General features: G+C 38.5%; 84 protein-coding genes, 1 tRNA gene and 2 pseudogenes. 25 read left to right on the top strand and 62 right to left on the bottom strand.

Annotated features, from left to right (window positions below; genetic code table 11):
• Positions 1–100: 100 nt before the first annotated feature.
• The 7 genes from LKE05_RS04020 to LKE05_RS03990 all read right to left on the bottom strand — a co-directional run bounded on the left by LKE05_RS04020 (position 101) and on the right by LKE05_RS03990 (position 8682).
• Complete coding sequence (locus tag LKE05_RS04020; protein ID WP_308456000.1) at positions 101–1216, bottom strand: 5-methyltetrahydropteroyltriglutamate--homocysteine S-methyltransferase; 1116 nt, start codon at positions 1214–1216, stop codon at positions 101–103.
• 124 nt (positions 1217–1340) lie between these two features.
• Positions 1341–2519, bottom strand: coding sequence for a cation diffusion facilitator family transporter (locus tag LKE05_RS04015; protein WP_308455999.1), 1179 nt, complete (start codon positions 2517–2519; stop codon positions 1341–1343).
• A 5-nt stretch (positions 2520–2524) separates the two neighbouring features.
• Positions 2525–2896 carry an ACT domain-containing protein gene (locus LKE05_RS04010; RefSeq protein ID WP_308455998.1) on the bottom strand — a complete coding sequence of 124 codons (372 nt, stop codon included), beginning with the start codon at positions 2894–2896 and terminating at the stop codon, positions 2525–2527.
• Positions 2897–2979: 83 nt separating this feature from the next.
• Positions 2980–4449 (bottom strand): lipopolysaccharide biosynthesis protein, encoded by a 1470-nt coding sequence (locus LKE05_RS04005; protein ID WP_308455997.1) that lies wholly within the window; start codon positions 4447–4449, stop codon positions 2980–2982.
• Positions 4450–4561: 112 nt separating this feature from the next.
• Positions 4562–6511, bottom strand: a complete 1950-nt coding sequence (locus LKE05_RS04000; RefSeq protein ID WP_308455996.1) for an Ig-like domain-containing protein — start codon at positions 6509–6511, stop codon at positions 4562–4564.
• 105 nt (positions 6512–6616) lie between these two features.
• Positions 6617–7339, bottom strand: coding sequence for a type 1 glutamine amidotransferase (locus LKE05_RS03995; RefSeq protein WP_308455995.1), 723 nt, complete (start codon positions 7337–7339; stop codon positions 6617–6619).
• Positions 7339–8682, bottom strand: a complete 1344-nt coding sequence (locus LKE05_RS03990; protein WP_308455994.1) for a Mur ligase family protein — start codon at positions 8680–8682, stop codon at positions 7339–7341. Before LKE05_RS03990 ends, LKE05_RS03995 begins: the two co-directional genes overlap by 1 nt.
• Before the next feature lie 153 nt (positions 8683–8835).
• Between LKE05_RS03990 and LKE05_RS03985 the strand changes: the two genes are divergently transcribed.
• Entirely contained in the window at positions 8836–9423 is a 588-nt protein-coding gene (locus LKE05_RS03985; protein WP_308455993.1) for a phosphatase PAP2 family protein, read from the top strand.
• A complete protein-coding gene (locus LKE05_RS03980) occupies positions 9383–10045 on the top strand; it encodes an epoxyqueuosine reductase QueH (RefSeq protein WP_308455992.1) in 663 nt (220 codons plus the stop codon). The genes LKE05_RS03985 and LKE05_RS03980 overlap by 41 nt, the downstream gene beginning before the upstream one ends.
• Here LKE05_RS03980 and LKE05_RS03975 read toward each other — a convergent pair.
• Both LKE05_RS03975 and LKE05_RS03970 read right to left on the bottom strand, forming a co-directional pair.
• The gene (locus LKE05_RS03975; RefSeq protein WP_308455991.1) at positions 10008–10724 is read right to left on the bottom strand and encodes a YdcF family protein; all 717 of its coding nucleotides are present in this window, start codon (positions 10722–10724) and stop codon (positions 10008–10010) included. The genes LKE05_RS03980 and LKE05_RS03975 overlap by 38 nt on opposite strands.
• A gap of 11 nt (positions 10725–10735) precedes the next feature.
• A complete protein-coding gene (locus tag LKE05_RS03970) occupies positions 10736–10906 on the bottom strand; it encodes a hypothetical protein (protein WP_022230705.1) in 171 nt (56 codons plus the stop codon).
• Positions 10907–11055: 149 nt separating this feature from the next.
• Between LKE05_RS03970 and LKE05_RS03965 the strand changes: the two genes are divergently transcribed.
• Positions 11056–11131 (top strand) — tRNA-Lys (locus LKE05_RS03965).
• A gap of 331 nt (positions 11132–11462) precedes the next feature.
• Here LKE05_RS03965 and LKE05_RS03960 read toward each other — a convergent pair.
• The 5 genes from LKE05_RS03960 to LKE05_RS03940 all read right to left on the bottom strand — a co-directional run bounded on the left by LKE05_RS03960 (position 11463) and on the right by LKE05_RS03940 (position 29845).
• The gene (locus LKE05_RS03960) at positions 11463–12869 is read right to left on the bottom strand and encodes a copper amine oxidase N-terminal domain-containing protein (RefSeq protein WP_308455990.1); all 1407 of its coding nucleotides are present in this window, start codon (positions 12867–12869) and stop codon (positions 11463–11465) included.
• Positions 12870–13694: 825 nt separating this feature from the next.
• Complete coding sequence (locus tag LKE05_RS03955; protein WP_308455989.1) at positions 13695–20243, bottom strand: S-layer homology domain-containing protein; 6549 nt, start codon at positions 20241–20243, stop codon at positions 13695–13697.
• 19 nt (positions 20244–20262) lie between these two features.
• Complete coding sequence (locus tag LKE05_RS03950; protein WP_308455988.1) at positions 20263–27327, bottom strand: hypothetical protein; 7065 nt, start codon at positions 27325–27327, stop codon at positions 20263–20265.
• 23 nt (positions 27328–27350) lie between these two features.
• Positions 27351–29300 (bottom strand): clostripain-related cysteine peptidase, encoded by a 1950-nt coding sequence (locus LKE05_RS03945; protein WP_308455987.1) that lies wholly within the window; start codon positions 29298–29300, stop codon positions 27351–27353.
• 263 nt (positions 29301–29563) lie between these two features.
• Positions 29564–29845, bottom strand: coding sequence for a hypothetical protein (locus LKE05_RS03940; RefSeq protein WP_308455986.1), 282 nt, complete (start codon positions 29843–29845; stop codon positions 29564–29566).
• Between the two features lie 254 nt (positions 29846–30099).
• Here LKE05_RS03940 and LKE05_RS03935 point away from each other — a divergent pair, with 254 nt between their 5' ends.
• Both LKE05_RS03935 and LKE05_RS03930 read left to right on the top strand, forming a co-directional pair.
• Complete coding sequence (locus LKE05_RS03935) at positions 30100–30828, top strand: LytR/AlgR family response regulator transcription factor (protein WP_022228980.1); 729 nt, start codon at positions 30100–30102, stop codon at positions 30826–30828.
• A gap of 8 nt (positions 30829–30836) precedes the next feature.
• Positions 30837–32744: a sensor histidine kinase gene (locus LKE05_RS03930; protein WP_308455985.1), complete on the top strand. Its 1908-nt coding sequence runs from the start codon at positions 30837–30839 to the stop codon at positions 32742–32744.
• 39 nt (positions 32745–32783) lie between these two features.
• Here LKE05_RS03930 and LKE05_RS03925 read toward each other — a convergent pair whose 3' ends face one another.
• The 3 genes from LKE05_RS03925 to LKE05_RS03915 are packed head-to-tail and all read right to left on the bottom strand — an operon-like array spanning position 32784 to position 35979.
• On the bottom strand, positions 32784–34385 hold the full coding sequence (locus LKE05_RS03925) for a DUF975 family protein (RefSeq protein ID WP_308455984.1): 1602 nt from the start codon (positions 34383–34385) through the stop codon (positions 32784–32786).
• Positions 34386–34408: 23 nt separating this feature from the next.
• A complete protein-coding gene (locus LKE05_RS03920) occupies positions 34409–34603 on the bottom strand; it encodes a hypothetical protein (protein ID WP_308455983.1) in 195 nt (64 codons plus the stop codon).
• A gap of 50 nt (positions 34604–34653) precedes the next feature.
• On the bottom strand, positions 34654–35979 hold the full coding sequence (locus LKE05_RS03915; protein ID WP_308455982.1) for an MATE family efflux transporter: 1326 nt from the start codon (positions 35977–35979) through the stop codon (positions 34654–34656).
• Positions 35980–36332: 353 nt separating this feature from the next.
• Here LKE05_RS03915 and LKE05_RS03910 point away from each other — a divergent pair.
• The 4 genes and pseudogenes from LKE05_RS03910 to LKE05_RS03895 all read left to right on the top strand — a co-directional run.
• A pseudogene (locus tag LKE05_RS03910) lies at positions 36333–36476 on the top strand (sporulation transcriptional regulator SpoIIID); the annotation flags it as partial.
• A gap of 112 nt (positions 36477–36588) precedes the next feature.
• On the top strand, positions 36589–36810 hold the full coding sequence (relB, locus tag LKE05_RS03905; RefSeq protein WP_308455981.1) for a type II toxin-antitoxin system RelB family antitoxin: 222 nt from the start codon (positions 36589–36591) through the stop codon (positions 36808–36810).
• On the top strand, positions 36807–37073 hold the full coding sequence (locus LKE05_RS03900; protein WP_308455980.1) for a type II toxin-antitoxin system RelE family toxin: 267 nt from the start codon (positions 36807–36809) through the stop codon (positions 37071–37073). Before relB ends, LKE05_RS03900 begins: the two co-directional genes overlap by 4 nt.
• Positions 37074–37304: 231 nt before the next feature.
• The gene (locus tag LKE05_RS03895) at positions 37305–37547 is read left to right on the top strand and encodes a hypothetical protein (RefSeq protein WP_308455979.1); all 243 of its coding nucleotides are present in this window, start codon (positions 37305–37307) and stop codon (positions 37545–37547) included.
• Positions 37548–37574: 27 nt separating this feature from the next.
• On the opposite strand, the gene LKE05_RS03890 is transcribed toward LKE05_RS03895, so the two are convergent.
• The 4 genes from LKE05_RS03890 to LKE05_RS03875 all read right to left on the bottom strand — a co-directional run bounded on the left by LKE05_RS03890 (position 37575) and on the right by LKE05_RS03875 (position 46237).
• Positions 37575–37937, bottom strand: a complete 363-nt coding sequence (locus LKE05_RS03890; RefSeq protein WP_308455978.1) for a hypothetical protein — start codon at positions 37935–37937, stop codon at positions 37575–37577.
• Positions 37903–38748 carry a HipA domain-containing protein gene (locus tag LKE05_RS03885; protein ID WP_308455977.1) on the bottom strand — a complete coding sequence of 282 codons (846 nt, stop codon included), beginning with the start codon at positions 38746–38748 and terminating at the stop codon, positions 37903–37905. Before LKE05_RS03885 ends, LKE05_RS03890 begins: the two co-directional genes overlap by 35 nt.
• 284 nt (positions 38749–39032) lie before the next feature.
• Positions 39033–42974 carry an InlB B-repeat-containing protein gene (locus LKE05_RS03880; RefSeq protein WP_308455976.1) on the bottom strand — a complete coding sequence of 1314 codons (3942 nt, stop codon included), beginning with the start codon at positions 42972–42974 and terminating at the stop codon, positions 39033–39035.
• On the bottom strand, positions 42974–46237 hold the full coding sequence (locus tag LKE05_RS03875; protein WP_308455975.1) for an Ig-like domain-containing protein: 3264 nt from the start codon (positions 46235–46237) through the stop codon (positions 42974–42976). Before LKE05_RS03875 ends, LKE05_RS03880 begins: the two co-directional genes overlap by 1 nt.
• Before the next feature lie 155 nt (positions 46238–46392).
• Here LKE05_RS03875 and LKE05_RS03870 point away from each other — a divergent pair, with 155 nt between their 5' ends.
• Complete coding sequence (locus tag LKE05_RS03870; RefSeq protein ID WP_022228796.1) at positions 46393–47163, top strand: AraC family transcriptional regulator; 771 nt, start codon at positions 46393–46395, stop codon at positions 47161–47163.
• A gap of 275 nt (positions 47164–47438) precedes the next feature.
• Positions 47439–48425, top strand: a complete 987-nt coding sequence (locus tag LKE05_RS03865; RefSeq protein WP_308455974.1) for a Fic family protein — start codon at positions 47439–47441, stop codon at positions 48423–48425.
• A gap of 61 nt (positions 48426–48486) precedes the next feature.
• Here LKE05_RS03865 and LKE05_RS03860 read toward each other — a convergent pair whose 3' ends face one another.
• The 8 genes from LKE05_RS03860 to LKE05_RS03825 all read right to left on the bottom strand — a co-directional run bounded on the left by LKE05_RS03860 (position 48487) and on the right by LKE05_RS03825 (position 53777).
• Entirely contained in the window at positions 48487–48633 is a 147-nt protein-coding gene (locus LKE05_RS03860) for a hypothetical protein (RefSeq protein ID WP_308455973.1), read from the bottom strand.
• 169 nt (positions 48634–48802) lie between these two features.
• Positions 48803–49267, bottom strand: a complete 465-nt coding sequence (locus LKE05_RS03855) for a hypothetical protein (RefSeq protein ID WP_308455972.1) — start codon at positions 49265–49267, stop codon at positions 48803–48805.
• Between the two features lie 14 nt (positions 49268–49281).
• Entirely contained in the window at positions 49282–49569 is a 288-nt protein-coding gene (locus tag LKE05_RS03850) for a DUF960 domain-containing protein (RefSeq protein ID WP_308455971.1), read from the bottom strand.
• Between the two features lie 142 nt (positions 49570–49711).
• Positions 49712–50944: an HD-GYP domain-containing protein gene (locus LKE05_RS03845; RefSeq protein WP_308455970.1), complete on the bottom strand. Its 1233-nt coding sequence runs from the start codon at positions 50942–50944 to the stop codon at positions 49712–49714.
• Positions 50945–50966: 22 nt separating this feature from the next.
• Complete coding sequence (locus LKE05_RS03840) at positions 50967–51122, bottom strand: rubredoxin (RefSeq protein WP_022231129.1); 156 nt, start codon at positions 51120–51122, stop codon at positions 50967–50969.
• 109 nt (positions 51123–51231) lie between these two features.
• Entirely contained in the window at positions 51232–52188 is a 957-nt protein-coding gene (locus LKE05_RS03835; RefSeq protein WP_302628593.1) for an L-lactate dehydrogenase, read from the bottom strand.
• 13 nt (positions 52189–52201) lie between these two features.
• A complete protein-coding gene (gene rbr, locus LKE05_RS03830) occupies positions 52202–53377 on the bottom strand; it encodes a rubrerythrin (protein WP_302628592.1) in 1176 nt (391 codons plus the stop codon).
• A gap of 1 nt (position 53378) precedes the next feature.
• A complete protein-coding gene (locus LKE05_RS03825; RefSeq protein WP_308455969.1) occupies positions 53379–53777 on the bottom strand; it encodes a Fur family transcriptional regulator in 399 nt (132 codons plus the stop codon).
• A 279-nt stretch (positions 53778–54056) separates the two neighbouring features.
• Between LKE05_RS03825 and LKE05_RS03820 the strand changes: the two genes are divergently transcribed.
• From LKE05_RS03820 to LKE05_RS03805, 4 genes and pseudogenes are all read left to right on the top strand, one after another.
• Entirely contained in the window at positions 54057–55109 is a 1053-nt protein-coding gene (locus LKE05_RS03820; protein ID WP_308455968.1) for a hypothetical protein, read from the top strand.
• 37 nt (positions 55110–55146) lie between these two features.
• Positions 55147–55332, top strand: a complete 186-nt coding sequence (locus tag LKE05_RS03815) for a helix-turn-helix domain-containing protein (RefSeq protein WP_308455967.1) — start codon at positions 55147–55149, stop codon at positions 55330–55332.
• Between the two features lie 167 nt (positions 55333–55499).
• Positions 55500–57101: a recombinase family protein gene (locus LKE05_RS03810; RefSeq protein WP_308455966.1), complete on the top strand. Its 1602-nt coding sequence runs from the start codon at positions 55500–55502 to the stop codon at positions 57099–57101.
• Positions 57076–57231 (top strand): annotated as a pseudogene (locus LKE05_RS03805) (sporulation transcriptional regulator SpoIIID); the annotation flags it as partial. The gene LKE05_RS03810 and the pseudogene LKE05_RS03805, both read left to right, overlap by 26 nt.
• A 34-nt stretch (positions 57232–57265) precedes the next feature.
• Here LKE05_RS03805 and LKE05_RS03800 read toward each other — a convergent pair.
• Together LKE05_RS03800 and LKE05_RS03795 are read right to left on the bottom strand one after the other, a co-directional pair.
• The gene (locus LKE05_RS03800) at positions 57266–57568 is read right to left on the bottom strand and encodes a hypothetical protein (RefSeq protein WP_022231122.1); all 303 of its coding nucleotides are present in this window, start codon (positions 57566–57568) and stop codon (positions 57266–57268) included.
• Between the two features lie 359 nt (positions 57569–57927).
• The gene (locus LKE05_RS03795; RefSeq protein ID WP_022231121.1) at positions 57928–58659 is read right to left on the bottom strand and encodes a YebC/PmpR family DNA-binding transcriptional regulator; all 732 of its coding nucleotides are present in this window, start codon (positions 58657–58659) and stop codon (positions 57928–57930) included.
• A gap of 151 nt (positions 58660–58810) precedes the next feature.
• Here LKE05_RS03795 and LKE05_RS03790 point away from each other — a divergent pair, with 151 nt between their 5' ends.
• The gene (locus LKE05_RS03790; protein ID WP_308455965.1) at positions 58811–60121 is read left to right on the top strand and encodes an alpha-amylase family glycosyl hydrolase; all 1311 of its coding nucleotides are present in this window, start codon (positions 58811–58813) and stop codon (positions 60119–60121) included.
• Between the two features lie 226 nt (positions 60122–60347).
• On the opposite strand, the gene LKE05_RS03785 is transcribed toward LKE05_RS03790, so the two are convergent.
• From LKE05_RS03785 to LKE05_RS03775, 3 genes are all read right to left on the bottom strand, one after another.
• Positions 60348–61361 (bottom strand): stalk domain-containing protein, encoded by a 1014-nt coding sequence (locus LKE05_RS03785; protein ID WP_022231119.1) that lies wholly within the window; start codon positions 61359–61361, stop codon positions 60348–60350.
• A 113-nt stretch (positions 61362–61474) separates the two neighbouring features.
• The gene (locus LKE05_RS03780) at positions 61475–62611 is read right to left on the bottom strand and encodes a hypothetical protein (RefSeq protein ID WP_308455964.1); all 1137 of its coding nucleotides are present in this window, start codon (positions 62609–62611) and stop codon (positions 61475–61477) included.
• 20 nt (positions 62612–62631) lie between these two features.
• Positions 62632–63723, bottom strand: a complete 1092-nt coding sequence (locus tag LKE05_RS03775) for an ATP-binding protein (protein WP_308455963.1) — start codon at positions 63721–63723, stop codon at positions 62632–62634.
• Positions 63724–63965: 242 nt separating this feature from the next.
• Between LKE05_RS03775 and LKE05_RS03770 the strand changes: the two genes are divergently transcribed.
• From LKE05_RS03770 to LKE05_RS03760, 3 genes are all read left to right on the top strand, one after another.
• Positions 63966–65564: a xylulokinase gene (locus tag LKE05_RS03770; RefSeq protein WP_308455962.1), complete on the top strand. Its 1599-nt coding sequence runs from the start codon at positions 63966–63968 to the stop codon at positions 65562–65564.
• A 241-nt stretch (positions 65565–65805) separates the two neighbouring features.
• Entirely contained in the window at positions 65806–66498 is a 693-nt protein-coding gene (locus LKE05_RS03765; protein ID WP_022231115.1) for an L-ribulose-5-phosphate 4-epimerase, read from the top strand.
• 21 nt (positions 66499–66519) lie between these two features.
• Positions 66520–67368, top strand: a complete 849-nt coding sequence (locus LKE05_RS03760) for a hypothetical protein (RefSeq protein WP_022231114.1) — start codon at positions 66520–66522, stop codon at positions 67366–67368.
• 58 nt (positions 67369–67426) lie between these two features.
• Here LKE05_RS03760 and LKE05_RS03755 read toward each other — a convergent pair whose 3' ends face one another.
• Positions 67427–68281 (bottom strand): M14 family metallopeptidase, encoded by an 855-nt coding sequence (locus LKE05_RS03755; protein WP_308455961.1) that lies wholly within the window; start codon positions 68279–68281, stop codon positions 67427–67429.
• A gap of 161 nt (positions 68282–68442) precedes the next feature.
• Here LKE05_RS03755 and LKE05_RS03750 point away from each other — a divergent pair, with 161 nt between their 5' ends.
• Both LKE05_RS03750 and LKE05_RS03745 read left to right on the top strand, forming a co-directional pair.
• A complete protein-coding gene (locus tag LKE05_RS03750; protein WP_308455960.1) occupies positions 68443–69279 on the top strand; it encodes a pyridoxamine kinase in 837 nt (278 codons plus the stop codon).
• A gap of 124 nt (positions 69280–69403) precedes the next feature.
• Positions 69404–70126, top strand: coding sequence for a stalk domain-containing protein (locus LKE05_RS03745; protein WP_308455959.1), 723 nt, complete (start codon positions 69404–69406; stop codon positions 70124–70126).
• Positions 70127–70149: 23 nt separating this feature from the next.
• Here LKE05_RS03745 and LKE05_RS03740 read toward each other — a convergent pair whose 3' ends face one another.
• The 6 genes from LKE05_RS03740 to polA all read right to left on the bottom strand — a co-directional run bounded on the left by LKE05_RS03740 (position 70150) and on the right by polA (position 76418).
• On the bottom strand, positions 70150–70560 hold the full coding sequence (locus LKE05_RS03740; RefSeq protein WP_117968687.1) for a Fur family transcriptional regulator: 411 nt from the start codon (positions 70558–70560) through the stop codon (positions 70150–70152).
• Positions 70561–70564: 4 nt separating this feature from the next.
• The gene (locus LKE05_RS03735) at positions 70565–71371 is read right to left on the bottom strand and encodes a metal ABC transporter permease (RefSeq protein WP_308455958.1); all 807 of its coding nucleotides are present in this window, start codon (positions 71369–71371) and stop codon (positions 70565–70567) included.
• The gene (locus tag LKE05_RS03730; RefSeq protein WP_147514155.1) at positions 71364–72104 is read right to left on the bottom strand and encodes a metal ABC transporter ATP-binding protein; all 741 of its coding nucleotides are present in this window, start codon (positions 72102–72104) and stop codon (positions 71364–71366) included. The genes LKE05_RS03735 and LKE05_RS03730 overlap by 8 nt, the downstream gene beginning before the upstream one ends.
• Before the next feature lie 7 nt (positions 72105–72111).
• Positions 72112–72774 carry a YoaK family protein gene (locus tag LKE05_RS03725; RefSeq protein ID WP_022231108.1) on the bottom strand — a complete coding sequence of 221 codons (663 nt, stop codon included), beginning with the start codon at positions 72772–72774 and terminating at the stop codon, positions 72112–72114.
• 1 nt (position 72775) lies between these two features.
• Positions 72776–73624 carry a metal ABC transporter substrate-binding protein gene (locus tag LKE05_RS03720; RefSeq protein WP_308455957.1) on the bottom strand — a complete coding sequence of 283 codons (849 nt, stop codon included), beginning with the start codon at positions 73622–73624 and terminating at the stop codon, positions 72776–72778.
• A 193-nt stretch (positions 73625–73817) separates the two neighbouring features.
• Complete coding sequence (polA, locus tag LKE05_RS03715) at positions 73818–76418, bottom strand: DNA polymerase I (protein ID WP_308455956.1); 2601 nt, start codon at positions 76416–76418, stop codon at positions 73818–73820.
• Between the two features lie 260 nt (positions 76419–76678).
• On the opposite strand from polA, the gene LKE05_RS03710 reads away from it, so the two are divergent.
• Complete coding sequence (locus LKE05_RS03710; RefSeq protein WP_022231105.1) at positions 76679–77920, top strand: S1C family serine protease; 1242 nt, start codon at positions 76679–76681, stop codon at positions 77918–77920.
• A gap of 551 nt (positions 77921–78471) precedes the next feature.
• On the opposite strand, the gene LKE05_RS03705 is transcribed toward LKE05_RS03710, so the two are convergent.
• Both LKE05_RS03705 and LKE05_RS03700 read right to left on the bottom strand, forming a co-directional pair.
• Positions 78472–78906: a DUF1893 domain-containing protein gene (locus tag LKE05_RS03705; protein ID WP_308455955.1), complete on the bottom strand. Its 435-nt coding sequence runs from the start codon at positions 78904–78906 to the stop codon at positions 78472–78474.
• Positions 78866–79432 carry an ECF transporter S component gene (locus LKE05_RS03700; RefSeq protein ID WP_022231103.1) on the bottom strand — a complete coding sequence of 189 codons (567 nt, stop codon included), beginning with the start codon at positions 79430–79432 and terminating at the stop codon, positions 78866–78868. The genes LKE05_RS03705 and LKE05_RS03700 overlap by 41 nt, the downstream gene beginning before the upstream one ends.
• 158 nt (positions 79433–79590) lie before the next feature.
• On the opposite strand from LKE05_RS03700, the gene LKE05_RS03695 reads away from it, so the two are divergent.
• Positions 79591–82821, top strand: coding sequence for a family 78 glycoside hydrolase catalytic domain (locus LKE05_RS03695; RefSeq protein WP_308455954.1), 3231 nt, complete (start codon positions 79591–79593; stop codon positions 82819–82821).
• Between the two features lie 128 nt (positions 82822–82949).
• Here LKE05_RS03695 and LKE05_RS03690 read toward each other — a convergent pair whose 3' ends face one another.
• The gene (locus tag LKE05_RS03690) at positions 82950–83642 is read right to left on the bottom strand and encodes a DUF3298 and DUF4163 domain-containing protein (protein ID WP_308455953.1); all 693 of its coding nucleotides are present in this window, start codon (positions 83640–83642) and stop codon (positions 82950–82952) included.
• 14 nt (positions 83643–83656) lie between these two features.
• Entirely contained in the window at positions 83657–85135 is a 1479-nt protein-coding gene (gene spoIVA, locus LKE05_RS03685) for a stage IV sporulation protein A (protein WP_308455952.1), read from the bottom strand.
• A 193-nt stretch (positions 85136–85328) separates the two neighbouring features.
• Between spoIVA and LKE05_RS03680 the strand changes: the two genes are divergently transcribed.
• Complete coding sequence (locus LKE05_RS03680) at positions 85329–88181, top strand: EAL domain-containing protein (protein ID WP_308455951.1); 2853 nt, start codon at positions 85329–85331, stop codon at positions 88179–88181.
• A gap of 95 nt (positions 88182–88276) precedes the next feature.
• Positions 88277–89488 carry an NADP-dependent isocitrate dehydrogenase gene (locus tag LKE05_RS03675; RefSeq protein WP_308455950.1) on the top strand — a complete coding sequence of 404 codons (1212 nt, stop codon included), beginning with the start codon at positions 88277–88279 and terminating at the stop codon, positions 89486–89488.
• A 42-nt stretch (positions 89489–89530) separates the two neighbouring features.
• Here LKE05_RS03675 and LKE05_RS03670 read toward each other — a convergent pair whose 3' ends face one another.
• The 17 genes from LKE05_RS03670 to rplF all read right to left on the bottom strand — a co-directional run bounded on the left by LKE05_RS03670 (position 89531) and on the right by rplF (position 98725).
• A complete protein-coding gene (locus LKE05_RS03670; protein WP_308455949.1) occupies positions 89531–89836 on the bottom strand; it encodes a hypothetical protein in 306 nt (101 codons plus the stop codon).
• Between the two features lie 244 nt (positions 89837–90080).
• On the bottom strand, positions 90081–90425 hold the full coding sequence (gene rplQ / locus LKE05_RS03665; RefSeq protein ID WP_022231098.1) for a 50S ribosomal protein L17: 345 nt from the start codon (positions 90423–90425) through the stop codon (positions 90081–90083).
• A 15-nt stretch (positions 90426–90440) separates the two neighbouring features.
• Positions 90441–91391 (bottom strand): DNA-directed RNA polymerase subunit alpha, encoded by a 951-nt coding sequence (locus LKE05_RS03660; protein WP_308455948.1) that lies wholly within the window; start codon positions 91389–91391, stop codon positions 90441–90443.
• A gap of 105 nt (positions 91392–91496) precedes the next feature.
• Complete coding sequence (gene rpsD, locus LKE05_RS03655) at positions 91497–92090, bottom strand: 30S ribosomal protein S4 (RefSeq protein ID WP_022231096.1); 594 nt, start codon at positions 92088–92090, stop codon at positions 91497–91499.
• Positions 92091–92123: 33 nt separating this feature from the next.
• Positions 92124–92522 (bottom strand): 30S ribosomal protein S11, encoded by a 399-nt coding sequence (gene rpsK, locus LKE05_RS03650; protein WP_117968366.1) that lies wholly within the window; start codon positions 92520–92522, stop codon positions 92124–92126.
• A 17-nt stretch (positions 92523–92539) separates the two neighbouring features.
• Positions 92540–92908: a 30S ribosomal protein S13 gene (gene rpsM, locus LKE05_RS03645; RefSeq protein ID WP_022231094.1), complete on the bottom strand. Its 369-nt coding sequence runs from the start codon at positions 92906–92908 to the stop codon at positions 92540–92542.
• Between the two features lie 282 nt (positions 92909–93190).
• The gene (rpmJ, locus tag LKE05_RS03640; protein ID WP_008516283.1) at positions 93191–93304 is read right to left on the bottom strand and encodes a 50S ribosomal protein L36; all 114 of its coding nucleotides are present in this window, start codon (positions 93302–93304) and stop codon (positions 93191–93193) included.
• A gap of 41 nt (positions 93305–93345) precedes the next feature.
• The gene (gene infA, locus LKE05_RS03635; RefSeq protein ID WP_022231093.1) at positions 93346–93564 is read right to left on the bottom strand and encodes a translation initiation factor IF-1; all 219 of its coding nucleotides are present in this window, start codon (positions 93562–93564) and stop codon (positions 93346–93348) included.
• 34 nt (positions 93565–93598) lie between these two features.
• On the bottom strand, positions 93599–93856 hold the full coding sequence (locus LKE05_RS03630; RefSeq protein WP_147514166.1) for a KOW domain-containing RNA-binding protein: 258 nt from the start codon (positions 93854–93856) through the stop codon (positions 93599–93601).
• Between the two features lie 9 nt (positions 93857–93865).
• Positions 93866–94612 carry a type I methionyl aminopeptidase gene (map, locus tag LKE05_RS03625; protein WP_308455947.1) on the bottom strand — a complete coding sequence of 249 codons (747 nt, stop codon included), beginning with the start codon at positions 94610–94612 and terminating at the stop codon, positions 93866–93868.
• 3 nt (positions 94613–94615) lie between these two features.
• Positions 94616–95254 (bottom strand): adenylate kinase, encoded by a 639-nt coding sequence (locus LKE05_RS03620; RefSeq protein ID WP_022231090.1) that lies wholly within the window; start codon positions 95252–95254, stop codon positions 94616–94618.
• A 23-nt stretch (positions 95255–95277) separates the two neighbouring features.
• Positions 95278–96612: a preprotein translocase subunit SecY gene (gene secY / locus LKE05_RS03615; protein ID WP_117968369.1), complete on the bottom strand. Its 1335-nt coding sequence runs from the start codon at positions 96610–96612 to the stop codon at positions 95278–95280.
• Between the two features lie 2 nt (positions 96613–96614).
• A complete protein-coding gene (rplO, locus tag LKE05_RS03610) occupies positions 96615–97055 on the bottom strand; it encodes a 50S ribosomal protein L15 (RefSeq protein WP_022231088.1) in 441 nt (146 codons plus the stop codon).
• A 20-nt stretch (positions 97056–97075) separates the two neighbouring features.
• Entirely contained in the window at positions 97076–97255 is a 180-nt protein-coding gene (gene rpmD / locus LKE05_RS03605) for a 50S ribosomal protein L30 (protein WP_022231087.1), read from the bottom strand.
• A 19-nt stretch (positions 97256–97274) separates the two neighbouring features.
• The gene (gene rpsE / locus LKE05_RS03600) at positions 97275–97778 is read right to left on the bottom strand and encodes a 30S ribosomal protein S5 (protein ID WP_022231086.1); all 504 of its coding nucleotides are present in this window, start codon (positions 97776–97778) and stop codon (positions 97275–97277) included.
• 19 nt (positions 97779–97797) lie between these two features.
• Entirely contained in the window at positions 97798–98157 is a 360-nt protein-coding gene (gene rplR, locus LKE05_RS03595) for a 50S ribosomal protein L18 (RefSeq protein WP_022231085.1), read from the bottom strand.
• Between the two features lie 19 nt (positions 98158–98176).
• The gene (gene rplF / locus LKE05_RS03590; RefSeq protein ID WP_022231084.1) at positions 98177–98725 is read right to left on the bottom strand and encodes a 50S ribosomal protein L6; all 549 of its coding nucleotides are present in this window, start codon (positions 98723–98725) and stop codon (positions 98177–98179) included.
• Positions 98726–98797 lie beyond the last annotated feature (72 nt).

The following is a 98797-nucleotide window of genomic DNA, read 5'->3' as shown; positions in this document are numbered from 1 at the left end:
AAACTATATTTTGCCATGAAAAAACCGACCTCCCAATAGTTAGATTTTTGGTCTAACTTTTGGGGGTCGGTTCATTTAAAATACCTCAATTAATATTTACTTATCCCCAAACTTCGTCGGCAATTTCCTTTATAAGTTTCAATTTTGCCCATTGTTCTTCTTCTGTAAGCTTATTACCTATTTCGCAAGATGCAAAACCGCACTGCGGACTTAGGCAAAGTCTTTCAAGCGGAACATACTTTGCCGCCTCGTGTATTCTCTTGATAACATCTTCTTTGTTTTCAAGTTTAGGCGACTTAGTTGTGATTAAGCCCAAAACAACTTTTTTATCGCTTGATACCTTTGCAAGAGGTTCAAAACCGCCCGAACGCTCATCATCATATTCAAGAAGAAGTGCGTCAACATTTTCTCTTGCAAAAACATAATCCGCAACAGGGTCATATGCACCGCTTGTGAAATATGTTGAATGATAGTTACCACGGCAAATATGAGAAGTAATCACCATATCAGCCGGCTTATTTTCAAGTGCAAGATTGTTTACCTTTAGAAGCTGTTCCTTAACGGTTTCAATATCAATGCCAAGTGACTGGTATCTCTGTGCTGCCGCATCACCTACAACCGCACCCCAAGTACAGTCGTCAAGCTGAAGATTACGGCAGCCTGCATCGTAAAATTGCTTTATAACGTCACTGTAAGCCGCCGCAATATCTTTAATCAATTCGTCATTGTCAGCATAAAACTTTCTTGTACCCTCAATATTATTCGGCACAATAAATTGTTGGAAAGTTTGAGCCGGTGCAGGAATAGTGTATTTGGCAACTGTATTCTCATCCTCAAATTGCTTTAAAAATTTAAAGTATTCAACAAACGGATGTGCCTTTGCCTTGATTTTACCAACCAAATATGTATCGTCAAGTTTTGCAAGTTCCGCATCAAACTTAACTCCGTTTCCCGTGTCCTCATGCTCAACGCCCTCAAATCCCCACATAAAATCAAGGTGCCAGAAAGTTCTTCTGAACTCGCCGTCTGTGATTGCGTGGAAACCAAGTTTTTTTTGTTTTGCAACTAATTTAGTTATTTCTTCATTTACAATTTTATCGTATTCGTCTTTTTGTATCTCTCCGTTTTTTAACTTTTTCTTTGAATCTTTTAATATCTGCGGTCTTAAAAAACTTCCTACAAAATCGTATCTAAACGGTGTCTTTAATGTACTCATAATAAACTGTCCTTTCTTTCTTTGATGAATACAGTTTATCATATAAGTACCGTTTTGAAAAATACTTATAAACCGCATTTATTCATAGTTTCAACCTATGGACAAATATATTTTTAAAAATATATCAATGTGGCATTGCCGCATAGCTTTTATCAATCGTGATTACACAGTAATATGTAGGATATTTTTCCTTTACCATATCATTTATCGCTTTCTTGACTTCCTTGTCGGTCATATCCATATTATGCGGAACAACGCAGTCAAATATTACGTTTGTGTGCGTAATACCATACACTATACGCAAGTCATGAATTGTCAGACGTTCGTCAATCTCTTTTACCTTTTCACCAATCCAAATTCTAAGGTCGTTCACTGTATTGTCCTTTGTCGAAATCGGGTCAAAATGCACAATCATATGAAGCCCTTCATCATTCATAAAATCACGTTCAATATTATCTATGACGTCATGATTTTTCATAGCATCGCCTTCCGCCGCCATTTCAACATGCACACTTGCAAATTGTCTGCCCGGTCCGTAGTCGTGTACCATTAAATCGTGAGTACCCAAAACACCGGGATAGCTTAAAATCTTTTGACGAATTTCTTCAACCTGTTCATCCTCCGGTGCTTTTCCGAGCATAGGGTCAAGCGTGTCTTTTACAAGTCCGAAACCGCTGTACAAAATAAATACCGCCACACCAAGACCCATCCAGCCGTCAAGCTCAAAGCCGACAAAATGCGATAATATCGCCGCAACCAACACTGCGCCTGTCGTTATAACATCATTACGGCTGTCTGCCGCCGTTGCTATAAGCGTGTTTGAGTTAATCATTTTACCTGTTTTCGTATTAAACAATGCCATCCACGTTTTAAGCAAAATCGAAAACGCAAGCACACCGACAGTAACCCAGCTGAATTCAACTGCTGACGGATGAAGTACCTTATCCAAACTGCTTTTGAACAGTTCAACGCCGATTACCATAATAAGTACGGCAACCATAAGTCCCGACAGATATTCATATCGTCCGTGACCATAAGGGTGTTCTTCATCTGCCGGACGGCTTGCAAGTTTAAAACCAAGCAGACTGATTATGCTTGATGATGCATCGGATAGGTTGTTTACCGCATCGGCAGTGATAGAAACAGACGCCGACAGTGTTCCGACAATTAGTTTGCTTATGAACAGTATCGCATTGCACACTATTCCGACTATGCTTGAAAATTTACCGTATGCCGTACGCACATCGGAATTTTGCGTGTTTTCATAGTCTTTTATAAATCTTTTTATAAGTAGTTTTGTCATCTATGTCACCCAACCTTTATAACATAATTATTCTCTTTCAATACGTCAAGTGCCTTTCGAAAAAATTCGTTCTTTATAAGTATATAATCAGTGTTGTACGTTGATACCGCAAAAATCGGTATTTTTGCATTTGCTAAAATGTCCGCAGCTCTCGCAAGTATTCCCGTGAGTGAAAAATCAAGTATACCCTCGATTCTGAACGCTCTCCAACCGCTGTCACATACAATCGTATTTTTCGGAACAAACTCGCTTGAGCATACAAGCGATAATTCCTCATCAGTCTTGCCGACAAAGCAAAACTCGTCATTAAAGTTCACTTCCGTAACATCATTTATCTTGCATACCGCAAATTCTTTGTCTATTACCTTTATATCCATTTTTATCCCTCAATTATTGTTTCTAATCAGTATAGCACATTTTGTTGCCAACTGCAACAAAAAAAGAGTCAAAGGCTCTTTTTTTATTTTCTGTGTTTTTTTATATGAATAATCTCAATAAAATATTTATACTGTCTGAACAAAATCAATCCGATTACATACACACCGCCCATAATTGCCAATTTAATAACGGCATTTATTGTTATACCGACGATATTTGTTGCATCAATAGTAGCGTAACGCGTCAAAAAACCCGCAATGCAAACCATAACCGCAATACACACGTCCGGAATAAAACTTTTCAGAAATTTCAAAAAGCTAAATCCAAACGTCATTTTTATAAGCATAAAATATGAAATCATAAAATTAATATTATATGAAATCATTGCATTTCTTGCGACTGTGCCAATATCGCCGAAAACAATTCCGAGTACAATACCTATCAGAGTAGTCGACGACGACAAAACACCCGTTATAAAAAGATTTTTCGTGTTGCCAAGGCTTTGGAATATCGCACCGGAGCTTGAATTTACAACCTGTGCCCAAACCGAAAGACTAAGCATTGCAAGGCAAGGAATTGCCGCCGCCCAATGCTCACCGAACATCATACAGATAATCTCATATGACGCAAAATACATATACGCACCGACAAACAATCCGAGCAATGAAAGTATCTTGACAATCTTCATATAATTCTCATATATATACGCCTTATCGTCCTGATACTCCGACAAAATCGGGTGTATAACAGGTGTTATGACGTGCGTCAAATTTTGTTCGGGATAAAGTGCAAGTTTATATGCCTTGTCGTAATATCCAAGCTGTGTATCGCCCATAAACTTCGCCACAAGCAAATTATCGGCATTTCTTGCAAAGTAGTTAAACACGTTAAACGCAAACTGATATGACGAAAACGAAAAAATCTTCTTCACACTGCCGAAATCACATTTAATTCTAAGTTTTATCCTTGTACTGCTGTAATTCCATATAAAATTGACCATAACCTGTATAATAGACTGTGCGGCAAGTGCGTAATATTTCAGTCCGAGTTTTGCCAATACAATCGCTATACCGCTGCTTACAACAGTTGTGGTAATCATACGAAGTCCGATACGCACGAACTTTTTTTCTTTCATTAAAAGTGCGTTCGGCACCATATTCATTGTCGAAAAAAACAAAGACACCGAAAGCAAGCACCCTATCGGTATGTACACGCTGTTGCCGTAAAATTTAGACAACGGCACAGAAAAAATCGCAAAAATTATTGAAAGCCCTACCGCAACATATAAATTAAAAGTGAATATATTCGACACATCATAGTCGCTAAGCTCCTTATTCTGAATAACGGCAGTGCCTATCCCCATATTCGCAAGCACCGAAAAAAACGTGGTAAAAACGGTCATTACACCGATTACCCCGTAATCCTCCGGTAAAAGTATTCGCGCCAAAACAGCACTGAAACCAAGCTGCAATATAACACAACTGTAATTTGCGGCAGCATTGATAAACGCCGCCTTTTTGATTGATATATTTTTAACATCATTTTTTATCATCCATGTTTCAACTCCCTGTATATAATATATACACTAAAATTCAACTTGTCAAACATATTTTTTCTGACAAAAAAAGACAGATGAAACGGTTTAAATTTCATCTGTCTTTTTATCAGTCCATAGTTACAGTAGGCGGAATTTGTCCGCTGTAAACAGGTACGTCAAACGATAATGTTGCGTCTGTGAATGACGAGAATATCTTTTCAATGCTTACCGCCTGCTTAACCGCCCAGCCAATATCCGTTGCATATTGGTGAGTACCCGGATTTTCAGGGTTCCAAAGCATTTTATAAAGTGTGTTCTGTCTGCCATCCGAACTGTTCACATAGTTTTCGCTTATCCACTTTGCACCGCCCTTAATAGCCGCCTCTACACTCGTCCAGCCTTGACTGTATGCTCTCTGTGAACCGTTTCCGACAGGGTTTGCGTCATATGCACCGATACCGAACAAGTTATAAACGGTTGTGCCGTTGACCTCAACACCTGTTGCAAGCTGTGAAGTACCGTTTCCGGACTCAAGGCAAGCATGTGCAACAAGGTAAACCTCGCTGACGTTATATTCTTTAGCCGCCTCAATGAATGCCGCTCCCATTCCTTTCATTACACCCTTATCGGCAAGATAATTATTAAGCGTTTCTTCGCTGACATTATTCGGCTTTGAAAGGTCAAGGAACTGATATTTATATGCGTCCGTATAGAAACTGTTCGGATTCATATATTCCGCTGTTTCGGACTCTGTCGCATATGACATTCCGCCGTTTCTCCAAATTTTCGGTGGTGGGTTCAAGCCCATCTGTATTCTTATAATCTGTGGGAATGATATGTCATATGACGTGTATGTTACAGTTCCCTCCGTATCCAAATCAGAAACTTCATCATTCAAATTGAATGGGTCTTTTGCGTCCGATTCGGTTACGTTGACAGTAAACGTCTGTTTCTTTCCGTTAGTCGTTTCAACCGTTATATTCGCCGTACCAACGCTGACACCGCGTATTCTGCCCGCTTGACTTACTGTCGCTATCTTTGTATCGTCACTCGACCATTTAAGCGTTTTGTTTCGTGCGTTTGACGGTGAAACGGTTACTATCGCGTTAACACTGTCGCCGACTTTTATCGTCATTGCGTCAGTATTTTTTACGGATAAAGTCTGTACGTCAACGTATGAATTTACGACATTTACAAAGCACTTCGCCTCAAAGCCTCCGTCCTCCGTTGTTGCCGTTATCTCCGTCATACCGACGCCGACAGGCTTTACTCTGCCGTTTTCGTCCACACGTGCAATCTTTGTATTTTTAGATTTCCATGTTATGTTTTGGTTCGTTGCGTTTTTCGGGAATATTTCTGTCTGTAAAAGTCTGCCCTCACCGCCTGTGTAAAGCGTTATTGTGCTTGTCGGCATAAATATACCCGTTACAGGCTGTCTTACCGACAAAGTGGCGGTTGCACTCTTTTTTTGACTGTACAACATTGCCGTCAATGTCGCTTTACCGGGATTTTGTGCCGTTATATTACCGCCGCTGTCAATCTTTGCGATATTGTCATCAGACGATTTCCAAGTAATTTTTTTATCGGGTAAATTTATCGGATAAACCTTTGCTTTTATTTTTGCCTCTGCCGTACCGCCGTTTAGGTCAACAGCACCGTCGTCCCAGCTTAATTTTATCGCAACATTGGTTTTGTCGCTGTGGTCGAACGTGTAATAATTCTGCAAAACCATCGCATATCCGACAGAATCGTCACCCTCTTGAAGATAGTCGGAATTTACGGAATTTTTTATCATAACGCCCAAAAGCACACCGAGTACCGCCACTCCGACAGCAACTGAAATCAATGCCTTCAGCCTGTGTGCCTTTGCATACTCCCAAATGTCCTTTCTGAATTTCGGAAATTTAACGTATGCAAAATTTGAAAACTTTTTGCTCTTGCACAAAAGTTTCCAAAACTTCTTAAACACTCCGCCTACCGCATCCCAGCCTGTTTTAATACCTTTAAATATCTTGCTGAGCCACGAAAACGGACTTTTATTATTCGGTTGTATATTTCTTGTTAATTTAGTTTCCATACCGAATTCAATCCTTAAAAAATGGTATTGTTTCTACAATACCATTTAATTTTATGACTGCACAGTAAAAAAGTCAATACATATGCACCATTGTTAAAAAAATGTTTACTTTTTAAACCTATTTACAATATATTGGTTTGCCATATCTTCAAGAGTGTCCTCCAAGCCGCCAAGACCTTTGAAGTCGGGATTTTTTCTCTTTATTGCGTTTGTCAGAATGTAATCGCAAAGTGCAGGGTTTTTAGGCAAAAGCGGTCCGTGCAAATATGTTGCGACAACGTTTTTATACACAACACCCTCAACACCGGATTTTTCATCGTTTCCGTAACCATAAACAACTCTGCCGAGCGGTGTGTGATTACCGATGTAAGTTCTTCCGCCGTGATTTTCAAAACCGACAATTTTTTGATTTAGAAAGTCATTTTCAAGTACGATATTTCCGATAAGACGTTTTTTGCCTTGTTCGGTGTAAATATTAAGTATATCAAGCCCTTCAATTGTTTCGTTTTCAAGCTTGTAATACTTACCCAAAAGCTGATAACCGCCGCACACTGCGACAAGTACACCGTTATCTTCAACATAATTTCTTATTTCGTCCTTGTGTTCCAAAAGTCTGTGGCAAACAATTTTCTGTTCTCTGTCCGAGCCGCCGCCTATGAACACAATATCAACGTCCGACAAATCAAATCCGCTGTCCTCACAGGTGTATGTCACAACCTCCGCGTCAATACCGCGCCACATAAGTCGTTTTCGCATACATTCGATATTTCCTCTGTCACCGTATAAATTCAAAAGGTCGGGATAAAGATGAAGTATTTTGATTTTCATTATGCCTCACCTCCGAGCTTTTTAAGTACCGCCTCTGTCGAATAAAGTGCGGTATAATTCACAAGTACATAGACAACTTCGCTGTCCATTTCAAGACATTTTGTAATTGCGTCCGCCATATCCTGCGTCATACGGTCAACCTTTATATCCGAATACTTAAATCTAAGACTTATATCGTAAACTCTGATACCTGTTGTTGTAAGCGTGTTCAGGTTTTCGTCCGCAATTTTATCAAAGTCCACGTCCCACAGCCACGACACGTCACGACCGTCATTAGCCTTGTCATTGATTGCGATTATAACGTCTTTCTTACGCTTGTCCGTATTTACCGTTGCAATGGCTTGGTTAAATCCTGCGGGATTTTTTGAAAGACTTAGTATAACGGGCTTGTTGAATTTGTATTCCTGCATTCTGCCGATTTGCGGTTTGTAGCCTGTCAAAAGTTTTGCGAAATCATCCGTTTTTTCTCCCAAAACATTTAGTGCACCGTATACGGCAATAAGGTTATATATATTGTAAAAACCTTTGTAATTTATCACCATAGGCTGATTGTTTATCGTAAACTTCATCGGTGTGTCGAGCGATACATTCTTGACTTCAAAATCAATCTCAGGTCGCTTGAAACCGCACGACGGGCAATAAAAATCGCCGAGCTGACTGTAATGATAGTAATTGTACTTCTGTTCCTCACCGCATACAGGACAGAAACGCCCTTCCTTTGTATCGTCAAGCTGCGGAAGTACCTTTTCGGATATTCCGTAATAATAAGCCTTGACGTTTTCCTCTCTGCCGAACTGAACGCACAGCGGATCGTCACCGTTTAAAACAAGTTTTAAATTCGGCACTTTCTTTATTGCACGCTTGATAATATCCGAAGTAATGTCAATTTCGCCGTATCTGTCAAGCTGGTCACGGAATAGGTTCGTTATAACCATAACATCGGGCTTTACATAGTCAAACACTATCGGCGTGTACGCCTCGTCAATTTCAAGACACGCATAGTCCGCTTTTAATTTGCCGAATATACTCATTTCCTGTAAAACGGTGGTTGCAATACCGCTAAGCATATTCGCACCGAGCTTATTGCAAATAACCTTATATCCCTTTGCCTCAAGTGCCGATGCCATAAGATTGTTTGTCGTTGTTTTTCCGTTTGTGCCGCAAGTTACGATTATACCATTTGACACGCATTTCTCCAAGCCTTTTACAAGGTCGGGACATATTTTAAGTGCATACGCACCCGGCGAAGAAGATGATTTTTTACCTACTGTTTTTCCGACTATGGTAAGAATTTTTCCGAGCCATATCGCAAGAAGTTTTCTCATTACAGTTATTCCTTTCAACTAATATAATATATGATTATACTACACTTTCTTCCCTTTTGCAACTTTCTCTTTAAAGTAATGAGGTTTTTATGTTCTTACTTTACTTTTTGTTGTGAATGTGTTATTATTGACACGAAATAAACATTAACATATCGAAAGAATGACGTAATTATGACAGACTTTATAACGCAGATTGATTTTAATATTTTAAACGCAATTCAAAGCATACGCAATCCGTTTCTTGATACAATTATGCCACTTATAACGTTTTTAGGCAGCGGCGGCATTGTATGGGCTGTAACTGCACTTATAATGCTTTGTTTCAAAAAATCACGAAAAACAGGTATTATAATAATAGTTTCACTGCTTTTGGGATTATTCCTTTCTACAATGGGGCTTAAAAATGTAATTGCACGTGAACGTCCATATAACACCGAAGGAGCGTTGCTTACAGTTGAAAATCTGCTGATAGGCGCGCCGTCGGGAAGATTTTCGTTTCCGTCCGGTCACGCAATATCTTCATTTTCCGCCGCAACGGTTATTTTGCTGTACAGCAAAAAATTAGCCATACCGGCAATTATTCTTGCTGCTTTGATATGCTTTACAAGGCTGTATCTGTATGTACATTTTCCGTCCGACGTTATTTGCGGTGCGTTGTTCGGAATATTGCTCGCGTTCGTGTCAAACTTCTTAGTCAATAAAATATGGGAGAAAATCAATGAAAGAAAATTATCAAATAATTCTAAACAAAACGATTGACGAAATTCAAAAAAACAATACCGTTCCGTCACTTCTTCTGCACAGCTGTTGTGCGCCTTGTTCAAGCTATGTACTTGAATATTTGTCGGAATATTTTGATATAACTATTTTCTATTACAATCCGAATATTTCACCCGAAGAAGAATTTTATAAGCGTGTCAGCGAGCAAAAGCGTCTTATAAATGAAATGCCTTTAAAGAGAAAAGTAAAGTTTATCGAGGGCAAATATGACTGTGAAAAATTTTATTCGATTGCAAAAGGGCTTGAAAATCTCAAAGAGGGCGGCGAGCGTTGCTTTAAATGTTACCGACTTCGCCTTGAAGAAACAGCAAAAACCGCCCAAAAGGACGGTTTTGATTACTTCACTACCACGCTTTCGATCAGTCCGCATAAAAATGCTCAGGTGCTTAACCAAATCGGTCTTGAACTTGAAGAAAGCTACAGCGTTAAATATCTATGCTCCGATTTCAAAAAGAAAAACGGTTATAAGCGTTCTTGTGAACTTTCGGAAATATACGGTCTTTATCGTCAGAATTACTGCGGTTGTATTTATTCAAAGCTTGAAGCCGAAGAACGTGAAAAAGCTAAAAATAATAACGAACAGCCGCTATCTGTGCAATAAATTCACGCACGCAAGATACAGGCAAAAGCGGTATCGGTGTAGACGCACCTATATGTGTTGCGTCTATGCCGTTTATTTTTGCCATCAATTCCGAACGCAAAACGTGAAATTCGTTTGTGACAAATACGGCTTGTCCCTCGTCCATTATCAACTTTGAATATTCAAAATTTTCATATGTGCTTGTGGAGTTGTCCTCTTTTATAATTCTGTCTTCTCTTATTCCGTGATTTAAAAGGTAGTTTTCCATTGCCTGTGCCTCTGAAATTGTTTCGCCTTTGCCTTGTCCGCCGCTGACTATTGCTATTGCATTTCCGTTTTTGTTCATATATTCAGCCGCTTTTTCAAGTCGTCTTTCAAGTGCCAAAGACGGTGTATCGCCTTTCAGTCCCGCACCAAGCACGATTATATAATCTTCTCTGTATGTCGCATTGTCACTTTTTCCGACAACGCATATAATCCCCGAATAAATCACAAGTACAATCATTCCGAACGTAAACAAACCTTTTATAAATTTCAAAAAGCCTTTTGTTTTGAACGCGTCGTAAAACGTACTCCATAATATAAACATAATACCTATCGCAACGGTAAATGCCTCACCCACGCCCATTGATGTGGTTGACGCAAAATAAAGTCCGTCCGCCGAAAAAAGCAATCCCAATATAAATAATATTACTCGCATATACTGTCTCCTTATATTATTGAATATTCCATACATTCATAATGTAGCTTTGTGCCGATGTCTACACCCAACGGCAACAGTGCCATTGCTATGAATAATTCTTCCTCACTTTCAATATCCGTACGCTTTAGGTACGCATATTCCCCTTCAATTCTTGATACAATATAATCCTTCGGTTCCATATTCGACCTCCATATTTGCTTTTATACTCATATAATACATTAACTATTATATCATTGTCAATAATTTTTTATTTTTTTGAAAAAAAGTGTTGACAAAAGCATTTTTATGTGCTATTATATTATCTGTCGTCAGACGTAAAACATAATATGCGTGATTAGCTCAGTTGGTAGAGCACCTGACTCTTAATCAGGGTGTCCAGGGTTCGAACCCCTGATCGCGTACCACGTTAAAATCGCTTAAACAGTATGTTTGAGCGATTTTTTATTATTCAAAATTCTATTGCATTTTGGGCGTTTGACTATACTTTAACTATCAGAGTATTTTTGTTATCTTTTTCATGTTGTCTAAACAAAAAGTGCAGCTCATATGAACTGCACTTTTTGTTATTTTAGACTTTTTCCCATTTCATAAGCATTTTGCATTGCACAGCTTTGCTTTATGTCACCATTTATACCTATTACCATACCGCCCTCAACACTGTTCGGAACACAGCATGTAACGTGTTTTTTATATGGATGTTTGCCTATAAGACACAGGCAAGCATATGCTTTGTTTTTATTCTTGAATTATCGCTGTCCTACTATCAGCGTCCCACTCTACCGTATATCCCATATTTTCTGAAAGAAAACGTAACGGCACTATTGTTTTGCCATTTACAAGCCTTGCAGGCACGTCCATTGTTGTTAAGATATTATTCACTTCCGCATTGATGTTGTTTATGGAAAACGTTATTTCTGTATTATCAAGAGTCGCTGTTGCAGTTTGTGTTTCTCCGTTCCATTCAACATCCGCTCCCATTTGCTCAAACAAAAATCTCATAGGTACAAGTGTACTACCGTTTTCTATAATCGGCGGTGTTTCAAATCCCAAATATATACCATCAAATTTAACATATATTTGCGATTTATCACAAGCATTTCTCCACGCTGTACGCAAATCTTCTAAATCATATTCAAACAAACGATATTGAGTTTGGAATAGTATCTTATCTTTCACTCCTATACAATCATAAATTGCCTCAATAACACTATCACTTGTCGATTCAGGATGAATTTCATGTGTTGTTAAAAGGCTCGGAAAGTCAACATCAAGCCAGTATACACCATCAAGCGAGATTTGAAATACTTTTTCTTCCACATCAAATGTATCCCAACAAACATATAGATCGTCCACTACTTTATAAGATTTTAAATTTTCTCTTTCAAATACAATATCAGTAGTATTATTTATATTTCCTTGCTCTGCAATACCTACAATCTTTTTAGTGTATCTTGTATCACCGTCAGGCATTTCTCCGTCAAGTATTAAAGTTTTATTCATCCCGTTTCCAATAGGAACCTCCGATAAAGTTTTGTCCTCATTCCACAAAATCCCGTCTTCAGACACATAAACTTTCTTAATCGGTTCAAAATTGTAAGAATTTTTATATTGACTGTAATCTTTCGTTTCTGCATAATACTTACCGTCAACATAACTTACTCCCGTAATCGGAGCTTCAAACTCTTGTTTTGAAATCAGTTCAAAGTCCTTATCAAGAATAAGTAACGGATAATTAATTGTGGTATTATATTGAACTTCACTAATTGATTCACCGCTCAACTCATGCAGTCGATTAAAAACTATATACTTATCTCCCCAATAATTTATAGAATATGTATAATTAGAAAGTTTATTTATTTCCGTTATCCCACTCGTTTCCGAAATATCATCCCAATTAATCATATCATCTGATCTTCTATATCGCGAATATCCATCATATACATCTCTATAAATATATTCTTTTCCGGTATACCAAAAATTGTTTATTATACTCGAATGATACGTTAATTTTAATCCGTTATAGTCATAATAATCTTGACTTATATTTTCTTTATCAATAATATTCAAGTTTATAGCACTGGCATCTATCACTAAATTTCCACAACACATCAATGCTATTATAAACGCAAATAGCTTTTTCATAATAAATCCCCTTTTTAATCTATTGTATACGTCCTAATCTCAATTTACTAAACCAATTAAACGTTGATTTTTTACAAAAAGCACGTCATTAAAACGTGCTTGACATAATTTTTTTGCTGTGTTATACTTTAGATATAGAGAAGAGCGGTAAACAGCTTTTGTTTCTGCTTTAATATTTGGTTAAATTTTTGTAGAAATTGATTTTCTACCCAATAACCGTCCTATTCCCGTAGGGCGGTTATTTCTTTAATATCCATACAATAAGCAAAATCAATACAAGTTGTATTGTGGTTTCACTCATAATATTTCCTTTCCGAAACAGAGCCGCCTCCGCTCTACTCATATCATTGATTTTAAACCTACTTTTATTTTACACTATACCTCATATTATGTCAAATTACATTTATTTTACTGTTTTTTCTTATATACAAAAAACACACGTCTAAAACGTGCTTGACATAATTTTTATGCTGTGTTATACTTTAGATACAAGATAAGGGCAACAGTAGTTGTCTTTGCAGAATGTAAACGTTTTGTAGAAAAATTCTACCTTAACCGTCTATTTCGCAGATAGACGGTTATTTTTTTATCTCTATAACAAGCAAAAATACAATTATAATTATAAGAGTAAATTCACTCATATGCTGCTCCTTTCGGAATAGCATAGACAACCGCCTTGCGTCCGCTTTGCCAAACGTTATTGCCCTTTTTGTATCTTGGGGTTTTATAAACCCATATATATTCTACACTATACCTCACGCAATGTCAAATTACGTTTATTTTACTAAAAAAATACAAAATGGCGGTTTTAAACCGCCATTTTGATTACTTCAATTTTTCATTAATACGCATAAACACTGCCGCTGTTTGTGCTCTTGTTGAATTTGCCTGCGGAGCGAAAGTACCGTCGGTATTACCCGACATTATTTCTTGCTCTGACAGCCAATCAACCGCATTCCTTGCATAATCTGAAATACTGTCACTGTCAACATAATTTGCCGTTTCATTTACCGTTATATCACAATTTTTGTATTCCGCATAACGATAAACAATCGCCGCCATTTGTTCACGGGTTATACTCATATCAGGTGCAAACTCTGTATCACTCACACCGCTGACAATTTTATTTTCTTCCGCCCATGCCACTGCATTTGCGTAATAACTGTCACTTGCCACATCAACAAAGCTTGAATTTTCCGCATACGGTTCACCCTCTGTTCTGTACAGAACAGTTACAAACATAGCCCTTGTAACGTCACCGTCTGGTGCAAATTCCGTATCGCTCACACCGTACATCAAACCGTTTTCATAAGCGTACTTAACTGAATTATAGAACCAATCGTTGTTACTTACGTCAACAAACGGATTATCCCAATCAGTCGGTTCAGGCTTATCTGACGGATTAGGCACAGTATCAATCTTTTTGAACTTTGCAGTAATTTCAGCTTTTGCATTCACCTTTTCAAACGTATATTCGCTCACCTTACCGACGCTTTCGCCGTTTACGATTACGTCCTCAATTTCGTAACCCTCATCAGCCGTTATCGTAAATGTCTTGCTTTCGTTTTTATTTACGGTTACGGTGTCCGGACTGATTTTACCGTTTTCGGACTGAACAACTGTAATTTTATATGTTACATTGCCGGAGTTTCCTCCTCCGCCACCGCCCGAACTTGGTTTAATCATAAGCGGACTGCTCGCGATAATGTGAGTGTTTTCAACCGTTGTACCCGTCAAATTAACCGTAACGGTATATGTCACAGACGTATCAAACGTGCCGTACAACGTATATGTTTTATTATCACTGCTTGCCTTAACCGCTGTAAGTTCCACATTCTTATCACCGTTCAGCACAACAAAATTATCTGCCGTCATTCCCTCAATCGCCGTATCAAGATTAATCGTGATATGCGTCTTTCTTGCCGTACCTGCCGACGCATTCACTTTAATTTTTTCACTTGGAATATCAGTGCTGTCCTTGCCGCCCAAAACGGTATAAACATTCTGATTATCAACAGTCGCACTTACTACGCCGTTTATTTTTTCATCAGTTGTAATGTAGCCGTTTTCATCAACATTCGCCGCACCTTCTATTGCCGAAACGTTCCATTCAATTCTGTTTGCCGCCGCACTGTCGTCATTGATTTCAATAATTCTGTTATCGGTTTTCACCTTTAGCGAAAGCTGACCGCTTGTGCCGGCTTTAATTGTACTGTCACTGCACTCTTTTCCGTCAATGTACATTTGAAGTACACTGTCGTCATTGCCGAGTGCTTTGTTTGTAAGCTGTAATGTTACAGGTACTGTTTCGTTGCCGATTTCGTCTGCAGCATACACAACTATATTTTGATATGCCATAGAATTATCAAGCGTAACAGTCTTTTCAAAACTGCCGTCATCTCCGACAGTCGCTTCCTGTATCTCTTGATTTTCCGCACCGATATACACTTTCGCACCACTGTCGCTGATACCCTTAACCGTAACAGTGTCCTCGAAAAATCCGCCGTTATTCGGACTGCTTATTTGCAATCTCGGAGGAAGTGTATCAACAGTAAACATATACTCCGACAATGTACCGTCTTTTGAATCGTTTTCGCCCTTGAAGGTTATTATATGCGTACCGTCCTCTAAGCCGTCAAGATTTATACTCTGCGACATAGTTTTTTCCGAAACAGTACCGTTCATTTCACCGCCGTCCAAAGACCATTCGCCGGAAACATTCATATCCGATACAAGGTCTATGACTGCATTACTGCTTTTAACCGTATCTGTTCCGTCAATGTTTACCGCATTTTGTGCTTTAAGTGTTACATCAGCCTTTTTAGGCTCAACCATTGTCACAGGTGATGACAGTGTTTCAGCGGAAACAATCTGACCGCCTGAAGATGTATTTTTATAACCCTTTAATCCTATCACATACTGCTTACCGCTTACAAGTCCGACTTGTTCGGTCTGCGTTTTTATATCCTTTTTCTCATCTTCCGTAAGGTCGTTTTCATTCACGATATTTCCGTTCTTATCCACCGTAACCGTCTTTGTATACTGACCGCCGACCGTAATCACATCACTTCCGCTTACAGTCATATTGTCAAATACAGTCGGTACGTTTTTACCGTCTTGAACTTCATATATACTTACCTTATAGCCGTCATAATTATCTTGATTTATACCTGTCAAATCAATACTGTAATCACCGCCCAATGCCACATTAAACGTCGGTGCGGACGGCTGTGACGGATTGGTATAATTAAGCTTTTTATCGGTTGTCACAACCGGGTTAGCACTTTCGTCTGTCGTTGTCGCAACAACTTTTACCGTATATTCACCGCTCGGCATATTTTCAGGCATTGTTATATTTGCACTCTTACTCTTTATGTCATTCACATTTTCTGTTTTGTACAACGGATAAACTTCGTTATTGCTGTCCTCTGCATAAATTGTAAGACTGTTGAATTTATCCAAATCTTCGCCCGACCACGTTACAGTATTATTGTTCAATACCGCATTGTCGATTGTCGGCAACTTTGAAAGTGCGTATATAGTCACGCTTGACGCAATACCTGTTTTTAATTGCAATGCTTTATTAAAGTAATTTTCATCTGTAACCGTTATTGTAACGGTTGCTTTCTTTGTATCCTCATTCCAATTCAACATTGCGTTGGCATTTGCGTTGGCTGTATCGTCTGCCGTTTTTGAACTGTCTGACCATACTATCGGATAATTTTCCATTTCAATATTCTTTGCGTATGTTTCCGCAATAAGCTGACTCGGTGCGTCATACGAAATTGTAAGTATTCCGTTTTCGTTGTTATACTTGCCGAAATTAACCGAATGTACCGTTTTACCCGCAAGCGATGATACCGTCGCACCGTTTGAGCCGAACAATGATATATCCTCTGTTGACGCCAATGTGCGAATACTGTTATTGAGTTTCATATACAAGGTACGGTCTGTTTTTTCATCATAATAAACAGGAATACCCTCCGCACTCAACTCAATAGTCGGTTCCGGTGCGTCATATTTACCGAAAGCGAAATCTACATCTCCGCCCCAATAATATGTTACACCTGCGTCAATTTTCAAAACGTGCAAAGCACCCCATATTTTTTCGGCATTGACACCCAAATCGGCAGAACCTATTTCAATACCGCCGAAAATCGGTATTTTTTTAGGAATACTTACCACTGCCGTGGCATAACCTTCCCAGAAATATTTATCCTTAACCTTATCTTTTTCTACAATTAAATGTCCGTCACCCGAAATAACGTCGAATATACCGATAGACACTCCCGCTGCAAATCTAAGTTCGGGATACCATGCACATTCAATTCCCGCATAGTCTATAAGTGTAATTCCCGCAACATTCACGTCCGACAGTGCAATACTCAAATCTCTCGGGCTGATACTTACATCACCTCTTGCGGAAAGAACATCAAACAAAGCGAATTGTCCGCTTAGCAGAAGCGTTATAGGCGGTACGGATGAGGACGGATAAATCGTTTCAAACAGATTATCTATACCGCCGCCTGCACCTTTAATCCAAAATACGCCCATTCCGTCAACATTTATGCCCGGTGTAAATCCGCCTGCATAGAAATATAATTTATCCGGAATAGGTATTCCGTTGTTACTTCTAAGACGAATTTCCGCCTCCATTTCAAATGCCATCATATCGGCACTGCCTTGAACGCCGATAGTATATTCGTTGTTCATAACCTTTAAGTCAAGAGTACCCTCAACGCTCGGAAGTCCGTCCGCATATGACGGAACTTCTACTTCGACAGACGTATTAAATCCGATAAATCCGCCGCCGAAAAGTATATCATGGATATACAAATTCAGACTTCCGCCCTCTGCGTCTTCCCATTCCTCTTGGTCCTCGGCATATCTGTCCTGTACATCTCTAAGCTGTGACGGAGTATAATTACTGCTCGCCATTTTCAGTTGTGCAACCTCCATTGCGGAAGTTTTTCTGTTGCTCCAATCAAAGTTTGACGGAACAAGAAAATCAGGTGAAAGTTGTGCACCGAATGCGATTACTCTTTGTTTCGGTGTTTTTGAAGTGACTTCACCGTCAACTGTCGCCATCTGTCCGAACTGACAGTATCTGAATTCCATCACCATTCCCGCAATGGTTTGTGCGGTACTTGCCGCACCCGGCCACATAAGCATAATACCGTTTGTATTTGCAACGCTGTTTTCAACGTCACCTGTCTGTTCGCCCTCGTTTGTGTACTGCAAAAGTGTTGATTCGGAGCCGTTTTCAAATGACGAAATCGCACATACACCGCTCCAAACCTTTGTTCTTGCGCCTGTCGTATAAACTTCGCCGTCTATATCGATATTAATAGTTTGGTCGTCCTGACCGACGTTTTCGACAGACACGGTTACAGTACCTTTTTCAATATCAAGACAATTACTGATATTTATTGTACTTTTCGCCTTATGGTCTACCGTTTCAAGAGAAACAGCCTCTGCCTCTGCAATTTTACCGTTTTCATATTTTAACGTAAAGTCACCGCGAAGTTCAAGCAAAGAGATATTCTGAGCATTTGGAACTTCGTCACTGTATTCCTTTTCGTCTTTATACGCCCTTAGGGCATACTTGTTATCGCCGTCTTTTTCAATCGTGACAACTCCGTAAGAGCCGCCTTGATATGCAATATCATCACTGACATTAAACTTCAGTGCGTCAGACGTAATATCTTTTTTAGTTGGATCTTTCATATCAAATACAATCTGATATGTACCGACCGACATAAGCTCGTCAAGTATCAAATCCGCCGTATTGTTTTCGGTATCCAAAATGAAGTTTTCCGCACTTACAGTCAACGGCTGACTGCCGTTTAAAGGCGTAACCTTTATATCGTATTCACTCTTATTTTTAAGCAAATTGAAATTCTGACCTGCAAGGTAAATATGTCTTGTTCCTCTGTTATAAACAATCTCGGGTGCGGTGCTTATAAACGAAACCCTGTCGCCTGTTGCACCCGGGCAAAGAAGATATATACTTCTCTGACCGATTAAGTTTTCGGAAAGTAATTTACCGTCCGTTCCGCTCACGTCATAACAACGCACTTCGATTTTTCTGTAATCGGTAGCCGTAAGCGGTTCTGCATTAAAGTTAAACACAACCTGTCGTTCTTCATCTGCGTTAAAATCTATAATATCAACACTGAAAGGGTTTGAATATGAAGCTGTAACGTCAAGATTCCCCGACAAGTCATACGGTGTTATTCCCTCCTGCGGATATACCGCAACGGCAATTTGTTTCATTTCATTCTGCGACACGTTTTTAATTTGCGTTGACACGCTGAAATCACCGTTTTTACCGTCCGCCGTTTGCGGTTTGTATTCGTCTTTTGTATCGGTAAGCTGCATTGCTCCGAGTTCAGATGAAAAATTTATCGCAACCTTATCATCGTTATTTACGGTTACGTTTGAATATATACCGTAATTTGTCGCAACGGTATTGCCCTCACCGTTTGCCGCCACACTGCCCATATCGAAATACAGAGCATACGCACTGTCGGCAGTCAAATATTTTTCGTTATACGGATTTGTAAACGTCAACGAGTTATCAGGCTCAAAATCGAATACACTTGACGCAAGGTTGTTCCAATGTCCGAACGCTATTTGATACGGTGCGACAATTTTATTGTTAATCGACGCATTCACCGTATAAGCCGTTACGGACGGTGCTTTCGGATTGTCGTATCCGAATAATGCGTTGTTGTATGCTTCTCCGTCAGAGTTATCAATAACCGTTTCGGATTGTATCTGCTCATATGTACTGTCCTTTTTCGTCAATTCATACACCGCATAATCCTGATAACCGAGTGCGGTATCAAGCATAACTCTTGCCTGAACACTGTCCGCACTTCTTCCGTCCGTACTCTTTACACCGTATGAAATTGACGCCATACCGTGCAGAGCCGATTTTGTATTTGCAAGCGTGACGGTCTGCGTAAAAGTCAAACCGTCAACGCTCCACGTTGCGACAATGTTGTCACTGTTTTTCACCAAAGTGACGTCACTGCTGTCCTTACCCAAGAAACCGTATTTTCTTCCGAAAATATAGTCCTTTACCTCATCACCTCTTTTTACACGAAAAGAGGTATATGATGTATCATAATTTTCATCGGGAAACAAAAGATATTTATTATCATCTGCTTTGTTCAGCTTATCTCCCTCAACGGTATCTATCAGAAAACCGCCGTTTTTCGCCGAAACAACGACTTTCAAATAACCGTCGTTCAATTCTTCGTAATCCGCCTTATTCAGATTTTCGGCAAACGCGCCGATAGGCATTATACCGAAAATCATCGCTGTTACGGTTAAGGCTGATATAATCTTTTTTAATCTTTGCAGCATAGTAAACCTCCTTTTTTCATTATTGAACGTAAATTACAAATCTGTAATTGTCACGTCCCTGCGTTTGTACATTAAATGTATAATACCCCGCCTTTTTCGGAACGAATGTAATCGGCTCTGTATTATCCTTATTCTTCGCCAATTCAGTCGCACCGATTTTCATTTGACCGACTGTCTTTATACCGTTTTTATATTTAACACTGTACGGCTCGCCATTGCTTTCAACGACAATGTTCTGTGCCTCGTTTTTGCTTAGCACAATCATATCTCTGTAAATATACTCACCGTTTACGCTGACTCTAAGCTGAGTATCCTCATAGAAATAGATATATCCGTATCTTTCACTGCTGTTTCCTGCCTCGTCAGTTGCGGTATAAGTCACCCTTACGGTTCCCGTTGTCTGCGGTTTTGTGTAAGTAACATCAAGCTTGATTTTGTCCTTTTCGGTTTCGTTGTCGCTTACCGTCATATTCGCTTTAAGCTGTGACAAAATATCTTCTGAATTTAAGTCGATTTCCACCGTTTCCTTTTTCAATTTGATAGTCGGTGCTTTTTTATCCGGCATTGCTATCTGCATAAAGTGATAATACTTTGTATTTGAATATTCGTCCTTTGCCTTTATTGTAGGATACAAGCCTGCCAAATCCTCCGATACGGTTAACTTCGTCCACGCACCGGCCGTAAGATTTTGACCTGTTGTGTCACCGTTCCATGTTACCGTACAGTTTCTGTTTGCACTCACATATACAGTGTCACCGACCTTTAAACGACCGAGTTTATCCGGTGACTCCTTACTGTCTGTACCGTCACTTGCAAGACTGAATGTAAGCGACAAATCTTTATCAATGATGCTGTCAACCTTAACAACCTTTTCCGTCAGATTGCCTGCAGCGTCCGCAAAGTGATATACATATTCGCCGTTTGCGTTTATTACTCGTGTAAATTCAGTTCCCTGTTTTCCGTTTTCTCTGAAAATAACTTCTTTGTCAGCTTTTAAAGTCACTGTCACTTTACGGTGATTTTCGGACGGCTGAATTGTTTCGGTAATAATCGGTGCGTTTTTGTCGATGTTCTTAACCTCATTCAAAGTAATTTCACACACTTGACCGTTTACGGCTGTACAAACAAGCGTCATAGTCGGTGCATTTTCCGAATATGAAATTGTAACTTGATTATCAAGTTTGTATATTTCAGGAAGATAGCCGCTTTGATTTTTCCATTCCGCTTTCGTGATGAGCTTATCAAATCTAAGCTGTGCCGTAACGGATTTATTCGTCTTACTGCTCTTTGCGTTTTCAGACCAAACTTCACTGATTTTATTTGCAGGTGAATTGTCTATTTCCGTAACGGCTGCTTTTAATTCACCGCTTTCGTTCTCACCTTTATATGTGTATGTGTAGTTTATAACAATATTTTCGTTGCCTGTTACTTCTATATAATACAATCCGTTGTATTCTCCGTCACTTGTTTCCTGTTTTGCGTTGTCATTAGTCATAACAAGGTTTGTAAAGTCACTGTCCTCAGGCGGTATTAGGTATACCTTTACGGTCTGCATATCGCCCGACACGACTTTCTGTAAATGCGGCTGAGGCGCTTCGCCCAAGTTATCCGCAACAAGCGGAATTTCGGTGACATTATTACAACTGTCGACTGCAAACAATGTAAATTCCGCATTCTTTGTTATATCAACGGTTCTGCCGTTCACACTCACTCCGTCAATCGTATCGCTTGTTGAATCAAATGTCGGTGTTTCGGCATTAAGTCCCGCTTTTGCAATAAGCTTTACACCGTTTATATCAGACACGATTACATTAAATCTGTAATGTGATGACCAACCCATTTTCTTCATAAATGATATACTGTCGGTAACTGTTTCATAGCCTCCGCCGCTTAAATCCGGAAGTGACGGATTTAAGTAATGCTTGTTATCATCATACAGATTAAGCACAAGTTTTTTGCTTTGTGCCACGCCGCCCCTTACGGTATAACCAACCATTTCAACACTCGGCGGCATTGTATCGACATATTCTTCGGGCGGCTGATAATCTTTAAGTGTTACATCAAGCGTAACTGTATAATCTTCACCCAAAGTATCATTTTGATTTTTGTAATTCCTGAATGTAAATTCCGTTCCACTGTTAGGATAGAATGTATGGCTCGGTGTTTCGCCCGTTGCGGTATCAACAAGTGTTGAGCCGTTTTCATCAACAAGCTTTGCGGTTACTTCGCCGTATATACAGCCGTCAACCACATCATCTTCGTCATAATCCCATACAACTTTCGGCTTTATCGGTTTTATCTCATTATTGGTTATATTTAATATTTTACTCTTTTCAGCTCCGTTGTCCGTCCACTTCATTGTAACCTTTGTAGGCTGTGTTGCGGTTACGGTTACGTTATTTGTTCCGTTATTTTCGATTTTTGCAAATGTGTTTCCGTCATTTTCCGTAACAGTTACGGGAGAAGTATATTCGATATTCGCCGTAATATCGCCCTTTGTCTTATACAAAGTTGACATTGTAACCTTTGGACCGTCTGCAAGACGTGTAACAGTTACAGGTATTGTCCATGTATTGCCGAACATATCCTCGCCCTCAACTTTGTATGTACCGTTTGAGTATATCGGCAGATAGTGAGCAGACGCATAAACCGTATCGCCCTTTAATTTTAAATATCCGTTAAAGTATACCTTAACACCTCTGTCATTGCAGATATAACTGTAATCCGCTAATGAATCGTCATCAGAAACGTCAACAAATCGCGGTTTTTCATATTTAAAGTTCGTTACCAAGCTTCCGTAATTTTCATCGTCTTTGGTATACGTTCTCGTTGCTGTGTCACCATGCACACCTACAAAGTTAAACGTAATACTGTCAAAGAAAGGCTCGCCTGCCTTTTCCACACTCCATGGTCTTGTAAAGTCTATACTCAAATTAGTGGACGTGCTGTCCTCACGATAATAACCGCCCTCAAAACCCAATTCATTCGGATATTGATAGTTTTTCATAGGCATATTGTACGTTTTGCCGTCTTTCACAACTGTAAAAGAGCTTTTGTCCATGTCAAGATTTTTGGCATAAAAATTATAAATATAATCACCCTGGTTGTATGTGTTAAGATTTGCTTGAGTTACTGTCAATGCATCATTTTCAAAGGTATATTTCGTTTTTTCCTTGAACTGCGGAATATATGAAACAGAATTACCGGATTCGTCTATCGCAATAAATGCAAAGTTGAGCCTATCTCTGCCGTTTTCGTCTTGTCTACAGTTCTGATAATTAAAGGCACTATCACCCTTCAATGTAACAACCTCGTCAAGTCCGATTTCATCGGCAGTCCAACTGCTGTAATCCTCTCTGTGAACATAATATACCGTTACATTACCGTTTTCGGAGAAAGCATTTTTTACAGTTGCATCAGCGGAAATAACGTGCATTGTTCCGTTGTCGTCCGTATAATTCTGCGATTCGTTCATATCAAAATCCATTGCAATCTGCGGTATACTTTCAACCATATTTACCGTGAACTCGTATATCGGCGATACATTGCCGTTTTCCAATTTAACTTGATAACAGAAAGTGTTACTTCCCTTTTCAAATTGCAAACCGCCCGTTGCCGTTACTCCGTCAAGAGTTTCTTTTGCAGGGTTTTGCATTAAGTTTATCTCGTATTCTCTTGTTAGGTCAGTAGTCTTTTCAAACGGTAAATCTTCTCCGCCATTGCACGCTTTATTCCACAAGCGGAATCCCTCTGCCTTACCGATTGTTTCACCGCACAATTCTTTTGAAACATCATTGCTCTTAAGCGTCATTTTGACGATATGTGCCATATTCTGTTCTAAAGAATATCCCTCATCTTCATTACGGTCAATCTCCTTAAATTCAGCATTACCGATATTGATTGTTTTAAATGCCGTATCGCTTTCTTTTACGATTGACGGTATCGGATTAGGAATAGGGTAATATTCGTGTTCGGGAATAATTTCATATCTGTTTACACCGACATCTGACGATGTTTTGATATTGTCAAGAAGTACCGCCGTATCGCACTTAAATTCGGCAGGGCTGTCACTGCCTGTCTGATACAAATAAACCGATATTCTGTATGTATCCGTTCCAAGCAAGTTACCGTCTTTATCTCTAAGCGGCATTGCAAGAGTTTGGCTTGCATTTCTGCTTAGCTTTGCGTTGTATACCTCGTTGTTTTCCGAATTTGTTATTGTCACATACGATTTATCAAAGTCCAAATTATCCGTAACCCAATCGGCAACTTTTGTATTTGACAATTCAAAATTAATTCTGACATCAGTCATATCGCCGTTTCTTCTTATGTGCTTGTCATCACCCACTCCTGTGGCTTTAATAACATCTCCGTTACTGTCCTTTATTGAAGTAAATTCAAGATTATATACATTATCAAGTACAGGTGCGGTCATAACATTAAAGTCGCCCTCCGCTTGATATGTCACTTCTTCTTCGGAATTTGACGGCTTTATACTTGCACCGCTTACAGGTGTCAAATCTGCAAACGCACTTTCAAATTTTACGTTTACTGTGCCGTAAAAGTTTTTAAGTTCATTCACTCCGTCCGCCGTAAGAGCGGTTACTACGTCAAAACCGGTTTTATCCTCGTTGTATGTAACCGCATACCATGTGCCGTCAAAATCAAATATGTTTTTACTGTCGGCACTGTCATATACGCTTGCGTAAGTCTTGTCACCCATTGTAAGTGTTACACGTGTGGCGGCATTAGCTTTATTGTCGGGATTGTCAGGTGCCGAAATTTGCACATCAGGCTTTGTATGTATCTGTGACAAATCGCTTACAATCGTATATTTTGCCTTTGCCTTTGTCAAGTCGGCATACACCTCATAACGTGAAACATTCGACTTGTTACCTTTAAAGTCTGTCGCATACACAAGCAATTCTTTTTCATATTTTTGTGCCGCGTCAAATTTAGTTTCAAAGTCAAAAACTCCGTCATTAAGCAAGCCCTCCGACCAATCACTGTCGGTCGGTTCAACACCTTTGTCTACAAGCTGATATTTAACATTCAAGCCGTCCGTGTTAAAATCGGTTACACGTACCTTTGCCAATATCTTTGCGGTATCGTTTTCATACTCGGTATTCATCGACATAAGTGCAACATTCGGTGCTACACGGTCAATATTTATATCCGTATCAACAGACTGTTCACCCACATTTCCTGCCCAGTCCTCTGTTCTGAAATAAAGTTTTGTGTTTTTGATTTCGGAATTATCAGTTTTAATATGTAAGTAATAATCTTTTACAGGCAAATCGAATTTATTCCACGCAAGGTTATTTTCGTTGTTAAGCACCGATTCTTTATACTCACTCGGTGTATCGGCGGAAGTCGTCACAGCATACTTAAACGGAATTTGCTTATCTTGGTCATAGCACCACGCAAAACTTGCCGTCAATCCGTCAAAATCAGATACCGTGCCTTTTCCGTCACTGAAATTCAGCGGTATGCAAAATTCACCGCTGTTTACATCACCGGTTATTTCACCAACATTTACAGTCGGTGCGATATTGTCAAAATAAATCTGCTGTTTCGGATTTTTCGATATTTTCTGCGTTGCCAACTCATTATTATACAAATCGACTACGTTTGCCGTGTTTATTTTTTCAATTCTTATAGGCTCGCTATTATCACAAGTCATATCGGCGGTTATCGTAATCGGTTTAAACGTAATCTTCGTTGCCGTCCGCTTGTTTACGCCGTCATACATATCTTCAAATTTTTCGATTTCAAGCACTGCTTTACTTCCGTTTTGCGCTATATTAAGTTCTGCAGTCATTGAACTTTTTTCGCTCGTTTTAATTTTTTCCGTTGTCATTGCAGAAAAAGTTAATGTATCGCCGACACCTGCAAACACACTGCTCTTGTCAATATCTTCAGGCCAATCGCTCGGCTGTGAATATGACGTTGAATCTGCCGCTATCATATTCCCCGCAATTTCAACGCTGTCAATTTCAGGTGCTTTTTTATCGACTAAAAGTGAGTAACCCGTCAAATCCTTTGTATGAATGTCAAGGCTGTTGCCGGCATAGTCCGTAATCGGAGATGTGGCGGTAAAGTATTCCGGAATTAATCCCGGTGCATTGTCTATAACCTTAAATCGCGGTTCTTCGTTTCTCGCCAAATATTTGTCGGCGTACGCTATACCGTACATTTGACCGGTGTACTCTTTTTTGTCATACTCTACGCTCTTAATCTTCGTAATTTGATATTCCTTAACATTTTTAGGTGCGTGTACATAGAAAAATATTTCATTTCCGTTTATACCGCCGGAAGTCGCAGTAAGTTCCATATTTTGAACGCCGCTTTCAACATTTGTCGCATAAAGCGTCAACGTAATCTTTTCGTTTTCAATACTTCTCAGCTTTTCACCCATGTCAAGATACAGTACATTGCTTTTCATATGTGCCGATTTAACAGTTGGCTTTGTTATATCGGCAAAGAACACATATGGTTTTTTTACTTTTGCATCAAACACACCTTGCATTTTAAACTTATTGTTTAACGTATCACCGCTTTGAAGTTTAAACCAACCGCTGTCCTTTTTCCCCTCACCTCGAATCATAGTATTCTTAAAGGACATTTTTGCGTGATTACCTATCAAATTAGCGCCGAACCTCATCATAAGCTGACCTGTCGCTTCCAATTCGGGAAATACGGAATTGTTTGCAACGCTGTCTTTAAGCTTAAAACTCGTTGACCAAAATCCGTTATCGTGTCCTCTGAATGTCGAAACGTAAGCCATACCCATAGTTTCAACCGCCTCATTGATTGAACCCCAGTATTGATAATACGCATTATCCACATCACATCTCTTGAACAACATTCCCGCCGTCAATGTCAAATCGGTTGCCCACCAATCCGACATATCGCGTGTGTACTTATTCATAAGTTTTTTGTTGTTGTACGTTTGCTCATTCAATATAGGTACTTTTACTTGATTTGCGACACTCATAACATCGCTGTCGGCCTTTGCAATTTGTGCGGGCATAAGTGCCGCAACAAATACAATACACAGTAATGTGCTTATAAATTTTTTCATCTTCTTTCCCTCCATATAGTTTTTTAATTCATTTCAACTTCTATCATTTCGGTTGTTATACTGTTGTTATATATATCGGTAAGCTCATAACAAATATTCGTGTCATACTCGCCGACATATTCATAACCTACAGTAATATCGCCGTTTACAACGATTTTATCACCATATGAATACACTCCGTCATATTCACCGTCATATGTATAGTAATCGCATAAAAATTCCAACGTATCGCCGTTTTTAAGTTGCTTAAAGCCTTTTTGCGGAACTGATATATTTTCTTCTTCGCTGTACGGTCTGTAACCTGCCAAATAACCGTCTGGGTGCTTTTCGTCCCAATAAATCATTATTTCAATCTGCTCGTTGCCGTTAAGCACCGCAGGGACATAGCCGTATGTGTATCCGTCCTTTACGTTCTCCGGCGTTTCGTATTCAAAGTAAAACGGAACAACCTGACCGTTTAATGCAACCCAATAATAATCGAAATCGACCCTTAAATCACCGTCATCGTCAAATTCATACACATTGTCCGAACCCAAGTCAACGTAACCATCGCCGTCATCAACATACACCCATACATCAATTCCGTTTATTTTATCCCATTCCTCGTCCGAAAGCGACAATGCGAAATAATCGCCCTTGTCCTTTACTTCCAACTTATCTGATACATTATAGGTATCGTAATTTGTATTGTCATACCAGGAATAATTACTGTAATCATTCTCACTCGAATAATTCATCTGTCCTGTACCCATAATGCTCAAAAATCTATCGAAAAAGCTGTTGTAGCCGTTATAACCGAACTTATCTGTTTCTGTTTTTATTTCCGCGTAATAGTCGGGATAGTCATACGGGAAATACATTGCAAGTCCGTTTGAATTGTAAGACGAACTGCCGGAATACTTAACCGCACTTCTAAGCACCTTGTCCAATTCCGTATCACTCTTGCCGCATTCTTCAAGATATGATTTTATATCAATCTGTTCATACTCACCGTCACCGAATGATTTTGCATTGTATCTTGCCTGCGATATTACGGAATATCTGCTGTCCAAAACTCCTTCTTCCTGCTGCATTATTTCGCATAGCTTTGAATATGTATAAGGAATTTCTCTCAAATCTACGATTGAAAGCGTATTTGAATCAAAAAAACTCGAATCAGGACCGTTTATATAGTCCTCCACAATCTTCTTACCTATTTCGACAGTCGGCATTGACGTATTGTCAGACAAATTTTTAAGCCATTCACTGTAATACCAACCCGTTCCCGGCTCATATTCCTCCGACGCAACAAGATAATCCGCATACGGTTCAAGCATATATGCCGTTTCAATCGTACCCATAAGGCACGCGTCAAAGCCTACAATATCAAACTTAATTCCGCTGTCTGACAGAGCATTTCCTATCTGTGACAGCGACAGCATATCATCAGGATACATTTCGTCATATCCGAAACCAAGTGCCGTACCGCCGCCGTGATTCCAAAGCACAAGTTCATATCTGTCGGCAGGATAATTTGAGGCAGACCATTTTATAAAATCAGTCAGCGTATTAGGGGACGTCATTTGTGCTTCACCCAAGTTCTCCACGTTCTGCAATTCACCGTTTTTAATTATATGACGTTCCGTTTTTCCGTCACTTATGCTTGCATTTTCCCACGCGGCCGCTCCGCCTGTCTGTAATGTAATATTAATATTATCCGCATTTGCCGCCGTCATTTCGGCAATATCTTCACTCGCCGCTCCGCCGTCACTTTCAAGGTCAGAACCTACCATATACACCATAAGTGTAACTTTATCCTCTCCGTTGCCCTTTATGTGAGTATAATAATCACACATATTCGGAATATCGTAATTAACCGTTTCATACTCCTCCGACGGCATAATCAAAACCATACAAAACAACACAAATATCATGCCTATAAATATTAATAATGCAATTCCTATTTTAAATAAACACCCTTTTTTCTTTGCCATAATCTCTCTCTTTCAAAAAACATCCCCAATTACTCCAAAAGCGACAGCTAATGCTGCCGCTTTTCAATTTTTGCAGTACAGATAAAATGTACTTATATTTTATCTGGAGTCCAATAAAATATCGGATTTTTTAGGGGACTGTTTTAAATTTCTAAATCAATTATTCTGCGTCAACACCTGCAACGGCAGCCAAACCATCAGCCATTTTTGACATAGAATCTACCAACTGTAGTGCCTCGTCTTCATCTGTGAAATCAGTCTGTTCAATTTATCTCTTTCGCCAAACCGCCTGCACCGCTGTATATTTTTGAAATTGTAATCGTTTTTGAAGTTATAGCAATTTGAATTTTATATTTATCCACAGCAGGAAATTGAATACATCTCATTAATCCCGAACCCGTAATCTCAGGTTTGCCGACAGAATATGTTTCGTCTTTCATAATCTCATAAAGTTCATCATATGTAATCTTTTCCTTTAGCTTAACTTTATCATACCCCTTAAAGACATCTTTTGCTCCGGACTTAAATGAATCAAAAAATCCCATCTCATATCTCCTTATCTTCTGCTGTATCTCATTGCTTTCTGATGAAATTATAATATACCTAAAATCAAAATTCAATAGATTTTGCGTCAAACGCATTTTGCACGTTTAAAAAGCAATTTTCCGCACTGAAACTCAATTTTATTAACTGAAATTCAATTTTATATGTTGAATTATTATTTTTACAATGATATAATATAGTTAGAGTATATCGGCAAAATGTTGACAGCTCTTAAATCCATAAGGCGGTGAACACGATGAATATTGCAGTTGTTGATGACTTAGCCGTCGGCAGAGAAACGCTTGTAAATTACCTTAACGAATATTTCTCCGAAAGAAATATGAATGTTACAATATCCGACTTTTCCGATGCCGAAAGTTTTGTCACGCAATTTGAAAATAACAAATATAATATGATTTTCTTTGACATATATATGCCGGGTATGAGCGGAATTGAAGCTGCAAGCACTGTACGCAAAACAGACAGTTCGGTTGAAATCATCTTCCTTTCTACAAGCAATAACTTCGCTTGTGAAAGTTACAGTGTAAATGCTTTTTGTTATCTTGTAAAACCGATAACAAAAGATGCAGTTGAGTCGCTTATGCAGAGATATTTTGAAAAATACGAAGAACCTTCAAAATCATTATCGGTTCTGTACAAAACAAAACCCGAAATAAAACTTAAAATAGCATATGATTCGATAATGTACATAGATGTTACAAACAGAAAAGTCCGGCTTCATTTGAAGGACAAAACGATTGAAATTCAAAACACATTTTCACAGTGTGCGTCAATTTTGACAGAAGACAGCCGTTTTTCAAACTGCTGTAAAGGATTTATCGTAAATTTTGATTACGTCAACACTGTTTCGGGCAATGATTTTTTAATGCAAAACGGAGATTATGTTCCGATTAAAAAACGTGAAAACCAACAGGTAAAGAAACAGTATTTAACTTATGAATTAAAAGATATTATAAGAGAATAAAGGTCACTATGATTACTATGGAAAATAAGCAACGCGTTAAGACTATTGCAGTAATTTTTATTATCGCAATAGTTCTTATCTCTTTGACTACAGAATTTTTATATATTTTCAATAACAAATATACATACAGCAAGCTCCAGCCCGAAAAAGGCGTATTGACGCTTTCGCAAGAGGAAATTGACAGCAATTCGTTTCACTTTCTTATAAAGGATTGGGAATTTTACGAAGACGCACTTCTCACTCCGACATATTTTAAAAATCAAACTTCACTTCCGAATATGAAATATATTTCAATCGGCGATACTGAGTCAGCGTACACAAGCCAAACAAAAAACAATATCTTTATCGGAACATACAGAATGAAAATAAACTTCCCCGAAAAAGAGGGTTTTTACGCACTTGAAATGCCTCAGGTTTACTCAGCATATGAACTGTACATCAACGACAAACTGCATTTAAAGGTCGGCGATACACATAATTACAAAGCACAAATACAAAACCGCTGCACATTTTTCAATGCCTCCGGCGAAACATATATAACAATCGCCGTCAAGGACGCATCCGGCATTAGAGCAGGAATTACGTCACCGCCGACACTCGGTAAACCGTATTCAATTAATATCACCAGAGCATTTAAATTTCTGATAAACAACTTTATCATGACATTGATATTCTTCGGTGCACTATTCTCGCTTATTCTCGCACTTAGCGGCAAAAGCAATTATTCGTATATGTTCTTCTTTATGTGCCTTACATATGCCGTTTACCTAAATCATCCGCTGATCAATTTGTGTTTCTCCATGGGCGGTAATTTTTCATATGTATTTGAGTATTTTTGCACGTACTTTGTGTATTTGATGGTTATAATGCTCCAAAACAGGCTCTGCAATTTGAATAAAAACGTAAGCAGTATTTCCGAAATATGCGGTTCGGTATTCTGTGCAATCGCATTTGTATACGGTATATTTACACCTTATTTAAGTGCACCGTTATGTACCTTCCTTTCAACCCTATGCAATGTGTTTGAGTGGTTAGCCGCAATTTATCTTGTCGCAATAGGCACTTATGCGGTCTTTAATGATATAAAATACGGCAGAATTTTTCTGTTCGGCAATGTTTGCTTTGCTGTATCGTTATTACTTTACATTATTCAACCGCTTTATGATTCGATTTACACCGACCAGTCGGTTGAAATAGGTATACTTACGATTTTGGGCTGTCTGTACTTTGTATACTGGGCAAGTATTATAGATAATTACAGACGAAATATTGTTCTCGATGACGAACGACGACTTATGGAACGTCAGATAAATCTTTACAAGGAAAACTATGTCCACATAACCGAACAAATCGAAGAAACACGAAAGCTCCGCCACGATATGCGTCAGCATTTCAGAGTAATAAGCGACTTTGCAAATAATCGTCAATTTGATAAAATTGCAGAATACCTCAAAGAATATTCAAGCGAAACAAATGACACAGTACCGCTGTTTTTCTGCGAAAATCTTACGCTTAACGCTCTGCTCCACTTCTATGTTTCTTCATCGGCCAAAAATTCTATCGACTTTAAAACCTCGGTGTCAGTCCCTAACGGACTGCCTATGAGTGATATTGATTTTAGTATTTTGGTCGGTAATCTTGTCGAAAATGCTATGGAGGCTTGTTCAAAAGCACCGCTTAAAAACAGAAAAATTGTACTGAATTGTACCGCTGATGAAAACAAATTGATTTTAGATTTAAAAAATACGTTTGACGGCACCGTTAAGAAAATCGGTTCAAAATTCCTGTCGTTTAAAAAGGGTATGCACGGCTTGGGACTTGAATCGGTTAATGCCGTTGTTGACAAGTATCACGGCGTTATGAACGTTTCAAATTCAAACGATATGTTCACCGTCTCGCTTGTTATATTCTTCTAAACAAAAAGCCCGCAAACGAAACGTCAACAGCTCCAAAAATCAAATCAACAAAAAATCCGACGCAATCAATACGTCGGATTTTTTAATTTCTATTCTCGCCACATCATTATCCGTTATACCCTCGCCGATATTCGGCACAAATGCCGAATACGCCATATCCACGACAAACAGGACTACAAGTACGACACATATAATCTTCTTAATTTTCATAGGAATTTTGCAAAACAGATGGTCAAGTGACGGTGCTACAAGGTACACCGCCGCACAACCGCCGAGTGCAAACACAGCCAATCCCTCAAGGCAAATTCTGCCTTGAAAATTCATAAAATATCCGCTGTAATCCCACCAACGCATACCCTGAACTTTTTCAAGTATAAGCGATGTAAAATACTCTATTACACCGCACAGCACCATTGACAAAAGGAATGTCAGCCACGGTTTGTTTCTGAATTTTTTTAACACAATCAGTACAACCGTACCGCCTACGCCGTAAATCGGCAGCCACGGTCCATGTGAAGTACCTCTGTTGATAAATTCACCTCTTGTAAACAGGAACAATAACACTTCCCACAACCAACCTATCATTGCAAATGTGAAAAATATCAGTATCAATGACGATAATCCGTAATCACGTTCATAATCTTCCAGTATCCACTTCTTGCCCTTAGGCACTGTTATGAAGTATTCATTAATAGGATATATTCCGCTTGTCACTTCACTTTCAAGCAATTTATCGCACAGCCTGTCCGCATTTTCAATATCTCTTTCCTTTGCTTTTTCACGCAACGTCATATAAAGTTCAACTGTCGTCATACGTTTATACGGTTCAAGGAAAAATACGCCCAAAATCTGAAGTGTAAGTATATTCAATATATCCCAACCGATAAATGACAAATCAATCAAAAATGCTCTCCACTTATACCCTTTCATCATATCTTCAGAAAGTTTTATAGCCTCTTTTGCACTCAATTCGGGATTTTCCGCAATAATCATCGGTACAAGTTTATATGAATAAATCTTAATAAATCCGCCGACTATCGTTAAGCACCATAAAAGTGAATACACACTTCTTACAAACATAACCCATGCAATATGCAGTGCCTTTTTTACAGACCACGGAAACAATATTCGCGAAATTCTCGTGCCTGTGTAGACTCGAATTTCAAGCAAATACCGATACAGTCCGATAAGCAAAACCTTCGTAAAAAGAATGGCTATAAGCAAATAAATCAACGAGCCGATTGCAATAGTAACACCGGCACTCACTCGGTCGTTAAACACAATTTGATTTATCGAATTTAAAACACCGTAAACAAAGTTACCTGCACCCTCGGTATTCTTCGCAAACACCGACAGTACACCTCTTGTCCAATGCTGTGCTCTTTCACTTTCCTCACCGCTCTTGCCTAAAAAGTTATCGACAACTTCCGTATTCGACATATCGGAATTGTGATTTTCCGCAAAAAGCACCGTTCCGTTAAGCTGGTCGAAATAAGTGTCTTTTATTGTCCTCACTTCTTTTAGCGGGTTAATAAAGCTGCCCATAACAACGGCCGCGATAAAGCACGTTATAACAATGCCGACATAATTCCGCTTAAAAGTTCCCCTTGCCTTTTTCTTTAAATCCCTTATCTTCCACATATTTATATACCCCGTTTTTCGTCTTATATATTTCTTGCAGTATCCGCCACGCATTTTATGTGTGACAAATCAATATCATTTGACAACGTACAATCCGCCCCCAGTATTGTACCTTTTTTTCCGACCGTATTTATAAGTTTTATTGTTTCCGATTTGATTTCATCAAGCGTACCGCTGTATAAAACGCCGTTTTTTCTGTTGTCAAAGCCACCGAACACGCAAATTCAACCGCTAACTAATCTTATATATAATTATATCTCACAAAATATTACCTGTCAAACTTAAATAAATAAAAACAAATTCCGACCGCATCCGCGATAAACCAACCAATCGGAATTGACCACCAAATACCGACTACACCGATAACACGAGACAAAACATACGCAAGCACTACTCTTATTCCCAAAGAAATAACCGTAAGCACAACAGACATACTCGGTTTATTTATAGCTCTGTAATATCCGTAAAGCATAAACAAAATACCTATGCCGATATAGCAAGCACCCTCTATACGCAAATACTGTACGCCGATGTTTATAATCTCCGTGCTTTCGGCATTTACAAATATCATCATAAGCGGTTTTGCGAAAATAAACACAATCGCACTGATAAAAATACAGAACAGTACAACACTTTTGAGTGCTTTTTTAATTCCGTCTTTTATTCTGTCATACTTGCCCGCACCGAAATTTTGTGCAATAAACGTTGAAAACGCATTTCCGAAATCCTGTACAGGCATATATGCAATGGTGTCGATTTTCACAGAAACGGCAAACGCCGCCATAATTTGTGTACCGAAACTGTTTACAATCCCCTGTACCATAAGTATGCCGAAATTCATTACAGACTGTTGCAGACACGTCATTCCCGACAGTATTGCTATGTCGTATGCCGTACGTTTTACAAACTTTGTATCTTCATATTTTAATCGAAGTTCGGGATAACGAATGTACACATATATCATAAGTCCGATACCCGAAATATACTGCGATATTACGGTTGCAATCGCCGCACCGCGTATGCCTTGCTTTAATACCAAAACAAAGTACAAATCAAGACCGATATTAAGTATCACAGATATGCACAAAAACACAAGCGGAATTACGGAATTGCCTATTCCTCGCAGAAGATTAGAAAAATAGTTGTATAGGAATGTCGCGAAAATGCCTACAAATATCCACTTCAAATATTCGCTCATTATACCTTGAATGTCATACGGCACTTGAAGTATTTTCATAATCCGGCCACAAAGGTAAAATGACGCAAATGTCAGTATGAGTGAAAATATTCCTATCATAACAAACGAAATAAACATTCCGTTTTTCAGTCGTTTTATATTTTTTTCGCCGAATGTTATTGAAAAAAATGCACTGCTACCAAGACACAATCCCAAAATCACCGATGTTAAAAATGTCATCAGTGAATATGACGAACCGACCGCCGCCAAAGCATTGTCGCCTATGTATTTTCCTACTACCCATGTATCGACTAAGTTGTAAAACTGCTGCATTACGTTACCGAGCATAAGCGGTATCGCAAATGCCCAAAGTTTTTTATTTATGTTTCCTACCGTCAAATCTTGTTTTGATTTCACAATTCAAAACTCCTTCTAAAATTATAAAAGGCTGTACACAAATACAGCCTTTACACATTATGCGTTTTTGTCATATAAAAATTCAATTTTCTTGCCTTGTTTGCGTTGTTCCACGCAGTCGTCAACAGCCGTTCACCCGATGAATCTCACGCACCGATAGCGTCCGATAAACCTTGCATAACGTTGTTTAAAGTTTCATTTCTTTCTCCTTAATACTTTATAAACAGTCAATAATACTATTATAAGTAATGTTAAATATTTTGTCAAGAAAAATAAGATTGTTGGTGATGGTTTAATCTCATAAATTACACCGATTTTTCATATATATGCTATACAGAAAGGTCGGTGGGAGAATGAAAGATTATATCGAAAAACGGGCTGTCGAATTGGCACAGTATATTGTAGAAAATAACGCCACAGTCCGCAAAACTGCCAAAATTTTTAATATTAGTAAATCTACCGTGCATACAGTAGTAGCTATCCGTGTCGGTTATGTTGGGTAATGGATTACTAAATTTACACACTGATTTTTTTATAATTTTTGCAAATACTATTGACAAATCAGCGTATTTTGTAATACAATGCAATACAAGAAAGGAAGTGTTTCATATGACTATATCATTAAGATTAAACGATGAAGATACTTTACTTATAAAAAAATATGCGGAACTGAATAAAATGTCCGTATCAGAGCTTATTCGTCAAACAGTTATGGAACGAATTGAAAACGAATACGACTTAGAGCTTTTTAATAAGGCAATTAACGAATATAAAGATGACCCTGTAACCTATTCGCTTGATGAAGTAGAAAAGGAACTCGGATTACTATGATTTATAAAGTCGAATTTACAAAACGAGCATTAAAAGATTTAAAAAAATTAGACCGCCATACTGCTGCACTGATTTTAGGTTGGATAAGAAAAAATCTTGAAAATTGTGAAAATCCTCGTTCGCACGGCAAAGGTTTAACCGCAAACAGAAGTGGCGAATGGCGTTATCGTGTAGGAGATTACCGTATTCTTGCACAAATTGATGATAATAAAATTATTATTCTGTTATTAAACATAGGTCACAGGCGAGATATTTATGATTAAAGATCCCACAATTATGATTGTGGGATTAATTTTTTATTATGTCATTTTCTCCGTCACATTGCTATCGTGTTTCAACTCATTTATAATAATCCGATTCTTTTTTCTTACCACATAATTCATCCAAAAATTAAAATAGCAATTCCATTTTTTTATAATTTGTGTTATAATAAATAATATTTTGATATGTCTAAAAATGCTTACATTTTATCTTGGACTAAGGAGTTTATTGCAATGAGTGAAATTTTTTCTTTGATTTCAAAATACATTTCCATTATTACTAAACAAATTTGTGAAAAATACGGATATGATGAACAAACTGCATTAAGAAATTTTACATCCTCTGAAACTTGTCGTATGTTAAAAAATCCGGAGTTAGAAATGTGGGAATTTTGTCCTGATATAATCTTTGAAATGTGGGAATGTGAACAAATTACAGGGAATCCACGAAACTCAATTTATATACGAAGTAAATAGTTAATATCATTCAATTCCTATTTAATCTCATATCGGATAAAAAAAATCATTTGAATCGGAATTTTTATAAAATCTGATACATGCATAATCGCTCACGTTAACACCCATATTCTTTTTATAAATCTCCCACTGATTATATTCACCCATGCCAAGATGTTTTAATATATCATCAATATTTTCTCGTGTTTTCGGAACAACGCAATCACTTATATATAGCCTTACACGGCTATCCTCCACAACGTCGGATATTTTCAAAATTCCAAACAGACCTCTCGGATTAGGATTTTCCCTATCCTTTAAATATGCTTGAAATTTATCTGTTTTCGTATTATATTCCAAATATCCCGTAACGTTTTCATTCCGCCACACTATCTCGTAAATCTCTAACATATTCAATCCTCCACATTATAAAGTCTATAATTTTTTCCCACCAAATATCTTTTAGCTGAATATTATTTATATCCGCATAAACCAATTCGCTGTATGTTTTCTTTACCGCCATAACCCTATCTGCAACTTGATTTCTTTCAATATTAAGATTAATTGTAGGCACATATATTTTAGACATTTTCTGAAATATTCTTTCCGCCGCATTAAATCTTTCCTCATACAACGGTGCATTACAAAGACAGTATCTATATGCCAATTTAAAATCATTCAACATTCCTTTTATATCATCATAAAGCAAAGAATATCCGTTATCATATATAGGCGACAATTTAAGCTCTCCGTTATCCGACATAAGAAATCCTACGTTACTGTTATGCCTATCCTCATTCATTATAATCAAATCAAATGCCAACAGATTTATTAAATCATTTCCGCACCCGGTGTTTCTGCAAAGCTTTTCAAAATCAATATTGCTTTCATCTTCCGCATATAGACTTGCCAAATATATTAACGTTTTTCCGTTTCTGAAATCGGGAGAACTGCAAACCAAAGTTCTGAAATTCTTACCGTATCTAATTCCCTCCATACCAATAAGACTTTGCTCCGCTACATTTAATCCCATTAGCTTGCCTATTTCATAACATAGCACCTCAATAACAGGCTCAATTCCCCACTTTTCAGGAAAATCACGAACCTGTAAACGTCCCGATTTAACAAAATACACTATTCCGTCTTTCTGATATTCTGTTTTTAGTAAATTACCCTTTGAATTACTGTGTATTGAAAAATTGTTTCTTGTAATGCTACTCATTATAATATCCTCCGATATTGATATTATATCAAACTATATAGTGTAAATGGCGAAATAAAATTCTACCGCAAACAAACTAAATATACAACTAATATATCACAATGAAAGATGAATTGCAAATGAAATTGGTTTGACTAATAAATACGTTCAAACGCATAGACGAAGAATTTGCTATTCTAATCTCAAAAATCACGAAATTAAACGGTAAATTATAAACAAGCCGAATTTATCAAATCAAATCGACAAATTCGGCTTATTTTATATGAATGTAGCTTATAAACTAATTACTCACTGATTACAGGTCTCATATTTTCGAACGAATACCAATATGTAATAAGCGAATTTTTACTGCGTTCTGCCTTTTGTGCCTCCGACACCTTTGCAGGTGTGGTTGTTAAATTGACAAGTGTGCCGTTATCGTCATATTCCGCTTCTATTTTAACGCAAGGTTTATTTGTGCTCTCAGTCAGCACTCTTACAAGCTCCGACACTATACCCGGTGCAGTTCCATAGCCGTTAAGCATTAAATCGCCCGCAAGCTGTGATCGTCCCCCGTTGCCGTAATGGTTATGGTCGCCGAAGCAATCCATAATTGCCTTTGCCGCCGCATCCTCGTTTTCATAACCGTTCTTTGCATAATCCGCTACATATTCGTTAAATGCATTGTCAGCGTTAAGTCCTATATCAATAAATCCTAAAATATCAGGATCATCCTTTCTTTCCTCGTAGATAACTCTTATGCCTAAAGAATCATACGCATCCTCTCGACAGCCGTGGAATGTATGTGTTGTTTTATCATATACATATTCGTAGCCTTCAACGCAGCCGTGCGGGGTATAGCTTGTAAGTATTACTTTTGCACCCATTGCAAGACACGCATCAACATAATAGTCAAGCGGAGCCTTAAACTGCGTACCGGACATTCCGCCCGGATTTGTCCCCATATTTCCAATGGTGACAATATCGCCCGGTCTTATGTTTATCAGAATATTATCAAGCCAGCCCTGTGTATAATATGTTTTAAGATTTCTTGAACCCTTACCGTTATTATGATAATCGGCAAGTGCGGTAAACTCGGGATAATTGGCTTGATCACGTGCTAAATTATATGCGTATGAGCCGCTGTTGCCGATAGTTGAATCGCCGACAGACCAAATGTTAGGTTTTTCGGCGGCAGTCTTTTCAACCTTTTCTATTGATATATACGCAACCCTTGCACCTGAGAATTTTAAATCCATTACATCATCCACAACCGGAATATCATATACTTGTTCGGTTATTTCTTCTGTTTTTACAGTATATCCCGTATGTGTTGTCCCCTCTGCGGCAAGAGTTCTTTCATGACCTGACAGTGCTTCACTTACATATTCAGACACCAAATCACCACTAAAAGCAATCTTTACTCTGTAATGTTTTCCTTTTGTAACCTTAGCTTTAAAAGTGAAATCACCCGACAAATAATCAGATTCTGCATTATCAATACTTGGTGTGCCTTCTGCTTTTACACTTCCCTCTATTCCATAACCGCGTGATACGGTATAAGTTGTTAAAGGATTAATATCCGTATAACCCTCTGTAACACTTTCATCCGCACCACTTCCGAAGTCAAATGATAAACCGTGAACTGTGACCTTAACACTTCTTGATAATATTTTGCCGTCACTGCTTTCTCCTGTGGCTCTTACGGTAAACACACAAGGAACAGCTGCCGATGTAACGCTTATTGTACCCGCTGATGCGTCAAACGATATACCGTCGGGAAGATTATATTTATTGACATTATTTTTGTCATATATTCCAAGCGATACATTTCTGTTCAAATCCATACCATCACCGTTGATTACCGCCGCACTGTATTTAGCAGTATTTACTGATTTTTCATCAAGCGGTATTGCAAGGCTTCCTTGTGATGATGTAAACTTTATACTTTCAGCCGAGTCGGTAATATTGAGCTTTATGGTTTTGGTATAGCCGCCGATATTCACCTGAACAGTTGCCTCACCGGCTGATGCACCCTCACCCAGAGTTATTGTTGCTTTGTGAGAATCTACTACATCGGGAGTTATTATAATGTCTTGCATATCATCTTCTAAGATTGACCATTCTGCCGCACCTGTTATATTATATCCTTCTTTGCTTTTTACCGATGCAGATAATGTTGCAGTATCTTTGTTTGGAATTGACAAAGTTTCCTGTGAAATATTGAGTGTATAGGTTGAAATATCCGCAGCCGGATAATATGCTCTATATGCATCAAAATCAACCGTTCCTGTCTGCTTATTTGCAAAACCGATTGAGTAATATGTCGGCTCCGAGTTTTCAGTCCACGCTATGCTATCGGTTTCACCGACAAACTGACCGTTTAAGTCATACACCTTTACAAAACAACTTTCGGTAGTCTTGTCAGCCGACAGTACAATTTTATACCATTTGCCCTTGTTGACTGTAACATCAATATCATTATTTTTTATAGCTATGCCATTTAGCTTTATTGTTGTTCCGTCAAATTCAAGCGTTACAGGCGTTGTATAGCCTTCCTTATCCGTCCAATACGGCTGTTTTGATGTAAGTGTAATACATCCATTGCCATTAAAGCGTATATTCTGCTCAAATATAATTTGTTTTTGCGGTGTATTTATTGAATTTGTGAACATATGTGATTTACTCGATGTTGGGCAATTAATTCTAAGGAATTTGTTATTCTCCTCTTTCATAATAACTGCATCACCGCTATCTGAACCAGACATACCCCAGCCGCCGACCATAATATCGTTACCGCCGTAAGTGTCCTTTAATGTAGTATATCCAACAAGACTGTCGGGATATTCGTCAAAGTCGGATGGGTAGCCTGCTTCAGGCAAGATTTGGTTATCTGCCATGCTCTTATCACCTGTTGCGGCAACATACATTGACGCTTCGATTGTTTCGCCGTTATATGTCACTGTGGCATTTAGCTTACCATAAAAATTAAAATCGCATTGTCTGAGCATAAACAAAACCTCTGTCGCAGTGTTCGTATGCTCGGCAAACTCGCCATAGCTATCGCAATATTTATCAGTATCGTTTACAGTTTTAAAACCGTCTATATCCCACTCAATGTTAAAATCGTCTATTCGGCTGTCTATCGTATCGGCTGTAATAATCGTTCCGTTCTGACCTGTAAGCGTAAGTGTATATTTGTTTTCCGCCGCAATGTCGGGACTATCGCCAAAGGTCATTATTTGATTACCTTTTATTTCAGCAGAAATTATTGGCTCAATATATTCCGTATCTTTTTCATAAATTGCCGTAAATTTTGTATCGGTTGTAATTTTATATTCCTTTAAATCATCAATCAGATTTTCAGTGTCATCATTTACTTGCCACCCCTTAAATATATATCCATAGTTTGTTAAGTCCGGAATATTTAACGGACTTGTATTTTCCTTTACAGTTTCCTCAGATTTTTCTCCCTTTACATCATACGTTACTTTATAGTATGTGTTTCCGGCATCAAGCGAGCTGTCATATGAGCGGACTAAAATATTATCAATACCGAATGTCACAGTATTCTTTCTCGCCTCACAAATCAGTAATTTTCCGATTTTTAAGTCTGTCGTACCCATAGGGACCTTGTTATCAAAATATACCGTTTCACCGTCATGACTTGACAATGTGATTGTCACATTATGCTCTGTAAAATCCATAATCGCCTTTGCGTGTGTCCAGCCTGATTTATTCGTCCAATCTGTTGTTGTATATGTTTCCTTAGAACCATCTAAATTATTTATGATGAGTTTATCACTATTCTTAGGTTGTGTAAATGAAAAGATATAATTATTTCCGCTGTAATTTGCATTGCCTTTAGGGTTGCCTGCTGCAGAATCAAGTAATACAAGCTGATTTATATTTTCATTTCCTGTATTCGTCATATAGAAGTCAAATTCGATAACTGCTTTACCATTTTCCGTTGTCTGAGCGTCAGAATCGAAGGTATAGTATGCATTTCGTGTTCCACTTCCGTTTGTATTTGCAAATTTGAAATACTTATTGATACTGTTGTCTTCATCTGTTGCTATTGACATATCGCCCGGAGCATTTGCAGACGTCCAGCCCATTGTATCCGTTGCACTTTCAAAATCAAGCGAAAAATATTCCGCCGCGTTTGAGGTTATAACAAATGACATTTGCAGTAGAAGCGATATTGCTGTTATCACTCCTAAAATTCTTTTAAGTTTATTTTTCATCACTTTGCCTCCTTAATTGTTATTGAATTATATAACGGCTTCATTCCGTTCTCCCACAAGAACAGCTTGACATACGCCGCGCCTGCGCTATTATCTATATTTGCATTTTCCGTCCTTATCGTGCCTGTACCCTTTGGCGCGGCTGTTTCATTTTTAATCTTTACGGACTGAAGCTTACCGTCTTTATCATAAAGAGCCATATACAGCGTTAATTTCTTTTCCTTATTATCTTTATTTACATATGTCGCTTCCGCATACGCTTCGCTGTTTTTAAGCTCCTTCATTTCATTGCCCTGAGCGTCCTTTAAAACGATTGCGTTTTTAAGCACTGTCGGAACATTTTTATTTAGCCTACCCTCGATAACCGTACCGTCATAATTTCTTGTTAAATACATATCGTCTATCCTTACATAACAGTTTGCCGGTGAGTCTGAGTACAAGCCAATCTCACATTCTCCGTTTTCAATAATAATATCCTTTACAACGACATCTGTCCAATTACTCATTTTTGATTTTAGAGAAGCTGTGTAGTTCTTATTGTTTGTATTTGCATACAATACACATTCATTTTGTCCGCCGCTTGACATAACGCTTGCTCGAAGTGTATATATACCGTTTGGCAAATCTTTAATTGTTTGTTTAAGTCTTGCGGTATAATCTGTGTCTGCACTTTGCTTTGCGGCATAGTTGCCGTAAAAACGTCTTGCTTTTACATTCCCGTTTACCGAACCGTCTGTACTGTCACTGCATTCCCAACCTGTCAATGATTTAACATCAACTCTGTCAGCATCAAATTCATTGTTTGCAATATAATTATTTCCGTCGCCGATTGTCCACTCGCCTGTTTCTGAGTTTAATTTCCATTGACTTAAATCGTTGAAATGAGGAGTATATCCGTCCATTGTCAGTGGAACCCACTGATTATATCCTATACCATGTGTTCCGAAATCACACCAACGGTCACCACAATAAATAACCGTGTCCTGCTTGCTTCCGTGAAGCGTATAGTAAAATCCGGTTTGTGAATTGTGCGCATAGCTATACTTTGCACCCGGCATAATGTACGGAAGATTTGAACTTGATTTTGAAGTATCAATATAATCCGGCTTTAATTTGTAATCGCCGAGTATATCTTTTGATTCAAACACATACACTCTTGAACCACGCCAGCCGTATAAATCTGAACCGGTAAAATAATAATGGTCTTTGTATTTAAACATACAGTCGCCCTCGATACCGCCCTTGTCTTTCTTTTGTACCGAGCCGTCCTCGTCAAAATACGAGCCTGTCGAGCCGTTTAGTTCCTTTATATTGTCAAAATCAAAATCGCAAAAATCCTTTGCCTCGTCCATAGGTGCAATATATAAATGTCCTCTACCGTTCGCACTTGAACATATCATATACCCTTTGCTGTCTTCATCATAAAACATTGTTAAATCACCTGTATCACCATTTGCGATAACAGGAAGTGACGTTCCACCCCAAAAATATCCCTTTTCTGTTTTAAACGGACCTTTCGGATTATCTGCGCTTGCAATAATTGTTCCGTTAAACTGTGATACAAGAACATATTTGTTTGCCTTTTCGTTATATACCACACCGCATCTGCCTGCCCAGCCACACCATGATTGACCCAGAGTTTCAAGCGTTGCGACATCTCCCTCGTATTTCCAATTCACCAAATCGTCAGAGGTATATAGTGTATACGCTTCAAACGCGGGGTGTTCTACGGTCTTGCCTGATGACGGATCAGCCGCGTATGATACCGCTTCCTTATAACGAACGCCGTACCAATAATATTTATCGTCATTCGGGTACTTGAAAATACCTCCGCCCTGCGAATACAGAATGTTGCCGTCTGTATCGGTATAGAAACGGTCATTTGTTATAAGCTGTTTATCCTCTGTTACGGTTACGGTACACTTTGCCGTTTTGCCGTTTGATGTCGCCGCTGTTATTTCCGCTGTGCCGACTTCGCCCGCGACTATAACTCCGTCATAAACCTGTGCAATTTTTGTGTCGCTTGAAGTCCAAGTAATTCTGTCATCAGCGCCTGTGGGCTGAACCTTCGCGTCTAACGATACTGTCGCGCCGAGCTTTGGTAAAGATACATTTTCTTTATCAAGTGAAATGCTTTGAGGTTCAGCCATTTCCGCTACCGTTACATTGCATGAAGCCGTAAGCTTTTCGTTGTCAGCCGCCGCTGCGGTAATTATTGTTTCACCAACGCTTATAGGAGTCACAATACCGTTTGATGAAACAGTTGCTACATTCTCATCTGAGGACGTCCATTTTATTTGTCGTTTAACTGCTGTTTCGGGCAGCAATTTGGCTGTAAGTTCGCCGTTTTTACCGCCCGATAGCAGTGAGAGAGAGGCTTTGTCAATAGTTATATCCTGAGCCGCCTGCAATACAGTAACGGCGCAGTCGGCTTTGAAACTGCTGTCAGCCGTTTTTATAGACACCACTGTTCTGCCTGCCTTTTTCGGTGTGACAAGACCTGTGTCGTCAACGGTGGCTATATCCTCATTTTCGCTTATCCATACAAGGTCACCATCATTTATTCCCTCTCCGAAAATAGAGTAGGTAAGTCTTTGAGGCTCGCCGGAGGTAGATAGAATAAGCTCGTTTTTATCAAGTGCAACGCCGCCGTCATACATTGTAAGTGCGAGCGTCGCGGTTTTCGGGTCTATGTCAAGCGTCTGTGACGAGTTTGAAAACGCGAATTGTACTTTGCTTTCCACATCTGCTTTTACCTTGCCTTTTACATATTCACGAATTGTTTCGGTTGATATTTGGTCCGTACGCGTTTCGCCCTGTTTAACCCCCTCCGCCTGATACATACTTTTGTCAAGTGAAATCGCCTTTATTTCGGAAGCCGTTGTATCGGCGTTTATTGTGATGTCGGCTGGATATATATCATATGTTCTGCCACCGCTTCTTGACGAGCCGTTATGTACGCTTACGGTAAGTGTGGCGGATTTTATGCATTTCGCTTCTGCCGCAGGAACGGTAAATTCAAGAACGCCCACTCCGCCCCAAGAATTTGATTTGGTATTCCAGTTAATATTTGAAATATCCTCCTTGCCCGCATAGTTCACTATCGTCTGCGTAACATTTCCGTCACCGTCCGTCAAGTATGACGCGCTTTGCGTACAGGCAATCGGTGTCATTTCCTCGTCAGCGCTGACAACTGCTGTGGTAAATGACGATACGATAATAGCAAATACGCTTATTATGCTTATCAATTTTTTCAGTACCATTTTCCTACCTCCATTAAAATATTATTTTTATGATAGTATTTTATCATATAATAATATATAGGTAAAAATATATATTTGCCGTAAACTAATCAATTTTTGCTCTTTAATCTTGACCGAGAGTATATGAAATGATATACTTTTAACAGGTGATTTTTATGATGTACGAAAAAGAATGGGAAAACCCGAATTACAAATTTCTTTCATATGATGTGGATAATCTGAATTGGAATATACATTACCACGAGTCTTTTGAGATTTGCTTTATTATTGACGGCGAAATAAATATTACAATAGATACCGTATTATATAATTTAAAACAGAATGACAGCGTAATAATATTTCCACGTCAGCTCCATAGCTATGAAACGGAAAAAAGCTCAAAAATGCGTGTAATCACTTTTATGCCTGATTTAATCCCCGAATTTACAAACCGCTATCAAAATATGCTTCCCGAAAAAAATGATATTAAGGAGATTTCGAATTTCAAAAAATATTTTGACGCGAAAAATATTTTTGAGCAAAAGGGCTTGTTATATTCTATATTCGGAATTTTAGTGGAGAGTACGAATTTTAAAGAAGCCGCAAATAATGAGGAGTCACAGTTGCTCATTAAAATTTTACGATATATTGAAAAGAACTTTAAAACTCCCTGCCTTTTGCAGACAGCCGCCGAAGAATTGTCTTATGGGTATTCGTATCTATCGAGAACCTTTAAAAAACGTATGGGAATAAGTTATACGGAGTATTTGAATAAATACAGAATAAACCGAGCATTGTATATGCTCAGCAATCAAAATCATGTGCAGATACAGCAGATTGCGGAGGAGTGCGGCTATGACAGCCTATGCAGCTTCAACCGCAATTTTAAGCATTTTACGGGTCGTACACCGCGTGAGATGATAAAGTGTAATGACAACCAAAAATAGCATTCAGACATCATAACAGAAATATATCGGAACGGTTGTATTTGCCACAAAAATATTAATCTCCTATGGTTATCATGAACCAAAGCTTTAACAACAGCAGTTATAGTTTTTCAGAATATGTTAAAGTGTTGGAATATAGGTGAGTTTGTTAATACACTATATGCCAAAGGAACATCTGATAACATACTTCACTCTAAAATTTATATTGATTTGAAAATATGAAACAAATATGATATAATATTTGTAAATAGCTTATAGAAAGGCAGGTATGCTAAATGGAATACAAACCACCATTTTCAATTAATGACGATATAATCAATTTACTTGCCAAAACCAGTGAACTTGTCGGACAAGTAAGTATATTGCATAAAAGCAGCAGTCTAAAGCTAAGACGTGAAAACAGAATAAAAACAATTCACTCATCTCTGGCTATTGAACACAATTCATTATCATTAGAACAAGTTACAGCGGTTATAAATGGTAAGCGAATTTTGGGTGCACCTCAAGAAATCAAAGAAGTACAAAACGCATATGAAGCATATGATATAATGCTTACACTCAATCCTCTTAGTATTGAAGATTTGTTAAAAGCACATAAGCTAATGATGAATGATTTAGTTAAAGAAAATGGTCGTTTTAGAAATGGCGGTGTCGGTATTTTTGACGGAAATAAATTAATTCATACCGCTCCTCCTGCAAATTATGTACCTCAATTAATCAGTGACCTATTTGAATGGTACAAACAATCTCCATTGCATATTTTAATTAAAAGTTGCATTTTTCACTATGAGTTTGAATTTATTCATCCGTTTGCAGATGGCAACGGACGAATCGGTAGAATGTGGCACACACTATTACTTAGTCAATGGAATAAATTATTCTCTTGGTTACCTATTGAAGAACTTATAAAAGAGCGACAACAAGAATATTATGACGCTCTCGCTATCTCAGATAACAAAGCTGACTGTACTGTATTTGTAGAAATGATGATGCAAATAATATTCGATGCCCTAAATGATTTAGACACCACCGACCAAGTTAGCGACCAAGTTAGCGACCAAGTTAGCGACCAAGTTGAAATACTGTTAAATTGTATGGGAAATGAAGTGCTATCTGCTACTCAGCTTATGCAACGATTAGGACTTTCACATAGACCTACTTTCAGAAAAAATTATCTCAATCCGGCACTGAAAAACGGACTCATAGAAATGACTATTCCCGATAAACCAAACAGTAAAAATCAAAAATATCGTAAAAAATAAAGTCTATTATGTAAAAAAATAAAGCAGAGAATAACAAAACGTATTCTCTGCTCTATAATTTTTATGTATCCGTATCCTCACCGCAAACTTCTTTAATAACCGTGCGGGCAAGGCTTTTTGCTATTGCGGTTGCAAGAACGTCCCGTATGTGTTCTTTTATCCGCTCGTCTACTTCATCTATTGTTATAACTTTTTGTGACTTGTCCAATGTACCTCCCCCTTTCCGTGATATGTTATAATATGCAATGCAGATTAAAATAATAACAAAATTATCATATATACTGTGCCACATGTGACATGATGCCACACTGTAATATGCCTATAAACCGCATAAATACTATATTTGACACACCTGTCACACTTGGCACACTTAAAATTTATTTATTATTTTCAAACTTTTTGCGGTCGAATCTCATTAATCCGCTTCTTGACCCATTAATAGTTTTTTTGACTTTATGACGCCCGTCTTTAGCAGGTATTAAATACCCTTTTTTAATTAATTTTGTTTCAAGTTCTCTTTTGGGCAAAGAAAATCCATCATCTGCTTTCCGCAAAAATTCATTTGCTTTTGCATATGCCGCTTCCCAGATAAGATAAATATAAATTCCATCATAATAACCAATACAATTATTAGAACAAGATGCTATATTCTTCTTACCCTCTTGTATTTCTGAAAGTGAAACCTTATTTGAGGCTCTCATTACATTAATAGTGTCAACAAAAAGTTTTGCTTCATCTTTTGAATGAAGTTCTTCTTCTTGAAGGTTGACTGATTTTTCAATGGCAGAATTAAAAATTTTTCTGTATAAATCACATCGTACATTTTTATTTTCTTCACTCATTTTCTTTTCCTCCGTTAATATTCATAGTTAAATAGCATTGTTGAATGTGTCACATCGTCTATGACAAAAATCTTTGCACACAAAAAAGGAGTACCTGTTTCAAACAGATACTCCTTCTTGTATTCCGGTTGTTCTTGTGAATGAACAATCTTCTGTTTTCCGTTTTCCTCCGATAAGTCGAATACTTGTAAATAGTCCTTTTGCTCGTCCATGGTGTCAATCATATTCCACATTGTCACTTGCAATTCCAACGGTACTTTCTCCGCAATCCCGCTTGTAACAAATCTTTTCCCATTAAACATCTCTATCCTCCTTTTTAATTTATTTAGTCTGTGACTATTCACATATATACTATATATTTATAACTTCGGAAAAGCCAAAATAAAAAAACTGCGATATATTACTTTTCTCAGTAATTATATCGCAGTTTTTTATTATAGTATCTTAGATTATGTTGAAAAATTCTCTGAGTTTGTTTGAGATAGTTGAATCGATAAAACCTTTCTGTGCCATGTCATCAAGTATATCACATGTTTTTTCATGCGATAATCCTTTCTTATATGGTCTGTCCTCGGTAAGCGCTTGATAAATATCAATGCAAGCCATGATACGTTCCGGCTCATTTAATTCATCAGCAGTTTTTCCAAAAGGATATCCTTTTCCATTTAACTTTTCATGGTGAAAAGCCGCCCAATCTCGTATTTCCTCAAAATCATCAACATCTGATAATATACGATACGTATACCCAGCATGATTTTTCATTTTAGAAAATTCATCATCCGTGAGTTTATCTGGTTTTTCCAAAATCTCATTGCCTATTGCCATTTTACCGATATCATGCAAAGCGCCAGCCAAATACATTTTTTGTGTATTTATTGTGTTAAATCCCATATAGTTAGCAAGCAGAGATGCTTTTTCAGCTACTCCTACAGAATGCCTGCTGGTAAAAGAAGATTTATAATCAATAATATTTGCAAAAAAGTCTGCAACGTTTTTACATGTTTCCCAGTCAAAAACTTGTTTTTTTCTTGGAATAATCCCCCATAGATTTGTTTCAAAAGAATCATCACTTAAACACATAAAGGATTCTTTTGTGAATGCATGACGAAAAGCGTTCACACATTCGGAGTCAAATAAACGATCCTTATTTTTTGAAAGATACTGACATATAAAATTCCATCTCTGCCCATTAAAGTCCTTACTGTTTCCGATAATATCAATCATATCAGCCAAATGAATTATCCTTGCAAACAATGGAATTTCCCGCCATGTCTTTTGAAATGGACCGGTTCCATCCGCATGCTCATGGTGATATAATATAGCGTTTGAAACATCTGTTTTAAACGGAAGTTTTGAGATATTTTTTTCACCATAAATACAATGAAGATGTTTTTTCTCCTCTGATAAATTATTTTTGATATAAACATCGGAATGATTTTGTAGTTCTTCCGAAATATATTGGGTTAGGGCATTATCATGCAACAAAGCACACATGGCTAAATCTTGTAACGCATCACTTTTGATTGACCAATATTCAGCCATACGTACACTTATATAAGCCACTCTTTTTCCATGTTTATTTTTTACATTTACAAGTTCTGCTTCGATGCAGTCCAATGCATAAGAACAAGCTCCTACCAATCCAACAATATCTATACTAAGTGGCTCTACTTTCATATATATATCCTTTATAATCAAATTAAGCTTCTGAAAACTGATCTTTTCCTACAAAACATAACGGACATTCAAAATCCTCCGGAATATCCTCCCATTTTGTACCGGGTGCAATACCACCTTCCGGGTAGCCCTTCTCCTCATCGTATTCCCATCCGCAAACATCACATATGTATTTCATTCGTTGTTCCTCCTTATAAATATATTAATGCACAGCCTATATTGCTGTTATATTTGTGTTATTATGTAATCTTAATATGCATATTCCATTTTATTCTATCTGCAAAAGTTTATAGTTCAATTTTTTCTATAATTTTTTTCAAAGCATCAGCTGATTCCTTAAGCTTTAATGCTTCCTCGCCATTCAAATTAATAGGTACGTCTGACTCAACACCATTTGCACCTACAATAGCCGGCATACTCAATGAAACTCCGTCAATGTCATATATACCATGAATCATGTGAGATATTGGGAGTATTGATTTCTCGTCTCTCATAATCACTTCACAGATTCTTTTTACAGACATCGCAATTCCATAATATGTAGCATGCTTTTTATTTATAATTTCATAAGCACTATTCTTGACCGCTGTCGCTATTTCTTCCGTATTTTCCTTATGCTTGTAATGCCCACGCATTTCACACATTTCACTTAACGGAACACCAGATACATTGGCTGATGACCATGCTACAACTTCACTGTCACCATGTTCTCCTAAGATAAATGCATGAACACTCCTGCTATCCACCGATAAATGCTCACCAAGCTTATATCTTAATCGTGCACTATCTAACACTGTACCCGAACCAATAACTCTGTTTTCCGGAAGTCCTGATAACTTTATGGCTACCTGAGTAAGAATATCTACCGGATTAGCGACTACCAACATGATACCTGCAAAATTTCTCTTTGCTATTTCAGGAATAATTGACTTAAATATTGCTACATTTTTATTTACAAGATCAAGTCTTGTTTCTCCCGGTTTTTGTCCTGCTCCGGCAGATATGATAACGATTGCAGCATCAACAACATCATCATAATCACCGGCATATATTTTCATTGGACTGGCAAATGGTATTCCATGACTAATATCCATCGCTTCACCATCTGCTTTATCCTTATCTGCATCAATAAGAACAATCTCTGTAAATAATCCACTTTGCATAAGAGCAAATACAGATGCGGAACCGACAAAGCCACAGCCTATCATTACTGCTTTTTTTGAATTAATCGTTTGTTTCTTCATAATAATCTCCCCCTTAATAATTTTCTTCATGCACTTCAAAATAGCTCTGTGGATGATTACATACTGGACATACCTCCGGAGCCTTTGTTCCTACCACAATATGTCCGCAGTTACGGCATTCCCATACATTAACTTCACTTTTTTCAAATACCTGTGCAGTTTCGATATTCTTAAGAAGAGCACGATATCTCTCTTCGTGGTGCTTTTCAATCTCTCCTACAGCTCTGAATTTTGCTGCAAGCTCATGGAAACCTTCTTCCTCAGCCGTTTTTGCAAAGCTCTCATACATATCTGTCCACTCATAATTTTCGCCTTCCGCAGCTGCCGCTAAATTTTCTTTTGTATTACTAATTCCTGCCAGTTCCTTGAACCACATCTTTGCATGTTCTTTTTCATTATCTGCTGTTTTTAAAAATAAAGCTGACATCTGCTCATAGCCTTCCTTTTTCGCTACAGATGCAAAATAAGTATACTTATTTCTTGCCTGTGATTCTCCTGCAAATGCCTCCTGTAAATTTTTCTCTGTCTGTGTTCCTGCGTACTTGTTTGCTGCCATTACTTTTACCTCCGTTTTCTTTACTACTTTTTCAAAATCTGATGCCGGGTGCTTACATAAAGGACATATAAAATCATCCGGTAGTTCTTCACCTACATATTCATATCCACAAATTCTGCAACGCCATATTGTCTGACCGTCCTCCGTTTTTCCAACGTTCTCTGGCTTAATATTATTCTGGTAATAATCATATGTGACAGAAGGTATATTACTTAAAACTTCCATATCGGTTATCTCACCGATAAACATTGTATGTGAACCCAAATCCTCTGTTTTAATAACTTTTACAGAAATATATGCATTTGTACCTTCCGTAATATAATAAATATCATTTATACCCCTGTCACACTTTTTAAATGTTTCAAATTTATTGGTATTTCTTCCTGATTGAAAGCCAAAATGTTTAAATAATTCAAACTGTGCATTCTGACTCAGAACTGATACTGTAAATTTTCCGGTTCTTTCAATCATATCATGCGTGTAATTTGTCTTATTGACGCATATACTTAATTGGTTTGGTTCCGAAGCTGCCTGAATTGCTGTGTTAATAATGCATCCATTATCTTTTTCAGCTTCCCTTGCAGTCAATACAAACAGTCCGTAACTCAGCCTATACATTGCTTTTCTATCCATGTTATTCCTCTTTTGCCTCCTCCCTGCATTTTGAGCAAATGCCTTTAAATGAAATATCGTAATCCAAAAATTCAATTCCGTGAGTATCATGAATTTTTTTCATCAAATCCGGTATTTCATCCATATCCACATCTGATACCTCACCGCATTTTACACACTTGACATGGTAGTGATTTTTCAATGTAAAATCGAATCGGTTTGGTCCCTCCGAGACTTCAACTTTCCTCAAAGCACCTTCCTCTACCAATATATCAAGATTTCTATATACAGTTCCTTTTCCGATTGTAGGATATGATTCTTTTATAAATTCATACACTTCATTTGCTGTAACATGTCTTTTCATCTCATATACAGCATTTCGTACTAAGTCTTTCTGAATGGTGTTTCTTCTACTCGTCATTTGTCCTCCTTGTTAGGATTTATTATTAATTAAGATTATATATCATTTTTCTTTTATTGTCAAGGAAAATATCAACAATTACTACTATTAAATATATATTTAAATCGACTTTTATCTCTGCATTTACTTCACCATCTTCGATTATACATCACCTGTCATTATATAAGTATAAATATTTTACCAAATAAAAATATAAAAAATAATATTAAGATAACAATATAATACTAATATCGTATTATATATAAACCAATAATGCGGTAATACTAAGGAGGTAATAGTATGAATTTTCATACATTTGAACTAAGTTACAAGTTATCCACTGATGATGTGCGTATTGTATACAATGAATTATATAATGCATCCGGACAAAATTACAAACCCAAAGACGATTGTGCTGTTTTCAACGCATTACAAGATTACGGTATCATAATATTCATAAAAAAATACAAACAAGACGAATATAATCATCATGTCTTATATTATAGAATCAATCCAAGACGTGTATTGGAAAACCACAACTATATTGGAATATTTAATTCTAAAAACATTGATAAACTTATAAAGAAATTTAATATATTGATAAAAACCGTATCACCATTTTTACCTGAATTTGATTCTTGCAATATATCAAGAATTGATTATTGCAGCAATGTGGAACTGAATGATCAAGCAGTAATTGATTCTTACATAAATTTATTAAAACGAGGATATTTCCCGAGCAAATATACCATAAAAAAATATAAAAACGAAAAATCTAAAAGAAATACCTTATCAAAGAATGGTATTACCATAACCGGAAATAACGGTATTGAAGTCACCTACTACAATAAATATCGACAGCTAAAAGAAAAAAATCCTAAATGTCGTTATATTGATAATTCAAAAAAAATTATAAGAATTGAAATACGTTGTTTTAAAAAGAAAGTCAGACATCTTACAAAGAAATTCAAATGTACTTCTGCATCTTCCTTTTTAAAGGAAAGTGATATTATAGGAAAATACATTTTCAAGCATTATGCAAATATCTTCTATGGCACAGGTGATTTTTATAAACTTACTGACATATACTCAATGATTGATAAATCATCATGCAAGAAAAATTCAAAGAAATTGATGAAAGAGCTTGTAAAGTCATCTGCTACTCACAGCAGTTTAGATAGGGCGTTTGATATACTTAATTTCAATAAATCTCAGATAAAAGCCATACTTAAAAAGTTTAATAAAATCGGTGTGAGTCCTGTCGTAATTCCAAGACGCTACGAATTTGATACAATCAGAAATCCTTTAGACTTGGCATTGGAGTATTCCGATTATGATGATTTATGCGTATAACATACAATTAATATTTTACGAATGGAGTTGACGCATAATGTCAGATAATTATGAAATATGGACCACTGATGAAGTTATGGATTATCTTCTTGTCGGAAGAAACACTTTGTATAACCTGCTGAGGAACGGTAAAATCAAAGGCTTTAAAATCGGCTCGTGTTGGAAAATCCCCAAGAAAGCCGTAGACGACTATATCTCTTCTGAAAGCGGAATAAATACATAAGGTATCGCAATAAACACAAAATGGTGAGGTACGTCCTCACCATTTTTAATGTTTGGTGATACTTTATCTAATATTATTTACAAATTTACATTGTACTATTGTATTTCAAATAATTCTATGATATACTTCTTTTAGAATATTTTAGAATTAACAGAGAGGGTGTTTAAATGGACGCAGTGGCATACATCAGGGTTTCTACAAACAAGGAAGAACAAGAGCTAAGTCTGGAAAATCAGCGTGAATTTTTTGAAAAATACGTCGGCAATCGTAACGACACGCTCATTCGCATATATAGTGACAAGGGCAAATCCGCCACCAAAATGAAAAACAGAAAAGATTTACAAAGGCTTTTGAGTGCGGCAAGACGTGGTGAATTTCAGCGTTTATATGTCAAGGACATTAGCCGTCTGTTCAGAAACACTCTTGACTTTATAACTGTTTCAAGAGAGCTTGCAAATCTCGGTGTTCAACTACACCTTGTAAACATGGGTGAGGGCAAGGATATTGACATGTTTACGCTCAACCTTATGGCTATGATTGCGGAAAACGAGAGTCAAAAAATCAGTGAACGCACAAAATTCGGCAAGCAATTCAGCAAAGAGCGAGGTATTGTTCCGAATTTTGTTTTCGGCTACGACAGAACCGACAAATACACTCTTGTACCCAATCCAGAAGAAAGCCGTTGGGTACAGAAAATTTTTGACTTATACACCGAAGAAGAATGGGGCATGGCGAAAATTGCAAAATTTCTTTACGAGTCACACGTCAAGACAAAAAAATTAAAAGACGGTCAACCGAATTATAATTGGAGTCAAATTTCTGTCGGCAGAATTTTAACCAATCCGATTTATATAGGCACGGTCATTAACGGTAAAGAGAGTATGAAAGATATATTTACAAGTCAGCGACAAAAAAATCCTAAAGAAGAATGGTATGTATCGGAAAGACCGGAATTTCGCATTATATCGGACGAGCAATTTGAAAAGGCACAACAGATAAAAGAAAAGAACGCAAAGCAATACTGTCAACGTGAAAAACGCAGTAATAAGCATTTATTTTCAAATCTTATAAAATGCAACAGTTGTGGCTTTTCATACAGACGATATCAAAAGCAATACTCCCCCAACCGACCGCCTAAAGTTTGGTGGACTTGCTCAAAACGAAGCTCATACGGCAGCGGCAGATGTGATTCCGAATACATCCGCATTGATGAAGATTGGTTGAAATCGGCTTTGAATACATTGTTTAAATCATTGCTTAACGACCGAGAAAGCTTTTTTACACTTGTCGAAACAAGGTGCAACAGTATAATCAAAGAATACATCAGAAATACAAGCGGTATTGTGTTGGAGGAAGTCGAAAACCGTCTTGACGAATTAAAACAGGAACGTGAACGATTAAAAACACTTGCCGTAAAAGCACTTATTACAATGGACGAGGCGGAACACGATATGATTCCTATAAACGAAGAAATCGAAAAATTGAGTTTTCGTCTTAACGAAACAAACAAGACACGAGAAATCACTCAAAAAATCAAAGCAAGTATTCAAGCATTTCTTAACACATTCAGTGCATTTGATTTTTCGGGCAACATCACAAACGAGGAATTGAAAAAGGTTGTAAAAGAAATTCGTGTTGTTTCAAAAAATGAGATATATGTTTACTTTAACATTGCCGAAGATATTGAGGGACTGAACTTCCCTATCAATATTTCAGACGTGGTTGAAATCGACACTGATAGTAACAACCGTGCACAAAGATGTACATGAACGACTTTATAAAATAAACCCTGCATTGTACAAAGAAGCACAGGCGGTTTTGGAGCAGAACAAGGCAGAACGTCACATTCGTGGGGGTATGGCAACAAAGGAAAAATATTTGCTCGAAAAATTAAAATAAGAAAAACGGTGTTCACGACGAACACCGTTTTAAATTATACAAACATCGAAACAAGAAATACGGCTGATATTATTATAAATACAATATGCAGCCAAAATATTAAATTAACCGCATTGTAGTTACCGTTTTCCATACATTGCTTTATTATTTTTATAAGCACAAGCGCCGCACCGAATATGATTGCCGGCAGAAAGAAAAATCCTAATAATCCGCCGCCGACAGATGTGTGTGACAGTATGAATTTTAATACTACAATATAATACGCACAACCGCTTAAAAGTGCAAATATGAGCATTCCCGCTGTGCTTTGCAATAATTGAATAATCTTGTTCTTCATAATCTAATCCTTTGTTAATGTTTGTGTTTAAAACCCGCAAATTTCAATTCAAGTTAGTTGGTATAGATGTACAGTTTTTCACTGCCGACGTATGTTTATACTTCAAGACTTGAAAAATGTGCAAATAGACTGAAAAGCCACTTAAATTTTAATTCAAGCAAGTTTTAGTTTAGTTGTGCTTTTTTAAGTCGCAGACGTATGTTTATACTTCGAGCTTTTGAAACCGTACAGATATGTCGAAAATTGCTTGAATTTTAATTCAAGTCAGTTGGGGTATAGGTGTGCAATATTTTAAACGCCGACGTATGTTTATACTTCAAGTTTAAAATATTGTGCAGATATGCCCCAAATCACTTGAATTAGTCTTCTGAAGGCATATCCCAGTTGTGATATACATCCTGTACATCATCATTGTCTTCAAGCATATCAAGAAGCTTGGTCATTGCATTGATTTGACCTTCTTCTGTAAGTTCAGTCATTGTTTGAGGAACCATACTGACTTCGGCAGAAGAAATAGTATACTTTTCCGCAAGTGCGTCACGAACAGCACCCATATCAGACGGAGCAGTCACGATTTCCGCAACGCCGTCCTCTACTTCAATATCATCTGCACCGGCTTCAAGAGCGTCCATAGTGATTTCATCTTCGTCCATATCTTCATTTTCGATAATGATAATACCCTTTTGGTCAAACATAAAGCTTACGCAGCCTGTCTGTCCCATATTACCGCCGTTCTTATCGAATGCGTGACGTACGTCTGCGGCAGTTCTGTTTCTGTTATCTGTAAGTGCGTTTACGATTACCGCAACACCTGCAGGTCCATAACCTTCGTATGTGATACTTTCGTAGTTATCACCGTCTGTATCGCCTGCCGCCTTTTTAATTGTTCTGTTTATATTATCGTTAGGCATATTATTTGAACGAGCCTTTGCGATAGCGTCTTTAAGACTTGAGTTATTATCCGGATCCGGACCGCCTGCCTTTACGGCAACTATAATTTCACGAGCGATTTTTGTAAATATCTTAGCTCTTTGGGCATCGTTTGCGCCCTTTTTACGCTTAATTGTACTCCATTTTGAATGTCCTGACATAATTAAAACTCCTTTTAAATTTGTTCATACTAATTTATTTTATCACATTCTATGCGGTTTTTCAAGTTTTTTCTATAAATATTTTCTTTTTATTGACGTTTATACTGCACAGATGATATAATAAATTATAACCATTAAGGAGGCCGGAAATATGTGGGCATATGAAAGTGTATTTTATCAAATTTATCCGTTAGGATTTTGCGGTGCACCGTTTGAAAATGACGGTGTTTTAACGCACAGAATTTTAAAAGTAAACGATTGGATTGAGCATATAAAAAATCTCGGAGCGAATGCAATATATTTTTCACCTGTATTTGAATCGGACACACACGGTTACAATACTCGTGATTACAAAAAAATCGACTGTCGTCTTGGCACAAATGACGACTTTAAAGAAGTATGCGAAAATCTACACAAAAACAACATCAAAGTTGTTCTTGACGGCGTATTCAACCACGTCGGACGAGGATTTTGGGCATTTCAGGACGTTCTCCAAAACAGGGAGAACTCACGTTACCGCGATTGGTTTTTCATTGATTTCAACGGTAATTCAAATTACAATGATGGTCTTTGGTACGAAGGCTGGGAGGGTAATTTCGATCTTGTAAAAATCAATCTTCGCAATGAAGAAGTTATAAATCACATCTTTGAATGTATCAAACTATGGATTGACGAATTTGACATTGACGGTTTACGTCTTGACGTTGCATACTGTCTTGACAAGGATTTCCTAAAGAGATTGAGAAGTTATACTGACGGTTTAAAAAATGATTTTCTTCTGCTCGGCGAACTTCTTCACGGTGACTACAATCAATTTGTCAATGACGATATGCTCCACAGTTGCACTAATTATGAATGTTACAAGGGTGTTTATTCAAGTTTTAACAGTATGAATATGTTTGAAATTGTACATTCATTGTTACGTCAATTCGGTCCCGAACAATGGACATTGTACCGTGGCAAGCACCTATTGAGTTTTGTTGACAACCACGATGTTTCAAGAATTGCAAGCATACTTACAAACGAAAAGCATATACCGCTTACTTACGGTATGATTTTCGGTATGCCTGGTATTCCTTGTGTATATTACGGCAGCGAATGGGGTGCAAAAGCACATAAAAACGAGGGTGATCCTGCACTTCGTGTATGCTTTGATGAGCCTTTGGACAATGAGCTTTCAGAATTTATATCAAAACTTGCTACGGCACACAAAAACAGTAAAGCATTGTGCTACGGTGATTTCCGTTCGGTTGTTTTACAAAACAAGCACTGCATATTTGAAAGAAAATATGATGATGAACGTGTTCTTGTCGCTATCAATGCAGACGAAAATCCTGTTACAGTGCATTTTGACGCCGGTTGCGGTACGGCTGTTGACTTAATCAGCGGTAATATGCACGACTTCGGCGGCGGCAGTGAATTACCACCTTACAGCGTACAGTATTGGAAAATGGAAAGATAATACAAAAGCCTGTCGACAAAATGTCGACAGGCTGGCAGAGGTCGAGAAATTAGTTTGGATTTTGTGAAAATGAACTCGTCGGCGTACATTGGTACGTTAGAGTTTATTTTCGCAAAAAGTGCACAGGCAAGCTGTAGGCTTGCCTGTTATTTGTTACAGCTATAAATTAAATTTTGAAATATAAAAATAATGTTTTGCACGTTCCAGACAATTTGTCGGCACTCTGTTATTCAACCAAATATACATCTTTGTATACAACACCGAGTGCCACTGCCATTGAATGAGTCGGCACAGCCATATCAATATGATATTCACCTATACCGCTGCCGGTATCTTCGGCGTGTCTGTAACCATAGCCGTCAACATACACCCAACTTAATTTAGGAATAATTTTAGGGTTCACCGCAATGGTCTGACCGGGAATAAGCTCACCCGCCCAGGCGGTATACGCTCCCCAACCGCCGTTACAGATTGCACAAGGGCAATAATGCGTAATCTTAAACTTACCCAAATATGTACCGAGTTGCTGATCATTGTCAACAGGCACATCCTCAATATCTATACTCGGAATTGAGTTGTCGGCAAGATTATCTGCGCTGTATTTACCGTTTCCGTGGTTCGGAATTATTGCAAGCCCTTCGGGAATATCTATTTCTTCGGGGATATTAACTTCCGCACAAAGCTCATCTTGATACCATTCAATATCAAGTCCGAACATTTCCATAGAATCACGTATCGGTATCATAAGTGTACCGTCCTCTATGAAAACAGCCTGCGAAACCATTTCATAATCCTTGCCAAACGGCACATTATCGCCGTCAGAATCGGTAAAGTTATACCTAATAACAGCGTTGCTGTCATTAAGTCTTAAAGCTGCCGTTATACTTGTCGGCGTCATATCCAACCCCAAACCGTCAATTTTATTAATCGCCTCTGACGCAAAACGTTCTATCGGTCTGTCCGAATTTGCGTCTGCTTTAAGCGTCAAAAGTGCGGTCTGAGTCGGCTGGTCCCATTCAACCTCCATACCGGCAGCCTCCGCCATTGCCCTTGCGGGCGTCAATGTTCGGTTATCGATTTGTATAGGTTTCGTATCCGTAAAATTTATGTAACTGACGTCATTCGACACAATCCCATTCATTCTTACACTTATATCACCGTCAGCGAACACTGCGTTAATATTTCCTACCACCAATACCGCTGATAAAACTGCCAAAACAGCTTTCTTTAATTTTTTCATTTTTAATTTCCTCCTACTCTCTTTCTACAATTTTACAATCGTATAGGATTTGTTGAGTTACATTAATTGTTGAGCCTGTCTGCAAAACCATAGAGGTTTTGCAGACAATCTGATTAATCATTGTAATTTTCGTATACAACTATATCCGTTGCCGTTCCGTCAACCACTCTTACAAGTGCGTAATTATAGCTGTAATCGTTTGTGAAATCTATTGTATTGTCCTTATCGAAAGTGCTTTTCGGAATTGTTGAAGTTATATCGCCAACTGACGCAATTTCAACTTCATTTTTATTCGATACATCGCAAGTATAAACTATTGTATCTTTCTTTGTATCAACTTCGATCACATTGTCTGTACTGCCGCTCTTGTTTATCAAAGTAAGTGAATTTGAACCCACCTTACCGATAAGTCCGAATGCGTACTGATATCTGTCGCTTGACGCTTTTTCACCGTACTTCATAAGCTTCCATTGATTTGCAACACTTGAGCCGTTTTCAGTAATTAACTTTTCAAAGTCAGTGCCGAAATCCTGACTGCCCGTAATTATATCTTCGTCCTGCGGTCTGTAAATAAAGTACATATGATTTATTCTTGTTCCGGCAACGTTTGATGTAAGGCTGATAACGTCACCCTCCTCAAGATTTCCTGCGTCTTTGCCTTTCATAAACGAATAAGCCTCCGAAGAAGTTTCAAATGTAACATCATTTTCAATCAATGTCTTTATTTCCTTGCCCTGTGCAAGCAAAGTAACGGCATACATATCTTCACCGTCTTTTGTAGTTGTTTCAACTTCCTTAACAACCGCCGGTGCATAAATTGCGTCTGTTACTTTTTCGTAAATTGACGGTGTGTCCGTTGACGGCTTAGTTGTCGGTACTGTTGTTGCAGACGGCTTTTCTGTTGCAGACGGTGTGGCTGTCGGTGTTACAGACGGTTTGGCTGTCGGCTGAACATCATCACTTACACTGACTTCTTTTATCTCTTTTGAATTTACAAAGTAAACCTTTGTTTTCATACCCTTATACTCTTTAGGTATATCGGCACTGAAATTGCCGTCCTCAGACTTATACATATTGCTGTAGCAAAGCTTGCCGTTTTCGTCATAGCACGAAACAACGGCAATATTTTCGTCTGTCTGTTCAAATGACAATACATTATCCGTATAATTTGCATTAATGTTTTCGGCAAAAGCAACTGTTGACATCATTGCCGAAACTGCAAGTGTAATAGCTATAATTTTCTTTTTCATTATAAACTTCCTCTCTGAATTTATTTTGCAATATAAGACGTTACAAACTGTTTTGCACATCTTGCACTGCGGCCTCCGTAGTTCATCTGCCATACTACCGCCTCTTTTTCAATATCCGCATTCATTTGGATATTGTGCTTTTTAAGCATTTCGGAAACGATATTAAGATATTCTTTTTGGTTAGGTGCAGAGAATACAAGACTGATACCGAAACGTTCCGAAAGTGAAAGTGTTTCCTGCATTTGGTCGTTTACGTGGATTTCTCCGCCCTCTCTGTCTGACCAATTCTCTCTTATTAAATGTCTTCTGTTTGACGTTGCATATATAAGCACGTTTGTAGGATTAGCCTGAAGTTGTCCCTCCATTGCAACCTTTAACGCTCTGTACTCTGTTTCGTGTGATTCAAAAGTAAGGTCGTCAAGGAATATTATGTACTTATTCGGGCTTTCAGCCAACACCTTTGAAAGTGACGGTATATCCTTTATACAATGCTTAGGCATTTCGATAATACGAAGTCCGTCATCGCAGAACATATTTAAAAGTGCCTTTACAGATGATGATTTACCCGTACCTCTGTCACCGAACAACAATACGTTATTCGCCGCTTTACCGCTGACAAACGCCTTTGTATTATCAATCAACACTTGTTTTTGATACTCAATGCCGACAAGCGAATCAAAAGTAATATCATCAGTATTCGATACTCCGATAAGTTCGCCGTCATATCTAAACGCATTATACTTAGCCAAAATTCCGCTGCCGAACTTTCTGTAATGCTCGATAAGCAAATCAAGAAGTTCCTGTGCCGACTTTGACTCTGTTATCGCTCTGATTGACGCCACATATCCGTTACTGAATCCGATAGGATTGCCTGACGGTGCGTACTTAATTTGAGTTGAAAACAGCTTCTTATAAATCTGCTCAATATCAAACTTCGCAAGTCTGTAAAGGTCGTCTCCGATAAATTTACCCGCCTGTGCAAGACGTGATAAAATATTGTCGTCATTCGCAAGACGTGTTGCAACGTATTCTTTTATTGCACTGCTTGTAACGCCCTCCGTTTCGGAAAATTCGATAATGTTTCTTAAAACGATAACATTATCCTTTTCCAATATCCCCTTTATACATAGGTCATCTTCTATTTTATTAAATATACATAATTCCAACTATGTTCACCTTCCAAATATCTATATCTCGTTTGATTATAGCACATTATCAAAAGAATTGCAACATCCGAAGTTACCTCAAATTTGTTGGAAAAAATCTCTTTTTTATATTGCCAAACATAGATAAGTTGTTTATAATAATAGTTAAGAGTTTTATTCTTTAAATAAAAAAACAGAGGGAGAAAATTATGGAGCAGATTAAAAACGCAATTCAAAACGGCAAAACCGTACTCGGTATTGAGCTTGGCTCAACTCGTATAAAGGCAGTTTTGATTGACGAAAATAACAATCCTATTGCGTCCGGCAGTTACGAATGGGAAAACCGTTTGGAAAACGGTATTTGGACATACAGTCTTGAGGACGTTTGGACAGGTATTCAGACAAGCTACAAAAATATGGCTGACGACGTTAAAAATCAATACGGCGAAGAACTTACAAAAATCGGTGCAATAGGCTTCAGTGCTATGATGCACGGCTATATGGCATTTGACGAAAACAAGGAGCTTTTAGTTCCGTTCCGTACTTGGAGAAACAGCATAACAGGCAAAGCCGCCGCAGAACTTACAAGTCTTTTTGACTTCAATATTCCTGAAAGATGGAGCATTGCTCATCTTTATCAAGCGATTTTAAACGGAGAAGAACATATTTCAAAAATCAAGTATCTTACAACACTTGCCGGATATGTTCATTGGAAACTTACAGGTGAATTTGTACTCGGTATCGGCGAGGCGTCGGGTATGTTCCCTATCGACAGTGCATCAAAAGATTATAATAAGGGTATGATTGAGAAATTCGATAAGTTGATTTCAAATAAAAATCTTCCTTATACAATTTCAGACTTACTTCCAAAAGTGCTTGTTGCAGGAGAAAATGCCGGTACACTTTCAGAAGAGGGTGCAAAACTTCTTGACACAACAGGCAAACTCGGTGCAGGTATTCCGCTATGCCCTCCGGAGGGTGACGCCAGTACGGGTATGACCGCAACAAACAGCATTACAAAACGTACAGGAAACGTTTCAGCCGGTACGTCCGTATTTGCTATGGTTGTACTTGAAAAACCACTTTCAAAGGCTTATCCCGAAATTGATATAGTTACAACACCGGTCGGTGACGACGTTGCAATGGTACACGTAAACAACTGTACATCTGACCTTAATGCTTGGGTAAATATATTCAGAGAATATTCAGCCGAACTCGGTATTGAAATAAGTACGGAAAAGCTATACGGCACACTTTACAGAAAAGCTCTTGAAGGTGACGCAGACTGCGGAGGACTTCTTTCTTACGGATATTTCTCGGGCGAAAACATTACAGGTCTTGAAGAAGGCCGTCAGCTTTTCGTTCGTACACCGGACAGTAAGTTTAACCTTGCAAATATGATGAGAACTCACCTTTATTCCGCACTCGGAACATTAAAACTCGGTATGGATATTCTTCTTGACAAGGAAAATGTCAAGCTTGACAGAATGTTCGGTCACGGCGGATTGTTTAAAACAAAGGACGTTGGTCAGAAGTTTATGGCTGCCGCTATAAATACACCTGTTTCACTTATGGAAACAGCCGGTGAAGGCGGTGCGTGGGGTATCGCATTGCTTGCGTCATATATGCTTGCAAAATCAGAAAACGAAACACTTACCGATTTCCTTAACAACAAAGTATTCTCACAAAGTGAATCATACACACTTGAGCCGACAGACGAGGACGTTAAAGGATTTAACGAATTTGCTGTACGTTACAAGAACGGTCTGCCTATCGAAAAAGCGGCAGTTGAATATTTAAAATATTAGAGCCTGTCGACAAAATGTCGACAGCTCCAAAAATCACATCTTGCGATGTAATTTTTGAGTATTTTCAAAGAAAAAATCATAAAGTTCCTCCAAAGTCGAAACTTTAGATTTTAAGCCATTTCTGCCGCACATGTCGTCAGAAATGATTTTTAATGAGGTTGTACCTCATACTTCCAAGAATAAAGTAGACAAAACCATTACGGTTTTGTCTACAATATACTAATAAAAGGAGATATATAATATGTTAGAAGAATTAAAGCAAAGAGTTTACGAGGCTAATATGCAGTTACCAAAGCATGGACTTGTTACATTCACTTGGGGTAACGTAAGTGAAATTGACAGAGAAACAGGCTATTTTGCAATCAAGCCGTCGGGCGTTGATTACGATAAGCTAAAGCCTGAAGATATGGTTATTATGGACCTTGACGGTAACAAAATCGAAGGTAAATATAACCCATCATCAGACACAGCGACTCATATTGAGCTTTACAAAGCATTCCCTAATATCGGCGGTATCGTACATACACACTCACCTTGGGCAACAAGCTGGGCACAATCGGGACGCGGTATTCCTTGCTACGGTACAACTCACGCTGACTATATGTACGGCGAAATTCCATGCGTAAGAAATCTTACAAAGGAAGAAATCGACGAGGCATACGAAAAAAATACAGGCGTACTTATCGTTGACTTCTTCAAAGACAAAGATTACGTTGCAATGCCTGCCGTACTATGTAAAAATCACGGTCCTTTCACTTGGGGCAAAGACGGTATGGAGGCTGTTCACAATGCAGTCGTACTTGAAGAAGTTGCAAAAATGGCGGCGCGTACCGAAATGATTAATCCGAAAGTTCAAGAGGCACCTCAAGAATTAAAGGATAAACACTATTACAGAAAACACGGCGCAAACGCATATTACGGTCAAAACAATTAATTTTTTAAGGAGGTTTTTATTATGATTATAAGTAATATCTACAAAAGAGCTTTTAACGTATTGTCAAAAATGCCGTTTAAGCTATGGGGGCTTTCACTTTTGAGTTCACTTTTAACTATACTCGTTCTTGTATTCGGCGTATTACCGATAGTTATTGTGCCTGTTATAGCGGTTCTTTCCGCAGGTATGGCGGCAGTTTATCTTGACGGTTTCAACGGTAAGGAAGTTTATTCCGACCAGCTTTTCAAAGGTTTTAAAGATTTTTGGAGAACTGCCGGCGGTATGTGTTGGAAAAAGCTATGGATTTTCATTTGGTTCTTAGTTCCGATTGCAGGTCCGTTTATCGCTATTTCAAAGTATTATGCGTATTCATTCACACCGTATATACTTAATGAAGAAAAATCGGTAAACGCAACTGCGGCACTCAGAAAATCAATGCAGGATACAAACGGTTACAAACTTCAAATGTTCTGTGCCGAATTTATCCCTAACTTGCTGATTTATGCTGTTATGGCTATACTTGCATTGCTTTCAAAGATTCCGTTTGTCGGTATATTGTTTGCGGTTATCACAGTCATAGTTCAGCTTGTATATACATTGTTTGCACCGTTGTTCTTCGGTCTTGTACACGCAGGTTTCTATGAATATGCAAAGACTCCGGTAAAGTCAACAACATATTCGGCACCACAGGCACCTCAAACACCACAGGCACAATCAGCACCGGTTCAAACACCGGTTCAACCACAAACAACCGAACAAGCCGCTCCGACAGAAAATGACACACCTAAGCCGATTACTTGTCCCGTTTGCGACTCTGTAAACGCACCGAATACTCATTTCTGCTATAAGTGCGGTTCAAAATTAGACTAAAAATAATACGACAATTTATTGTCCTCTGAAAATGAGCTGTTTTTTCAACAGCTCATTTTTAGTTATATGCACATTCATGCATGGCACATAAAGCAATTTTGGCATTTTCATCATACACTTCATCAAGCATACTCATCGGCAAAGGGTTTTGTCCCGTACCTATTTCCACCGTAAATCCCTCTTTTCCGAACTCCTTTATAAACCAATCCTTACAACCGCCGTATGACGCCGTACCTGTCGGAATACACACCGCATATCCGCTTTCCTCCGCCATTTTCTTTGCAATCTCAACCGAATTTTCGCCTGTCATACCGTCAAAGTCATAATATATCTCACGGCCTTGACTGTGAAATGCCAACAACATATCAAACTGCTCTTTTCTCACAAATTCCGTAATTGCCCTTGTTTCGGGCTCGGACTCCGCATATTCACCGCCGTATTTTGACGGTGACGGTTTATCGACAACCATCTGCCACTTTGCGTCAAAATTATGGTTTATATCAACTCCCCTCGAATTTGCCTGCCAAACATGATTAAAACTATGTATTCCAACCATACTGATTAAGTGCCTGTGATATTCGTTAGTAATATCAAGACCGTTAAGTGCGATATCTACGCCGTCAGGGTTGACCATAGGTACAACGTAAACCGTAATATCCGAATACAGCCTTTTTATGTCATACCCGAAATATTCCGTTTCCGTCATCAGCTTTACGGTGTAATTTGACACAAATTTTATCAAAAAAGCCGCCGTAAGATATTCAAGTCCGTGATACGCACCGCTTAAAAGCAGTTTTTTCTTTCCCTTTCCGATTTTCAAACACGGAATATCTTTCTGCATAACACTCTTTCCTATCGAAAATCTTTCTATAATGTTATAATTGTCCGTAAGCATTTCTATGTCTTTCAACATTCTCCCATAGTCATAACACAATTTTTCTCGCCTCCCAATATTTATTTATGTATATTAAATTATGTACATTCGGACAACTTTATGATGATTTTATTGACATTAACAATGAAATGTTATAAAATATCTAAAGTCGTTTATAAACGAAGGAATGGAGTTTTAGAATGAAAAGAATTGTGTCAATACAAGATATTTCGTGTTTCGGTAAATGTTCGCTTACCGTTGCGCTTCCTATAATTTCCGCAATGGGTATAGAAGCTTGTCCCGTACCTACGGCGGTACTTTCAACGCATACAGGCGGATTTACAGGCTATACATATCGCGATTTAACGAACGATATTCCGTCTATCGCAGACCATTGGAAAAGCCTTGATTTAAAATTTGACGCAGTTGCAACAGGTTATTTAGGCTCATTTGAGCAGATAAAAATAGTTTCGGACTTTTTCGATAAATTCAAGACCGATGACAACCTTATAATCGTTGATCCCGTAATGGGTGACAAGGGGCATTTTTATGCCGGATTCACCGAAGATTTTGCTTTGGAAATGAAAAAACTTTGTTCAAAAGCCGACGTAATCGTGCCTAACCTTACCGAAGCGGCACAGCTGCTTGACGAGGACTATATCGACAGCGGATATGACGAAAAATATATAAAAAATCTGCTTATACGTCTTTCAAATCTCGGTTCAAAAATTGTCGTTCTTACAGGTGTAAGTTTTGACGATAATTCACAGGGCGTTATGTCCTACAACAGAGAAACAGGCGAATTTTCATCGTACTTTAACGAAAATATTCCCGGTTACTTCCACAGTACAGGCGATATTTTTTCAAGCACCTTGTGCGGTGCATTGGTTAAAGGGTTTGATATGGGTAAGGCGGTTAGGATAGCCGTTGACTTTACGGTTGACTGTATCAAGCACACTTTAGGGAGCGAAAAAGAGCATTGGTACGCGGTTAAATTCGAGGAATGTATCCCCGATTTAATCGAAATGATAAAATAAAGCAATATAATAGGGACACTAAAATTTAGTGTCCCCTTTATTATATACTCATTTACACTTGTAATTAGCTATATTTGTATGTTATACTGATATTAACAAATATATTTTGAAAGGGAGTTTTTATATGAAAAAGGATTTTGTAAAAGGAATTGCGGTCGGCTGTGCATTGTCAATGGCAATCGGTGGTGCGTCCGCGCTTGCCGATACGTACAGAAAATTTCTTGAAGTGGCTTACACTGACATCAAAGTTGTCGTAAATGGAAAGCCGACAACACCGCGTGACAGTGACGGCACCCCTGTTAAGCCGTTTATCTCTAGCGGCACGACCTATCTGCCCGTAAGATCCATTTCAAACGCTCTGGGACAAAACGTTGATTGGGACAGTGACACAAGCACTATATATATCGGCGATAAATTAGAAACAGACAAAGTTAATATGGCAGAAATCGAGCCAGTTGAAGGTACCCATATTTTAAACAGTTCAAGTGCTACATTTCCCCTTAGACAAGTTACAATTGTTCCTGATAACCGTTTTGCTCCTTATAGTAGTACTTTATTTATTCTTGACGGCAAATATTCTTCTTTAGAAGGCTTATTTGCCGTACCTGATCGTGATAATGATGATGACATAAATGCTGTACAATTCATAAATGAAGATACCGATGAGGTGCTTGCAACAGTTTCAAATAAAAGACTCGAAAAAGCCGTAGATGTTAAAGTAAATCTTATAGGTGTTGATAAGCTTCGAGTTAAAGCCGGTCGTATTTCAGATGATAACAACTTTGAGTTTGGTTATAACGGTGGCTATTTATACAATCTCTACTTAACACCAATAACTCAAAAATAATTCAACCAAAAAGGGCACTGAAATCAGCGTCCTTTTGTATTCAATTTCTTTTGACATTTATCACAATAGCCGTATATTTCAAGTTTATGTCCCGTTACCGTAAAATTATCTATATGCGGTGAATGTACGGGGCATATATCGACGTAACGCATTTCCTTACAGCCAAGACATATTGCATAATGACGGTGTTCGCCGTTTATGAGTTCATAATAAAACTTATCACTGTCTTGAATTGTATGCTTACTAACTATACCCTTTTCACACAGCTTTTCCGCAATTCTGTAAACGGTCGAAAGCGACATTCCGTCAACCTTGTCATATATATTTTCAACCGTAAGAGGTGCGTCTGCGTCCGACAGTACCTGCATAACGCTTATACGCTGTTTTGTACATTTTAAACCTACTTTTGAAAGTATGCTGTTTATATCCTCCATACTCTCACCTTCTCCTTTTACTTGTACAAGCTATTATTACAATCAAGAATACAACACCCAAAAGCACAATCGTACCTCCCGGTCTGAGGTCAAGATAGTACGATATGAATAGTCCGGCAACAGTGAAAAATTCCGCAAACGCGATTGACCACCATATTGTCTGCTTATAGCTTTTCGCAATCATCATTGCCGCCGCAACAGGTATAACAAGAAGTGACGAAATCATAAGCGCGCCGACAATTCTTGACGCAACCGAAACCGTAACCGCCGTTAATAACATAAGTACAAGATTAATACCGCCGACAGGCACTCCCGCAAGCTTTGCCGCCTCTTCGTCAAACGTAACGAAGAACAATTCTTTATACAATAATATTGAAGTTATAATAACCGCTATGCCGAGTCCAATCGTTAAGTACAATTCAAAATCGGTTATTGCAACTATCGAGCCGAACAAAAAGCTGTTTATGTTGGTTGAGCCGTTGGTTATAAATCCCGACAACACCGCCGTAAGACCGATACCCGCCGACATAACAACCACCGTTGCAATTTCCGAATATTTGCCGAATGATTTTCTGAAAACCTCTATTCCGATAACCGCAAAAATCGAAAACATCACCGCACCCAAAATCGGATTAATTCCGAGCAAAAGTCCGAATGCGATACCTGCCAGCGCCGAATGTGACGTTGCGTCACCTATCGCCGAAAGTCTTTTAAGTACAATCGAAACGCCTATACACGGTGCAATCACCGCAATTATTGCCGCAACTACAAATGCTCTTTGCATAAATGCGTACTGAAAAATATTATCCATGATGATGCACCCTCTTTCCTGCAAATATTTCGTTTATCTGTTGCATTGTAAGGTCGTTTCGGCTTACAAATTCTCCGTTGCCGTGTTCGCAGAATATTAAAAGTTTGTCCGATACTCTGACAAGTTCCGGAGTATCGTGGTTTGTCATAATAATCGTCATTCCCTGTTTGTTGAGTTCGCTTATTATGTCCATAATCTGTCTTACCGACTTCGCATCAACTCCGACTGTCGGCTCGTCCATAAGCAACAGTTCAGGCTCTGAAATCAACGCTCTTGCAATAAATATCCTCTGTTGCTGACCACCCGACAAATTACCGATCAGTCGGTTTTCGTATCCCGACATTCCCACTTTTTCAAGCACTGTACTTAGTTTTTCGTAATCCTCTTTTCTGTAGCGTTTAAAAAGTCCGCGTCTGCTGTACAGATTTGCCATTACAACCTCTTTAACCGTTGCAGGGAAATCGCTGTTAAACGAATTTGCTTTTTGAGAAACATAACCGATTTTATAATTTTCTTTAAACTTCGATAAATCTTCTCCGAAAAGTGTTATTTTACCCTTGTTGTACGGCAAAATTTTTAAAATTATTTTTATCAGTGTACTTTTTCCCGCACCGTTTGCACCGATTATACCGAGAAAATCACCCTTATGTAATGTAAAATTCACATCACGCAATACAGATGTATCGGAATAATCAAAATACAAATTTTCAATTTTTAAAATTTCCTGTTCCATATTATCCTCAATCTTCCTTATTAATAAGCATAATCGAAAACGCCGTTATCAGCAATATACTGCTTACCAAAATAGCCTTTTCGCTGAATAATCTGACAGATACGTTACCCATAATCGCACCTATCGTAAATATTGCAATTATGCCGAAAAACAAAAATCCTTTTTCCATTGCGGGTTTGTCTTTTGTAAACCAATAATCACATATCGATTGCGTTGCCATACGCAAGTTACCTATGCACATTGTAGTCGCCATACCGTTGCCCTGTATCTTTCTGAAACTTTCAACCTGTGCACCGCACGCAAGCGATGTAAGACTGTTTGCAAGCAAATTCAGTTCCTGCGGTATAAACATTACGCCGAATAATATCACTGCCTCGCAAAATACAATTATCTGTCGCCAGTGAACGTGTTTTCTGTTTGTAAACTTTCTTCTCACAAATTCTGCCGCCGCAATACCAATCGCAAATGCCAAAACAGGACACACATATTGGAGTGCCTTGCTCCAATGCCCCATTGACAAATTAACACCGAACAAAAGTATGTTACCCGTCTGCGCATTTGCAAAAACTTCACCTCTGCAAAGATAACTGTATGCGTCCATAAATCCACCGGACAATGTGAGCAGTATCATAATCGGAAGTGATTCTGAAATCTGTTTTGATGCTTTCATTTTAAATCCCCTTCTTTAGTTCCTCAAGATTTGCTTTCATAACCGTTACATAGTCACGACTTTCGCTGTCACCCTCAAAAGTATAAAGCGGAAGTGCCTGAATATCAGCCTCATTCGCAACCGCCTGTGCCATTTTGTCACCCTCAAGCGGATCATAGAAAATACAGCTTATGCCCTCGCTCTTTATTTGGTCAACCACCTTTGCCATTTGTGACGGTGACGGATCACTGTCACCTGTAACCCCCTCAAGCGCAACTTGTTTCATACCGTAATCGTTGCAAAGATAGCTGTACGCACCGTGTGTTACAAATATCGTCTTACCGTCAAGTTCGGCATTTTTGTACTCGGTGTCTACCTCATCAATTTGAGTTAGATAACTGTCAAGTCTGTTTATATAGTTCTGTGCATTTTTGCTGTCCACCTCTGACAACACGTTGCATATTGCCTGCATTTGCAATTTTGCATTCTGCGGACTAAGCCAAATATGCGGATCGTTTCCGTCTGTCGGTATCTGTTCCGATGTGCATATAACTTTTACGTTCTGCGGAAGTGTTTCGATTATTTTGTCCGCCCAGCTTTCCATTCCGACGCCGTTATATATAAATATGTCAGCCTCCGAAAGTTTCGCCATATCAGACGCAGTCGGCTCAAAATCGTGCGGCTCTGTTCCTGTCGGTACTATGTTTGTTAGATCTATATCGTCACCTCCGATTGTTTTCGTAAAGTCATACATTGCATAAAATGATGTGTATACCTTTGGTTTGCCGCTGTTTTCAGCGTTTTTTTGACACGATGTCAATGCCAAAACAAGTATAAGCATTAGTGGTATCAGCTTTATAATTTTTTTCATATTTTTATTTCCTTTCGTTGTTGTTTTGATGTAATAATCGCACATACGGGACGTCGTGGGTGTCGTCCCCTACGAATTTATCTATTATCTATACTTGCCACCCCTCAGTCGTTTCACGACAGCTCCCCTCAAGTGGCGCCTTTTATGCCTCTCCTTGAGGAGAGGTGGCACGCAGTGACGGAGTGGTGGCAAACTATTTCGCGTCATACCAGCTATGTCCTGTTGACATATCCACTTTAAGAGGAACATTAAGTTCCATTGCACTCTGCATTTCTTCGCTCAAAATTTGTTTAACCTTATCCACTTCGTCCTTATGTGCCTCAACGATAAGTTCGTCATGTACCTGCAATATAAGCTTTGACTTCAATCCCTCATTTATAAGTCTATTATCAACTCTCACCATTGCAAGCTTTATAATATCCGCCGCCGTACCTTGTATCGGTGTATTCAGTGCAACACGTTCGCCGAACTGACGTATATTATAATTCGGTGACTTCAATTCAGGGATATAACGTATTCTGTTAAGCATAGTTTTAACATAGCCGTCCTTTTTCGCCTGTTCCTTTATGCTCTCCATATAATTTCTTACGCCGTGATACTTTTCAAGATAGCTTTCAATATATGCCTTAGCCTCTTTAACCGATATATGCAAATCCTGTGCCAGTGAAAATTCACCTATGCCGTACACAATACCGAAGTTTACCGCCTTTGCACTTGAACGCTGTTCCTTTGTAACATCCTCAAGCGGTATACCAAGCACCTGTGATGCGGTAACTGCGTGAATATCCTCATTATTTCTAAACGCATTTATCATTGTTTCATCATTTGCGATATGCGCAAGCACTCTAAGCTCAATCTGTGAATAGTCTGCATCCACAAGTACATAACCCTCTTTCGCAACAAACATTTTCCTGATTTCTCTGCCAAGCTCCGTACGAGTCGGAATGTTCTGCAAATTCGGTTCTGTTGATGAAAGTCTGCCGGTAACGGTCACTGTCTGCGTAAACACTGAATGTATGCGGTGCGTATTCGGATTTACAACAGCCCGCAAACCGTCACAATATGTGCTTTTCAGCTTTGCAAGCTGACGGTATTCCATAATAAAATTAACTATAGGGTGCTTATCTCTGAGCTTTTCAAGCACATCTGCATTTGTCGCATATCCGGTCTTTGTTTTCTTTACAGGCTTTAATTCAAGTTTTTCAAAAAGAATTACACCAAGCTGTTTCGGTGAATTAATATTAAATTCTTCACCTGCAAGCATATATATTTCATTTGTAAGCGCATCAATCTTTTCACCGAGTTTATCGGCAAATTCCTTTAATTGATTGTCGTCTACAAGAAATCCGTTTATTTCAAGGTGTGCAAGCACCGTAACAAGTGGCAGTTCAACCTCATGATACAGCTTTTCCTGTCCGTTTTCTTTTATCTTATCGCCTATACGCTCATTAAGCACACCAAGTGCAACTGCACATTTTGCAAGGTATTCGCTCCTGTCGGTTTCCACATCGTCAAGTAATGACAACTGCTTGACTTCAGGCTTTTCTATAACCGTGCCGAAATATTCGCTTGCTAATTTTTCTATTGTGTATTCATTTTTTGCAGGATCTACAAGGTATGCGGCGATTGCGGTATCATCTGATATATTTTTTATGTCAATTCTGCCGTTTAATTTAACGATAGCCTCTTTGACGTCAAACATAACCTTTGCTATGCTGTCATCTTCAAGCAACTCTTTTATATCGTCTTGCTCATTTAATACTACCGCATTATTCCCCGCTCCGACTGCCGCCGATGAAATATTATCACCGTCAAAGTCAAGCACAACGGTTACTTTATCACCGCTAATCATATTCTTATCCCCGACTTGATAAGAAAAATCTTTAAAAATATCCTCGTTTTCCTTTACATTATCCCCGCCTGACAAATCAAGCTTCTTTATAATACTGTTAAGTTCAAGTCGCTTTAATATTTCGTAAAGCTCTCCGTTGTTTTCAAAACCGTCAAATACACATTCCTCCGCATTAAATTCAATCGGTGTATTTCTGTTGATAGTCGCAAGCTCCTTTGACATAAACGCCATTTTCCTGCCGTCTTTCATCTTTTGGAGCATAGCACCCTTTAGACCTATGCCGTCAATATTTTCATATATATATTCAATGCTGTGATGTTTCTCAATAAGGCTCATAGCCGTTTTTTCGCCGACCCCCTTAACACCGGGAATGTTATCGGACGGATCGCCCATAAGTGCCTTTACGTCAATAAATTCAGTCGGTGTGACGCGGTACTTTTCCTTAACCGCCTTGTCATCATAAATAATCGTTTCATTATATCCCGACTTTGTAACCGTCAAAATGACCTTTGTTTTGTCACTCGCAAGCTGTAAATCGTCTTTATCGCCCGTTGCAATGAAACAGCTTATTTCACTTTCTTCACAAAGTCTTGCAACTGTTCCGATTATGTCATCAGCCTCGTAACCCTCTTTTTCAAGGATTGTCACGCCCATTGCACGAAGTACGTCCTTTGCAAGAGGCATTTGTGCGGCAAGTCCCTCGGGCATTGGCTTACGCTGTGCCTTGTATCCCTCGTACTGCTTATGACGAAATGTCGGTGCTTTCACGTCAAAAGCCGCACAAATATAATCCGGCTCCTGCTCCTTTATCAGTTTCAATAATATATTAAGAAAACCGTATATCGCATTTGTCGGAGTACCGTCCTTTGCGGACAAATAACGCACACCGTAAAACGCACGGTTTAAAATACTGTTTGAATCAAGTATAAGTAACTTCTTCATATAAAATCCTTTCTACTTTATAATATCTTTGCGTGTATATTTTGTTGCAAATAATTCGCATTTATACATATTCTAACCTTATTATCTCTATTTGTCAATACCTGTTCACACTTTGTTCATAAAATAAGTCATTTCTATTTACATTTAATTCATACCAGTGTCAAAAGTGTACTGTATCATATAACCATAGTCAAAGGAAAGCTATAAAGAGTATGAATTTAGATTGTTTTGATAATAATGATATAAGGAGGATGACGACCATGAAGAAATACCCTTATACAGAATCAACTGACTTGATTATTTACGACCAAAAGCCAAAGAAAGAGAAAAAACAAAAAGTATGGTTAACAGCTGTCTGTTCAGCTCTTGCTGCAAGCATATTTACAGCAGGTGTATTCGGAACAGGAATGTACTTTATGCAAAAGAATATGAACAACAACACTCAAAGTGCGGCAGTTGCAAGTGCAACAACACAATCGGATGATTCATCATCTTCGGATTCAGCTCAACTTGCAGCATACAAAAACGGTAAGAAAGTTCTTACAATTCCCGAAATTGCAGAACAAGTCGGACCAAGTGTTGTCGGTGTTATAAACAAGACTACAGTTCAACCGCAAAAATATTACGATCCGTTCAGCGGAAGATATTATTATTCAAGCGGCGACGGAAGCACAGACGGTCAAACCGTTGAACAAGGCAGCGGTTCGGGGATTATTTTCCAAGACGATGGTTACATTGTAACAAATCAGCACGTTATTGACGGTGCTTCGGAAATATCGGTAATACTTAATACAGGTGATGAATTCACCGCAAAACTTGTAGGTCAGGATACAAAAACAGACCTTGCGGTTTTGAAAATAGATCCGGGTTCAACAAAGCTTACAGCCGCAACACTCGGCGACTCGACAACAGTTCAAGTCGGTGAAACGGCAGTTGCAATCGGTAACCCGATGGGACAGGAATTTTCCGGTTCAGTTACGTCAGGTATAATCAGTGCCGTAAACAGAACAATGAATATAGATAACAGAACTTATAACCTATTGCAGACAGATGCCGCCATTAACTCAGGTAACTCGGGCGGTGCTTTAATAAACCAATACGGTGAGGTTATAGGTATTAACTCAGTTAAATTATCAACCACAGGCGTTGAAGGTATGGGATTTGCTATCGCAATATCAGAGGCAAAACCAATCATTGACGACTTGATGGCATCAGGATACGTGACAGGCAGACCGCTTGTCGGAATCGGTATCAAAGATACAGGCTACGGTTTGTTTATCGGAAGTGTTTCCGAGGGCAGCGGAGCGGCAGAGGCCGGACTTAAAGTCAACGATATGATTCTTGAAGTTGACGGTCAGAAGGTCTCATCTACCGAGGAGGTCAACGAAATCCGTGATAAGAAAAAAGCGGGCGATTATTTGACCTTTAAGATTTTAAGAGACGGTGAAACTATGGAAGTACAGGTTCGCTTGATGGAAGACTCGGCAGATAAAACTAAATAAGCTATCCAGTTTTAATTGATAGACTGTGTAAAAACAGTCGATACCATCCTTTTTTTCATATGCCCTTGCCTTCCCCAAAGGCAAGGGTCCCCCCAAAAGTTACAAATATCTTTGATATTTGTTTCATATATATATTACATCTTTTATAGTTGTGATAACTCCCCCATTTAAAACATTTACTCCCCCCAATATGTATATGTTTTTGACACCGCCGATACGGCGGTGTTTTTTTGTGCGTTTTTATATTTCGTAGGGGCGATCATCGGTCGCCGTTGCCTATTTTTCTATCACCACCCCTCAGTCGGTTTTGCCGACAGCTCCCCTCTATGGGAGCCTTACAAAATGCCTCTCCTTGAGGAGAGGTGGCACGCAGTGACGGAGTGGTGGCAAAAAAGGACGTCGTGGTGCCGTCCCTTTTCCCACACACACTAACTCATTAAGGGCGACCAATGGTCGCCCCTACGAAACACTTGCCGTATTGCAATACAAAACCACACAAAAAGGCGACCAACGGCCGCCCTACGAAATATTTATTATATAGCAAAAGGCGATCAATGACCGCCCTTTCTCATTTCAGCAATTTTCTTTTTCAGCACATCATATGCCGTATTTGGTTCATCTACTTCAAGCACTGCCTTTTCCATAGGACACATACCTGTTTTATCACGATTTATAATATACTCAACCAAATTACCGTAATATGTCTTAATCTTATATTTTTCAAAAACATCAAGTGCATGAGAGCTTATAATATCGGCATAAACCTCTTTTACCCCGCCTTTTACCATAAGTAAAGCCGCCGCTTTACCGACAACTTTATCGGCAACAAACGAATTTTTTATAACATCATTTCCACCGTCAAGAATTTCCAAAAGTGGTGCAACGCCGTGTTTCGTTGAAGTATAAACATCATTTTCGCCTACAATCACAATAGAAAAATTATTATTATGCAACTGTTCCTTTGCAGATTCTAAAATGTCTGTCAATGTAACCGCTCCTTTCAAGTGCATATACAACAGGCGGAATTATCAAAACTTGAATTATAATTCCAGGTACACCGCTGACTGTTGCGGTAACTGCCGCAATAGGTCCGCCACACTGTATACCCATAAGATTTACTGCAACAAACAATGAAATTGCATACACAATTCTACCGCAAAGCATTGCAGTTAAAAGTGAAATATATGTCCCCATTTTCTTCTTATTAAACTTAAATGTATTATACATCAAACCGCTTACCAATCCGTATACCGCAAGCTCAATCATCATAAACGGCAATCTGCCTACTGCCGGCATACCCGTCAAAACAGAGCTTATAATCGGTGAAAACAATCCTACAAAAAATCCAAACACAGGTCCTAAAACAAATCCTCCGAGTAATACAGGTATGTGCATAGGCAAAAATACTTGACCCGGTTGCGGTACTCCCGTTAAATGAAATGCCATAGGCAATACAAGTGCCAATGCGATAAGCAGTCCTCCGACCGTTATTTTCTTTACATTTTTCTTCATTCTAATCTCTCCCTTCTTTTAACTTGCATATTATATCAAATATTATATGCAATGTCAAAATACAAAGCAAAAAATAAACGATTTCAAGCAAAATTTTGAAACATTTTATATTGTGCTATGGTATAATGATATTAATAAAACAGACGGAGATTAGAATTATGATTATTTACGATATGAAAACAGAGGATTTAATAAATCCAATCGGAATTGATGAAAAGAAACCGCGATTTTCTTGGAAACTGCAATCGAAAATCAGCGGTACTGTTCAAACCGCTTACAGAATTATTGTTCGCTCCGACAATGATACGGTTTGGGACAGCGGTAAAGTTACGTCTGACCGCTCAATCTGCATTGAATACAACGGTCGATCTTTATCGGCTATGACAAAGTATTCTTGGCAAGTAATCGTATGGGACGAACAAGGCAATGAATACACAAGCGATACTGCCGATTTTGAAACAGGCTTAATGAATAATGAATTTAATGCCGATTGGATTGGCAGTCCGCAAGAAACCGTCAACACATATGCCGTTGATAACTATAAAATTTCTTGTACTTTCAAGTCGGACAATCTCGGCTTGGTTGCGAACGCAAGAAATAAAGATAACTATGTCCTATTTAACATCTGCAAAGACAGCGTTTCTGTTTACGAAATATCCGACAATGCTTGGAATGACAATGTTCCGTATAAAAAATTACTCGGTACATTTCATGTTACCGAACATTCCGACAGCCTTGAATTATCGGTAAACAAAACAAATGTACTTCTTTATCTGAACGGTCAAAAAGTAATTGATGAAGATATTCTTCCGAAAAATATCATAAATCAGCCACGCAAGACATTTTTAATGTCTGTCGGCTTTAATCAGCTAAACAGCGTTGCCGAAATCAGTCACTTAAAAATCGAAACAAACAATCTTGTTTTGCAAGAGGATAATTTTGAAAACGGCTTACTTTCAGCACTCGGCACATACGAAAACGGAAAACTCACAATCAACAACGCATTTGAAATTGTCAATCCCGTACCGTCTGTAAATCTCCGCAAACGTTTCAATATAGAAAAAACAATCAAATCGGCACGTCTTTATGCATCTGCGCAAGGTTTTTACAATGCCTGCATAAACGGCGAAAAAGTCAGTGACGATTTTTACAATCCCGGTTTTACCGACTACAGACTAAGAATTCAATACCAAACTTTTGACGTTACCGATATGCTTGCAGACGGTAAAAATGTCATAAGTGCAGTTCTTGGAAGAGGACATTATTCGGGCTTTTGCGGTTACAGCGGTGCTATGATATACGGCAAAGAGAGTTCATTTATTGCTATGCTGAATATTGTCTACACTGACGGAACAAGCGAGGTTATCAAAACAGACAGTTCGTGGGAGTTTACTGATAAAGCACCGATAAGCGACTGTGATTATTTTGACGGTGAAAGCTATGACGCAAGGCTTGAATACAATCCCCTTGCGGACGATAAACGCTGGGTTAAATGCGGTATCAAACAACAACCTAAAAAGCCTGTCCCGACAAACGGCACACTATCCGATACTGATTTTAAATTAACCGCCCAAAAGGGTAACACTGCAAAAATTATAAAAAACTTTGTCGGTAAATTCGTGTGTGAAAATCCGAAAAATCATTTCGTTTATGATGTCGGTCAAAATATGGTCGGAACAATAAAATTGAAAGTTAAAGGTCAATGCGGTCAGTCGATTAAAATTCGTTACGGCGAAATGACGCATAAAGACGGCTGTATTTATATAAAAAATCTGCGTTCCGCCGCAAATACCGATATTTATACACTTTGCGGACGTGATACGGAGGAGTTTATTCCTACTTTCACGTCACACGGTTTCAGATATGCGGAAATCAGCGGTAACGGTTGCGATATATCAAAAGATATGATTATCTCGGTTGACGGTCTTGCAATATCGAATATTGATATTGTTACAGGTGAATTTGAATGTTCAAATCCGCTTATTAACAGGCTTCAGCACAATATCCGTTGGGGTGAAATCGGCAATTTTCTGCTAATTCCTACTGATTGTCCGCAACGCAACGAGCGTATGGGTTGGACGGGTGATATGCAGGTTTTTGCAAAAACAGGTGCATATAATATGAACATAAAGTCGTTTATCGACAAATGGCTTGATGATTTGATTGACGCACAAACTATGTACAATAAAAACGGTGCTGTTCCCGATACCGCCCCTCTTGGCGGTGATAACCGCATTGACGGTTGCGGCGGTTGGGGCGACGCCGCAACGATTGTGCCGTGGGAAATGTATGAAACATACGGCGATATACGCATACTTAAAAAATGCTATGATATGATGAAAAAGTGGGTTGAATATCAAAGCAGCACTGACCGCCGTAATTACGGTGTACGAACGGTTGACGGCAAGGAAGTACCGGAACAATCCGACCTTGCGACAATTCCGTATATTCAAGTACAGCAATGCCGTGGCGACCACCTTACTTATGACAATTCCACGCCTTACATATATTCCGCAACGGCATATGCCGCACATTCTGCCGACATACTCCGCAGAACCGCGTACATTCTCGGCAAAACCGATGATGAAAAACGATATACTGAATTATTTGAAAATATAAAACGTGCATTCAATGATGCGTGGGTTAATGATGACGGCTCTGTTTCGTATTACGGCGAAGTGAGTTCACAGACCGCACATTGCGGCGAATCGGTCGCACTTGATGGAAGTGTTACGCGATATACATATTATGCCGAAAACACTCCGCACTGTCCGAGTCAAACAGCATATGCACTTGCAGTTGACTTTGACCTTATCCCCAAAGACAAGCTTAAAAATACAAGAAAATATTTCAAAAACTCAATATTGAGAAACAACGGCAAACTTACAGTCGGCTTTCTCGGTATATCACATCTTGCACCTGCACTTTCAAAAGTCGGTCTTGATGATGTTGCTTTTAAGTTGCTTGAGCAGGAAGACAATCCGTCTTGGCTTTACAGTGTCAAAAACGGTGCTACAACCATATGGGAGCGTTGGAATTCGTATATTGCCGAAACAGGCACTTTCGGCGATGTTTCAATGAATTCGTTTAACCATTATTCTTACGGTGCGATAGGTCAATGGTTCTTTACCGATATACTTGGTATTCGTCCCGTTGAATTTGGGTATAAATCATTTATGCTTTCACCGAAATTCGGAGGCGGTTTGACTTATGCCAAAGGCAGTTTTACGTCACCTTACGGTAAAATCAGTTCTGCATGGAAATTGCATGACGGTAAATTTACGTATGATTGCACCGTTCCGACTAATACAACCGCAACTTTGAAATTGCCTAACGGTGATATTCATACACTTGTAGGCGGTAGTTATCATTTTGAAATTAATGTGTAAGGTTGCCAACACTCCGTCACTTCGTGACACCTCTCCTCAAGGAGAGACTTTCCATATTGCTCCCCTTGAGGGGAGCTGTCGCAAACGCGACTGTGGGGTGGCAAAAAAAGAGCGGCCGACGGTCGCCCCTAATCAATCAGTCGTCTATATTCCTCTTTCATATACCCGGACAAATCTTCCAAATCAAGTCTAAATTCCACGAATCCACGAGCATAGTATGACAAATCATACGGTTGAAAGAATATAACCAAATCATCATCTTGAATATAAAAATCCGTCTGATGTTCCTGTTTTATTTCAGGCTTTGCCCACAAATCCTTATATTCTTCCGAATGTTTTTCCATTTCTTCATTAATCATTCTGTTAAGCGTACTGACATACCCATCATCAGCAAACAAATCCGCAAGTTTCACTTCCTTTTCACCAGACACATCTATATTTACGGGAATATGCACCGTTGTACCTCTTGCACCGCCGGTATAAATATATTTTTCTTCAACCACACTGATAAAATCATTTTTATTATAAGTTTCCTCCCAACCTATCTCCATAACGCACTTATTCCCCATTTGCAAATTATCCTTACATTCCTGTGCTTTGGAATCAAAAGCAACAAGGTCACTGTCTATGGACTGTTGTATCTGTGCGTTGATATTTTTTTCAAGCTCACTGTTTTTCATACCGCTGAATTTAACTGTTTCGGCATACACCGTTGAAAAATCGGTTTCATATTCCTTTATACTGCTTTCTGTGCGGATACGTTTCATATCGCACCCGCACAAACAAAGAATCACGAAGATTACAGCTATTATACGTTTCATTATCAAGCCCCTTATTACAGAATTATACAAATCAAGCCGTTACTTCCGTCATTAATAATCCTCTGCAAAGTTTCTTTTAATTTCATTCTTGCCGATTCAGGCATTCTTGAAAGTTTATTATGAAGTCCCTCATTTACAAGCTCATAAAGCGACTTACCGAATATATTCGACTGCCAAATTTTTGTCGGATCTGTTTCAAATTCCGACAGCAGATAATGCACAAGTTCCTCCGACTGTTTTTCAGTACCGACAATCGGACTTACTTCCGTTTCAATATCCGCACGAATCATATGTATAGACGGTGCGGACGCTTTAAGTTTAACACCGAATCTACCGCCTTGTTTAACGATTTTCGGTTCGTCAAGAGTCAATTCTTCTGTTGACGGTGACACAATTCCGTAACCCTTTTCCATCACCTCGTGAAGTGCAAATGACACCTTATCATACTGTGCTTTCATCTGTGCCAGCTCCGACATAAGCGTCATAAGCTGATGTTCGCCGTCAATTTCAAAGCCGGACATTTCACCAAGCACACGATAGAAAAGCTCCTGCGGAAGTTCCATACACAGCTTAACCGTACCGTCACCCAAATCCATACCCTCGATATACGAACGCTGAACAAAACCGCACTCACCCATACCGTCCGACAATGCACGCACATCGCGAATACGGTTTACGTCCTCAATTTTTTCGATTATCGCACCGTATATCTCTTTTTTCAGCCAATGCTCACTGTCAAGTTCTTCAATCCAATCTGGAATTTTAATATTAATTTCTTTAAGCGGAAATTCAAACAACACCGTTTCAATAATATTATGTATATCCGTTGCATTAAGTTCTTCACAATTCACCGCCACAACAGGTACACCGTGTTTTGCCTCAAGTTCAGCCTTTAAATTCTGTGTGCTCTGCGAATTAGGCGCTACCGAATTTAACAGCACGATAAACGGCTTATTAATCGCTTTTAATTCATTTATAACTCTGTTTTCGGCGTCAACATAATCGTTTCTGTCAATCTCCGTAATCGTACCGTCAGTCGTAACAACAAGACCGATAGTCGAATGTTCGCAAATAACTTTTTTCGTACCTATTTCCGCCGCCTCATTAAAAGCAATCGGGTGGTCAAACCACGGGGTTGTAACCATTCTCGGCTCGTTATCCTCCACATACCCAAGCGAACTGTCCACGATATAGCCGACGCAGTCAATCATTCTCACTTTTAAATGTGCATTATCACCCAGGGATATTTCCACCGCCTCATTCGGTATGAACTTCGGCTCTGTCGTCATAATCGTTCTGCCGCCGGCGGACTGTGGCAATTCATCTCGTGTTCTCTCTGCCTGATACACATTTTCTATATTAGGTATTACAAGCAAATCCATAAACTTTTTTATAAATGTAGATTTACCTGTTCTGACCGGTCCGACTACACCTATATAAACATCTCCTTGACTCCTCTGTGCTATATCACTGTAAATATTGTATTCTTCCACTTTTTGTTTCCTCCTTTTGTCCAAAATATATGTTATATGTATATGCACGATAACTTATAATATGTATACCAAATATAAAGCAGATACCCCTTAAAGGTTTTGTCTGCAATATTTTTTTAATTTTTTGTTTGAACATTTGGACAATGTGGTATATAATATATGAGAGAGAGGATTTAAACAAAGGGGAATTTGAATGAAAAACATAAAAGCAATTATTTTAATGCTTTTAACATCTGTTATTTGCTTTACTTCTTTTTCGGTATATGCTGAAACGAATACGCTAAAAGCCGGTATTCTTAATGATTACAGCTTTGACGGCAACAGTATCAGTGAATATGCCGAAGATAGTGTAAATACTATTTTAGATACAACTGCAAGTACAAATTTTATAGCTAACGAAATAAACTTCGATGACACAACTTTTAATAAAGGTATTTCCGACCTTCAAAACGGAAATATAGATTTTTTATGTATGGTTCCTGTGAGTGATGCCTTTTTGGCGTATGTTGACTATACATCATCACCTATCGCAACAGGCTTTTTAGGACTTTATACCACTGATTACAAGCAATTATATTTTGAAGAATTTGATATATTCAATCAAATTAAAATCGGTTTACTTAAAAATTCGTATATAGAAAAAATTCTTTCCGATTTTTCGGCTGCAAATAATTTTACATACATCCCTGTTTATTACGATACTGTGGACGATATGTTAAATGCCGTGAAAAACAATTCAATCGACGCAATTTTTACACCTACAACAAACAATCCCGACGGATTAAAATTAATAGCCAAAGGCGGCAAATTGGACTACTACTGTGCCGTAAGAAAAGATAATACCAATCTTCTTACAAAGCTAAACAGCGCTATAAATCAATACAAAATACAAAATCCGTTCTATCTGTCAATGGAATATACAAAGCTGTTTAAACGCCCTTACAGCAACTCAATAGGCTACACGAAAGAAGAGCAGACAGCAAAGGAAAATCACCCTAAACTTCGCATACTTGCGCCCGACAACAATTATCCGTCATCATATTATGACAAGGACACGGGCGAATATAACGGTATATACGAAGATATTATCAAAAAAGTTGCCGACAATGCCGGTTTTGAAATTGAATTTATCTCATACGATCAATCCGAAATGTCAATGAACGGAATTGTTATGGGTAAAGCCGACATAATTCTTACGGTTTCAGGTTCAAAACAAGGTCTTACCACTGCAACACTGCCTTATACAAAGGTTTCATACTTGCCGTTAGTGAAAAAAGACACGAACATTTTTGAGGACAGTGAAATTCACGTCGGCATATTGGCAGACGATTCGTGGATTACAGATTATCTTGACGACAAATACAAACAATGGTCTGTCGAAAAATATTCATCCATTGACTCACTTTTAACGGCAGTCGAAAACAACACTGTTTCAGCTGTACTTGTTTCGTTGACAGATTTACAGACTAAAACGAGTTTGATTGCACATCCTAAGCTTTCAATATTGCAAGACTTTGACGTTGAAGTTCCCGCAAGTCTTGGTGTTTCCAACCTTACCTGCAATCAGCATATCGTAAGCCTTTTGAACAAGACAATCCAAAATGTAACACTTACAAATTCGGAACTTGAAAGGAAAGTCTACACATTAAATCATATATATGTTCCGACTGTAAAAGATATGTTGAAAACAAACAAGCAATGGATATTTATAATATTGCTTGTTATAATCGCGATAATCGTATTCATAAAATGGCGTGAATATTATTACAAAAAACTTCTGCATACGGACACACTTACGCAAATTCCGAATAAGCAGTATTTTATGAAAACGGCTGAAAAAATATTGGATAACAACAGCGATAAATCATACTTACTCACATCGCTTGACGTAAGAAACTTCAAACTTATAAACGAACGTTTCGGTCACATAGTCGGCGACCAGACGCTTATGAACATTGCTAAGAATATAAAATCAAAATTCCACAAAAACGGACTTTACGCACGTTCGCAAAGTGACAGTTTCTTAATTCTCGTTGAGGACACTTCACAAAACCGCGAACTTTTAAAGAGCCTTGTGGACTTGGATATTTCAATACATAACACAACAAATTATAAAGTACCGCTAAAAATCGGTGTTTGCCCTATTCCGCGTTACAATCCCGCTTTGAGCCTGTCACTTTACATTGACAGAGCAAATATTGCCAAAAAGTACCCATCAGCGCGAAATACAAATTATATCTGCTATTTCACGGACGATATGAACAAAAAACTTAATATGAAAAATATGATTGAAAGTGAAATGGTCCGTGCATTGAGCAAGGGTGAATTTGTCGTTTACTATCAGCCGAAATACGAGCTTGCAAATGATACAATCATCGGTGCGGAGGCGCTTGTGCGTTGGAATCACAAGGAAAAGGGCATTATTTCACCGGGCGTATTTATCCCTGTTTTTGAGCGCAACGGCTTTATTGTTGACCTTGATTTCTATGTATATGAACAGGTTTTGAAAATGCAAAAACATCGCCTTGATATGGGTAAAAAGGTTATTCCTATTTCAATGAACGTTTCAAGATGTCACCTTTCGGATACGAATTTTGTTGACAAGCTTGAGGCGGTTGTCGCAAAGTACAAAGTGCCTAAGCAGTATATTGAAATGGAAATTACAGAAAGTATATTCAGTCAAGAGGACAGCTCGGCAATCGCACTTATATACAATTTGAAAGAACACGGTTTTACAATATCAATGGACGACTTCGGAAGTGGTTACTCATCGCTTAACCTGCTTAGAAAAGTGCAGATTGATACACTTAAAATTGACAAGGTATTTATCGACAGTACTGAAGATGTTCAGCGAAGTCAAGTTATTGTTGAGGAAATTATTAATATGGCATCAAAAATTCACGTTAAAACAATCTGCGAGGGTGTCGAAACACAAAGTCAACGTGATTTCTTAAAAAATGCAGGCTGTAATATGGTTCAGGGTTATTTCTATTCTAAACCATTGCCGTATGAGGATTTTTCCGATTTACTTAATTCGTCAAAATGAACATTGACATAATTAAATATATATGCTAAGATAATAAACAGCAAGGGGGCTTTTTACAGTCCCTTTTTATCTATAATAAAAAGGAGTATAAGAAAATGGCAAAAATTCAGATGAAAACACCGCTTGTCGAAATGGACGGCGACGAAATGACAAGAATCATATGGAAGATGATTAAGGATATTCTTCTTACACCTTACATAGACTTAAAAACTGAATACTATGATTTGGGGCTTGAACGCAGAAACGAAACTAACGACCAAGTTACAGTTGACAGCGCGAATGCAACAAAGAAATACGGTGTTGCGGTTAAGTGTGCGACAATCACACCTAACGCTGCAAGAATGACAGAATATGACCTAAAGGAAATGTGGAAATCTCCTAACGGTACTATCCGTGCCATGCTTGACGGTACAGTTTTCAGAACACCTATTCTTGTTAAGGGTATCACTCCTTACATTCCGACTTGGACAAAACCTATAACAATCGCACGTCACGCATACGGCGATATTTATAAGAACGTCGAAATGCAGGTTAAAGCCGGCAGTAAAGCTGAGCTTGTTTGCACAGACAAGGACGGAAAAGAAACTCGTGAGTTGATTTACGATTTCAGCAACGAGGACGGTATTATTCAAGGTGTTCATAACAGAGATGAATCTATTGCCAGCTTTGCAAAAGCATGTTTCAACTATGCTCTTGATATGAAGAAAGATATTTGGTTTGCAACAAAGGACACAATTTCAAAGAAATATGACCATCGTTTCAAGGATATATTCCAAGAAATCTATGATAACGAATATAAAGAAAAGTTTGAGGCAGCCGGTATCGAATACTTCTATACATTGATTGATGACGCGGTTGCAAGAGTTATCCGTTCAAACGGCGGATATATTTGGGCTTGTAAGAACTATGACGGTGACGTTATGTCGGATATGGTTGCGACAGCTTACGGCTCACTTGCTATGATGACATCAGTACTTGTATCACCTGACGGTGTTTATGAGTATGAAGCTGCTCACGGTACTGTTCAAAGACATTACTACAAGCATTTAAAGGGCGAAAAAACTTCAACAAACTCTGTTGCAACATTGTTTGCTTGGACAGGCGCACTTCGTAAGAGAGGCGAAATGGACGGCCTTGACGACCTAATCAAGTTTGCTGATAATCTTGAAAAAGCTACAATCCAAACAATCGAAGAAGGCGTTATGACAGGCGACCTTGCCGCTCTTTCAACTCTTGAAAATAAGCAAAAGGTTGATACGGAAGAATTCTTACTTGCAGTAAACGAAAGATTGCAAAAGTTAATGTAATTTAAGACAAACAAAAACGACTGTTTTGAAACAGTCGTTTTTTTATATCTTTATGTAACCTAACTTTACTAACATATTCATACAATCAACCACAGCGGCAAAATATACGGTACGTAATCTTACATTATCAATACCCTGTATGTTTTCAAAAAAATACTGTATACGCTCCTCATATCCTTCAGGTATACCTTTTCCGCCGTCATAATAATGGTGAAACATATCCGAAAGAGTTGCACTGAGTTTGTTAAATACCTTGTTATATTTACTGTCGTTGCCCTCAAGATGTAACATTGCCACTTCAATACGCTCGTCAAAAAATTGGTCATTAAATCCAAAAATCTCTTCCATAATACAAACCTCCATAAAAAAAGTGCGTGGCAAAACCACGCACTAAAAACGCAGCTTTGCTTGTATTCTTGCGACAGAAATTACACCAAATCAGTATATATCAAAGAAAGCTTACGTTTTTTACTAACGTAAACTGATTTGGTATTAAATATTCATTTCTATCGCAAAATTATTATATCACACTTTTCTATTTTTGTAAACACAAAAAAGACGGTTCATACGAACCGTCTTAATATACAATTAATTAGTCTACAAGCTCAAGAATTGCCATAGGTGCACTGTCACCGCGACGAGGACCTGTTTGGTAAATTCTTGTGTAACCGCCGTTTCTGTCAGCGTACTTAGGAGCTATTTCAGAGAAAACCTTTGTTACAACGTCTTCTTTTGTGATAAACTCCAATGCCTGACGACGAGAATGTAGTGTATTTGTCTTACCAAGAGTAATCATTTTCTCTGCCATGCTCTGAGTTTCTTTCGCTCTTGTTAAAGTAGTTTCAATTCTGCCATTTTCCAAGAAGCTTGTTACAAGGTTACGCAACATAGCTTTTCTTTGGTCTGTTGGGCGATTTAACTTTCTTGTTCCCGGCATTACTGTTACCTCCTATTAATCTTCTTCTTTTTTAAGGTAAAGACCTAAACCATTCAATTTGTTTATGACTTCTTCAAGCGACTTTCTACCAAGGTTTCTAACCTTCATCATATCTTCTTCAGATTTGTTTGTAAGGTCTTCAACCGTGTTAATACCAGCACGCTTTAAGCAGTTATATGAACGAACTGATAAATCAAGTTCCTCGATAGTCATTTCAAGAACCTTTTCCTTCTTGTTCTCTTCCTTTTCAACGATGATTTCAGTATTCTTAGCGTCATCTGAAAGGTCTACGAACAATGAAAGTAGGTCGTTCATTATCTTAGCAGCCAAAGACACAGCCTCATCAGGCTTAATTGTTCCGTTTGTCCATAGCTCAACTGCCAACTGTTCTCTATCTGTATATTGACCTACACGAGTGTTTTCTACTGTATAATTAACCTTCGTTACAGGAGTATAGATAGAATCCACAGGGATTACTCCGATTACCGGCTGCATTGCTTGCTTGTTCTTATCAGCACTTACATAGCCTCTGCCCTTTGATAGAGTAATCTCAATATAAAGATTTGCATCATCATTAAGTGTTGCGATATGAAGATCCGGATTAAAAATCTCAACATCATCGTCACGCTTTATGTCACCTGCTGTAATTTCCTGTGCGCCCTTTGCCTCGATGTAAACAGTCTTTGGAAGATCAACGTGAATCTTCAAAGCAAGCTTTTTAATGTTAAGTATAAGCTCTGTAACATCTTCTGTAACACCGGGTACAGTTGAAAATTCGTGCTGCACACCTTCAATTTTAATTGAAGTAGCAGCCGCACCAGGCAATGATGAAAGTAAAATTCTGCGTAGTGAGTTACCAAGAGTTGTGCCGTAACCGCGCTCAAGAGGAGATACAACGAATTTGCCGTATCTGCCGTCGTCACTCATTTCAACGCATTCTATATTAGGCTTTTCCATTTCTATCATTTCAGAACCCTCCTTCATAATTAGAGATGACTTCGGAGCAGTCTAAGCTCCGAAATCTCTCGAAAAAACATATATATATATCCACGTACCGAGGGTAACATATAATTATTTAGAATAAAGTTCGACGATAAGGTGTTCCTCAACTTCGTAGTCGATGTCATCTCTTGCAGCCAATGTGATAACCTTACCTGTAAGTGTATTCTTATCCATTGAAAGCCACTTTGGAACAACCCTGTTTGCGTTTGTTTCAACGATTTCCTTAATTCTAACAGAGTTCTTACTCTTTTCTCTAACTGCTATTACATCACCCGGCTTAACAAGGTATGACGGAATATCAACCTTTTGACCGTTTACTGTGATATGACCGTGATTAACAATTTGTCTTGCTTCACGTCTTGTATTAGCCAAACCTAATCTGAAAACAACATTGTCAAGTCTTGACTCAAGGATTTGAAGCAACATTTCACCTGTGATGCCCTGTTTCTTTGTAGCCATTACATAGTACTTTCTGAATTGCTTCTCAAGTACACCGTATATAAACTTAACCTTTTGCTTTTCATTAAGCTGCAAGCCATATTCAGACTGCTTTTTTCTGCCTTGCTTTGGGTTTCTGTTTGACGACTTATCAATACCCATTGTTGCAGGGTTAATGCCCAAAGTCTTGCATCTCTTTAACACTGGTTGTCTGTTTATTGCCATGTTAATTTTTCCTCCTTTACAATAATATACAAATCAGACTCTTCTTCTCTTTGGTGGTCTACAACCGTTATGAGGAATAGGAGTTACGTCCTTAATCATTGTAACATCAAGACCTGTTGCTTGAAGTGCTCTGATTGCAGCTTCTCTACCTGCACCAGGGCCCTTAACGTAAACTTCTACTGTCTTCATTCCATGTTCCATAGCTGCCTTAGCTGCTGTTTCTGCAGCTGTTTGAGCAGCGAAAGGTGTGCTCTTTCTTGAGCCGCGGAAGCCTAAACCGCCGGCACTTGCCCAAGATATAGCATTACCAGCTGTATCTGTAATTGTAACTATTGTATTGTTGAAAGTTGAACGGATATGAGCCGCGCCTTTTTCAATATTCTTTCTATCACGACGTCTTGTACGTGTAGTCTTCTTTGCTACCTTAGCCATTTAGCTTAGTCCCTCCTTTATTTCTTCTTACCTGCAATCGCTCTTGCAGGACCCTTACGGGTTCTTGCATTGTTCTTTGTGTTTTGTCCTCTTACAGGAAGACCTCTTCTGTGACGGATACCTCTGTAACATCCGATTTCCATAAGTCTCTTGATGTCAAGAGCCAACTGTCTTCTAAGGTCACCTTCAACTGTGTATTCAGCGTCGATAACTTCTCTTAGCTTACTTACATCTGCTTCTGTAAGATCCTTTACTCTTGTGTCTGGGTTTATACCTGTTTGAGATAGAATCTTTTGAGAACTCTTTAGTCCAATGCCGTATATATAGGTAAGACCAATCTCTACTCTCTTTTCTCTAGGTAAGTCAACACCTGCTATTCTTGCCATACTTTTCTACACCTCCATTAAAAGATATCATCAAAAAATTTTTATAGTGTTGTATTAAAACTCATTCAGGCTGTTCGCCTGAACAAGTCATAAACAAATTTTAATGCAGTGCTTTTCACTGCGTTTTGCAAAATAATATATAAATTAGTATCCTGTGATATAACCTCTCGGCTATTTTAATCAGTTCAGATTTGAGTGCAGTCCAAAGCTTCTTTCAAACTGCCGTGTACTTAGTGTACACAAAGTTCGAAAAAGGTTCGGAATGTGCAAAATATGGACTGATTAACCCTGTTTTTGCTTATGCTTTGGGTTCTCACAAATAACCATTACTTTGCCTTTTCTCTTTATGATTTTGCACTTTTCGCAAATTGGTTTTACTGACGGACGTACTTTCATATCTATTACCTCCTTGTCGTCACTTATCTGACCGAAGTAAATTATTTACTTCTCCATGTAATTCTGCCCTTATCAAGATCATAAGGACTCATTTCAAGAGTTACCTTATCTCCCGGTAGAATTTTTATGAAATTCATTCTCAGTTTGCCTGAAATATGTGCTGTAACCTGGTGCCCATTTTCAAGCTCAACTCTAAACTGTGCGTTAGGCAAGTTTTCAACAACTTTACCTTCAACTTCTATAACATCTTGCTTAGACATATGTTATAAACCTCCTTTAGATACGCTTTCAGGTTTAATTAAACTCCGCTAATGCTTTTCGCACCTCTGAATTTGTAACCTTACCCGCAGTTGCAAGTTTGTTACTTACAAAATCCGAAACAGAGTTTGTACCCTGAAGGTGCTTGAGCTTTTTCTTTTTCGGGTGATCCACTTTTCGCAATTCACCGTTTGCAAGATAAACAAAATCGCCTTCTCTTGAAAGGACGATGAACAAATCACCCTTGTCACGTCCCGCAATGGAACGCACGATTGAACCCTCTATAATTTCCATATAATACTCCTAAAGTGTTAATATTTCACACCCGTCTTTTGTAATCAATACGGTGTTTTCATAGTGGGCTGACAAACTTCCGTCATCAGTTACAACTGTCCAATCATCATCAAGTACCGCAACATTATAATCACCTGCATTAACCATAGGTTCAATAGCAATTGTCATACCTGCGGCAAGCTTTACGCCATGACCGGCTTTGCCAAAATTCGGTACGCTCGGATCTTCATGAAGATTACGACCAATTCCATGACCGACAAGGTCACGCACTACGCTGTAACCATGCGATTCAACATACTGCTGAATTGCTGACGAAACATCGCCTAATTTGGCACCGTGCTTTACATATTTAATTCCCTCAAAAAAACTTTGACGTGTAACGTCTATAAGATTTTGTGCCTCGTCCGAAATCTTTCCGACTCCGAATGTTCTTGCGGCATCACTGTGCCATCCGTCAAGTATAGCGCCCATATCAATGCTGATTATGTCGCCCTCTTTCAAAATGGCTCTCTTACTTGGAATTCCGTGAACAACCTCGTCATTGATTGACGCACAAATTGTTCCCGGGAAACCGTTATAATTAAGGAAATTAGGTTTTGCACCTTGTGATATAATAAAATCATATGCGATTTTATCAAGCTGCGCCGTTGTTACACCCGGTTTGATGTGCTTCTCAAGAAGCTCAAGCGCACCTTTTGTAACCTTTGCTGACGCACGCATTTTTTCGACTTGTTTTGCTGATTTAATAGTTATCATAACTCACACCTCAAGTCCCAAAGCCTTAGCAACATTGCTTGTTGTATCTTCAAGCTTATCCTCGCCCTTTGCAGTAACAAGAAGTCCAAGCTTTTCATAATACGCTTTTATCGGCTCTGTCTGTTCGTGATAAACATTAAGTCTGTTCTTGATTGTTTCAGGAACATCATCGGCGCGCTGAATAAGTTCGCCTTTACATTTATCACATATTCCTTCAGTTTCAGGCTTGTTTGATATGATATTGTACGGTGCTCCGCACTTTGAGCATTCACGTCTTGATGACAAACGCTCGATTATTGCCTCATCGGCAACTTCAAGAGAAAGCACTTTATCAATTTTTACGCCCGATTCTGTCAATGCCTCAGCCTGAGCTGTTGTGCGAGGGAATCCGTCAAGGATAAATCCCTTTGCACAATCAGGCTTTTGCAATCTTTCTTTTACTATAGAAACAATTACGTCATCCGGAACAAGTTTTCCATCATTGATATACTTTTCAGCAATCTTTCCGATTTCTGACTGTTCCTTGATGGCGGTTCTCAGCATAACACCCGTTGAAATTGTGTTTATATCCAATCTCTTAGATAAAATTTCGCCTTGAGTGCCTTTTCCTGCCCCCGGAGGGCCCATTAATACCAAATTCATACTAAATACCGCCTTTCCTGAAATTATTCAAGGAAACCTTTATAATGACGCATTGTCATTTGTGATTCAATTTGTCTGACAGTTTCAAGAGCAACACCTTCCATAATTAGAAGTGATGTACCGCCGATTTGAAGTGCCGTTACATTGAATATCGCACCGACAATTACAGGTAGGATTGCAATAATTGCAAGGAAGAATGCACCTACAAGATTTAATCTTGAAGAAATCTTTCCTATATAATCGCTTGTCGGCTTACCAGGTCTGATACCCGGAATGTATCCTCCACTCTTCTTCATATTATTTGCAAGTTCAATCGGATTGAACTGAATTGAAGAATAGAAATATGTGAAGAATAGTATAAGCAACGCATAAAGAATTGCGTATACAAGACTGGTCCACCATGCTGACGCATAGCCGGCTGATAAACAACCAAGGATATAATATCCAAGACCGGCTGTCGGCATATTACCGCCTGAAACCAATCTTACGATTGTTGCAGGGAATGCCATGATTGAAGATGCAAAGATGATCGGCATAACGCCGCCTGCTGCAACTTTAATCGGAATGTTTGTGCTTTGTCCGCCGTACATTTTTCTTCCTACAACACGCTTAGCGTACTGAACCGGAATTCTTCTTTCAGCCTCTGAGAAGAATACAACGAACGTGATAGCAGCTATTGCCACAACAATGATGGCAGCTACGAATATAAGACCCTTTGCATTTACGCCTGCTCCCAAGAATTGATTATAAATTCCGTATGCAGCTGATGGTATTCTTGATACGATACCTGCAAAGATAATTAGTGATACGCCGTTTCCAAGTCCCTTTTCTGTAATAAGTTCACCCAACCAGATAATAAATGCTGTACCGGCTGTGAATGTAAGAACTATTACGAAAAATGTTAAAACGCTTGGATTTTTGATTGCGTCAAGACCGTTTGTAACGCTCATATTGTAAAGTGTTACATAAAGTCCGGCACCTTGTATGAATGCCAACGCAATACCAAGGTATCTTGTAATCTTGTTAATTTTCTTTCTGCCCTCAAGACCTTCTTTAGCCAGACGCTCAAGAGAAGGTATTGCGACAGTAAGAAGTTGAACGATAATAGATGCGTTGATGTATGGTGAAACACCCATTGCCATAACTGTTGCGTTTGAGAACGCACCACCTGTGAATACATCGAACAAGCTGAACAAGTCAGTTCCGCCGTTTCCAAGGAACGCTTGCATAGCGTCAGCTGTCAGATACGGTACAGGAATATGTGCACCGAATCTGAAAACTATAAGCATCATTAATGTAAATAGAATTCTGCGACGTAGGTCCGGAATTTTCCAAGCATTCTTTAGTGTCTGTAACACGATTACATCACCTCAGCCTTTCCGCCTGCCTTTTCTATTTTTTCCTTTGCAGAAGCGCTCATCTTAGCCACCTTTACAGTAAGCTTTTTGTTAAGCTCACCTCTGCCAAGTATTTTAACACCGTCAAGTGTTTTGCTGATTATACCGTTTGCCTTTAGTGTTTCTGCTGTAACTTCTGCTCCGTCCTCAAGCTTATTAAGCTCCTCAACGTTAACAGCAACATACTGCTTTGCAAATATATTCTTAAATCCACGCTTAGGAAGTCTTCTGTATAATGGCATTTGACCACCTTCAAAGCCCGGTCTAACGCCACCGCCACTTCTTGCGTTTTGTCCTTTATGACCTTTTCCCGAAGTTTTACCTGTACCGCTTCCGATACCTCTGCCCACTCTCTTAGGAGCGAACTTTGAACCTTCAGCAGGTTGCAATTCGTTTAAGTTCATTTGCTACACCTCCTTACTAATTAGTTTTCTTCAACTGTTACAAGGTGAGATACCTTGTTAATCATTCCTCTGATTTGAGGTGTGTCATTGTGTTCAACAACACTTCTTATTTTCTTTAGTCCAAGAGCTTCAACAGTAGCGATTTGGTCTTTCTTTCTGCCGATTGTACTCTTAACTAATGTAATTTTTAGCTTAGCCATATTACTGTGTGCCTCCTTATTAACCTCTGATTTGGTCTACAGTCTTGCCTCTTAGCTTAGCAACTTCTTCAGGCTGCTTTAACTCTGACAATCCCTGTATAGTAGCACTAACTACGTTTCTCTTGTTATTTGATCTCAAGCTCTTTGCTCTGATGTCTTTAACACCTGCAAGTTCAAGAACCGCACGAGCAGCACCACCTGCAAGCACACCAGTACCTTGTGCAGCCGGCTTAAGAAGAACCTTACCTGCACCTGAAATACCAACAACTTCATGAGTAATTGTTGAACCTACAAGAGGAACAGAAATCAAATTCTTCTTTGCGCTTTCAATACCTTTTCTGATTGCGTCAGGTATTTCAGCAGACTTACCTTGACCGAAGCCAACGTGACCATTTCTGTCACCAACAACGACCAAAGCGCTGAATCTCATTGTTCTACCGCCTTTAACAGTCTTAGCAACACGGTTGATTGCTACGACATTTTCCTCAAGCTCTAAAGCTTCTACGTCTATTCTTTCAGCCACTTATCTCTTCCTCCTTCTATTAGAATTCCAAGCCGCCTTCTCTTGCGCCTTCTGCAAGAGCAGCAACTCTGCCGTGATATACATATCCGCCTCTGTCGAATACTACTGCTTTAATGCCTGCTGCAAGAGCCTTTTCAGCCACTTTCTGACCGATTGCCTTTGCACCTTCAACGTTTCCGCCGTAGCCTTCAAATTCTTTGTCCATGCTTGATGCTGAAACAAGTGTAACACCCTTTACATCATCAATAACCTGAGCATATATATGTTTTGCACTTCTGAATACGTTTAGACGAGGTCTCTCCGCTGTGCCGGAGATGTTCTTTCTAACTCTTGCGTGGCGTCTAACTCTAGCCGCTTTTGTATCTATCTTCTTAATCATTTAAGAACACTCCTTTCAATTATTTCTTCTTAGCTCCTGTTTTACCTTCTTTACGTCTGATGTGTTCATCAACGTACTTAATACCCTTACCCTTGTATGGTTCAGGCTGTCTGTACTCTCTAATCTTCGCTGCTGTTGCACCAACGTCTTCTTTGTTGGCACCTTTAACGATGATTTTGTTTGGAGCAGGAACTTCGATTGTTACGCCTTCCTTTGCTTCATACAAAACAGGATGTGAGTAACCAAGACTCAAGTTAAGAGTCTTGCCTTGCATTGCAGCTCTGTAACCAACACCGTTGATTTCAAGCTCTTTTGTAAAGCCTTCTGTAACACCGATAACCATATTGTTTACAAGTGTTCTTGTAAGACCGTGCAATGACTTGTGCATCTTATCTTCTGAAGGACGCTCTACTGTGATAACTCCATCGTTAAGCTTAACGATCATATCAGGATGAAGTTGTCTTGAAAGTGTGCCGTTCTTACCTTTTACTGTGATTTCGTTTGTATCACTGATCTTTACCTCAACTCCGGCAGGAACAGTGATAGGTAACTTACCTATTCTTGACATAGGGATTTTTCCTCCTTAACTTAAATTTGCTCTGTTTTACACACAGCCGTGTGTTTCCACAGGTTTTCAGTT

The organism is Hominilimicola fabiformis (genome assembly GCF_020687385.1).
Classification (GTDB): domain Bacteria; phylum Bacillota; class Clostridia; order UBA1381; family UBA1381; genus Hominilimicola; species Hominilimicola fabiformis.
Note: the sequence above shows the minus strand (reverse complement) of the source record. Positions and strands in the feature narration are given on the sequence as shown.

Excerpts from the sequence above, each read along its gene's own strand:
- LKE05_RS04020 (WP_308456000.1), bottom strand. The coding sequence starts at position 1,216 with ATGAGTACATTAAAGACACCGTTTAGATACGATTTTGTAGGAAGTTTT.
- LKE05_RS04015 (WP_308455999.1), bottom strand. The coding sequence starts at position 2,519 with ATGACAAAACTACTTATAAAAAGATTTATAAAAGACTATGAAAACACG.
- LKE05_RS04010 (WP_308455998.1), bottom strand. The coding sequence starts at position 2,896 with ATGGATATAAAGGTAATAGACAAAGAATTTGCGGTATGCAAGATAAAT.
- LKE05_RS04005 (WP_308455997.1), bottom strand. The coding sequence starts at position 4,449 with ATGATAAAAAATGATGTTAAAAATATATCAATCAAAAAGGCGGCGTTT.
- LKE05_RS04000 (WP_308455996.1), bottom strand. The coding sequence starts at position 6,511 with ATGGAAACTAAATTAACAAGAAATATACAACCGAATAATAAAAGTCCG.
- LKE05_RS03995 (WP_308455995.1), bottom strand. The coding sequence starts at position 7,339 with ATGAAAATCAAAATACTTCATCTTTATCCCGACCTTTTGAATTTATAC.
- LKE05_RS03985 (WP_308455993.1), top strand. The coding sequence starts at position 8,836 with ATGACAGACTTTATAACGCAGATTGATTTTAATATTTTAAACGCAATT.
- LKE05_RS03980 (WP_308455992.1), top strand. The coding sequence starts at position 9,383 with ATGAAAGAAAATTATCAAATAATTCTAAACAAAACGATTGACGAAATT.
- LKE05_RS03975 (WP_308455991.1), bottom strand. The coding sequence starts at position 10,724 with ATGCGAGTAATATTATTTATATTGGGATTGCTTTTTTCGGCGGACGGA.
- LKE05_RS03970 (WP_022230705.1), bottom strand. The coding sequence starts at position 10,906 with ATGGAACCGAAGGATTATATTGTATCAAGAATTGAAGGGGAATATGCG.
- LKE05_RS03960 (WP_308455990.1), bottom strand. The coding sequence starts at position 12,869 with ATGAAAAAGCTATTTGCGTTTATAATAGCATTGATGTGTTGTGGAAAT.
- LKE05_RS03955 (WP_308455989.1), bottom strand. The coding sequence starts at position 20,243 with ATGCTGCAAAGATTAAAAAAGATTATATCAGCCTTAACCGTAACAGCG.
- LKE05_RS03950 (WP_308455988.1), bottom strand. The coding sequence starts at position 27,327 with ATGAAAAAATTTATAAGCACATTACTGTGTATTGTATTTGTTGCGGCA.
- LKE05_RS03945 (WP_308455987.1), bottom strand. The coding sequence starts at position 29,300 with ATGGCAAAGAAAAAAGGGTGTTTATTTAAAATAGGAATTGCATTATTA.
- LKE05_RS03940 (WP_308455986.1), bottom strand. The coding sequence starts at position 29,845 with ATGGGATTTTTTGATTCATTTAAGTCCGGAGCAAAAGATGTCTTTAAG.
- LKE05_RS03935 (WP_022228980.1), top strand. The coding sequence starts at position 30,100 with ATGAATATTGCAGTTGTTGATGACTTAGCCGTCGGCAGAGAAACGCTT.
- LKE05_RS03930 (WP_308455985.1), top strand. The coding sequence starts at position 30,837 with ATGATTACTATGGAAAATAAGCAACGCGTTAAGACTATTGCAGTAATT.
- LKE05_RS03925 (WP_308455984.1), bottom strand. The coding sequence starts at position 34,385 with ATGTGGAAGATAAGGGATTTAAAGAAAAAGGCAAGGGGAACTTTTAAG.
- relB (WP_308455981.1), top strand. The coding sequence starts at position 36,589 with ATGACTATATCATTAAGATTAAACGATGAAGATACTTTACTTATAAAA.
- LKE05_RS03900 (WP_308455980.1), top strand. The coding sequence starts at position 36,807 with ATGATTTATAAAGTCGAATTTACAAAACGAGCATTAAAAGATTTAAAA.
- LKE05_RS03895 (WP_308455979.1), top strand. The coding sequence starts at position 37,305 with ATGAGTGAAATTTTTTCTTTGATTTCAAAATACATTTCCATTATTACT.
- LKE05_RS03890 (WP_308455978.1), bottom strand. The coding sequence starts at position 37,937 with ATGTTAGAGATTTACGAGATAGTGTGGCGGAATGAAAACGTTACGGGA.
- LKE05_RS03885 (WP_308455977.1), bottom strand. The coding sequence starts at position 38,748 with ATGAGTAGCATTACAAGAAACAATTTTTCAATACACAGTAATTCAAAG.
- LKE05_RS03880 (WP_308455976.1), bottom strand. The coding sequence starts at position 42,974 with ATGAAAAATAAACTTAAAAGAATTTTAGGAGTGATAACAGCAATATCG.
- LKE05_RS03875 (WP_308455975.1), bottom strand. The coding sequence starts at position 46,237 with ATGGTACTGAAAAAATTGATAAGCATAATAAGCGTATTTGCTATTATC.
- LKE05_RS03870 (WP_022228796.1), top strand. The coding sequence starts at position 46,393 with ATGATGTACGAAAAAGAATGGGAAAACCCGAATTACAAATTTCTTTCA.
- LKE05_RS03865 (WP_308455974.1), top strand. The coding sequence starts at position 47,439 with ATGGAATACAAACCACCATTTTCAATTAATGACGATATAATCAATTTA.
- LKE05_RS03855 (WP_308455972.1), bottom strand. The coding sequence starts at position 49,267 with ATGAGTGAAGAAAATAAAAATGTACGATGTGATTTATACAGAAAAATT.
- LKE05_RS03850 (WP_308455971.1), bottom strand. The coding sequence starts at position 49,569 with ATGTTTAATGGGAAAAGATTTGTTACAAGCGGGATTGCGGAGAAAGTA.
- LKE05_RS03845 (WP_308455970.1), bottom strand. The coding sequence starts at position 50,944 with ATGAAAGTAGAGCCACTTAGTATAGATATTGTTGGATTGGTAGGAGCT.
- LKE05_RS03840 (WP_022231129.1), bottom strand. The coding sequence starts at position 51,122 with ATGAAATACATATGTGATGTTTGCGGATGGGAATACGATGAGGAGAAG.
- LKE05_RS03835 (WP_302628593.1), bottom strand. The coding sequence starts at position 52,188 with ATGAAGAAACAAACGATTAATTCAAAAAAAGCAGTAATGATAGGCTGT.
- rbr (WP_302628592.1), bottom strand. The coding sequence starts at position 53,377 with ATGGATAGAAAAGCAATGTATAGGCTGAGTTACGGACTGTTTGTATTG.
- LKE05_RS03825 (WP_308455969.1), bottom strand. The coding sequence starts at position 53,777 with ATGACGAGTAGAAGAAACACCATTCAGAAAGACTTAGTACGAAATGCT.
- LKE05_RS03820 (WP_308455968.1), top strand. The coding sequence starts at position 54,057 with ATGAATTTTCATACATTTGAACTAAGTTACAAGTTATCCACTGATGAT.
- LKE05_RS03815 (WP_308455967.1), top strand. The coding sequence starts at position 55,147 with ATGTCAGATAATTATGAAATATGGACCACTGATGAAGTTATGGATTAT.
- LKE05_RS03810 (WP_308455966.1), top strand. The coding sequence starts at position 55,500 with ATGGACGCAGTGGCATACATCAGGGTTTCTACAAACAAGGAAGAACAA.
- LKE05_RS03800 (WP_022231122.1), bottom strand. The coding sequence starts at position 57,568 with ATGAAGAACAAGATTATTCAATTATTGCAAAGCACAGCGGGAATGCTC.
- LKE05_RS03795 (WP_022231121.1), bottom strand. The coding sequence starts at position 58,659 with ATGTCAGGACATTCAAAATGGAGTACAATTAAGCGTAAAAAGGGCGCA.
- LKE05_RS03790 (WP_308455965.1), top strand. The coding sequence starts at position 58,811 with ATGTGGGCATATGAAAGTGTATTTTATCAAATTTATCCGTTAGGATTT.
- LKE05_RS03785 (WP_022231119.1), bottom strand. The coding sequence starts at position 61,361 with ATGAAAAAATTAAAGAAAGCTGTTTTGGCAGTTTTATCAGCGGTATTG.
- LKE05_RS03780 (WP_308455964.1), bottom strand. The coding sequence starts at position 62,611 with ATGAAAAAGAAAATTATAGCTATTACACTTGCAGTTTCGGCAATGATG.
- LKE05_RS03770 (WP_308455962.1), top strand. The coding sequence starts at position 63,966 with ATGGAGCAGATTAAAAACGCAATTCAAAACGGCAAAACCGTACTCGGT.
- LKE05_RS03765 (WP_022231115.1), top strand. The coding sequence starts at position 65,806 with ATGTTAGAAGAATTAAAGCAAAGAGTTTACGAGGCTAATATGCAGTTA.
- LKE05_RS03760 (WP_022231114.1), top strand. The coding sequence starts at position 66,520 with ATGATTATAAGTAATATCTACAAAAGAGCTTTTAACGTATTGTCAAAA.
- LKE05_RS03755 (WP_308455961.1), bottom strand. The coding sequence starts at position 68,281 with ATGTTGAAAGACATAGAAATGCTTACGGACAATTATAACATTATAGAA.
- LKE05_RS03750 (WP_308455960.1), top strand. The coding sequence starts at position 68,443 with ATGAAAAGAATTGTGTCAATACAAGATATTTCGTGTTTCGGTAAATGT.
- LKE05_RS03745 (WP_308455959.1), top strand. The coding sequence starts at position 69,404 with ATGAAAAAGGATTTTGTAAAAGGAATTGCGGTCGGCTGTGCATTGTCA.
- LKE05_RS03740 (WP_117968687.1), bottom strand. The coding sequence starts at position 70,560 with ATGGAGGATATAAACAGCATACTTTCAAAAGTAGGTTTAAAATGTACA.
- LKE05_RS03735 (WP_308455958.1), bottom strand. The coding sequence starts at position 71,371 with ATGGATAATATTTTTCAGTACGCATTTATGCAAAGAGCATTTGTAGTT.
- LKE05_RS03730 (WP_147514155.1), bottom strand. The coding sequence starts at position 72,104 with ATGGAACAGGAAATTTTAAAAATTGAAAATTTGTATTTTGATTATTCC.
- LKE05_RS03725 (WP_022231108.1), bottom strand. The coding sequence starts at position 72,774 with ATGAAAGCATCAAAACAGATTTCAGAATCACTTCCGATTATGATACTG.
- LKE05_RS03720 (WP_308455957.1), bottom strand. The coding sequence starts at position 73,624 with ATGAAAAAAATTATAAAGCTGATACCACTAATGCTTATACTTGTTTTG.
- polA (WP_308455956.1), bottom strand. The coding sequence starts at position 76,418 with ATGAAGAAGTTACTTATACTTGATTCAAACAGTATTTTAAACCGTGCG.
- LKE05_RS03710 (WP_022231105.1), top strand. The coding sequence starts at position 76,679 with ATGAAGAAATACCCTTATACAGAATCAACTGACTTGATTATTTACGAC.
- LKE05_RS03700 (WP_022231103.1), bottom strand. The coding sequence starts at position 79,432 with ATGAAGAAAAATGTAAAGAAAATAACGGTCGGAGGACTGCTTATCGCA.
- LKE05_RS03695 (WP_308455954.1), top strand. The coding sequence starts at position 79,591 with ATGATTATTTACGATATGAAAACAGAGGATTTAATAAATCCAATCGGA.
- LKE05_RS03690 (WP_308455953.1), bottom strand. The coding sequence starts at position 83,642 with ATGAAACGTATAATAGCTGTAATCTTCGTGATTCTTTGTTTGTGCGGG.
- LKE05_RS03680 (WP_308455951.1), top strand. The coding sequence starts at position 85,329 with ATGAAAAACATAAAAGCAATTATTTTAATGCTTTTAACATCTGTTATT.
- LKE05_RS03675 (WP_308455950.1), top strand. The coding sequence starts at position 88,277 with ATGGCAAAAATTCAGATGAAAACACCGCTTGTCGAAATGGACGGCGAC.
- LKE05_RS03670 (WP_308455949.1), bottom strand. The coding sequence starts at position 89,836 with ATGGAAGAGATTTTTGGATTTAATGACCAATTTTTTGACGAGCGTATT.
- rplQ (WP_022231098.1), bottom strand. The coding sequence starts at position 90,425 with ATGCCGGGAACAAGAAAGTTAAATCGCCCAACAGACCAAAGAAAAGCT.
- LKE05_RS03660 (WP_308455948.1), bottom strand. The coding sequence starts at position 91,391 with ATGATAGAAATGGAAAAGCCTAATATAGAATGCGTTGAAATGAGTGAC.
- rpsD (WP_022231096.1), bottom strand. The coding sequence starts at position 92,090 with ATGGCAATAAACAGACAACCAGTGTTAAAGAGATGCAAGACTTTGGGC.
- rpsK (WP_117968366.1), bottom strand. The coding sequence starts at position 92,522 with ATGGCTAAGGTAGCAAAGAAGACTACACGTACAAGACGTCGTGATAGA.
- rpsM (WP_022231094.1), bottom strand. The coding sequence starts at position 92,908 with ATGGCAAGAATAGCAGGTGTTGACTTACCTAGAGAAAAGAGAGTAGAG.
- rpmJ (WP_008516283.1), bottom strand. The coding sequence starts at position 93,304 with ATGAAAGTACGTCCGTCAGTAAAACCAATTTGCGAAAAGTGCAAAATC.
- infA (WP_022231093.1), bottom strand. The coding sequence starts at position 93,564 with ATGTCTAAGCAAGATGTTATAGAAGTTGAAGGTAAAGTTGTTGAAAAC.
- LKE05_RS03630 (WP_147514166.1), bottom strand. The coding sequence starts at position 93,856 with ATGGAAATTATAGAGGGTTCAATCGTGCGTTCCATTGCGGGACGTGAC.
- map (WP_308455947.1), bottom strand. The coding sequence starts at position 94,612 with ATGATAACTATTAAATCAGCAAAACAAGTCGAAAAAATGCGTGCGTCA.
- LKE05_RS03620 (WP_022231090.1), bottom strand. The coding sequence starts at position 95,254 with ATGAATTTGGTATTAATGGGCCCTCCGGGGGCAGGAAAAGGCACTCAA.
- rplO (WP_022231088.1), bottom strand. The coding sequence starts at position 97,055 with ATGAACTTAAACGAATTGCAACCTGCTGAAGGTTCAAAGTTCGCTCCT.
- rpmD (WP_022231087.1), bottom strand. The coding sequence starts at position 97,255 with ATGGCTAAGCTAAAAATTACATTAGTTAAGAGTACAATCGGCAGAAAG.
- rplR (WP_022231085.1), bottom strand. The coding sequence starts at position 98,157 with ATGATTAAGAAGATAGATACAAAAGCGGCTAGAGTTAGACGCCACGCA.
- rplF (WP_022231084.1), bottom strand. The coding sequence starts at position 98,725 with ATGTCAAGAATAGGTAAGTTACCTATCACTGTTCCTGCCGGAGTTGAG.